Below are 113,779 nucleotides of genomic sequence, written 5' to 3'. Positions count from 1 at the left end.
ACTAAATGCCACAGCCGCCCCGCGTCAGGGCGGCCGTGTTCGCTCTTAGAACGAGAACGGTACCCTTACCGTCAGCGAGACATCCGGCGTGTCGCGCGTCACGCCCGCGCCCACTGCGACATTGAGCGAACGTTTCTCGTTGAAACGGTAGGAATAGCCCAGCAGCAGGGTGCCGAGCTGGGTGCGCACCGAGCCCGGCACCGTGGTGCCGTTCTGTTTCATTCGGCCCACGGTACTGTGGTCATAGCCGAGGCTGAGCGAGGCCTTGTCGTTCAGTGCCAGGCCCATGCCGAAGTTGAAGCCGATGATGCCGCCCGGCGCCAGTTCGCCCAGCGGCTCGCGCTCGCCGTTGCGCACCAGGCGGGTGACGCCGCTGCGCTCGAAGTTGTGCAGATAGCTGATGTTGCCGAAGAATACGGCCGGGTCGGACGGGAACAGCCAGGTCAGGCTGCCCTGCAGCGTGTGGAAGCCCGAGCCGGTCGGCAGTGTCAGGGGAAGGCCGGTGCCGGTCACATTGTCGCCGACGCAGCGCGTCTGGCAGTCGGTCACGACCTCGAAGGGGCTGCGGCCGGTGGTCGACTTGTAGCGCAGGCCGCCGATGTAGTAGGGCTTGTCCGGGCCGCCGTTGTTGAGCTGGTAGCGGCCCGCGACCTCGACGTCGCCGATGGCCTTGCCGCTGGTCTCGAACACGCGCTCGACCGCCGTGCCGGTGAAGATCTCGCGGCTCACGGTGGCATCCGAACGGTAGACATAGGGCAGCTTGACCTCGACTTCCATCCGATTGTTCAGGCCGGTGCGGGCGGTGAGGGCGCCGGTGAAGGTATTGCGCTTGACCTCGCGCACGTCCACCAGGCCGATCAGCAGCGCCGGGATCACGGTATAGCCGACCAGCGCCACCCGGTTGCTCGACGAATAGCCGAACTGCACCGATGGTTCCAGGATGTACTTGCCGCGTGGCGTGAGCACGCCCGGTGCTTCGAACAGCGGCGCCACTTCGGGCGGGCGGCCGTCGCGCGGCGAGCGGGTCGGGTTGTTCTGCGCCTGCGCCTGGTTCGGTGCACGCGCTGCCGGCTGGGAAGGGGCCTGGCCGCCGATCGGGCCCGGCGTGGAGGGCGGCGGGTTGGTCGGCATGTTCTGCGGCAGCGTCGCCGGCACCACGCCGTTCTGCCCGCCGGTGCCGCGCTGCTCGGACAGCAGGACATCGTCGGCGCGCGGCGGCAGCGCCTGGGTAGCGGCCATTGTCCGCTCGGGAGTGCTGCGCTGCTCTTCGATGCGCTCGATCTTGGCCTGCTGGGCCTGCAGTTCCCGCATCAGCTTGTTGACCAGTTCGCGCTGCGCCGCCAGTTCGGCCTTGAGCGTCGCCATTTCCTTGCTTTGCTCAGTGCCGGCGGGGGGAGTCTGCTGGGCGTGCGCCACCGGGGCCAGCAGCATGGCGGCGAGTCCGGCGGCGCCCAGGCGCGCGGCGTGAATGTGCATCCGTTTCTCCATCGGCTATGTTAACGATATTACAATATTACAGGCTTCCAGCCGAGCGCACGACTGCATCACGAATGGTCGAGTGAAAATTCAGGTCCTTGATCAGCGCCATGCTGTTGACGGTCGAAGTGATTGTCGTATGGGCGCGGATGGTCTGGTCGTTCAGGCTGTTCTGGATCAGGGTGGCGCCGTTGGGCAGGCCGAGGTCGCTGGCCGCGAAATTGTTACCGCCGAGCTGGATCAGCTGGGAGCTGCCCAGCGCTGTGCTGGCCTGCAGCAGCTGGCCGGCATTCATGGTCGCCATGTCGGCGATCGCCACATTGGTGCGTGACAGCACTTCGCCATTGACCGAGACCACGCGCTCGATCCCGAGCGACAGATTGAGGCCGCCCGGAAGGTCGAAGCCGCCGCGTTGCTGGTCGAGGGTGTCGGCGTCAACCGCCGTCCAGCCATCGACCGGGGCGCCCGCCTGGGCCTGGGCCGCGCCGCATGCTCCTGCCAGCAGCATGGCCCGGCATGCATGTGTGAGCCATTGCATGGGTAAATCCTTTTTTAAAAGTCGCCAGGGCCGAATTTCGGCAAACTCTGGCTGTACTGTTCCTGGTTGATGCCATTGCCCAGCGGCGCGCGTGGGGCGGCGCGCCAGTCGTCGGCGCCATTGAAGGCGACCTTGCTAGGGAATTTGTGCACCACGAACAGCAGCTTGTTTGCCCACAGCTCGTGGAAACGCTCGCGCGTGACCGAACGGGTGCCGCTGGAGGGGTCGCCGAGCAGGATGCGGCCGTCTTCGGCCCCCTTGATCACGACAAAGTGGTTGTAGCCGCGGTCGGTGATGAGCACGATCGCCGGCAGTTTGGCTTCGAGCAGCTTGTCGAGTGGCTGCTGGAAGCCGTCGCCGACGAAGCCGCGCGTGGCCAGGAAGCGCTTCATGTCGAGCATGGAAAAGCCCTGCTGGCGGATCTTGGCCTGGTCGCCGCTGGCAAACATTTGTTCGAAGACGAGTTTTTCCGTGACCGGGGTGCCGTAGTGGTAGGTCAGCAGGGTGGCCAGTGCGGCCGAGCCGCATGAAAAATCGAATTGCTGGCGGGTGGTGTTGCGGAACTTGATTTCCTTGAGGCTGGTGACCGGCACCGTGACCCGGCTTCCGACGGCCAGCTCGAGGGCCGAGGCCTGGCAGCCGGGCGCCAGCAACAGGCCGCACAGGGCGGCGCTGAGGGCGAGATGCTTCTTCATGGCTTCATGTTTATTGCAGACGCAGGTTGATGGTGGTGGCGCTCTGGATCAGCACGTTCGAGCCGCTGTTCTGGATCACGACCGGCAATCCCTGCGAATTCGCGAACGAACCACTGTCGATGACATTGTTGCCGCTGACGGTGTTGATGGCCGTGTTGTTGCCGACCGTACCGCCAAGCACGGATTCGGTGTGGACGGTGTCGTCCTTGCCGGTGGTGCCGGCCAGGCGCTCGGTTGCTGCTGCATCGCCCCAGGCGTCGACGCTGCTGCGTGCTGCAGGAGCGACGTTAACCTCGGACAGGAAACTGACCTTGACCGGCAGCTTCTCCGGATCGGCGGCCTGGACCGCCAGCGGGAGCGCGACCAGCGCAGCCAGCAGATATCGGTTCACAGGTTTCATGAATTCTCCTTTGAAAACCACCGCGCGGCAGGTGCCGCGCGGTGGTAGCTACTGCATTACTGCACGTACCGCGCGGAGCCGCTTACTGGCCCGAGGAGCCCACTGCCAGGTTCGACTGGACGTTGACGCTCTGCTGGATCAGCGACGAGAAGCCGTTGTTCTGGCTGATCACCGAGACGCCTGCCGCCGACTGGGCAATGTTCGACATCGAGTTCGACATGTCGAAGGCGCCGGTGCTCACGGTCTGGGTGCCGCCGTTGCCGCCGGTGCCCGAGCCGCCTGCGCCGCCCATGCCTTCACCGCCGGTGTTGGCGCCGCCTGCACCGCCTGCGCCAGCCACGGTCGATCCGCCCGCGCCGCCTGCGCCGCCCATGCCGCCGGTTGCCGAGCCCGAGGTGTTGGCGCCGTTCGATGCGTCGCCATTGGTGGCCGTGCCGCCTGCGCCGCCGGCGCCGGCCATGTTCGAGGCCGCGCCGCTGGCTGCGCCCGCGCCGCCCGCGCCGCCTGCCGCGCCTGCGCCGCCGGTCGACGTGCCCGAAGCGCCTGCGCCGCCAGTCGAGGTGCCGGCTGCGCCCGCACCGCCTGCGCCGCCTTCACCGCCGGTGCCCGAGGCGCCGGCGCCGCCGGTTGCAGTCAGGGCCGCACCTGCGCCGGCGGTGCCGCCGGTCGATGCGCCGCCTGCGCTACCTGCGCCGCCGGTGTTCGAAGCGGTTGCACCTGCGCCGCCCGCTGCGCCTGCGCCGCCCATCGAATCACCCGCGGTGTTCGAGTTGGCGCCGCTGGTGGCGGTGCCTGCGGTGCTGGTGCCGCCGGTCGCGGTGGCTGCGCCGCTGGCGCCACCGGTGGTGCCTTCCGAGCCAGGCATGCCGCCCGCGCCCGAGGTGGCGCCGGTGTCGCCGTTCGATGGGCCGCCCGCGTTGGCGCCGTTCGATGCGCTCAAGGTGGAGCCCGACGACATGCCGCCTGAACCGCCCATGCCGCCGCTGCCGCCGGTGGCCATGCCGGTACGGCCGCCTGCGCCGCCTTCGCCCCCATTCACGTTACCGTTGCTGCCGCCGTTGCCGCCGGCCAGCGTACCGGTGCCGCCGCCCATGCCGCCGTTGGCTGCGCCGCCTGCGCCGCCTGCGGCGCCTCGGCCCCCGGTGGCATCCGAGCGGCCGCCCGCACCGCCGGTCGCCACTGCGCGGCCGCCGTCGCCGCCACGCGCACCCATGCCGCCGTCGCCGCCTGCGCCGGTGGTGGCGCCACGCGCCACGCCGCCGTCGCCGCCGGACGCGCCCGAGGCGTTGCCGACCGATGCCGAGCCGTTGGCCGCGTAGCCGCTGGTGGCGCCGGCGCCGTCGCCGCCGCGGGCGCCGTTGGCGCCGGCAGCCTCACCACCCGATGCACCGGCAGCGCCGCGGGCGTTGCCGCCCATGCCGTCGCCGCCGCGTGCGCCGGAGCCGGACGCGCCGTTGGCGTTGCCGGTGTTATAGGAGGAGTTGCCGATGTCGGAGATGCTGTTGCCGCTGACGTTGCCATCCAGGCGGCTGCTCGAGCTGGCGGTCGAGGTGTTGAAGGAGTTTGCAACAGATGAAGTTGCCGTGGCGCCGTTATTGGCCGCAGCTGCGCCGACTTCGGAGGCGCGGGCATTGCCGGAGCTGCGGTTCTGGCCAGAGGAGTCGCGCGTGCTGTTGTCGGAGCTGTCGTTGGTGCTGCTATCCGTGTTGTTGGTGGTCTGGGTAGTGGTATTGGTCGAGGTCTGGGTATTGCCGCCACGAACGTTGTTCACGGAGTTGCCAGTGTCTTGTGCGTGTGCAAAACCGAATGCCAGTGCGATCGCGGTTGCCAGAATAGTGCGCTTCATCTGTTGCTCCCCTGAGGTGTTCAAAGTTGAGATGCCCGGTGTCAATATGACAACCGGTCCACCCGTCTGTTAGCAGTTAGCGTGCCAGCTTGCATTTGTCGCCCAAGTGTTTGATTAAATTGACGGTTTTTATAGACGGAAAACCTGTAGGAGCATGTTGATGAGGTAATTCAATAAGTCAAAAAATAAGTGTCACAGGCTTGAGACAGTTGTAGCGGTATTGTCACGAGACTGTATCAATCCGTAAGCAGTTTCCGGGCAGGTTGATACAGCCCGCCTGATGGCGGGCAACACAGGAAGTAGGACGGGATCAGGCGCGCAGGGCGCTGCGGAAGGCGTGAACGGGGGAGAAGCGGGAACTAGCGGGAAGAAACGGGGCAAGCCCGGCGGCAGCGCGCAGGGTTCAGGGTGCGATCGAGTGCTTGGCCATTAAACGGTAGAGTGTCATGCGTGAGACACCGAGGTCGCGCGCCGCCTGGCTGATGTTGTTGCCGCAGCGTGCCAGGCTGTTCCAGATGGCGTTGCGCTCGGCGCTGCCGCGCGTCGTGTCGAGCACGTCACGCAGGATGATGGCATCGTCGCCGGCCGTCAGTTCGAGGTCTTCCGGCATGATCAGGCGGTGCTCGGACAGCACCATGGCGCGCCGCATGCGGTTGATCAGCTCGCGGACATTGCCGGGCCAGTCGTGCTGGGTCATGGCGCGCATGGCCTGCTTGCTCACGCCCTTGAGTTGCGGGCTCTTCTCGTCGGCAAATTTGTCAAAGATGAGCTCGGTCAGCAGGGGCAGGTCTTCCTTGCGCTCGCGCAGCGGCGGCACCCGGATCGGGAACACGCTCAGGCGGTAGTACAGGTCTTCGCGGAAGCGTCCGGCGGCCACGGCTGTGGGCAGGTCGACGTGGGAGGCGGTGATCACGCGTGCATCGACCGCGATGCTGCGGGTGCCGCCGACCCGGTAGATCGTGCGTTCCTGCAAGAAGCGCAGCAGGCTGGCCTGCAGGTCGAGGGGCAGGTCGCCGATTTCGTCGAGGAAAATGCTGCCGCCCGAGGCGGCCTCGATCAGGCCCTGCTTTTCTTTCGCCGCGCCGGTGAAGGCGCCACGCTCGTAGCCGAACAACTCGGAGTGGATGAGCGAGGGCGGGATGGCCGCGCAGTTGATTGCAATAAAAGGCCCGCCGGCGCGCGGCGACTGCGCATGGATTTCCTGCGCCGCCAGTTCCTTGCCGCTGCCGCTTTCGCCCGAGATGAGCACCGGCGCGTCGACCGCGGCGATCTTGTCGATGTGGGCCCGCAGGCGGCGGATGGCCACCGACTGGCCGTCGATATGGCGCGCGGCGGCCTGGCGCCTGTGCGGCGGCGTGCCCTTGGTGAGCATGGCCATGCCGTGGGCGTGGCCGAGCGAATGGTGCAGGCGCACCATGTCGACCGGCCGGGTATGGAAGTCGCACAAATGGGTCGCGATGGCCTGGCGCAGCTGCGGACGGTGCAGGACGTCGGAGCCGAACACGCCGATCCAGCGGATGTGGTGATGCTGTTGCAGGAAACGTTCGGTATCGTCGTGTTCGAGACTGCCGTTACCGTCGAGCAGCAGCCCGACCGCGTAATGTTGCTGTGCCAGGACCTTGCGCGCGGCCTGGAAGCTGTCGACCGTGCACAGGTCCCAGCCCCGCAAATCGCCGCAGGCCGCGTGCACGCCGGCCTTGCCTTCATCCGCAATGCATAACAGTCGTTTTACCGACACCATGTACCTCGTTGTTCTTGGTTTTTATTGGTAATACGGACGGCGCTGTCGGCCGAAGGGCGGGGGAGTCTCTGACGGAATTGCCCGCAATGGTGTCGGATCGCATCCGGCAACACATGACGGCTATTTAACCAGAATCGGCAACTTTCCGGCGCACGACAATTGCCGAGTTGGTAATCTGCATCGCAAAAATTCCCTTAGGAATCAATACCTTACGGAATGTCTGTATGCACGGCGGCGCTTGCCAGCAGCGCCACCAGTTTCTCGATCGGATAGGGTACGGATACGCATGGAGTGGCAAGGTGTCCGGCATTTGGCTAATTTGACGATTATACCGGAGGCAACTTTCTTTCCTTTGACGAAGCATCGCCCGTGCACACAGCCGCCGGGGCAACGCGCGTAGCCCGAACGGGCCAGCTTGTATAATGTTGGCAACCCACCACCGCCCTCATATATGACGAATACCACCCACTTCGGCTACAAGACTGTCGCCGAGGACCAGAAGGTCCAGGAAGTCGCCAAGGTTTTCCATTCGGTCGCCGCCAAATACGACGTCATGAACGACCTGATGTCGGCCGGCCTGCACCGTGCCTGGAAGCTGTTCACGATCGCCCAGGCGGGCGTGCGCCCCGGCTTCAAGGTGCTCGACATCGCCGGCGGCACCGGCGACCTGGCCAAGGCATTTGCGAAACAGGCAGGCCGCACCGGCGAAGTCTGGCTCACCGACATCAACGAGTCGATGCTGCGCGTCGGCCGCGACCGCCTGTTGAATAAGGGCCTGGTGACCCCAACTCTGTTGTGCGACGCCGAGAAGCTGCCGTTCCCGGACAATTATTTCGACCGGGTCAGCGTGGCCTTCGGCCTGCGCAACATGACGCACAAGGACCAGGCGCTGGCCGAGATGCGCCGCGTGCTCAAGCCCGGCGGCAAGCTGCTGGTGCTGGAGTTCTCGAAAGTCATCGCGCCGCTGCAGAAGCCGTATGACGTGTATTCGTTCTCGGTGCTGCCTTGGCTGGGACAAAAGATCGCGGGCGACGCAGAGAGCTACCGCTACCTCGCCGAATCGATCCGCATGCACCCGGACCAGGACACGCTCAAGACGATGATGATCGATGCGGGGCTGGAGCGGGTCCAGTATCACAACCTGACGGCGGGTGTGGCAGCGCTGCACACCGGCATCAAACTGTAATTATTCTAGGAACACGATCATGAAAAAATTCCTGGCCACGATGCTGTTGGCGGTCACCGCCGTGTCGATGATTGCGGAAGCCACCGCGCGCCCGATGGGCGGCAAGCGCTCGTTCGGGCGCCAGTCGCAATCGGTGCAGCGGATGCCGGCCCCGGCGCCGGCACCCGCCCCGGGCTTCCAGCAGCGCCAGCCCTCGGCCGTGCCGGCCACCGCCGGTGCTGCCGGGGCTGCCGCGGCCGCGCGCACGGCGCGCCCGAGCATGTGGAAGGGCCTGCTCGGCGGCGCCCTGCTGGGCCTGGGCCTGGGCGCGCTGCTGTCGCACTTCGGCATCGGGGGCGCCTTCGCCAGCGCGATCTCGGCCATCCTGATGATCGGCCTCCTGGCGCTGGCCGTGATGTTCATCGTGCGCATGTTCCGCCGCAAGGACACCCCGGCCAATCCGGCCTTCGGCGGCTACGCCAATCCGCAGCCTGCCGGCGCCGCCGCAGGTTCGGTGGCCACTCCGGAAATCGGCTCGGGCCTGCGCCAGCCGGTCGGCTTCCAGGGCCAGCAACACGGGGGCGGCGTGTCCCTGGGCAAGCCAGGCGCGGCGGGCGGCGCTGCGCACAATCAGTGGGGCGTGCCGGGCGACTTCGACCAGGCTGCCTTCCTGCGCCACGCGCAAGCCTCGTTCATCCGCATGCAGGCGGCCTGGGACCGCGGCGACACCAACGACCTGCGTGAATTCACCACGCCGGAAGTCTTCGCCGAGCTCAAGATGCAGATCCAGGAACGCGGCGGCGTGGCCGACTTCACCGACGTGGTAAGCATCGACGGCCAGCTGCTGGGCATCGAGACCACCGCCACCGACTACCTGGCCAGCGTGCAGTTCAACGGCATGATCCGCACCGCCCCGAACGCGCCGGCCGAGCCTTTCGTGGAGGTCTGGAACATGTCCAAGCCACTGTCCGGCCAGGGCGGCTGGGTGCTGGCGGGTATTCAGCAAGTGCAATAAGAATTATTTTTTAGTAAAGTTCTCGTGCTGCCGGGTTTGTGCCCGGCAAACTGGTAAGATCGAAACCGCCCGCGTACCTACCGGGCGGTTTTTTTTCAACAACGTGTGCCGCCATGTTCCCGAGCTCTACCATGCTGTCGACCCCAGCGGTCGCCACGATCAACCACTTGCTGGCCCAGGAAGCCTGGGCGCGTGATGCGCTCGTCCGTCACGCCGGCAAGGAAGCCTGCATCGACACGGGCCAGTTCCAGCTGCGCCTGCGCGTGGCGCGCGACGGCATGCTCGAGTCCAGCCAGGGCGATGTCCCGGCCAACGTGACCATCCGCGTCAAGCTGACCGACCTGCCGCTGATCGCGCAGAACCGCGACCGCGCCTTTTCCTACGTGAAGATCGAGGGCGACGCGGAATTTGCCAACACCATCTCGGCCCTCTCGAAGGGCTTGCGCTGGGATGCCGAGTACGACCTGGAAGGCGTCATCGGCCCGGTCGGCGCGCGCCGCCTGGTGCAGGGCTCGCGTGGCGCGGCCGAGGGTGTGCTGGGCGCGGGCCGCCGGCTGGCCGAAAACGTGGCTGAATTCCTGCTGGAGGAGCGCCCGGTGCTGGTGCGCCCGGCCCAGGTCGGCGAGTTCGCGGCCGACGTGGTGCGCCTGCGCGACGACGTCGAGCGCACCGCCAAGCGCATCGCGAAACTGGAAGCGCGCCTGGCGCAGGCCGCTTCCACCCCCACGCCGCGCGAACACTGACTTCGGATAGCTGATGATATTGAAATTCCTGCGCCTGGTAAAAATCCTCACCATCGCCACCAAGTACGGCCTCGACGAGATCGCGGTGACGAGCCTGCAGGCGCCGCGCACCGCCCGCTTCATGAATACCGTGTTCTTCTGGCGCCGCATCACCTCGCCGCGTGCGATCCGCCTGCGCCTGGCGCTCGAAGAGCTGGGCCCGATCTTCATCAAGTTCGGCCAGGTGCTGTCGACCCGGCGCGACCTGATGCCCCAGGATATTGCCGACGAGCTCTCGCTGCTGCAAGACCAGGTGCCGCCTTTCGATTCCGACCTGGCCATTGCCCAGATCACGGCCTCGCTCGGCGCCCACCCGAACGAGCTGTTCGCCAGCTTCGAACGGACCCCGGTGGCCTCGGCCTCTATCGCCCAGGTGCACTTTGCCACGCTCAAGAACGGGCTGGAAGTCGCAGTGAAAGTGCTGCGTCCCGGCATGAAAAAGACCATCGACGAAGACCTGGCCCTGATGGACCTGGCTGCGCGCCTGATCGAGCGTGTCTGGTCCGAAAGCCGGCGCCTGAAGCCGCGCGAAGTGGTGGCCGAGTTCGACAAATACCTGCACGACGAGCTCGACCTGATGCGCGAGGCGGCCAATGCCAGCCAGCTGCGCCGCAACTTCGCGAATTCGAATTTGCTGATGGTGCCGGAGATGCACTGGGACTATTGCTCCAGCAGCGTGATCGTCATGGAACGCATGCGCGGTATCCCGGTGTCGCAGATCGACCGCCTGGCGGCCGAAGGCGTGGACCTGAAAAAACTGTCGAGCGACGGCGTGGAAATCTTCTTCACCCAGGTCTTCCGCGACGGCTTCTTCCACGCCGACATGCACCCGGGGAATATCCTGGTTTCGGTCGAGAAGGAAACCTTCGGCCGCTACATCGCGCTCGACTTCGGCATCGTCGGCACCCTGACCGATTTCGACAAGGATTACCTGTCGCAGAATTTCCTGGCCTTCTTCCGGCGCGACTACAAGCGCGTGGCCGAGGCCCACATCGAATCGGGCTGGGCGCCGCGCAATACCCGCGTGGACGAGCTGGAGTCTGCCGTGCGCGCCTGCTGCGAGCCGATCTTCGACCGCCCGCTGAAGGATATTTCCTTCGGCCAGATTTTGCTGCGCCTGTTCCAGACTTCGCGCCGCTTCAATGTCGAGGTTCAGCCGCAACTCGTACTGCTGCAAAAGACCCTGCTCAACATCGAAGGCCTGGGCCGCCAGCTCGACCCGGAACTCGATTTGTGGAAGACCGCCAAGCCTTACCTGGAGCGCTGGATGGGCGAGCAGGTCGGCTGGGGCGGCATGGTCGAGCGCCTGCGCGCCGAAGCGCCGCGCTACGCCCATATCTTCCCGCAACTGCCGCGCCTGCTGCACCAGGCGCTCGAGCACCACGCCCATACCAGCATCGGCAACACCGGCGGCCATCCGATGTCGAATGCCGACATCATGGCCATGGTGCTGGCCGAGCAGCGCCGCACCAACCGCCTGCTGGGCCTGATGACCTTCCTTGGCCTGGTCGCAGGCAGCCTGGGCATGGCGGCGATCGGCTGGTTCTTCATTTATGGCGGCGGCTGACCCACCCAGCTTCGAGAACCGCGACCCGCTCGACCCGCAATTCTGGGACGAGCGCTTCGCCAGGCAATTCACGCCCTGGGACCGCGGCGGCGTGCCGCAGTCCCTGCGCGATTTCGCCACCCGCAATCCTCCTCTGACCACCCTGATTCCCGGCTGCGGCAGCGCCTGGGAGCTCGCTTACCTGTGCGAGGCCGGCTGGGACGCGACCGCGATCGACTTCGCGCCCGTGGCCGTCGCGCGCGGCAAGGCGCTGGCGGGGCAGTGGAGCGAGCGCGTGGTGCAGGCCGACTTCTTTGCCTGGCACCCGGCGCACCCGCTCGACTTCATCTACGAATGCGCCTTCCTGTGCGCGCTGCCGCGGGCCATGCGGCCGCAGGTCGTGGCGCGCTGGGCCGAGCTGTTGGCGCCGGGCGGCAGGGTAGGGGGCTTCTTCTTTTTCGACGAGGCGCTCAAGGGTCCGCCGTTCGGGATCGGGCGCGACGAGCTGGATGCCTTGATGGCGCCGACTTTCGAATGCGTTGAGGATGCGGCGGTGACGGATTCGATTCCCGTGTTTGCTGGCAAAGAGCGGTGGATGCTGTGGCAGCGCCGTTGATGATTTTGTAGGGTGGGCGGGTCCCCCGCCCGCGCGTTCAGCCGGTCTATAAAAAGCCTGTGCGTCAATTCATACGTGATTTGAACGCGCGGGCGGGAGGACCCGCCCACCCTACAAATTCGACAGCCAAAAGAAAAGCCCGCATGCGCGGGCTCTTGGAAGTACAGCGTTCTTTTACGGACCAGCGGCGGTGTAGCACCGCGCAATCTTCTGTTTCTTCTTCAACTTTGGATAGCAGAGCTTGCTCTACTCCCACATGTCGTTAGGAAAGATGCTATTTAATCACCCAGAGCTGCTATTGAGCAAACGAAACAGTTGTTGGCGATGAAGAAAAACAACACCCGCGCCGCATGGCATGGGACCAGCGCGGCTCTGCCTTGGCGGCCCCTGCAGCCCAAACGGGCAAAACTTCACGCAAAAGCTTTATAATTCAGGGTTTTGTAGATTTTTGCGGAGTAACGAGATGCCGATTTACGCCTACCGCTGCGATGAATGCGGATTTACCAAAGATGCCCTGCAAAAAATTTCCGATCCGGTGCTGACGGTCTGCCCGTCGTGCGGCAAGGACGCCTTCAAGAAACAGGTGACGGCGGCCGGCTTCCAGCTCAAGGGCTCGGGCTGGTATGTCACCGATTTCCGGGGCGGCAATGCGCCCGCTACGGGCACGGCCGCAGGACCAGCATCGACCACCGCGCCGGCCGCGTCAAGCGAGGGCAGCAGCGCTCCGGCCGCCAGCAGCACCCCGGCCCCGGCCGTGGCGAGCGGCGGCGACAAGAGCGGCGCCTGAGTCAAGCAACGCTGCAGCCTGCGAAGGCGGCACACCCATAAGAACAAGTGAATTCGATGCGCAAATATTTCCTGACCGGCTTGCTGGTGCTGGTGCCCCTGGCGATCACCGCATGGGTGCTGAGCCTGATCATCAGCACGCTGGACCAGTCGCTGCTGTTCGTGCCGGAAGCCTGGCAGCCACATACCATGTTCGGCCGCGACGTGCCCGGCGTGGGCGCCGTGCTGACGCTGGCCATCGTGTTCGTCACCGGCCTGCTGACCAATAACCTGGTCGGCCGCTGGGTGGTGAAGGTGGGCGACCGCGTGATGAAGCGCATCCCGGTGGTCAGCTCGCTCTACGGCAGCGTCAAGCAGGTGTCGGACACGCTGTTCTCGTCCTCGGGCAATGCGTTTCGCACGCCGGTATTGATTCCGTACCCGCACGCGGATTCCTATACGATAGCCTTCCTCACCGGCGTGCCGGGCGGGGACGTCAAGAACCACCTGGTGGGCGACTACGTGAGCGTGTACGTGCCGACCACCCCGAACCCGACCTCGGGCTTCTTCCTGATGATGGAACGCAGCAAGGTCGTGGAACTGAACATGTCGGTCGACGCGGCGCTCAAGCACATCGTCTCGATGGGCGTCGTCGCTCCCGAATAAGCAATACCGAACAAAAGAATACGGGCCCTGGCCCTGCCGAACCAACTAACCTGGAACGAAAACTATGTCCTCCATGCGTACTCACTACTGCGGCCTCGTCACCGAGGAACTGCTGGGCCAAACCGTCAGCCTGTGCGGCTGGGTGCATCGTCGCCGCGACCACGGTGGCGTGATCTTCATCGACCTGCGCGACCGTGAAGGCCTGGTGCAGGTGGTCTGCCATCCGGACAACGCCGCCGTGTTCAAGGCCGCCGAGCATGTGCGCAACGAATACTGCCTGCGCATCACCGGCACCGTGACCAACCGCCTGGAAGGCACTGTCAACGCCAACCTCAAGTCGGGCAAGATCGAGATCAACGCCAGCGCCGTGGAAGTGCTGAACGCGTCGGTGCCGGTGCCGTTCCAGCTGGACGACGACAACCTGTCGGAAACCACCCGCCTGACCCACCGCGTGCTCGACCTGCGCCGCAACCAGATGCAGCACAACCTGCGCCTGCGCTACAAGGTGTCGATGGAAGTGCGCAAGTACCTGGACAACCTGGGCTTCATCGACATCGAGACCCCGATGCTGACCAAGTCGACCCCGGAAGGCGCGCGCGACTACCTGGTGCCGTCGCGCGTCAACGCCGGCAACTTCTTCGCGCTGCCGCAATCGCCGCAGCTGTTCAAGCAGCTGCTGATGGTCGCGAACTTCGACCGCTACTACCAGATCACCAAGTGCTTCCGCGACGAAGACCTGCGCGCCGACCGCCAGCCGGAATTCACCCAGATCGACTGCGAAACCTCGTTCCTGACCGAGCAGGAAATCCGTGACCTGTTCGAAGACATGATGCGCGTCGTCTTCAAGAACGCCGCCGGCATCGACCTGCCGAACCCGTTCCCGGTGATGGACTTCGCCACCGCGATGGGCATGTACGGTTCCGATAAACCCGACATGCGCGTCAAGCTCGAATTCACCGAACTGACCGAGCTGATGAAGTCGGTCGAGTTCAAGGTCTTCAACTCGGCCGCCAACATGACCGGCGGCCGCGTGGTCGGCATGCGCGTGCCGCAGGGCGGTTCGATGCCGCGTTCGGAAATCGACGCCTACACCCAGTTCGTCGCGATCTACGGCGCCAAGGGCCTGGCCTACATCAAGGTCAACGAGAAGGCCAAGGGCCGTGACGGCCTGCAGTCGCCGATCGTCAAGAACATCTCCGACGAAGTGCTGGAGCAGATCCTGGAACTGACGGGCGCACAAGACGGCGACCTGATCTTCTTCGGCGCCGACAAGGCCAAGGTGGTCAACGACGCCATCGGCGCGCTGCGCGTGAAGATCGGCCACTCGGAATTCGGCAAGAAGGCCGGACTGTTCGACGAAGTCTGGTCGCCGCTGTGGGTCATCGACTTCCCGATGTTCGAGCACGACGAAGAAAACAACCGCTGGACCGCAACCCACCACCCGTTCACCGCACCAAAAGACGGCCACGAAGACATGTTGGAGACCAACCCTGGCGCCTGTATCGCCAAGGCCTACGACATGGTCCTGAACGGCTGGGAACTGGGCGGCGGCTCGATCCGTATCCACCGCGAAGAAGTCCAGAGCAAGGTATTCCGCGCCCTGAAGATCGACGCCGAAGAAGCGCAGCTGAAGTTCGGCTTCCTGCTCGACGCCCTGCAATACGGCGCGCCGCCGCACGGTGGCCTGGCCTTCGGCCTGGACCGCCTCATCACCCTGATGACCGGTTCGGAATCGATCCGTGACGTGATCGCCTTCCCGAAGACCCAGCGCGCCCAGTGCCTCTTGACCAACGCGCCGTCGGAAGTGGACGAGAAGCAGCTCAAGGAACTGCACATCCGCCTGCGTGCTGCCGAACCGAAGATTGCTTAAACGATAGGCTGGTCGGCTCTGCCGACCGCGCGTTCAACCAACGCGGGCACGACCGGTCACCGGTCCTGCCCGCGTTTGTCATATTGGCCCCCATGCCACACAAAATCCCCGAATCGGTCCTGGTCGTCATCCACACCTCCGCCATGGAGGTCTTGCTGATCGAACGCGCCGACCGCCCGGGATTCTGGCAATCGGTCACCGGTTCGCTCGATGCCCCCGACGAACCGCTGGAACATACCGCCGCCCGCGAACTGTTCGAGGAAACCGGCATCCACGCCGACGGCGACACCATCCGCCTGCATGACTGGCGCCTGTCCAACGTCTATGAAATCTACCCGGTCTGGCGCCACCGCTACGCCCCCGGCGTCACGCACAATACGGAACACGTGTTCTCGGTCTGCGTGCCACGGGACATTCCCATCCTGCTCAGCCCGCGCGAGCACCTGAACCATGCGTGGCTGCCGCTGCTGGAAGCGGCCGACCGGTGCTTCTCGTCCTCGAATGCCGAGGCGATCCTGCAATTGCCCCGTCACATGTCCCTCTAAGCTTTTTCCTTACAAGCGCACGATTGGGGCCGGTTGGCGCTTGGGCGGGGCACGATGTTGTTAGAATGTTCCCATGAAGATTCGCGTGGCTACCTATAACATTCACAAAGGCGTCTCCTCGCTGCGCAGTACGCCGCGGGTGATCGCATTGAAGAAGGCAATCGCCGAATTCCATGCCGATGTCGTCTTCCTGCAGGAAGTACAGGGGCGGCACGACCGCCACCTCGAGCGCTACGGCAAGCAGGATCTCGCCCATCACCACTGGCCCGAAGAGGCACAGCACGAGTATTTCGCCGCTGACGAGCACCATACCGCCTATGGCATGAACGCCGTGTACGACCACGGCCACCACGGCAATGCCTTGCTGAGCGCCTTCCCGATCGAGAATTCGCACAACCACGACATCTCCGACCACGCCTACGAGCAGCGCGGCATCCTGCACTGTGTGCTGGAGACGACCGCCGGCCGGGTGCACTGCTACGTGGTGCACCTGGGCCTGTTCGAAAGCGGCCGCGGGCGCCAGGCGCAAGCCCTGATCGACCACGTCAACACCTCCTCGCATGGCGAGCCGGTGATCATCGCCGGCGACTTCAACGACTGGCGCAACACCCTGAGCGACCGCCTGCGCAATGCGCTCGGCGTGGTCGAGGTGTTCGACGAGCTGGGCCCGAAGTCGCCGATGGGCGACATGGTGCGCAGCTGGGCCGGCCGTGCGCCGCGCCTGGCGCCGGCACGCACCTTCCCGGCCATGCTGCCCTGGTTCCGCCTCGACCGCATCTACGTGCGCGGCTTCAAGGTCGACAACGCGCAAGTGATGCACGGCCCGCTGTGGGCGAAGCTGTCCGACCACGCACCGATCGTGGCGGAACTCCAGCTTAGTTAGTGGCCTTCCAGCGTCCATGCGCCAAGTCGCCTTTGTAGACAACAACGACGTCACCCTGCTCGAGAGCGGCACCGCCTATTTCCCGGCGCTGATCGCGGCGCTCGACGCGGCCCGGTACGAGGTCCTGTTCGAAACCTATATCTTCGCCGAGGACGAGACCGGGCACGCCGTGCGCGACGCCCTGATCCGCGCCGACCGCCGCGGCGTGAAAGTGCGCGTGCTGGTCGACTGGATCGGCACCGAGCACCGTCCCGCGACACGGCTGGGATTGGCCTTCGCGGACGCCGGCGTGCAGTACCGCGTCTTCAACCCCTGGTGCAGGCGCGGCATCGCACGCTCGCACCGCAAGATCGCCGTCATCGACCGCGAGGTCGCCTTCGTCGGCGGCATCAACATCAACGACGACATGCGCTGCGACCACGCCGAGCACCAGCGCCTGGCCGCGCCGCGCTGGGATTTCGCCGTGCGGGTAGCAGGGCCGCTGGTGAGGCAGATCCACGACGAAGCGCAGGGGCAATGGCTGCGCGCCGGCCACATGCGGCTCAAGCAGCGCATCGAGTTGTTCAAGGAGTCGCGCAAGCTGCCGCCGACATCCTGCGAGCATCCGGCGCGCGCCGCCTTCGTGGTGCGCGACAACCTGCGCAACCGCTCCACGATCCAGCGCGCCTACCTGCAGGCCCTGGGCCGCGCCAGGCACAGCGTGCTGCTGGCCACTCCGTATTTCGCCCCGGGCCGCAAGTTCCGCAAGGCGCTGGCCCATGCAGCGCAGCGCGGCGTCGAGGTGACGCTCCTGATCGGGGTGGGGGAGTTCCGCATCCAGGACGCGGTGGCGCATTCCTTCTACCCCAAGCTGCTGGCCGACGGCATCAAGGTGGTCGAGTACCGCAAGACCCAGTTGCATGCCAAGGTCGCGGTAGTCGACGACGACTGGGCCACGGTCGGGTCGAGCAATTGCGACGGGCTGTCGCTGTTCCTGAACCAGGAAGCCAATGTCGTGGTGCTCGACCAGAAGTTCGCCGCCACCATGCGCGCGCACATCGAGCGCGGCATCGCGGACGGCGTGCCGGTCTGCGCCGAGGAGTTCGGGCACATCGGCTGGTGCAAGCGTGCGAGCTACGGCGCGGCCTACCTGTTGTATAAACTGGCGATGCGGATCTTCGCGATCGGCTACGCATAGGACGAATCATGGAAGACAACAACGTACGACTCGATAAATGGCTGTGGGCGGCGCGCTTCTTCAAGACGCGCTCGATGGCGACCGATGCGATCGACCGCGGCCGCGTGCGCGTCGACGGCGAACCGGTCAAGCCGGCCCGCAACGTGAAACTCAACGACAAGCTGGTCATCGACAACGGCTCCGACCGTTGGGAAGTGATCGTCGCCGCCATCTCCGACAAGCGCGGCCCGGCGCCGGTCGCGCGCGAACTGTATTTCGAGACCGACGAGAGCATCGCCAAGCGCGAGAACGACAAGACCGCGCGCCGGCTGTTCCCGGAGCCCAGCCTCGACATCAAGGGGCGGCCGACCAAGCGCGACCGCCGGGCGATCGAAAAAGCCGGTTCCTGAAGATCATTGCAATACCGTAGGGTGGGCGGGTCTCCCGCCCGCGCGTTCAAAACGCTGTAATGCTGCCTGCGCCTTTATTCATGCCCTTGTTGAACGCGCGGGCGGCGAAGCCGCCCACCCTAAGAAAATCAACGCACGACCGTCCAAAAATGCGTTACCTTTACATCTGCGACAACGTTCTCCTCGCCAAGGTGGTTCCTCCACCTGCCGTTGTCTTGCATCAATAGAACTTCGCCTCTAAGTTCCCGTTTGACATTTCAAGCCTGGTAGATAATAGTACGAGCGTTCGGATTTTTTCGATTCAGGGGCCGTTATCACTACTTCAGCAAAATTCATGCGCAAGGGCGAACTCACTCGAGCGGCAATTCTCGACGTGGCGCTCGAGCTGTCCAGCCGCGACGGACTGGAAGGCCTGACCATAGGCCTGCTGGCCGACCGGATGAACATGAGCAAATCCGGCGTGTTCGCGCATTTCGGTTCGCGTGAAGACCTGCAGCTCGAAGTCGTCAAGCTCTACCACCACCGCTTCGAGCAGGAAGTGTTCTTCCCGAGCGTGCGCGAGCCGCGCGGGCTGTCGCGCCTGGAGTCGATGTTCGACCGTTGGCTCAAGCGTGTGTCGGTCGAGATCGCGTCCGGCTGCATCTACATCAGCGGCGCCGTCGAGTACGACGACCGTCCGGGCCCGATCCGCGAAGAGCTGGTGTCGATGGTGCAGGCCTGGCAGGGCGCACTGCAGCGCAGCGCGCGCCAGGCCATCGAAATCGGCCACCTGCGTCCTGACACCGATGCCGAACAGCTGGTGTATGAAATGTATGGGCTGATCCTGGCCCTGCACCACGATGCACGCTTCCTGCGCATGCCCGGCTCGGTCGAGCGCGCGCGCCGCGGCTTCGAGCGGCTGATCGAGAATTATCGCAATCCCACGCCTGCGGGCACCCCGGCGCAGTAGTTACTGCGCCGACAGTCAAAACAACACAATCACCTTCGTTCAGGAGAAAACCATGGGTCAGTACGTCGCGCCAATCCGGGATATGCAGTTCGTTCTGCACGAATTCCTCAACGTCAGCGAAGAGTTCAAGAACCTGCCTGCGTACCAGGAAATCGACGCCGACATCATCAACCAGGTGCTGGAAGAAGGTGCGAAGTTCACGCAGGAAGTCCTGTTCCCGCTGAACCATTCGGGCGACCGCGAAGGCTGCCATTTCGATGCGGCCACCAAGACCGTCACCACGCCGAAGGGTTTCAAGGAAGCGTATAAACAGTATGTCGAAGGCGGCTGGGCTGCGCTGGCATGCGATCCTGAATACGGCGGCCAGGGCCTGCCGGTCTCGCTGAACAATTCGTTCTACGAGATGCTGAACTCGTCGAATCAGGCATGGACCATGTACCCGGGCCTGTCGCACGGCGCCTACGAGTGCCTGAAAGAGCACGGCACCGACGAGCAGAAGAAGCTGTTCCTGCCCAAGCTCGTTTCGGGCGAGTGGACCGGCACCATGTGCCTGACCGAAGCGCATTGCGGCACCGACCTGGGCCTGCTGCGCTCGAAGGCCGAGCCGCAAGCCGACGGCAGCTACAAGATTTCGGGCTCGAAGATCTTCATCTCGGCCGGCGAGCATGACATGTCCGAGAACATCGTTCACCTGGTGCTGGCGCGCCTGCCGGATGCCCCTGAAGGCTCGAAGGGCATCTCGCTGTTCCTGGTGCCGAAGTTCATGGTCAACGCCGACGGTTCGGTGGGCGAGCGCAACGGCATCGCCTGCGGCGCGATCGAAGAGAAGATGGGCATCCACGGCAATTCGACCTGCCAGATGAACCTGGACGGCGCAGTCGGCACCCTGATCGGCCAGCCGCACAAGGGCCTGCAGGCGATGTTCGTGTTCATGAACGCCGCCCGCCTGGGCGTGGGCATGCAGTCGCTCGGCCTGACCGAAGTGGCTTACCAGAACGCGCTGGTGTACGCGAAAGACCGCATCCAGATGCGTTCGCTGTCGGGCCCGAAGGCGACCGACAAACCGGCCGACCCGATCATCGTGCACCCGGACGTGCGCCGCATGCTGCTGACCGCGAAAGCTTTTGCGGAAGGCGCGCGCGCACTGACCTCGTACATCGCGCTGCAGATCGACCGTGAGCTGAACCACCCGGACGAAGCGGTGCGCAAGGAAGCCGCCGGCGAAGTCGCGCTGCTCACGCCTATCGTCAAGGCCTTCATCACCGACAACGGCTGGATCGCGACCTCGGAAGCGATGCAGGTCTACGGCGGCCACGGCTACATCGCCGAATGGGGCATGGAGCAGTATGTGCGCGACGCCCGCATCAACATGATCTACGAAGGCACCAACACCATCCAGTCGCTCGACCTGCTGGGCCGGAAGATCCTGATGGACAACGGCACCAAGCTGCGCGCCTTCGGCGAGAAGATCAAGGCCTTCGTGGAAGAGAACGGCCTGGACGAGTCGATGTCGGAATTCGTGACCCCGCTGGGCGAGCTCGGTGAGAAGGTCACCAAGCTGACCATGGAAATCGGCATGAAGGCCTTCCAGAACCCGGACGAAGTCGGCGCCGCCGCCGTGCCTTACCTGCGCGTGGTCGGCCACCTGGTGTTCAGCTACTTCTTCGCGCAGATGGCGAAGATCGCGCTGGCCAAGCAGGACTCGGATGACAAATTCTACGTCGCCAAGCTGGCTACCACCCGCTTCTACTTCGCCCGCCTGTATCCTGAAACCGCGATGCTGATCCGCCAGGCCCGTTCGGGTTCGGCGAATTTGCTGGCGCTGGACGCGGACCTGTTTTAATAACCCATCACGCTAACTCTTAGGAAGAGAATTACATGTCCAATTTCATCGTCAAGAAAGTCGCCGTGCTGGGCGCCGGCGTGATGGGCGCGCAGATTGCTGCGCACTGCGTGAACGCCAAGGTGCCGGTCGTGCTGTTCGACCTGCCAGCCAAGGAAGGTCCGAAGAACGGCATCGTCCTGCGCGCCATCGAGAACCTCAAAAAACTGTCGCCGGCCCCGCTGGGCAACAAGGACGACGCGTCCCTGATCGAAGTGGCCAACTACGAGGACAACCTCGAGCTGCTGGCCGGCTGCGACCTGATCATCGAAGCCATCGCCGAGCGCATGGACTGGAAGCACGACCTGTACAAGAAGGTCGCACCGCACATCGCCCCGAACGCGATCTTCGCCTCCAACACCTCGGGCCTGTCGATCAACAAGCTGGCCGAAGGTTTCGACGACGAACTGAAGGCGCGCTTCTGCGGCGTCCACTTCTTCAACCCGCCGCGCTACATGCACCTGGTGGAACTGATCCCGACCACGTCGACCCGTCCGGAAATCCTCGACCAGCTCGAGACCTTCCTGACCTCGACCCTGGGCAAGGGCGTCGTGCGCGCCAAGGACACCCCGAACTTCATCGCCAACCGCGTCGGCATCTTCGGCATGCTGGCCACCATCCACGAAGCCGAGAAGTTCGGCCTGTCGGTGGACGTGGTCGACGACCTGACCGGCGCCAAGCTGGGCCGCGCCAAGTCGGGCACCTTCCGCACCGCCGACGTAGTGGGCCTGGACACCATGGGCCACGTGATCAAGACCATGCAGGACACCCTGCAGGACGACCCGTTCTTCAGCCTGTACAAGACCCCTGAAGTGCTGGCCAAGCTGATCGAGAAGGGCGCCCTGGGCCAGAAAACCGGCGGCGGCTTCTACAAGAAGGTCGGCAAGGAGATCCAGCGCCTCGACTTCGCCACCGGCGAATACGTCGCAGGCGGCGCCAAGGCGGCCGACATCGTCGCCCGCATCCTGAAAGAGAAGGACCCGGTCAAGAAGTTCAAGGCCATGCGCGAATCGACCAACCCGCAGGCGCAGTTCCTGTGGGCGATCTTCCGCGACGCCTTCCACTACATCGCCGTCCACCTCGACACCATCGCCGACAATGCGCGCGACGTCGACTTCGCGATGCGCTGGGGCTTCGGCTGGAGCGTCGGCCCGTTCGAAACCTGGCAGGCCGCCGGCTGGACCCAGATCGCCCAGTGGGTGAAGGAAGACATCGACAGCGGCAAGGCATTGACCAACGCACCGCTCCCAAGCTGGGTGTTCGAAGGCCCGGTCGCAGAGAAGGGCGTGCACACCGCGGAAGGCTCGTTCTCGGCTTCCAAGAATGCTTACGTGCCTGCGTCCGACCTGCCTGTGTACCAGCGCCAGCAGTTCCGCGCACCGGTGCTGGGCTCGACCACGACTGACCCGAAAACCTTCGGCACCACCGTGTTCGAAGACGAATCCGTGCGCCTGTGGCATGCGGATGACGAAGTGCTGGTCATCTCGCTCAAGACCAAGATGCACGTCATCGGCGAAGGCGTCGTGAAAGGCCTGCAGCGCGGCATGGCGGAAGCCGAAAAGGGCTACAAGGGCCTGGTGATCTGGAATACCGATGCGGCCGAAGGCGGCGCGTTCTCGGCCGGCGCCGACCTGCAGTCGGCCATGCCGGCCTTCATGATGGGCGGCGCCAAGGCGATGGACCCGATGGTCCGCGACCTGCAGAACGTGTTCATGCAGATGAAGTACTCGAACATCCCGGTCGTCGCCGCAGTGGCGGGCCTGGCGCTGGGCGGCGGCTGCGAGATGATGCTGCACGCGTCCAAGCGCGTGGCCTCGATCGAGTCGTACATCGGCCTGGTGGAAGTGGGCGTCGGCCTGGTGCCGGCCGGCGGCGGCCTGAAGGAAGCGGCAGTACGCGCCTTCACGGAAGCCAAGGGCAACGACATCCTGCAATTCCTGAAGACCGGCTTCACCAACGCGGCCACCGCGCAGGTGTCGAAATCGGCCCTGGAAGCGAAGGCCATGGGCTACCTGAAGGAAGACGACGTGATCGTCTTCAACCCGTACGAACTGCTGCACGTGGCGAAAACCACCGCGCGCGCCATGTTCGACGCCGGCTACCGCGCCCCGGCGCGCCGTCCGGTCACCGTCACCGGCCGTTACGGCTGGGCGACGATCCGCGGCCAGCTGGTCAACATGCGCGACGGCGGCTTCATCTCGGCCCACGACTACAAGTTGGGCGACATGATCGCCGAGATCGTGACCGGCGGTGACGTCGATCAGGGCAGCGTGGTATCGGAACAGTGGCTGCTCGACATGGAGCGCAAAGCCTTCATCGAGCTGCTGGCCAATCCGAAGACGCAAGAGCGGATCATGGGCATGATGCAGACCGGTAAGCCAGTCCGTAACTAAGCCGCGAACAGAACAGGAAGACTGACATGAGCAAACAACTTCAAGACGCATACATCGTCGCGGCCACCCGCACCCCGATCGGCAAGGCGCCGCGCGGCTTCTTCAACAAGACCCGCCCGGACGACCTCCTGGTGCACGCGATCCGCGGCGCCATGGCCGCCGTGCCGAACCTCGACCCGGCCCTGATCATCGACGCCATCGTCGGCTGCTCGTTCCCGGAAGCCGAGCAGGGCTTCAACGTGGCGCGTAACGCCGTCGTGCTGGCCGGCCTGCCGAACACCGTGGGCGGCGTCACCGTCAACCGCTACTGCGCCTCGGGCATCACCGCCCTGGCCATGGCGGCCGACCGCATCCGCGTCGGCGAAGCCGACGTGATGATCGCCGGCGGCGTCGAATCGATGTCGATGGTGCCGATGATGGGCCACCACCCGTCGATCAACATGGACACGTTCAAAGACGAGAACGTGGGCCTGGCCTACGGCATGGGCCTGACCGCGGAAAACGTGGCCAACCAGTGGAAGATCTCGCGCGAAGACCAGGACGCCTTCGGCCTGGAATCGCACCGCCGCGCCATCGCCGCCCAGCAGGCCGGCCACTTCAAGGACGAGATCACCCCGGTCGAAATCATCACCCGCACGCCGAACCTGGCCACCGGCGAGATCACCGTCAAGCGCCGCACCGTCGACCTGGACGAAGGCCCGCGCGCCGATGCGTCGATGGAAGGCATGGCAAAACTCAAGCCGGTGTTCGCCGCCAAGGGCTCGGTCACCGCCGCCACCTCGTCGCAGATGTCGGACGGCGCCGGTGCGCTGATCGTCGTCAGCGAGAAGATCCTGCGCGAGCACAACCTGACCCCGCTGGCCAAGTTCTCGTCCTTCGCCGTGCGCGGCGTCCCACCTGAGATCATGGGCATCGGCCCGAAGGTCGCGATCCCTGCGGCGCTGGCTGCCGCCGGCATCACCCAGGACCAGCTGGACTGGATCGAGCTGAACGAAGCCTTCGCCGCACAGGCGCTGGCCGTGATCCGCGACCTGGGTCTGGACACGAGCAAGGTCAACCCGATGGGCGGCGCGATTGCCCTGGGCCACCCGCTGGGCGCGACCGGCGCCATCCGCGCCGCGACCGTGGTGCACGCACTGCGCCGCAACAACCTGAAGTACGGCATGGTGACGATGTGCGTCGGCGCCGGCATGGGCGCGGCGGGGATTATCGAGCGCGTTTAAGTTTAAGCAAGTAGGCATGCGCGTGGGCGGGACACCCGTTCGCCCTTGTAGGGTGGGCGGGTCTCCCGCCCGCGCGTTCATCTGAACTCAAAATACAACGAGAGACTTCCTGATATGGACATGCTGATCACCAAGGCCGCCGGCCTGCTGACCATCGAATTCAACCGCCTCGAGCGCAAGAACGCCATCACCGCCGTGATGTACCAGGCCATGGCCGACGCCCTGGTCGATGCGGAGCAGGATAGCGCCGTGCGCGCCATCCTCATCGCCGGCAAGCCGGAGATCTTCACCGCCGGTAATGACCTCGACGATTTCATGAAGAATTCGGCCCCGGTGCCGGGCGTACCCGCCGAAGCCCGTCCGGTCTTCCAGTTCATGCGGGCCCTGCACGGCACGACCAAGCCGGTCGTCGCGGCAGTCGCCGGCGCGGCGATCGGCATCGGCACCACGATGCTGATGCACTGCGACCTGGTCTATTGCTCCGACAACGCCAAGTTCTCGATGCCCTTCACCCAGCTCGGCCTGTGCCCGGAATTCGGTTCCTCGCTGCTGGTGACGCAATCGGCGGGCTACGCACGCGCCGCCGAGAAGCTGTTGCTGGGCGAAGCCTTCGGCGCCCAGGAAGCCCTGGAATTGGGCATGGTCACGCGCGTGCTGCCAGCCGCCGAACTGCGCGCCTTTGCGGAGCAGCAGGCCGCCAAGCTCGTGGCCCTGCCGGCCGCCTCGATCCGCACCACCAAGGCGCTGATGAAACGTCCGCGCATCGAGGCCATCGAAGCGGCGATCGCCGCCGAGAACGAGCGCTTCGCGGCCATGCTGCTGGCGCCGGAAGCGAAGGAAGCGTTCACCGCCTTCTTCCAGAAACGCAAGCCGGACTTCAGCCAGTTCGACTGATCCGACGACGGCGTCATTCTTGCAACGAATTTTGCATGAGCCGGCAAGTCGTCAGTCGGGATGATCAATCGCTTTTATTCTTTACCTAGGGAGGGCTTGATTGTCGCCAGGTCCCAACACTCCGTGCTTGCAGGCGAGATACAAGGACGCCAGGCAGGCCTGTGCGACTGCCTGCGACAGTAGGCGGTCCGTAGTAGACTGGCATGCTTGTTGTTCTGCCCCATGCCATGCCCTTGCCATCCACTGCACCTGACGCCCCCGCCACGCCGCCCGCCGCAGTGATGCAAATCCTGTTCTCGGTCGCCTTCGTCCACCTTCTGAACGACTGCGTGCAGGCCGTGCTGCCGGCCATCTACCCGCTGCTCAAACACCAATTCGCGCTGAGCTTCACCCAGATCGGCCTGATCACGCTGACCTTCCAGTGCACCGCCTCGCTGCTGCAACCCTGGATCGGCCTGTACACCGACAGGCGCCCGCTGCCTTTCCTGCTGCCCTTCGGGATGTGCGTCACCCTGGGCGGCGTCGCGCTGCTGGCCATGGCCCCGAGTTACCCGATGCTGCTGCTGGCGGCCGGCATGATCGGCATCGGCTCATCGACCTTCCACCCGGAAGCCTCGCGCGTCGCGCGCCTGGCCTCGGGCGGGCGCTTCGGCTTTGCGCAGTCGCTGTTCCAGGTCGGCGGCAACCTCGGTTCGGCCTTCGGGCCGCTGCTGGCGGCAGCCATCATCATCGGCAGCGGGCAGGGCCGGATCGCCTGGCTGATGCTGCTGGTGGTGCTGGCGGTGGCGGTGCTGGTGTTCGTCAGCCGCTGGTATGCGGGCCACCTGCGCAATGCGACGAAGAAGATCGCGGTGCATGCGGGACCGGGCATGTCGCGCGGCCGGGTGCTGTGGGCGCTCACCGTGCTGGCCCTGCTGGTGTTCTCGAAGTACATCTACATGTCCAGCCTGTCGAGCTACTACACCTTCTTCCTGATCGAGAAATTCCAGGTGTCGGTGGAGTCGGCGCAGATGTATCTGTTCCTGTTCCTGGCGGCGGTGGCGGCGGGCACTTTCGCGGGTGGGCCGATCGGCGACCGCATCGGGCGCAAGCGCGTGATCTGGTTCTCGATCCTGGGCGCGGCGCCGTTTGCGCTGATGCTGCCTTACGCGAGCCTGTTCTGGACCACGGTGCTGTCGGTGGTGATCGGGCTGGTGATGTCGTCCGCGTTCTCCGCCATCGTGGTGTTCGCGCAGGAGCTGGTGCCGAACAAGGTCGGCATGATCGCCGGCCTGTTCTTCGGGCTGATGTTCGGCATCAGCGGCATCGGCGCGGCCGCCATGGGGGCGATGGCCGATACCACCGGCATCGAGTACGTGTACCGGATCGCCTCCTTTTTACCGCTGCTGGGTATTCTGGCGATCCTGCTGCCGCGGATGGATTCACCGCGGCGCTAGCTGCCTATAATGGCTGTGACCATCGCAGCCATTCAACCAGCCGAGCCGACATGTCCAGCGCAACCATCCGTCCCGCCACGCTTGAAGACGCAGCCGCCATCTGCGCGATCTACAATCATTACGTCGCCACCACCACCATCAGCTTCGAAGAGGAGCCGGTGGCCGGTACGGACATGGCGCAGCGGATCGCCGACGTGCAGGCAGCCCGGCTTGCCCTACCTGGTCGCCGAGGCAGGCGGGCGCCTGTTGGGCTATGCGTATGCGACCAAATGGCGCGCGCGGCCGGCCTACCGCACTTCGGTGGAGAGCTCGATCTACATGGATGCGGAGCTGGCCGGACGCGGCACCGGCACGACACTGTACCGCGCGCTGCTCGATGCCCTGCGCGGCCGCGAGATCCACATGGTGATTGGCGGGATCGCCCAGCCGAACGAACGCAGCGTGGCGCTGCACGAGAAGCTGGGCTTTCGCAAGGTGGCCCACTTCAGCGAAGTGGGGCGCAAGTTCGGGCGCTGGGTCGATGTCGGCTACTGGGAGCTGCGCCTGGCGTGACGCGCTTCAGGCGGCCTTGCGGTCGCCGGGTGGTGTGTGCGCCGCCGGCGTGCCGGCGTTGCGGATGGCGGAACGGTACAACAGCAAGGAGCACAGCGCGCAGCCAAACAGCACCAGCGGTAGCAGTACCGGGCCGGATGCGTTGGACAGGACGAGGGCGCCGATGATGGGACCCGTGGCCTTCGACACCAGCGCCGGCGCCGCCATCGCCCCGGTGATCGCGCCGTAATGGCGCGCGCCGAACAGGACCCGCGGCAGTGTGCCGCGAACGATCGTCAGCACCCCGTTGCTCATCCCGTACAGCGCGCAAAACAGCGCGACCGCCCAGGCCTGGGTGCCGAGCAGCGCCAGCGACAGCAGGCCGAAGGGCAGGGTGGCGAATACGAAGCGCCCCACGGTCTGTGGCGCCGCATCGCGCGCGAGCGTGCGCTCGCCGATGCGCCCTGCAACCTGCATCGGGCCTACCAGCGAAGCGAGCAACACCGCCGTGCCCGCGGAGTGACCGAGCGTCTTCAAGAGCGGGATCAGGTGTACCGCCAATGCGGAGAAAATAAAGAAATTCACCGCGAATGCCAGCGCCAGCTTCCAGAAGATCGGATGCCGTATCGCTTCTCCCAGCGTGTGGCTGTCGCGCGGGGTGTCGGCGGCCGGCGGCTGGTGCGGCGCGTCGCGCCCCAGCCAGAGGTGGAGCGGCAGGCATGCGAGTAGCTGCAACAGGGCATAGACGAGGAAGGTGTCGCGCCAGCCGATGCGCGCGTCGAGCGCGAAGGTCAGCGGCCAGAAGATGGTGCTGGCGAAGCCGGCGAACAGCGTCAGCGTCGAAATCGCCCGTCCCGCGCCGACCACGATCTTGCGGTTGATGGTCGCGAACGCGGCTTCGTACAGCGACAGCGAACTGGCCAGGCCGATGACCGTCCAGGCGGCGAAGAAGGTGGCGGTCGTGGTGCAGCGCGCCAGCCATGCCAGGCCGATCGCGCTGACGACCGAACCGGCCGCCATCACATAGCGGCCGCCATGTTTGTCTACCAGCGCACCGACCGGCGTCGAGGTGAGGCCGGCCACCAGCAGGCTCCAGGAAAATGCGGCGAATGCCGTTTCGGTGCTGATGTGCAGCTCGCGCTGGATGTCGGGCGCCAGCACGGCAAACGCGTAATACATGGCTCCCCACCCCGCGATCTGCGTGATGGACAGGATGGTGATGGTCCTGCGAACTGCTGACAATGTGATCTCCCGGCGTGTTGCTGCGGTGCCGCGCTTGTGTAGTCCGTCACTCTACCGCAGGTGGCCTATGCGTGCCGGCTTGTCATCAAGCTGTCAAATTACTTCGATAATCTTCGAAGGGTTAAGCCCCTGCGTTATAATTCGATAAACATGGAAATGATTGGAGACGCACTGATGGACACGAAAACCGCGATCGCGGCACTGGCCGCACTGGCCCAGGAATCGCGCCTCGCCGTGTTCCGGCTGCTGGTGGAAACCGGGCCGGCGGGCCTGGCCGCCAGCAAGATCGCCACGGCGCTCGGCATTCCTTCGTCTTCGCTCTCCTTTCACCTGAAGGAGCTCAGCCACGCGGGCCTGATCGCGGCGCGCCAGGACGGGCGTTTCATCATTTACGCGGCGCAGTTCGACACGATGAACGGCCTGCTCGCCTTCCTTACCGATAACTGCTGCGGCGGCAATCCCTGCACGCCCGTGTGCGCACCCGCCTGCGGCACCACTTCCGAATGATTTCAATGAACGTACTTTTTCTCTGCACCGGCAATTCCTGCCGCTCGCTCATCAGCGAAGCGGTGTTCAATCACCTGGCCCCGAGCGGCTGGCACGCGCTGAGCGCCGGCAGCCAGCCGATGGGCCGCCTGAATGCGCGCGCCCTGCAGCTGCTGGCCGACAAAGGCATTCCGACCGAGGGCTATTACAGCAAGTCGTGGGACGACCTGCCGGTGGTGCCCGACATCGTGGTCACCGTCTGCGCCAGCGCCGCCGGCGAGACCTGCCCGGCCTATCTCGGCCCGGTGCTGCGCACGCACTGGGGCGTGGAAGACCCGAGCCATGTCGACGGCACGCAGGAAGAAATCAGCGCCGCTTTCGAGAAGGCCTACGCCATCCTGCGCGCCCGCATCGAAGCCTTCCTGGCGCTGCCGCTCGCCCAACTGGCGAAGGACCGCACCCGCCTGAAGGCGGAGCTGGACCGCATCGGCACGCTGGAGGCTTGAGTCCCGTGCTGCCTGCTTTCCTGATTTTTGCCGCCACCCTCATCCTCGTCATCTGGCAGCCGCGCGGCCTCGGCATCGGCTGGAGCGCTTCGCTGGGCGCCCTGGTGGCGCTGCTGGCCGGCGTCATCACCGTGGGCGACATTCCGGTCGTCTGGAACATCGTGTGGAACGCCACCGGCGCCTTTGTCGCCATCATCATCATCAGCCTGCTGCTCGACAAAGCGGGCTTCTTCGAATGGGCCGCGCTGCACGTCGCGCGCTGGGGCGGCGGCAATGGCCGGCGCCTGTTCGTGCTGCTGGTGCTGTTGGGGGCCGCCGTGGCGGCGCTGTTCGCCAACGACGGCGCGGCGCTGATCCTCACGCCCATCGTCATCGCCATGCTGGCCGCGCTGCGCTTTACGCCCAAGGCGACGCTGGCCTTCGTGATGGCGGCCGGCTTCATCGCCGACACCGCCAGCCTGCCGCTGGTGGTGTCGAACCTGGTGAACATCGTGACGGCCGATTATTTCGATATTGGTTTTGCGCGCTATGCCTCCGTGATGCTGCCGGTGAACCTGGTGTCGGTGGCCGCGACCCTGGCGGCGCTGCTGTGGTTCTTCGGCCGCGACATCCCGCCCAACTACGACCTGGCGCAGCTGCGCCGCCCGGAAGAAGCGATCCACGACCGCGCTACCTTCATTGCCGGCTGGTGGGTGCTGGCGCTGCTGCTGGCCGGCTTCTTCTGGCTCGATGAACTGGGTGTGCCGATCAGCGCGGTGGCCGCCTTCGGCGCACTGCTGCTGTTCGTGGTGGCCGCGCGCGGGCACCGGATCGCCACGCGCGCGGTGCTGCGCGGCGCGCCCTGGCAGGTGGTGGTGTTCTCGCTCGGGATGTACCTGGTGGTCTACGGCCTGCGCAACGCGGGCCTGACCGGCTACCTCACGGCGCTGCTGGAGCGCTGCGCTGAACACGGCGTCTGGGGCGCGGCGCTCGGCACCGGCGTGATCACCGCCGCGCTGTCGTCGGTGATGAACAACATGCCCACCGTCCTGGTCGGCGCGCTGTCGATCGACGCCACCACCAGTACCGGCGCGGTGCGCGAAGCGATGATCTATGCGAACGTGATCGGCAGCGACCTGGGCCCGAAGATCACGCCGATCGGCAGCCTGGCCACGCTGCTGTGGCTGCACGTCCTGGAAAACAAGGGTATCCGCATCTCGTGGGGCTATTATTTCCGCGTCGGCCTGGTGCTGACGCTCCCGGTGCTGCTGCTGACGCTGGCGGCGCTCGCGCTGCGCTTGAGCTGACAAGGACATGACATGACGAAGATCGAGAACCTCCCCAACATCAATCCCGAACAACTCGACATGCCCAGCATGGAGAAACTGGCGCAGCAAGGCGACTTGAACCATCCGCCGCGCATCCTGCTGCTGTATGGCTCGCTCCGCGAGCGCTCGTTCAGCCGCTTCCTGACCTTCGAGGCGGCGCGCATCCTCGAGCACTTCGGCGCCGAGGTCAGGATCTTCGATCCGATGGATTTGCCGATGGCCGGCAGCGTGCTTGAAACCCATCCGAAGGTGGTCGAGCTGCGCGAGCTGTCGCTGTGGTCGGAAGGCCAGGTCTGGTGCAGCCCCGAGCGCCACGGCGCGATCACGGCGGTGATGAAGAACCAGATCGACTGGATCCCGCTGGAGCAGGGCGCGCTGCGTCCGAGCCAGGGCCGCACGCTGGCCGTGATGCAGGTATGCGGCGGTTCGCAATCGTTCAACGTCGTGAACACCATGCGGCTGCTCGGGCGCTGGATGCGCATGTTTACGATCCCGAACCAGTCCTCTGTGCCGATGGCCTACAAGGAGTTCGACGAGGAGGGCAGGATGCGTCCGTCCGCCTATTACGACCGGGTGGTGGATGTGATGGAGGAGCTGTTCAAGTTCACGCTGCTCATGCGCGGGCGCAGCGATTACCTGACCGACCGCTATAGCGAACGCAGCGAACGCGCGCTGCGCAGGATCGACGCGCAGATCAGCAAGCTATAGGAGGCGGCGCTTACTTGACCGCGACCACGCTGCCGATGCCCGACACCGACTTGCTGACGATGCGCGGGTTGCCGTAATAAGTCAGGTTGCCCATGCCCTGCACCTTGGCATGGAGCTTGTCCTTCGCATGCACGCTGACGGCGCCGATGCCCTCGAAGCTGACGTCGGCTTCCTGCGTGACCAGGTCCTTGGTATCGACTTCGCCCACGCCCTGTGCGCGCAGGCGCAGCGTGCGCACTTCGCCGTCGATGGCCAGGCGGCCCGCGCCGCGGTAACTGACGTCGAGCCGCTCGCCGCGCAGCTTGGTCAGGCGCATGGCGCCCGCGCCTTCACCGCGGAAGGTCTGCAGTTCCGGCATGGTCACCACCACGCGGTCGTTCGAGTCGATGTCGATGGAGTTGCGCGTGCTTTCCTTCATGCTCAGGCGCAGCTCGCCGCCGACCACTTCGCTGGTCACGCGTTCGATGAAGCGCGCGTCGCCATGGACCTTGACCGAGAAGGCCTTGCCGGCTTCCACGGTGAGGCTGACCGGGCCACGGACGTTGATGCCCGTGAATGGCGTGACGCTGCGCGCCTGCTCATCGGCGTGGACGTTGAGCGAAGCGACGGACAGGACGGCGGCGAGGATCAGGCGTTGCATGGTGGTCTCCGGTAAAGGTCTGGTATGAGGCCATTCTAGGGAGACGCGCGGCGGCGGGGTGGCGTTTGCGACGAACTGCACAATTACAGGGGTGGAAGGTAGCGGGAGCGGATGATGCGTTTCCGGCAAATAGAATATTGAACGCGACAAATGATTGCGCACGATTGCGCAGATGGCAATATTGTCTAAGGGTTAAGGCTATAATTTCCCCGTCACTTTATAGGCAATACCATGCACATCTCAACCGTTACCCTACCTGAAATGAAGCTCGCCGGGCTGCCGCTTGCAGGTCCGTTTTCGGTTCTGGAAGCGGACCTGCCGGACACCTGGGATACCTTCCTGGAGCGCGAAGGCGAGCTGGGCGAACCCAAAGGCATGCGCTACAGCCTGCGCCTGCAAGAAAAAGACGGTGTCTACCTCGAATGCGTCGCCACCGAGGTCGCCGATTTGAATTCGCTGCCGCCGGGCATGATCGCGATCCGCATTCCGGAGCGCCGCTACGCCTTGCTGACCCACCGCGGGCCGATGGCGCGCGTGCCGGCCACCTACGTGACCGGCAACGCCGCGATCGAGCAACTGGGGATGGTCCCGGACGAAGAGGCCTGGCGCATCGAGCGCTACGACCGCCGTTATACGCCGACCCTGGACGATGGCAATCGTCCAGATAACGCCTACGACATCCTCATCCCCTTGCTCTAATTTGGTGCCGGTATATTTCCCGACCGCCGGCGCCGGTAGGGCGGCTCGCGCCGCCAGCGTCCCTTCCCAAGGACAGGCACAGTCTGCCTGCCGATTGTGACGGGCGTTTGACGAAGGCTGCCCTTTTTCAGGGCGTATCGTCGACCGGCCGGTCGTCCGGTTCCTCGTGGGTGGCTGCGAAGACCTCGTTCTCGGCGTATTGCGTGAGATCGTCGCCGCCATCGAGCATGACCTCGGGCGGGTGCAGCATATCGTGCAGCATGTCGCGCAGCGCAGGGGTATCCCAGGGGACGCCGGCCCGCTCGCAGCGCTGGATGTAGTTCAGCACTTCCTGGTTCTGCGCAGGACTCAGCGGGAGCCCATGCCAGGCTCCGGTGGGAGACAAATCTGTTTTCATCATGACCTCCTCCACGGCCGTCAGCCGCGTCCCTTCACTATACGCCGCGCGGTGCTGCAGGGCGCACGGGACGGCAGCGCATTTTCACCAGCCGCAGGGCTGTTTTCCGACCTCCTGAACTCGAATATTGCAATACGGCTAACGTGCGCTGTTCCGTTACCCGCAGGTCTACACTCGACTCGCTCGACATCAGCCGATGTCAAAAAACAGGAGCGCCGCCCGGCAGTTTCCAGAGCGGCACCCCACGCCAATTAAAAGATCAGGAGAACACCATGCAGAAGAATCAGGTCGTCAAAAAATTGCTCGCAGTGACCGCAGTTGCCGCCATGTTCAGCGCCTTCGGCGTGCAGGCGCAGACCAGCGGCCAGACCGCCCAGTCGATGACGAACCAGACCGCAACCGGCAAACAGAACATGACCGGCAAGACCGCTGCCGACAGCGCCAAGCCGCACACCGGCGCCACCGACACCGCACAAACCACCTCGGGCGCCTCGGGCGCCGCCGGCGCCACCGGCTCGGGCGCGGTCAAGCTCAGCGGCGCGGACAAGAAGGGCATCATGGACATGGCCATGGCCAACATGGCCGAAGTCGAAACCGGCAAGCTGGCCCTGAGCAAGAGCCAGAACGCCGAGGTCAAGACCTTCGCCCAGCAGATGGTCGACGACCACGGCAAGGCCCTGGCCGACGTGCAGGCCCTGGCGCAGTCGAAGGGCGTGACCCTGCCGACCGAACTCGATGCCAAGCACAAGGCCATGTCGGCCAAGCTGGAAAAGCTCAGCGGCGACGCCTTCGACAAGGCCTACATGAAGCAGGCGGGCCTGGCCGACCACAAGGCGACCCATGCCAGGCTGAAGTCGATCGCCAGGAGCGCCAAGGATCCCGACGTGAAGGCCGCCGCCGAAAAAACCATGCCGACCGTCGAGCAGCACCTGAAGGCCGCGCAGCAGATGTCGACGGCGAAGTCGGGTACGACCTCGGGCAAGTAAGCAGTTCAATCAGCCGGCCGGCGAGCCGGTTCGTGCGCCAAGGAGAATCGCCATGCAGAAAACCCAGCGCATCAGCACCGTGCTCGCCGCCGCGCTCGCCGCGGCCATGTTCGGCATCGCGCCGGCCCAGGCCGCGCAGGCTGCGCCGGCCGGCCAGGCGGCAACCGCGCCTGCCGCCGCACCTGCAGCCAAGCTGTCCGACGCCGACCGCGACGCGCTCACCGACCTGGCCATGGCCAACATGTCCGAGATCGCCAACGCGAAGATTGCGCTCGCCAAGAGCGTCAATCCCGAGGTCAAGGGCTACGCCCAGCGCATGCTCGACGACCATACCAGGGCCCAGGCCGAAGTGCAGGCCGTGGCGCAGGCCAAGGGCGTCGAATTGCCTGCCGAGCTGAACGTCAAGTACAAGGCCAAGCTGGCGATGCTCAAGGCCCTGAAAGGCGAGATCTTCAACCGCACCTATATCAAGCAGTCGGGCCGCACCGACCATCTCGATACGCACAAGAAGCTCAAGGACAATCTCGACGACCTGAAGGATCCCGAAGTCAAGGCGCTGGTCACGAAGATCCGGCCGATGGTCGAGCAGCACCTGATCATGGCCGAGGAAATGATCGCCAAGTCGGGCCGCTCCACCATGGGTACCGCCGGCGCGCCGACCAAGTAAGCGCCGCCGATTCTCGCTAACTCTGCGGGCTGCCCTTCCATTTCCCCTCGATGCGCTCGATCACGATCTCGATGCCGACGATCGCCTTGAGCATGCCGTCGATATAGGCCGGCGGCGCATCCGCGATCGACCAGGGCTGCGCCTGGGGCGCCTCGTGGTGGGCGGTCTGTCCGTGCAGGAGCTTGAGTAACCAGGCCGGGTCCTCGACCGCCCGCAGGCGTCCGTGCACATGTACTACCTGGTAATCCCAGGTCGGCACCACGCGGCCACCGGTGGCGGCCTTTTCCTGCTGGTCGGGCGGCACATACGAAGCCGGGCCGCGGAACACTACCAGCACCGCTTGCCCTTCGCGGCGCCAGACCGGGTTGGCGCGGGCGACGTGCGCGCGCAGTACCCCGTGCGGTGCGGCCTCGAATAGCTCGAACGGCAAGTGGTCGGCATCTGGCAGGGCGCCGTCGTGCGTGACCAGCATGCCCAGCGCGTGTTCGGCGACGAGCGCGTGCATCGCTTGCGCGTCCGGCTGGCGGTGGCGGGGCGGCAGGTACATCAGCTGCCCCCCATGACCACGATCGCGGTCTTGAGCGAATTGGCGCACTGCCGGCGCACCTGTGCTTCGAACTGTTTCATTGGTCCCCCATTGTGGTCGAACGGGCATCATAAGTAGCGGCTTGGCTTGCTCAAAGGTCCAATCCGGGCGAAGATGGGCGTACCAATCCCATGCACATCCACGACTTCTTTGCCGCCGTTCCCCTTGACCGCGCCGCGGCCACGCCACTGTTCCGCCAGCTCTACGACTGGCTGAAGGACGCCATCCTGCACGGCAGGCTGGCTCCCGGCGCGCGACTGCCCGCCACGCGCGACCTGGCAGTCATCCTGAAGGTGTCGCGCCAGACCGTGCTGGCCGCCTACGAGCAGCTCACCGCCGAGGGCTACCTGCGCGGCGGGGTCGGGCAGGGCACCTTTGTGGATGCGGCGCTGCCGGTGGCACAGCATGCACCGCTTTCTTCCGCCGGCCTGCTGCGCGCCTTGCCGGAACGCGGCGCCGCGATGGCCGCGGCCATGTCGCGGGTGCGCTACCACGACGGTCCGGTGCGTGCCTTCCGGCCCAGCATGCCGGGGCTGGACCTGTTCCCCTTCGACACCTGGCGCAAGCTGGAGCTGCGCGCGCTGCGCCGTCCCGGTCCGCACCTGGGCTACAGCGAGCCCGCCGGCCACCAGCCCCTGCGTGAGCTGCTGTGCGCCTACCTGCGCGCCTCGCGCGGCGTGGTGTGCACGCCCGAGCAGATCGTCATCACTTCCGGCTCGCAGCAGGCCCTGTACCTGCTGGCCCACCTGCTGCTGGCGCCGGGCGACGGGGTATGGGTCGAGTCGCCCGGCTACCAGGGCGCCTGCGCCCCGATGGCGGTGGCCGGCGCGCGCATCTGCACGGTGCCGGTGGATGCCGAGGGCATGGACGTGGCCTACGGCGCCACTCACTACCCGGATGCCCGCATGGTGTTCGCGACCCCCTCGCACCAGCTGCCGCTGGGCGTCACCATGAGCCTGGGCCGGCGCCTGGCGCTGCTGCGCTGGGCGGTCGCCAACCGCGCCTGGGTCATCGAGGACGATTACGACAGCGAATACCGCTACACCGGCCCGCCGCTGGCCTCGCTGCAAAGCCTGGACAGCGCCGGCTGCGTGATCTACGTCGGCACGCTCTCCAAAGTGCTGTTCCCCGGCCTGCGCCTGGGCTATGTGGTGGCGCCGCCCGCGTTGGCCGAACCGCTGGCGCGCGCCAGGGCCGTGGTCGACCGCCACAGCGCCGTCGTGCCGCAGATGGTGCTGGCGGACTTCATCGGCGAGGGCCATTTTGCGCGCCACATCCGGCGCACGCGCGAAGCCTATGCCGCACGGCGCGAAGCCCTGCTCGGCGCGATCGATGCGCGCCTGGGCGACCGGCTGCGCTGCGGGCCGTCGGACGCGGGACTCGACTTGTGCGTGCATTTCCGTCCCGATGCGGGAGGCAGCTTTCCTGACGAGGCAGGCGTGGCGCAAGCGGCGCTCGGTGCCGGCATTGAACTGCGTCCGCTGGCTTATTACGCCAATCCGCAGGCCGTACCCGCATGCGCGGTCGATCCGGGATTGCTGCTGGGGTTTTCGGCGGTGGGTCCGGCCGACATCCGGCGCGGTGTCGAGGGGCTGGCTGCCGTGCTGGCAACTGCGCGCTGATTTATACTCTCGCGATGACTCCCACCCGCTGCTCCTGGGCCAACATGGCCAACCCGCGCTACCTGGCTTACCACGACCACGAGTGGGGCGTGCCCTGCCACGACGAGAACACCCTGTTCGAAATGCTCAACCTCGAAGGGGCGCAGGCCGGCCTGTCGTGGGAGACCATCCTGAACAAGCGCGACACCTACCGCGCGGCTTTCGACGGCTGGGATGCCGAAAAAATCGCGCGCTACGGCGATGCCAGGACCGCCGAGCTGCTGGCCAATCCCGGCATCGTGCGCAACCGCCTCAAGGTGGCCGCGGCGATCACCAACGCCAAGGCCTACCTCGCCATGCGCGAGCAGGGCTTGACGCTGGACGCCTACCTGTGGGGCTGGGTCGACGGCAAGCCGATCGTCAACGACTGGCCGGACGGTTCGCGTCCAGCCAAGACCGAGCTGTCGGACCGCATCTCGAAAGACCTGGCCAAGCGCGGCTTCAAGTTCGTCGGTTCGACCATCATCTATGCCTACATGCAGGGTATCGGGATGGTGGACGACCATGACCGCGCCTGCTTCCGGCACCACGCGCGCTGACATGGACCTGCGCGCGCACTGGCGTGGCCGCGAACGCTACACGGTGTTCGCCACAAGCTACGACGATGGCGCAGCCGTGCGCGCGCTGCAGGCCGACTGGCGCGCCGACCCGCAGCGGCCTGCGCGGCTGCACATCGTGGCGCTCGCGGCCGATCTGCAGCCGGGCTTCCACCGCATCCCGCAAGACGATCCGCGCTTGAGCTTGACCCTGCTCGCCATGCCGTTCGACGCGGCGCTGGGGCAGCTGGGCGCGCAGCCCGATGCCGTGTTCCTCGATGCCGTCGCAGGCACCGGCTTCGTGCGTCCGCTCGCGCGCATCGTCGCAAGCGACGCGCGCTTGTCCGCTCCCGCGCTGGACGAGGAACAGCGTGCCGCGCTAACGGCGCAGGGCTTTGTGTTCGGCAGCGATACCGAGGCCGTCTTCGCCAGCCGCAAGCCACGCCTGCCGGTGCCACCCCTCCCGGAGCGGCACGCGCTCGTCATCGGGGCAGGGCTGGCCGGCGCCGCGGCGTGCGCCTCCCTGTGCGCGCGCGGCTGGGAAGTCACCCTCATCGAGCGCCATCCCGCGCCCGCCATGGAAGCATCGGGCAACCTGGCCGGCATCTTCATGCCCCTGCTCTCGCGCGACGACAACATCCCGACCCGCCTGACCCGCGCCGCCTACCTGTATGCGCTTCGGGCCTGGCGCCGGTTCGGCGGCATCGGCGGCGCGATCGAAGGCCAGGCCTGCGGCGTGCTGCAACTGGCGCGCGATGCCGATCATGCCGAGGTCTCGCGCGCCATCGCCCGTGAAGGGAATTACCCGCCGGAGTTTGCACGCTGGCTCGAACGCGAAGAGGCCGAAGCGCTGCTCGGCCTTCCCGCCCCCGATGGCGCCTGGCTGTTCGGGCAAGGCGGCTGGGCGCGCCCCGGCAGCGTGTGCGAAGCGATGCTGGCCTCCTGCGGCGCGCGGCTGACGCGGCGCTTTGGTGTGGGCAGCATCGCGCTCGAACATGAAGGCGGCGAATGGCTGGCACGCACCGAAGACGGCACCATCGTCGCGCGTGCGCCGACCGTGGTGCTGGCCAGCGGCGCCGGCGCGCGCCGGCTGGCGCAATCGGCCGGCCTGCCGCTGGCCGCGCTGCGCGGGCAGGTCACCCACTTGCCAAACGGCGCCGCGCCCCGCTTACCGCTGGTGCTGTGCCGCGAAGCCTACCTGACCCCGGCGGCGGGCGGCATCACTTGCGCGGGCGCCACCTACGACCTCGACGACGACCCACACCTGCGCGCATCGAGCCAGCAGGAGAACATCGAGCGCCTGCGCGGCCTGGTGTCCGACCCGCTTGCTGCCGAAGGCGTGCCGCTGGCCGGCCGCGTGGGGTTCCGGTGCGTGGCGCCGGACCGCCTGCCGCTGGTGGGCCGCCTGCCCGATTTCGCCGCCGCCGGCGCCACCGAGCGCCTGCGCGACGTCCCGCGCCATCCCGGCCTGTACTGCCTGCTCGGCTATGCCTCGCGCGGCCTGATCTGGGCGCCGCTGGCGGCCGAACTGCTGGCTGCGCAGATGGAGGGCGAGCCGCTGCCGCTGGAAACGGCGCTGGCCGACGCGCTTGATCCGGCGCGCTTCGTGCTGCGTGCGCGGCGCGCAGGCAAGGCACCGCAGGCTGCCGCGGACTGACTGCAGCCGACAAGGTGTGCGGCTTGAACAGGCGGGCCACGCCGGGATCCTTGTGATTATTGTTGAGTTTTTTTTCAGTCGGCGCATAATCGGCGGCGTACTCAACAGTTATCCACGAGGTCGATCTTGGCTACTGAACGTTCTGCGCTAAGGCCGCATTGCGGCGGCCCGGTATCCAACTTGGCCGGCGTCCTGTTCGCGGCCACCGTGGCTGCATGCGGCGGCGGTGGTGGTTCTCCGGCGCCCGCGCCGCCGGTGGTGGTGACGCCGCCACCGCCGCCGCCAGTTGCGGCGCTGCCGGGCAGCTACGCCGATCCGGTCATTTATTCGGGCGGAGCCTCGGCCGCGCTGGCCGGCGCGACGGAGAACGCCGCCACGGTCCAGACGCGCATCACCCTCGATGGCCGTCCGCTCGACTACACCGCCACCACCGGCCACCTGACGGCCACCGACCTGCAGACCGGACAGCCGGCGGCGTCCTTCTTCTACGTCGCCTATACCGCCGGCGCGCTGCCAGCGGCGCAGCGGCCGCTCACCTTCTTCTACAACGGCGGGCCGGGTTCGGCCTCGATCTGGCTGCACCTGGGCTCGTTCGGACCGCGCCGCATGGCCACCACGTTCCCCTCCACCGCGCCGCCCGCGACGGCGCCGGCGCTGGTCGACAACCAGGAAACGCTGCTGGACCATTCCGACCTGGTATTCGTCGACGCCATCGGCACCGGCTATTCGCAGGCGATCGCGCCGCGCACCAATGCCCAGTTCTGGGGCGTCGACCAGGACGCGGCGGTCTTCCGCGACTTCGTGCGCCGCTATCTCGCCGCCAACAACCGGCAGGCCTCGCCGGTCTACCTGTTCGGCGAATCCTACGGCGGGCCGCGCACGGCCGTGCTGGCCAACCTGTTGGAAAGCGCCGGGGTGCGCGTGGCCGGTGTCATGCTGCAATCGCCCGCCATGAACTACAACTCCAACTGCGGCGTGTTCAATCCCGGCCAGCTCAGCTGCGAAGGCTATCTCCCGAGCTATGCGGCCGTATCGAGCTACTACCAGAACGGCGGCAGCCTGCCGACCGATTTTTCGTCGGTCCTGCAGCGCGTGCGCGAGTTTGCCGCCGGCCCCTACCGCAGCGAGGTCGGTCCCTTCCTCGCCAGCGGCGTGCCGCCCACCGACGCCACCGTGACCCAGCTGGCCGGCTATACCGGATTGCCGGCGCTGACCTGGCGCCAGGATTTTTCGATGGTGCCGGGCGCCTACCGCGCACGTTTGCAGCCGGGACAGGTGATCGGACGCTACGATGCCCGGGTGCGCGCGCCCGTCGGCAGTGCGCTGGCTGCCGGCGGCGACCCATCGCTTACATTGGTCGGCAACGTCTTCAATGCCGGCATCCGCAGCTATCTAGAAACCGAACTGCGCTATACCGCGATCACGCCCTACCTGGGCTCGAACAACGTGCTCGAGCAATGGAACTTCAGCCATGACGGCAAGGCGCTGCCGGACACGATTCCCGACCTGGCCGCCGCCCTGACGCTCAATCCGGCCATGAAGGTGCTCGCCATGGGCGGTTACCATGACCTGGCGACGCCGTTCTATCAAACCGAGCTCGACCTGGCGCGGCTGGGCGCCGGCGCAGGCATCCAGATCCGCAACTACGACAGCGGGCACATGAGTTATCTCGACGACCGCGTGCGCCGCCTCCAGAAAATCGACCTGCGCGCCTTCTACAACAGCCAATCGGTGGCACAATGAAAGCCATGTTCCTGTTCTTAGTCCTTGCGAGCGCGATGGCTCCGGCTGCGGCGCAGCCACAGGCCGGCGTCGACGGCATGGTGCCGCCGGCGCTGCGCAACCGTCAGGCCGACGCGCCGCCGGCAACCGGCGCGGCGCTGCGCGCGCAGGCGCTTGCCAAGCTGCAGAAGCAGTTCCAGGCCGCCGACGTCGACAGCAACGGCAGCCTGACGGTGGCGGAGGCGAAAAACTTCGGTTTCGTCGCCAGGCATTTCGATGAGATTGATACCACCCGCCGCGGTGCTGTCAGCTTCGATGACTTGCGGACCTACCTGGTGCGGATGAATGCGGACCGGCGCTAGATCCTTGGCCGACATGGGGTGCGGTTGCTGCTTGTCTCCTGTCAGGTGGCCAACTGGCCGTGATCGTGCCTGCAAGCGAAAAGCTTGATGCGAAGCGTTGAGGAAGTTGGAACTCGCGTCCTTCGAAGGCGTCGCAGACTGCGCCTGATCCTATAGATGCATTATTGCAATAATGGCATAATCCAATCGGTCCACGTGGCCTTTCGCCAGGGTTTGTACGAACCGTATGTTGTTGAACAGACCCCTCCGTTGTGGTATTACGCGCATTTCCCTTCGATGCAAGGTGCTATCCTCAGGATCGTTTGTGTGGGACTGAACCCAACTGAACGCGTGCAGGAATCGCCGTCGTGATCCGCGCGAAATGCCTTGAAAAGCGGAGTTCTACCAGATTATCTGACTGGCGCATCCATTGAAACTGATTCTCCATCTGTCACAACCTATGAAACTTCCAAAAAAAATCAAGAATTTGAGCGCCGTCGTGCTGCTGGTCCAATTGTTGGGGTGCGCAACTGCCCCTGAAATCGATAACCTGACGACGCCATCGAAATCGAAGAGCTTCGTCTTGTCGGGTGTAACTGCTGTTACCTCAGGCACTCCAGAAGTGCGGGGCGGACTCCGAGGTTCCAAGCGTATTGGCTTGATGCCAGGCGAATACGTCGCAACGCGTGAGAATGCACACGGAACTTTTTTTGAAGGGCCGAATCCTGCAATGTGGGAGGAAATCGATAGCTGGGCCCTGGTTGACAAGCTCTTTGTCCGACGCGGCGGTATCTGGATTCCTCATGCCGCTGGATCATCGCCACGCATTTACAGCTACCCCGGATTGTTTCAGCCTGTACGACCGGGATCCCGTTATCTAGACCAAGTGCCAGCTACAACGGATGGCCTGAATGAGCTGGTAATCCGGCAAGTGGTACAAGCACCAAAGGGCAATCCCGCAGCTGGTGATTTCAAACACGGCGTAGCAAGCGGAATCGGCGCAGGAATCGCCGTCGGGATCGTTGGTGCGATTGCGGCGTCGGCCAACGATACTCCGATGTATATCTCGGAAGGTGTAACAGACCCAGAGTTCTCGGCGAAAATCAAAGCTGCCATGGCGCAGAGCTTAGAAACAGGGCAGGTTTCGGTCAAATGACTCAGGCCTCACATTAGCATCGGAACTGGAACTGGCGGATCATCTGATTGTGTCGTCCACAGCGGGTGGCACATTCAACCGGCCAATAGGAACCTGCCCGACGCGGAAATACGATCTGCAAAAAATATTACAGCCGCTTTGGTCTCACTACCCCGTGCAACCAGCGTGTGGCGAACGAGCCTCATCGGCCAAACGAGAGCGAATTGTCAAATCCATCGCGTTATAATTGATTTACAGTAACTTTTTCGGTCCGCCCCCGCGATGGAAGACACACCACAATCGAACGAGCTGTTCCTGTTCCTGGCGTCCACCGCGCACGACATGAAGAACTCGATCAGCGTCCTGTCCGGCACGCTCGAGCGCCTGCTCGACGACGCCTCGCCCGAGACCGAGAAAGCCTATCCGCAGATGGCGCAGATGCTGTACCAGACGCGTCGCCTGAACGACAACCTGATGCAGCTGCTGGCGCTGTACAAGCATGTCGGCACGCCGGAATATCCGTTCGACGTGCAGCCGATCGAGGCCGGCCAGCTGGTCGAGCAGGTGGTGGCGCTCGAGCGCGTGCTGCTGGAGTCGCGCGGCGTCACGCTCGAACTCGACGTCGAGCCTGACCTGGTCTGGCACCTCGACGAAGACCTGATCGTCGGCGTGGTTTCGCATGCAATCAACAATGCCGTGCACTACACGCGCGACCGCATCCGCCTGTCCGCGCGCGAAGGCGAGGGCTGGCTGGAGATCCGCGTCGAGGACAACGGCGCCGGCTATCCGGCCTCGCTGCTGGAAGCCGGCGGCGCAGCACTGAGCGGCACCGCCAGCGGCGTGAACTTCCTGACCAACAGCGCGGGCCTCGGCCTGCACTTCTCGCGCGAAGTGGCGAAGATGCACCGCCACCGCGAACGCGTGGGCACGGTGCGGCTGGAAAACGGCGGTTCGCTTGGCGGCGGCTGTTTCATCCTGGCGCTGCCATGAATGCGGCCTTGAACACCTTCAGCGCACCGGCGGTCGCCGACCAGGTCGACTGGGCCGGCAAGAACTATCTTGTCGTGGACGATTTCATCGGCGTGCGCCAGCTGCTGCGCGAGGCGCTGCGCAGCCTGGGTGCGCGCAACATCGACCAGGCCTCGAGCGGCGGCGAGGCCATGGGCCTGCTGAACAAGACCCGCTACGACGTGGTGCTGTGCGACTTCAACCTCGGCGAAGGCAAGAACGGCCAGCAGGTGCTGGAAGAGGCGCGCATGCGCAACCTGCTGCTGCCCTCGAGCGTGTTCCTGATGGTCTCGGCGGAGAAAAGCGTCGAGTCGGTGATGGGCGCGGCCGAGCACCAGCCGGACGCCTACCTGGTCAAGCCGATCACCGAGGGCGTGCTGCTCTCGCGCCTGAACCGCGTGTGGCGCAAGAAGCAGGTGTTCAGCCTGATCGACCAGGCCTATGCCGAGAAGGATTACCTGCGCGCTGCGCGACTGTGCGACGAGCAGGTGGCGGGGAACAAGGTGCACGAGATCGACCTGCTGCGCATGAAGGCGCGCCTCATGGAAAAGAGCGGCGAGCCGGGCAAGGCACGCGAGACCTATGAACGCGTGCTGGCCCAGCGCGAATACCAGTGGGCGCGTTCGGGCCTGGCCAAGATCCGCCTGGCCGACGGCGACTACGAGCAGGCGCGCCAGATGTTCCAGACCGTGATCGCCGAGAACCGCTATTACATCGACGCCTACGACCAGCTGGCCCTGAGCTACCAGAACATGGGCCAGCACGAGGAAGCCCTCGGCATCCTGGAGCGCGCCGCCAAACTCTCGCCCAATTCGGTGCCGCGCCAGCGCAACCTGGGCCAGGCTTGCCTCAAGCTGGGCAATGTGGGCCTGGCGGAGAAGGCCTTCCGCAAATGCATCGCGATCGGCGAATACTCGATCCGCAAGACGCCGGACGCCTACCTCGGCCTGGCGCGCGTGTGCGGCCTGAAGAACGACCCGAAGGAAGCGCTGCAGCTCCTGATTGCGGTGCAGCGCGACTTCGGCGCCGAGCATCCGGACATCGAGCTGCGCGCCAAGATCACCGAAGGCCTGGTCTACCACGAGAGCGGCGACTACAGGCGTGCGCGCAAAGCCGGCGACGAACTGGAGGCGCTGCTGCAGGCCAAGCCGGAACGTCCCGACGTCGCCACCTGCCTGGAGATGGCGACGCTGCTGTTCGCGGTCGGCGTCAAGGAAGCACCGGTGGAGCTGCTGTGCTACGTCATCCGCAACAACCACGACAACCAGTTGCTGCAGGACGAGGTGCAGAAGATCTTCGAGAAAGCGCGCATGGGCGAGGAGGGCGAAGCCCTGATCCGCGGCGCGCGCAAGGAAGCGATCGACCTGATGAACCAGGGCGTGCTGCTCTGGAAGACCAACAAGCTGGCCGAGGCCGTGGAATGGATGCGCAATGCGCGCACGGCGCTGCCGCACAATGTGCGCATCCTGTTCAATTCGGCGCAGATCCTCGTGTCGTACATGCAGCAGCGCGGCTACAGCGCCGAACGCCTGGAAGAGGCGCACGGCGTGCTGGGGCACGTCGACCGGCTGCAGCCGGGGCAGCAGCGGTTTGCGCAGTTGATGGAGCAGTTGATGTTGCTGGTGCCGAAGGTGGAGGAGGTTGTGGAGGGTGAGGTGGCGGGGGAGGCGGCTGCGGCTTGAGGTGGTGGCTGCGCATCAGCGGCACGCATCCCCATGCCGCCGCGCCAGCTCCGCGCAAAGCACGCCCACATCGATCCCACCGTCCTCCTTGCGCGCCGCATCCACCGCGCCCGCCAGCGCGCATTCGCCGATGTACAGCCCCAGCGCCCGGTAGCTTTCGAACTGGGTCTCGTCGAACCACTGGTCCGCCGTGCTCTCGTGCGGGTAGGACGAATGCACCTTGCGGTAGTTGAGCAGGTCGGCGTTCTCGCGTCCGACGATGGCCGGCTTCAGGTAGACCAGGGTGCCGTCGACGCCGCCCTGGTCGACCTGGCTGTAACGTACCGTGCCAACCGCGCAGCTGGCGCCGCACAGGCCTTCGCCGCCGCGCTGGGCGAGCTTCGATACATTGAGGTCGATGCGCACGTGCAGGTCGGTCGCGCATTTGCGGATCGCGTTGCTCAGGTCTTCAAAGGACAGCGCGCCGTCGCTGGCCACGTCCACCGCGATGATCAGGCGGCAGCGCCGCCGCACCAGTTCGTAGATGCCGAGGTTGTCGAAATGTCCGCCGTCGGACAGGTAGACATAGCTGGCGTCGGCATTGGTCAGGCCGAACAGCTCGGCCAGGAGGCTGAACAGGCCGACCGGCGGCGAGGACTGCTGCCAGGCGGCCTTGCGCGGATTGGGGCACCAGCGGCCGAGCCGCACGTTAAACATCGTCATCAGGAAGTTCAGCGGCGGCGAGGAGTGCGCGCCCATGTTCGGGCTGGCCGCGGCGCCCGACACCGCCACCGCCATGCCGAGCCGCACGCCGGCGTCGTCGTCGGCCCCGGGGCCCGAGCGCGAGCCATACTGGTCGGTCGGGCGGTAGCAGCCGTGGGTTGCATCGCTGCTGGCTGCCTGCTCGGGCAGCTCGAAGCCGCAGTAGCGCGACGTGAAGGTGAACGAGGCGGCCTTGCGGGTGCGCCATGCGAGTTCCTCGCCGCCGACGAGGTTGAGCGAGGTGTTGATGATGTGGCAGGGGCGCTGGTTCTTCAGGTCTTGCAGCAGCGGGTCGTCGCCGGGATCGAAGCCGGTGAAGGGGTGCGGGTTGCGCGCGCGGCTGCTGGCGCCGAAATAGGCGCGCACCAGCCGGTTCCGGTAAAGCATGTAGAGCGAAAACTTGTTGATGTCCACGCGCCAGCCCAGCAGCAGCGCGAAGAACATGAAGCCGCCGAAGGCCCATGCAAGCCGCGTGCCGCTGGTGGCGAGCGTGGCGCCGGCGTGGGCGCCGTACACGCAGACGAGCGTGATGTCGCCCTGGCAGTCGATGTGCGGCGGGGCCACCACCAGCTGCACCAGGGTGCCCAGCAGCGCGAACACGCCGGCCGTGAACACATAGGGCGCCAGGCGCGCGGCCAGGTCGAGGCGCCAGTCGGCCGTGCGCATGCCGGTCGCGCTGCCGCTGCCGGCCTTCAGGCCGAACCAGGTCACGATCAGCCAGCCGAGCAGGGTGGTGATGTGGCCCCACGGATCATAGGTCAGCCAGGCCCAGTGCAGCAGGGGGGCCAGGAAGAAGGCGATGCCGAACATGGTGACCCAGGCCAGCGCGAAGATCCAGGCCCAGGCGCCCTGGCGGCTCCACCATTCGCGGCTGGCGTCGCTGTACATGCGGCCGATCAGGCCGATCATCAGGGTCATGGTGCTGGCGAACAGCGCCATCATCAGCGGCATGCCGAAGGTGGTGAGCGCGATGGCATTGTTCAGCACCGGGTGCTTGGCCGGCTGCGGCAGCAGTCCCAGTCCGAGCAGCAGCAGGATCGTGCCGATGGTGAGCGCGCCGATGGCGCACACCAGGTGGGCGCCGCCTTCGATCAGTTCGTGGCGCGTGACGTCGGCGGAGGGACGGTTGGGCTGGAACCAGGCCGCCAGGCCCAGTGCCACGGCCAGCAGGAACAGGATGGCGGCCAGAACCAGCAATCCGCTCACCAGGTAGCTGCTGGTATCCGGCGCCATGAATTGCAACAGGAATCTCGGGGCGAAGGTGCAGGCCGCCGCCGAAAGGATCGCCATCACGGTGACCGCGCTGGCGGCGCAGGCGGTGTAGCCGGCGCGCCGGTAGGCGCTGGTGCGGTCGTGCGCGAGATACCAGCCGCAGGCCCACACGAAGAAGTACACGATGCCGGGCGCCAGCAGCCAGTGGGGCCGTTCCTGGAACTGGGCCGGAAGCGCGCCCATTTCCCACACCGGCGCGCCGCCATAGCGCCACAGCCCCACGCTGCCGAGGAAGCCCGCCAGCAGCAGCGGCAGGTTGATCCACCAGAGCACCGCGCCCTGCGACAGCGGGAAGCGGCGCAGGCCGCGCGAGCTCGAGGGCTTGCTGGAGATGCTCAGGGCGATGCCGAATACCGCGCCGAGGAAGAGCAGGGCCCCCACGATCCAGGTGACATCGGCATAGATGGCCCAGGGACCGCCCGGGCTGACGATGCGGTGCACGGCCCACACGGCCGCGCGCGGCAGCAGCAGCAGGGCGCACAGCCAGGCCACCAGCATGGTGAGGTTCAGGCCCGTATTGCGCACATAGGTGCCGATCAGGGTCCAGGTGTCGGCGCTGAACATGCCGCCGCGCGGCGACAGGTAATTGCTGTACTGGCGCAGGAAGCGCAGCGCCGGGGCCTCGGGCGTGCCGGCGGAGGGCGCCAGCATGGCTTCGACGGCGCCCACATTGCCGCCCTGTTCGTGGATGCACTTGGACAGCCAGCCGCCGATGAAGCCGCCGCCGGAGACGGTCGACAGGTAGTCGAGCCGGCGCAGCAGCCCCTTGCGGGCCAGCGCCTGCAGCACGCCCAGCCCGAAAGTGGCGCTGCGCACGCCGCCGCCGGACAGGGCCAGCCCGACCAGGCCGGCCGCATGGGCGCGTACCGGGAGTTCGCCGCCCGGGTTGGCGTCCGCCGCGGGGCCAAACTCGGGGCGCAGCAGGTCGAGTTCATCCTGGAACACGTCGTCGAAGGTCGCGCCGCTGACGTCGTTCAGGCGTTGGAGGGTGAAGTCGTCGAGCAGGCCGAGGCCGGCGATGCCGTGGCGCCGGCGGAACTCGACGATGGGCGCGGCCAGGTCGCCGAGCGTGTAGGCGTGCGCGGGCGGCTGGCAGCCCGCGGCGTCCAGCTTGCGACGCAGGTCGGCAAGCTGGGACGGCGACAGACTGGCAGGATCGATGGCGAGCACGCGCACACTCCGGCTGGACACGGTAGGCGGGACCCATGGCGATGGTCCCGTTTGGTCCAGTTCAGCACGCCGGCAGGGCGCGCGCTACCGTTTGCGTCAAGTGTGTGCGGGTTTGCTGCTCGTCAAGCTTTGTCGGCTTTGCCGCGGGGATTGCGTCCGACCCGGCCGGCGGCCGGATTGCTGCTTGCCGGATCGGGGGCGCCACCGGAGACATCCGGCGGCGAACCGCCTTTGCCGGTCGGCGCGGAAGGCGATCTGGCGGCCGCGCCATCTTGCGTGGCAGGGCCTCCTTCGGGCGGCGCGCCGGATGGCGGGATGGCGCTGGTGACCGCTTGGCGGAACTGGTCTTGCAACAAGTTCCACCAGGCGACGGCTGCCGGCATCGGACTATCGGCGGGGGCGCCGTCGGCGGCCGCGTCTAGCTGGGCGCCGGGCGCCGCGGCAGGGGCGGCCGCCGGCGCCGGCGGGGCCGGGGGCATGGCGGACTGGGCGAAGAACTGGGCAAAGGGCGCGGCCATGGCGGACTTGTCGCCGGCGCCGCCCATGGCCTGGGCCATGCTGTCGCTCATGGCCTTGAGCGTGGCCAGCGTGCCACGCTGCACTTCGAGTGCCTGGATGGTCCCGCGCAGCATGCCGATGTTCAGGTTCAGCCAGGATTCGACGGCTTTCAGGTCGGCGATTTTCTTGTCGAGGTCGTCGGTGGACAGGCTGGACGCGGCGCCCGGCATCGCGACGCCGGGGATATTCATGCTGCCCCAGAGGTTCTTGACGAATTCGAGCGTATCGGTCATTCCGGCAGCGTTCGGCATGGGGGGCTTGGGCATCGGTGTTCTCCGTTGGGTTGACACCCTAGCGTAGCAGATAAATAACACTGTCACAAAGTCGGACCGCAACCGTCGGCTCGGCAGCGGTGCGGCGCTCAGGCTACACTAGCGCCATGAGTTTTGCTTTCCTCCGACAGCGGCGCCGCCCCCTGGTGCTGGGCACCCTGATCGTGCTGCTGCATTGGCTGGTACTGGGCTGGATCGCCGCCGGCACCCAGGGCCTGTCGCTGCCCGGGCGCGATGGCGGCAGCCTGGTGAGCGTGACCCGGCTGCTGCCGCCAAAGGCCGCGCCGCCGCCCGAACCGGTGCCGCCGCCCGCCCCGAAGATGGCCCAGCCGCCCTTGCCCGATTTCGACCCGCTGCCATCGAACATGGTGGTCGCCGATGCGGTGGGCGAGCGCTTGCCCGCCGGCCCGCCGGTGGACGCGCCGCCCGCACCCGGCCCGGCCGTCAACCCGGTGGCGGCAGCCGACCACGCGCCGGCGCCTGCGGCCGGGCCCGCGCCCGAGCCAGAGGCGCCGCCCGCGCAAGACCTGGTGCGCCGCTACAAGGTCGACGTGCCGCCGCCGGCCGACATCACGCTCGACGTGGCGCGCCAGGATGCCGACGGCACCCTGTGGCGCGGCGAGGCCATCCTGTCGTGGAAGCGCGACCAGGCCGGCGCCTACCGGGTGCGCATCGAGGCCGGCATCCGGGTCGTGTTCGCGCGCGTGAACCTGGTGGTGCTGACCAGCGAAGGGCAGGTCGGCAACACCGGACTGGCGCCAAGGACCATGACGGAAAAGCGCCGCGGCCGCGCGCTGACCGCGACCCATTTCGACTGGCCGGCCAACCAGGTGACGTTTTCAGGCTCGCAAGCGCATTACAATCTGCAGCCGGGGGCGCAGGACAAGGCCACGGTGCCGCTGCAGCTGGCGGCGATCGCGCGCGGCGATCCGGCCCAGCTCAGCGGCAATATCGACATGTTTGTCGGCGAAGACCGCGACGGCAGCGTTTATACCTTCAGGGTCGTCGGCCAGGAAGAGATCGACACCCCCCTCGGGCGACTGCAGACCGTGCGCCTGACCCGTCCACCGAAGCCGGGCTCGTACAAGTCGCGCCTGGATATCTGGCTGGCCCCGGCCCATGGCTGGATGCCGGTGCAGATCCGCAGCAGCGAAGCCAATGGCGCAGTGACCACGCAAACGGTGAACAAGATCGCCATGACCCAACCAGGATTTTGATATGTACAGTTCGACACTTCGACCTACCTTCTGCGGCCTGCTGCTGGCGCTGAGCCTGGGCAGCGCTGCCGCGCAGGATGCGCCGGCCGCCATCAAGCGTCCGTTCACGCTGCCGCCGTCGGCCGACCTGAATTACGAGCTGCAGGCGCGCCACCGCGGCTTCAGCCTGAAGGGCGAGGCCGTGGTCACCTGGCGCGCGGGCGACGGCAAGTACGCCGTCAGCGCCGAGTCACGCGTGCCGGTGCTGGGCACCATCACCGAAGACCGCAGCAGCGGCGCGGTGGATGCCTTCGGCCTGGCGCCAGGCGAATTCCACGAAAAACGCCTGCGCAAGGACCCGACCACGACCACCTTCGACCGCGAGGCGAGTCTGCTTCGTTTCAGCGAAAGCAAGAAGGTCTACGCACTCAAGGGCGGGGAGCAGGACCGCGTCTCGATCACCTGGCAGCTGGCCGCCGTGGCGCGCGCCGCGGGCGAGCGTTTCAAGCCCGGCTCGGAATGGCCTTTCTTCGTGGCCGGCCGGCGCGATGCGGAGACCTGGGTGTTCAAGGTCGTGCGCCGCGAAACGCTGCGCACCGGCCTGGGCCAGATCGAGACGGTGCTGGTGGCGCGCCAGCCGCTGGCCGACAAGAAGGACCAGGTGCTGGAAGTCTGGCTGGCGCCGAAGCGCGAGTGGTATCCGGTCAAGCTGCGCTACCAGGATGGGGAGAAGGAGCAGATCGAGCAGACGCTGCAGACGGTGACGAAGCGTTGAGTGGGCCCCGTGAGCCGCCCACCCAACGGTTCTCGATCACGCTGCCTTTGCGTACCGCAAATCAAACCGATCCAGCTCCATCACCTTGGTCCAGGCCTTCACGAAGTCCTGCACGAAATGCGCCTCGCCGTCCGCGGCGGCATAGACCTCGCTCAGTGCCCGCAGCTGCGCATTGCTGCCGAAGATCAGGTCCGCCAGCGTGGCGGTCCAGCGGCGCTCGCCGGTCTTGCGGTCCAGGCCTTCGAACAGGTGCTGGCTGCCGTCCACGCGCTTCCAGGAAGTACGCATGTCGAGCAGGTTCTTGAAGAAGTCCGGCGTGAGCGTGCCGGGGCGGGTGGTGAACACGCCGTGCGGGGTGTTGCCGCTGGTGGCGCCGAGGGCGCGCATGCCACCGAGCAGGACCGTCATCTGGGGCGCGGTCAGCATCAGCAAATTGGCCTTGTCGAGCATGGCGTTGGCCACGTTGCCCGCGGCGCCCGCGTGGATGTAGTTGCGGAAGCCATCGACCGCGGGCTCGAGCACCTCGAAGGAATTGACGTCGGTCTGCTCCAGCGTGGCGTCCATGCGGCCGGGACGGAAGGGTGCCTTGACGTCGTGGCCGGCCTGCTTCGCCGCAGCCTCCACCGCGGCGCTGCCGCCCAGCACGATCAGGTCGGCCAGCGACACGCGCTTGCCTCCAGGCGCCGCGCCATTGAATTCCTGCTGGATGGCTTCCAGCTGTTGCAGTACCTGCGCCAGCTCGGCCGGGTCGTTCGCTTCCCAGTCCTTTTGCGGCGACAGGCGGATCCGGGCGCCGTTGGCGCCGCCGCGCATGTCGCTGCCGCGGAAGGTGGAGGCCGAGGCCCATGCCGCCTTCACCAGTTGCGGGATGCTCAGGCCTGACGCCAGCACCCTGGCCTTGAGCGCCGCGATGTCGGCCTCGTCCACCAGTGGATGGTCTGCGGCGGAAATCGGGTCTTGCCAGATCAGGTCTTCCTGCGGCACCAGCGGGCCGAGGTAGCGCAGCTTCGGCCCCATGTCGCGGTGGGTCAGCTTGAACCAGGCGCGCGCAAAGGCGTCCGCGAATTCTTGCGGATTGGCCAGGAAGTGGCGCGCGATCTTTTCGTAGGCCGGGTCGAAGCGCAGGGCCAGGTCGGCCGTGGTCATCATCGGCTGGTGCAGCTTGCCGGGGATATGGGCATCGGGCACATTGCGGCCCGCATCGCCGACCGGCTTCCATTGGTGCGCGCCGGCCGGGCTCCTGGTCAGCTCCCACTCGAAACCGAACAGCGTCTCCAGGTAGCTCATGTCCCATGTGGTCGGCGTCGCGGTCCAGGCGCCTTCCAGGCCGCTGGTGATGGTGTGGGCGCCGATGCCGCTCTCGTAGGCATTTTTCCAGCCCAGGCCCAGCTCTTCGATATTGGCGCCTTCCGGGTCGGCGCTCAGGTGGTGGGCGGGACCGGCGCCATGGCATTTGCCGAAGGTGTGGCCGCCGGCCACCAGCGCCACGGTCTCGACGTCGTCCATGGCCATGCGCCCGAAGGTGTCGCGGATGTCGCGCGCCGAACCCACCGGGTCGGGCGTGCCGTTCGGGCCTTCGGGGTTCACGTAGATCAGGCCCATCTGCACTGCGGCGAGCGGCTTGGCCAGCTCGCGCTCGCCGCTGTAGCGTTCATCGCCCAGCCAGGTGGATTCCGGACCCCAGTCGATCGGCAGCGGTTCCCAGATGTCTTCGCGTCCGCCGCCAAAGCCGAAGGTCTTGAAGCCCATGGACTCGAGCGACACATTGCCTGCCAGAATCATGAGGTCGGCCCAGGACAATTGCTTGCCGTACTTCTGCTTGATGGGCCAGAGCAGCCTGCGTGCCTTGTCGAGGTTGCCGTTGTCGGGCCAGCTGTTGAGCGGAGCGAAGCGCTGCTCGCCCGAGCGCGCGCCGCCGCGGCCGTCGAAGATGCGGTAGGTGCCGGCCGAGTGCCAGGCCATGCGGATGAAGAAGGGGCCGTAGTGGCCGTAGTCGGCCGGCCACCAGTCTTGCGAGTCGGTCATCAAGGCATGCAGGTCGGCAATGACGGCGTCCAGGTCGAGTTTCTGGAATTCTTTGCGGTAGTTGAAATCCTCCAGCATCGGGTCGCCCAGGTTGGCGTGCTGGTGCAACACACCCAGGTTCAGCTGGTCGGGCCACCAGTGCGCGTTGGTCCGGGTCTGCCGGGACGTCTTGCCGTGCCCCATGGGGCAGGTCATTTCCTGCTCGGCGGTTTTCATGTCCATCTTGTCGTTCATGCTGCGCTCCTTGGTTAAGCGGGGCGCCCAGGCCTTGCCTGAGCTGTTCACATCAGCATAAGTCGATAGCTTCAATATATCCAATTGAGTTTCTTGATAGGAATCATAGGGAAAACCGCAACTTTCCCATTATTGCATCTTTACCAAGTAAATCAGCACCGATGAGTGTGTCTTTCCCGCAATTCCTGACCTCCGGAGAGGCCGCTGGAATGCTGATTGCCCATCCTAAACTGTTATACTGGCGCCCCCGCGGACCGGCTGGGCCTGGCAAGACAGGCGCCGCCGCCCCCGCATGAAGAACGGTATTTCACGATGATCGACACACTGGCCGCAGCAGCAATCGCCGCAGATTCCCTGGCGCCGCACGAAGACGACCCGCTGCAGGCGCACTTCCAGCACGGCGTCGCGCCCGACGAGATCGAGCAGGTCTACCACCTGAAACGCGCCCAGCCCATGCTGTCGGCGTTCACGGCGCTGTTCCACGGCACCCAGGACGGCGTGCTGGTGCGCCTGCTGGTGCTGCGCGAGCTGGCCAGCGACACCGCCACGTCGAGCTTCTCGCGCGCCGACATCAACACCAAGCTGGCCTACCTGACCGCGGAAAGCCTGGAAACGGTGCTGAACCGCCTGCGCGGCCACGGCCTGCTGGCCTGGGATGCCCCGGCTGCGGTCTACCGCATCACGCCGCTGGCGCGCAACGTGCTGTCCGCGCTGGACACCCTGTTCAACCTGGCCAAGCCCGACGAAGACGACGCCGAGATGGGCTTCCTGCTGTCGCAGGTGGCCGGCGCCCAAGCGGTGGGCGGCATCACGGTCGAACAACTGAAGCACCTGCTGGGCCGCCTGGTCGAGCTGACCGAGGAATTCCGCGATGCGATCGCGTCCGGCTCCGAATTCAAGCTGCGCACCTCGCAGGCGAAATGGCACATGGCCTGCGACTGGGTCGAGAAGGGATCAAGCATCCTGCGCGCGATCACCGCGGACCCGAACGCCGATTCGGCCACCCACAAGGCGGCGCAAGCCATCGGCCGCGCCCAGAGCGCGCTGCTGAACATGCAGGGCATGTTCTCGCGCGCCCTGAACCAGATCGAACGCCAGCGCGTGCACCTGGGCCAGTCCGGCCTGTCGACCACCGACGTGAAACGCTGGCTGCTGGCCCACGAGGACCTGGCCAGCCTGGCCGAAGGCGCGATCGACCGCCCGGTGGTGCCGCTGTTCGGCACCCCGGCCGAGATGATCGACGTGGCCGAGACCGAACTGCTGCTTGAGCGCGTGACCTCGACCGGCCCCAAGGGCCTGCCTTCCGGCCAGGATGCGCCGCTAACGGTCAACGACAACCCTGCGATGCAGGGGGAATTAAACGACTGGATCAACAAGCTGGCCGACTTCGCCAACCTCGGCAACTTCCCCGAGTTCTCGGAGAGCGGCCCGAAGAAGGTGGCGCTGCACGAGTCGCTGCTGCCGGCCAGCTTCGCCGTGGCGTCCTACCGCGCCTCGCTGCTGCCGCTGCTGGGCGACGCGGCCGAGGCCAGCCTGCAGGGCGCGACCGCCGAGCTGGCACGCCTGCCGGTACGCTTCGAGCCGACGGACGACATGATCGAACTGGACGACCCGGAAGTGGCGGCGATGTCGATCGCCTCCCTCTCATTGAATACTGACAGTACTGAAAGCGGCAAGAGCAATGAATGACGATGCACAAATCCTGATCGCGCGCCTGCTGACGCACCAGACCCTGCGCCGCGACGACAAGATGGTCAAGCGCGTGCTGTCGGACGAGCAGTTCCGCATCGAAGTCGACAAGCGCCTGCTCGAGAGCGGCCTCAAATTGCTCGACAACGTGTATGCCGACCATGTGACGATCGCCCTGCACCGCAACGTGGAGCCGAAGATCTTCGGCGCCAAGGACATCTGGCAGAACAATAACTTCGGCCTGACCCGCGACGGCGTGGCCCTGCTGGTGGTGCTGTGGGCGCAGATCATTCTCCCGAAGCGCGAGCGCCAGGAAACCCACGTCACGGTGGCGGACGACCAGACCGACATGTTCGAGAAGGACGCGCCGATCCCGCGCGCGGAAGACACCTCGATCGGCATCTCCTACACCGCGCTGCTGTCGGACTTCGGCGACAAGCTGGGCAAGAAGACCCGCATGGACATGAACCTGGGCGTGCTCTCCAAGCTCGGCTTCATCGAACGGCGCGGCGACGTGATCCTGGAAGGCCCGCTGCTGGACCTGATGATGGACACCGACGTGCTCAAGGAACGCATCATCAACGGCGCCCTGGCCGACGTGTTCAAGCGCGCCCCGCTGGCCGCCGTCCCGCGCCGTGCGCCGCTCGAGAGCGAAGCCGCCAACGATGCCGTGGTCGAAGCCGCGGCCGACACTGTGGCCGATGACGCCGCCGACACCCCACACTGAGATAGCCCATGTTCCACATCAAATCACTCGAACTGGTCCACTGGGATTACTGGCAGCGGATCAAGAACATCCCGCTCGACGCCAAGATCATCACGATCGCCGGCCAGAACGGCTCCGGCAAGACCACGCTGCTCGACGCGCTGCGCACCCTGTTCGGCCTGGATTGCTCGATGGGCCGCACGTATAAACACTACGCGCGCCACTCGGGCCAGCAAAGCGCCTGGATCCGCGCCGTGGTCGACAACAAGGCGGTCGGCAAGCAGTTGTCGAACCGTCCGTTCCGCCATTCCGGCTTCTTCGCCGACGACGAAGTGACGCTGTTCTGCCAGATCCAGAAGAACGGCGGCGACTGGAAGCGCCAGTACCTGATGCGCCCGGGGAACGTCGACATCGAAGAAGTCACCGAAGCCACCGACTGGCTCGGCGTCGAGAATTACCGCAAGCGCCTCGCGTCCGCGGGCCTGTCGCCGGCGATGTCGAAGGTGCTGGCGCTGGAGCAGGGCGAGACCGACAAGTTGTGCGAATACGCACCGCGCCAGCTGCTCGACCTGGTGTTCCAGGTCTTCGGCGACAAGGAAGTGCTGGACGCCTACGACGAAGCCAAGCGCCATCAGCGCGACACCGAGATGGAACTGAAGCGCTTCGAGTCCGAGCTCGAGACTTCGCGCATCAACCTGGAAGGCCTGCGCCTGCGCGTGGCGAACTACCACCAGTGGTCGGACCTGCACAAGGAAAAACGCGAGCTGCAGGAAGAAGTGCTGCCGGCGCTCGAATACCACGAAGCGCGCGAAAAAACCGCAACCATCAGCCGCAACCTGCGCGAGGCACGCAAGCCCCTGCTGCAGGCCGACTCGATCCTGGCCGAGAAGCGCCAGCAATTGGCGGCGCAGCAGCGCGCCCTGACCGAGGCGCAGAAACAGGAAACGCAGCTCGAGCAGGAAGGCAATGAGCTGGCGGGCCGCCTGACCGAAGTCAATCGCCGCCTGAAGCCCCTGGAAAGCCTGATCGAGCAGAAGGAACGCCTGCACAAACTCGCCGCGGACGCCGGCGCCGACATCGCCGAAGTGGCCAAGCAGCTGGACGAAAAAGAAGCCGAGCTGGCCAAGCAGAAGGGCAAGCGCGACGCCATCGGGGCGAAGATCGCCGCCGAGATGGCGACGGTGTCGGCGCTGCAGGGCAAGAGCGCGATGCCGGAACCGGAAGCGCAGCGCCTGATGCGCCGCGCCCTGCGCGACGAGGGCATCGCCCACGCCATGCTGTCGGACATCGTCGAAGTGACGGACCCGAAATGGCAGGGCGCAGTCGAAGGTGTGCTGGGCGGTTACGCTTCGGTCGTGCTGCTGGAAAAAGCCAAGGATGCCCCGGCGGCCTACCGCCTGGCCGAGAAGGAGCGCTACCGCCACTTCATCGTGCCCGATTGCGTCGAGGCGCCCGTCGTGAAAGATGACAGCCTGCTGTCGGTGGTGCGCTTCTCCGGCAAGGCCCCTGGCTGGCTGATCGACCAGCTGGAACGCATCGAGCGCGTGGATTCGGTCGACGAGGGCTTCAAGACCCGCGCCGACGAATGGATCACGCCGGATGCCTACCACCGCGAACGCCGCGGCGGCCGCTCGCTGTTCGTGGAACCATCGCGCTACCGCTTCGGCGCCGCCGGCAAGACCCAGCGCCTGGAAGCGATCCAGAAGCTGCTGCCGACCCTGGAAGCCCAGGAAGACGCGCTCACGCTCACCATCAGCAAGCTCGCAGCCGAAGTCGGCGCCCTCAAGGGCCGCATCGCCGGCGTCGACGCCGCCAAGGAACTGGCGGCGCGCCAGGCAGAGTTCGAGGAAGCGCTGCGTGCGATCGTCCCGCTCAAGGCCGAGCGCCTGGAAGTGGGCGCGCGTCTGGGCGAGCTGCAGATGCTGACCAAGAACGCGACGGTGGCGCGCACCCGCGCCGACACCGTGTGGCAGAACGCGCGCATGGCGCTGTCCGAAGCCGAAGCCGGCACGCGCCTGAACAACCGCCGCACGATCGAGCAGCGCGCCGAGCACGCCAAGGCGCTGCTGGCGCTGCGCCGCGGCTGGCGCCATGTGCCAAGCAACTGGAAGAACGGCGCCTGGCGCGGCGCGCTGGTCGCCAAGCACCAGAACGCCCACCAGGTCAACCTGCGCCTGTCGACGCTCGAGCATTCCCTGGCGCGCGAAGACTGGGAACAGGACGGCACCGTGATCGACCAGTACGGCCGCCTGAACGACCAGCTCAGCGGCCGCCAGTCCGAGACCGAAGAGCGCCGCTACCAGAACAACCGCGCGATCGAAGCCACCGCCAACGCGCGCGGGGCGTATATCGAGCGCCTGCGCTACACCATCAAGACCTATTCCAAGAACATCAAGGACCTGGGCGAACTGGCGGGCATCGACGTCCAGGCCGACCCGGTGCGCTTGGAGAACGACGACGTGCAACTGGCGCAAGCCGGCCTGCACGTGCGCTTCAAGTTCGACGGCAAGGACCAGATCGGGATGAACGACGGCGAGGCTTCCGGGGGGCAGCAGGTGATGAAATCGCTGGTGCTGCTCATCGGCTTGCTGAAGTCGGAAGAAGGCTCGGGCGGCTTCGTGTTCATCGACGAACCGTTTGCGCACCTGGATATCCGTAACATCCAGCTGGTCGGCGAGTTCCTGAAGAACACCGACGCGCAGTACCTGATGACGACGCCGCTGACGCATAACACGGACGTGTACGACCCGTCGGAGCTGACCCTCATCACCAGCAAGAAGAAGAAGGATGTGCAGTGGGCGCAGCCGATCTTCGTGCTGCAGCGCAGGAAAGAAGAGGCGAAAGCCGCCTGAAGCGAAAGGGAGCCACTGGCCCCCTTTCTTTTTGCCGCGTGTTTGCGGCTTACTTGTCGCCACCCTTGCGCGTCACGATCAGGCTGGCAATGCAGCTGCCGGCGATCAGCACGGCCACCACGGTCAGCGAAGCCTGCACCGGCACGTGGTACCACGGCATGATCAGCATCTTGGCGCCGATGAAGGTCAGCACCATCGCCAGGCCATACTTGAGCAGGTGGAAGCGGTCGGCCACGTCCACCAGCAGGAAGTACAGCGCACGCAAGCCCAGGATCGCGAACATGTTCGAGGTGAACACGATGAACGGATCGGTCGTGATCGCGAAGATCGCCGGGATCGAATCCACCGCGAAGATCAGGTCGGTGACCTCGATCAGGATCAGCACCAGGAACAGCGGCGTTACATAACGCACCCCGGCCTTGGTGACGAAGAATTTCTCGCCATGGTCGTCTTCACTGACCCTCAGGTGCTTGCGTGCGAAGCGCAACACCGGATTGTTAGCCACGTCCGGTTCCTGATCGACCGCCACGAGCATGCGCATGCCGGTGTAGAGCAGGAAGGCGCCAAATACGTACAGCACCCAGCTGAATTCGCTGACCACCCATGCGCCGGCGCTGATCATGACCGCCCGCATCACGATGGCGCCCAGCACGCCGTAGATCAGGACCCGGCGCTGGTATTGCTGGGGCACCTGGAAGGCGGTGAAGATCAGCAGGAACACGAAGACGTTATCGACCGACAGCGCCTTCTCGATCAGGTAACCCGAGAAAAACTCCAGCGCTTTCTGGTCGGCGATCGCTTCACCGACCGTCCCGTTCAGGTACCACCACAGGCCGCCGTTGAAGGCCAGTGCCAGGCTGACCCAGACCAGCGACCAGATGCCGGCTTCCTTGACGCTGACCTTGTGCGCCTTGTTGCCGCCGAAGACAAACAAGTCGAGGGCCAGCATGACCACGACGAAGCCGACGAAGGCGGCCCACATCGGGCCGCTGGCAATGCTTTCCAATCCAGTCATTCGATACTCTCCTTATTCATCGGTGAGCCGGGATTCCGGCCCGATTCCACGTCGCCTGGTTCCTGTTCTGGAGCGTCGATCCGCTCGTGCGCGAATTGCCGGGTGCGCTCGACCTGCCTTACCACCGCACGGTCCGCGCGCTCCGCGGCGCGATCGATGGCCGCATACAGGTCGGCCTCGCATTCCTCGATGATGACTTCGCGGCCGTTGCCGAGCTGGACCTGGATCTTGCAGCGCTTGTCGATGCCGCCGCGCGGCCCGTTGATGTCGGACAGGGACACCGCCAGCTTGCGCATGTGAAGGCGGGCCCAGCCGAGCGCAGTGGCCAGGCGCTGTTCGGTGTACTGGCGCAGGGCGGTGGTCATGTCAAAGCCGCTGGCATGGATTGCGATACGCATCGTGGTTCTCCTGTTGAAATGAGACCTCACTATAGGGTGGCGCAAAACATCGTACAATTCGAATATCATTTAATACAACATCGAATTTTTCGATGTATGGGGCGGCGATGGCATCACTCAACTACAAGCACTTGCGCTACTTCTGGATGGTGGCGAAAACCGGCAGCATCGCCAAGGCGGCGGCACAACTGCACCTGACGCCGCAATCGATCTCGGGACAACTGACCGAGTTCGCCGACACACTGGGCGTGGAGCTGTTCCGGCGCGCGGGGCGCAATCTCGAACTGACCGATACCGGCCGCAGGGTTGCGCGCTACGCCGAGGATATCTTCAGCACCGGCGACGAATTGCTGGAACTGGTGCGCGACAAGGCCTTCACGACGACGATGTCGTTCCGCGTGGGCTGCGCCGACTCGGTCTCGAAGCTGATTGCCTGCCAGCTGGTGGAGCCGGCCCTGAAACTGAGCGAACCGGTGCGGCTGGTCTGCCGCGAAGGCAGGCTCGATAGCCTGGTGGCCGATCTGGCGGTGCACCGGCTCGACCTGGTCATTGCCGACCGCCCGATTCCGCCGCATTTCAGCGTGCGTGCCTACAGCCACCTGCTGGGAGAAAGCACGATGAGCGCATTTGCCACGGCTGCCCTGGCCGAGAGCCTGGGCAAGCCGTTCCCGGCCTGCCTGGACGAGGCGCCCTTGCTGCTGCCGGGCGAGGATTTCGCGATCCACCAGCGTCTGCTGCGGTGGCTGGAGGACAGCAAGGTCCATCCGCGCGTGGTCGGCGAATTAGACGACAGCGCCATGATGAAAGCCTTCGGCCAGTCGGGAGCAGGAGTGTTTTTCGCTCCGACGGTGATCGCGGAGCAGGTCTGCCGCCAGTACGGCGTGCAGGTGCTGGGCCAGGTCGACAAGGTCGTCGAGCAGGTCTACGCCCTCACCACCGAGCGCCGCATGAGCCATCCGGCGACGGTGGCCGTGAGCACGCTGGCGCGCGACAAACTGTTTGTCTGAGTCTGGGGGGGCGGCGCACGCTCCTCCGAAACCAGGGCGTCGCAGGTCTTGCGCGATGTCGTCATGAGGCGTCGAACGATCCGGTCGTCAATCCTCAGGCGGGCGCATGCCTTGAAAGCGCGCGAACATCAACCATCCCCACTTCTTCTCCTTCTGGGTATTTAATATTGCTATTCAGTAGCAATTGTTATGCTATTCTAAAATCACTTCTCTGCCTCATTGATGAAGTATTCGTTTCGCATAACCACTGGCAATATCGAAACCCTGCGCACCACAATCTGAGGAAAAAAATGAAAAAGAAATGGATTGTCATATCGTCTTTGCTGGTGCTGGCCATGACCAGCGCAGTTGCCGCACAACCGACGCAGCAGCTTCCTGGTGAACAAAACCGGTCCGGATCAACATTGGTGGTCGATCGTGCGACGCAGCTGGAGGTGATCGACACGCTGGTAAAAAAATTGAATGACCACTATATTTTTCCCGACAAGGCCAAGCAAATCGAAACGGCGTTGCGCCAGCGCCAGCGGGAAGGCAAGTACGACGCCATGTCGGACGGCAAACAGTTTGCAATACAGCTCACGGACGACATGCGCGCCGTTGTCCGTGACCTGCATATGTCGGTATTTTTCAGCCCGAGGCCGGTCCCGGCCGACAATGGAGCCGGAGCGCCACCCGCGTCGCAAGCGGAGTGGGAGCAACGCGTCCCCGCCGACAAGCGCCAGGTCATGCGCCAGATGGCAAACCGCAGCGTGGAACGGGTCGAACCCCTGACGCCCAGGATCGGTTACCTGAAGTTGTCCGGCTTCCCGCCGTCTTTCCTCATGGCCGACAGCTACGCCGCCGCGATGAACGAACTCGCCGATACCGACGGCCTCATCGTGGACCTGCGCAACAACGGCGGCGGCGCGCCGGACGGGGTCGCCTTACTGGTCAGCTATTTCGTCGACCAGCGCACGCGCCTCAACGACATCTGGGATCGCGATACCGGCATCTCCAAGCAGCATTGGACGCAAGACAAGCTCGACGGCAAACGCTATGGCGGCAAGAAGCCGGTCATCATCCTGGCCGGCGCCGGCACCAAGTCCGCCGGGGAAGACTTCGCCTACACGATGCAAGCCATGAAACGCGCCACGGTGGTCGGCGAGCGGACCTGGGGCGGCGCCCACCCCGCGCGCCCCCATCGCCTTAGCGAACATTTCCTTGCCTTGATCCCCGGCCAGCGCACGATCAGTCCGATTACCCAGGCCAACTGGGAGGGCGTGGGCGTCGTTCCGGACGTCGCGGCAAAACCGGACGATGCGCTTGCGGTGGCCAAGGACCTGCTGCAGCGCCAGCTGCACGGCAGCACCGCGCCCGCCATCGCGGGACAGTGAGGCTGGGGACGCTGGCCGTTTTCGAATGCCGGCGTCAATCACTGTGGATATGCGTGAGACTTCGCGGGCGGCGCCGCTGCTATCCTGCGGGTTCGAACAGTGAGGAGCGCATGAAACGATTTTTCCTGGCAGGTGTGTGGTCGGTCGCCCTGGCCATCGGCGTGTCCGCCTGCGGCGGCGGGAGCGACGATCCTGTCGCGGCGCCAGGCCCTGGTTTGCAGGCGGTGCAGATTGTCTACAAGGGCAGTTTCGTGACGCTCACATCGAGCCGGACCGACATCACACCGGGGCGGCTGCAATATACGGAAACCGGTCCCGGCACCATGGGACGGCAATTCGATGGCGTCCTGGCGCCGGCGGACTTCCAGCGGCTGGCGGCATTGGTCGATTCGGCGGACCTGATCCGGGGGCTGGCCGTGCGCACGGGGCCGCCGGGGCCGGGCGTATGCCGCTCAGAAGGTTACGATGTTTCCATTACCAGCAATGACGTCCGGCACAACTTTTCCATGCATGGCAGCGAGACCTGCGGCTCTACCGCGAACCCTGCGCTGGCGCAGTTGTTGGCGCTGCATGCCGAGTTGATCTTCAAGTACCTGCCGCCGCGGTGAGCGGCTTGGCGTAGAGGTGCAAGCCGCATAGTGAAATGCGCGTTGGCGGCGCGCCGATGCTCAAGCGGCGTCGAGCTCCTTGCGCACCCGGCGGCGCCAGCGCAGCAGTCCCGCCGAGTAGTAGCCGAAATACCCCGCGCTCAAGCCCACGCACAGCATGGTCAGCGGGCTGTCAGTCAATTTGGGCGCCGGAATGCCCTTGCCCTGGTTCGCATACACCTCCACGCCGATGTACAGCACCCGCGCCACCAGCACCATGGCCATCAGGATGCCCAGCCGCGCGGGCGGGGTGAAGAAGTAGCCTTGCGGCGTATCTTCGAAGCGGGTGCGCTTCAGGCCCCACACGCTCCAGCCGATGCCGAACAGGGCGCCGACAACGAGCGCTCCCAGGTTATAGGGCTGGTCGAGCAGCTGCGCGGCCGGCACGATGACCAGGGCGCCGAACGCCAGCACGCCGGTGTAGTGGCGCGAGACGATCGAGCGCTGGCGCGCCATGCGGGCCTTGATGCGGTTGTAGACGCGCCAGACCAGCAGCGGGGTCAGGACGAGCAGGGCGAGGGTGGTGATCGAGAGGTCCATGTTGCGCCAAAGAGGGTCGAGGACGCCATTGTAATGGAGCGGACGGATGCCGCACGGCAGGCGCTGCCAAGGGCGTTCGGCACTGCATCATGATAAGGTGATCACTCCGCTTTTTCGAGGAGGTCCCCGCCATGAATGCAGTTTCGCACGCGAATTTACCGATGAAGGCGCACCGTGCGCCCGATCCGGCGCCGATCGAGGAACCGGCGCCCGAGCCCTTCGACACGCCCCAGCCGCACCACCCGCCCGGCCACGGCCACACGCCGTTCAGCGAGGATCCGGTGCCCGATCACAAACCCAGTTTCCAGGCCCGAACCGCTCATCCCAGCATCGAGTTGGCGGCCCAGGCGTAGGCCGGAATCCCCACCAGAATATTGAGAGGGAAGGTCAGTCCAAGCGACATGCTGAAATAGATCGCGGGGCTGGCTTCCGGGATCGAATGGCGCAACGCCGCCGGGACCGCAATGTAGGAGGCGCTGGCGGCCAGCACCATCAACAGGGTCGCGTTACCCACCGACAGGCCGAGCAGTGCCGCCAGGCCCAGCGCCAGCGCGGCATGGACCACCGGCGCGCCCGCCGCGTAGGCCAGCAGCCAGCCCGACTGGCCGCGCAGCTTGCCCAGGTTGCGGGCAGTGAGCAAACCCATGTCGAGCAGGAAGAAGGCCAGCATGCCCTTGAACAGGTCGACCGAGAACGGCGCCATGGCCGCCTTGCCGGCCTCGCCCGTCAGCAGGCCCACCAGCATGGCGCCGAGCAGCAACAGCTGCGTGCCGTCGGTGAAGGATTCGTGCAAGATCTTCCCCAGACCCACGCGCGGGCCTGGCCCTCCCAGCGTTGCGGTGCCACTCCCGTTCGACAGCACAGCAGGCGCGCCGGCCTGGCGCAGCGAATTCGCCAGCACGACGGCGATCACGATGGCCGGCGATTCCATCAGGGCCATCGCGGCCGCCATGTGCCCGCCGTAGGCGACTCCCTGAACCTCCAGGTACTGCGTCGCCGTGATGAAGGTGACCGCGCTGACCGAGCCGTAGGTCGCCGCGACCGCGGCCGCATCGAATCTGGATACGAAACGCTTCAGGAGCTGGTAGGCGGCCAGGGGAATGGCCGTCGCCAGCAGGACGGCAGCGCCCAGGCTGGCCGCGATCTCCGTCGTCAGGCCGGATTGCGCCAGGGCGAAACCGCCTTTCAGGCCCAGCGCCATCAAGAGGTAGAGCGACAGGAAGCGCGCGATCGGCTGGGGGATCTCGAGGTTGGACTTGACGCAGCCGGCCAGGATGCCGAAGGCAAAAAACAGGATCGCGGGGTCGAGGAAGGTGTGCATGTTTCGTGGAATCAACAAAAGGTCCTGCATACTACGCGCTACGGGTAATAAAGAAAAATCGATTATTATGATGAGTAAAATAGATAAAACTCTATGAATGCGACCTTCCGCCAGCTGCGCCTGTTTCTTTCCTTCTCTGAACACCTGAGCGTGACGGCGGCCGCGCGCGCCTGCCACGTGACGCAGCCGACCGCGTCGATGCAGCTGCGCGAGCTGGCCGACAGCGTCGGCATGCCGCTGTACGAGCAGGTCGGCAAGCGCATGTACCTGACGGCGGCGGGCGAGGCGCTGGCGCGCACGGCGCGCGCCATGCTGGACGAATGGTCGGCTTTCGAGCAGCAGGTCGACGGAATCCGTGGCATGACCCGGGGCCGCCTGCGGGTATCGGTGGTCAGCACCGCGAAGTACTTCGTTCCCCGGCTGCTGGGCGCCTTTTGCGCGGCGCATCCCGAGATCGACGTCGCCCTCGAAGTACTCAATCGCGACGGCGTCGTGCGGCGCCTGCGCGAGAACCTCGATGACCTGTACATCATGTCGATGCCGCCCGCCGACCTGGAACTGGAGCGCCATGCCTTCCTGACCAATCCGCTCGATGTCATCGCCGCAGCCGCACATCCGCTGGCCGGACGCGAGCATGTCGGACTGGCCGGCCTGGCGCCGCTGCGCTTCATCCTGCGCGAGAAAGGATCCGGCACGCGGCTCGCCTGCGACGAGCACTTCAAGGCGCTGGATTTCAGGCCGGACGTGCGCCTGGAACTGGGCAGCAATGAAGCCATCAAGCAGGCAGTGGCGGGCGGCCTGGGCCTGGGGGTCGTGTCGCGCCACGCGCTGGCGGAAGACCCGCTCGCGGAAGGGCTGGCGGTGCTGCCGGTCGAGGGCTTCCCGGTGCAGTCGAGTTGGTGGACGCTGTACCGGAAGGGCAAGAAGCTATCCCCGGTCGCCAGCGCATTCCTGCAGCACCTGCAGCAGATCGGCAGTTCCGCGCGGGCGCCCGCTTCAGTGCCAGCCCATGAGGGTGGGCGGCACCAGCAGTAGTAGCGCCAGCGCCAGGTACATCAGCTGCAGCGGCACCATCCACTTCGCCCAGACGATCCAGGGAATGCGGGCCAGCGCCAGCACGCCGACCGTGACGCCCGAGGTCGGGATCATCGGCGTGGACAGCTCGCCGAGCTGGAAGGCCAGGATCGCGGTCTGGCGGCTGACCCCGACCAGGTCCGCCAGCGGCGCCATGATCGGCATCGTCAGCGCCGCCTGGCCGCTGCCCGAATGAATGAAGAAATTGATGACCGACTGGATCAGGAACATCTTCTGCGCGGCGAAGGCGGCATGCTCGGACTGCACCAGCGGCGCCAGGGCGTGCAGCATGGTGTCGATGATCTGGCCGTCGCGTGCGATGACGACCGTGGCGCGCGCGATCGCGATGACCAGCGCGGTCGAAATCATGTCGCGCGCGCCCTGGATGAAGCTGGCGACGAACTCGTCCGGCGAAAGCCTTCCGGCGGCCGCGACCAGGATCGCCATCGCGAAAAACAGCGCCGCGATCTCGTCGATGTACCAGCGGTAGCCGACCACGCCCACCACCATCGCGCCCAGGGTCAAGGCGAACAGGCCGAGAATGATTCCGTGGCGGCGCGTGAAGCGCGGCGTTTCGACCTCGGCGGCGCGCTCGGCGCGCTTGAGCTGGTCGAGCTGCCAGGTGGGGCTGGAGCTGGGATTGCGCTTGATGCGCGCCGCGTACCACATCAGGAACAGTACCGTGACGGCGGTGCACGCGAACCACACCGCCAGCCGGTAGCCGACGCCGGAGAACACCGGCACCCCGGCGATGCCTTGCGCGATGCCGACGTTGAAGGGATTCAGGAAGGCGGCCGCAAAGCCGACTTGCGAACCGACGAAGGGAATCGACACCCCCACCACCGAATCGTAGCCCAGCGCCAGCGCCAGCGGGATGAAGATGAGCACGAAGGGAATCGCTTCCTCGCTCATGCCGAAGGTGGCGCCGCCGACCGAGAACAGGGTGACGAACAGGGGGATCAGGGCAGCGCGCACGAAGCGCGAATGTGCATGGGCGCGTGCGACCGCGTGGATCATGCTGTCGATCGCCTCGGTCTTCTGCAGCACCGCGAAGGCCCCGCCGACGATCAGCACGAAGCCGATGATCTGGGCCGCCTCGACGAAGCCGCGGATCGGCGACTTGAGCAGCGCCACCAGGCCTTGCGGGGCGCTCTGGACGTAGTGGAAAGAGCTTGGGTCGACCAGGGTCTTGCCGTCGACCAGGTGGGTCCCGTACTTCCCACCAGGGATGAACCAGGTCGCCAGCGCGATCAGCGCCAGGATCGCGAACAGCAGCACGAAGGTGTTGGGAAGTCTGAAGTTCTTCATCATTGGCTCAGGAGTTCTCCGGTACGGAAGGCGGCGGCGCCGGCAATTTTACAGACATGCATGCCGCGCAAAAGATGGCGGTGGGCGGTCGAGGCGAACAGGACGCCGGCCGCGCCTGCGTGCAGGGCGGTGGTCTTGCCGCTGACCGGGTTGACCAGGTCGGCCACCGGTTCGCCGGCCGCCACCCGGCTGCCCAGCGCGCGGTGGAACACCAGCACGCCCGAATGCGGCGCGTGCAGCGGCTCGACGCCTTCGAGCGGGGTGGAGGCGCACCGCGGCGCGGGCAGGGGCGCGAGCGGGATGTCGAGCACGCCCTCGTACGCGAGGAACTGCAGGATGGCGTGGGCGTCGGCGTCGGCCAGCGCATAGCTGACGTCCATCTCGCCGCGCAGTTCGATGGTGGCGGCCGCGCAGGCCGGCGGCAGTGGCGTGTCTTCGCCGAAGTGCGCGGCCAGTTCCCACCACAGGCGGCTGCAGGCTTCGTCGAACGGGGCGCCGCCCGAGTCGCGCGCCGTCAGCAGCGCCTGTGCGCCCAGCAGCGCCGCCAGCGGCAGCATGCGTCCGGCCAGCGGCGTGCCGGTATACATGTGCATCACCGCCTCGTTATCGCAGTGCAGGTCGAGCACGATGTCGGCGTCGATCGCCAGCGTCAGCAGCACCTTCTTGAGTTCTTCCGTGGCGCTGTGGGTGGCCAGCGCGGCCAGCGCCTGGCGCGCATGGGCGCGCACCAGCGTCACATTCTCATCCGCATCGGGCCCGAGCTTGCCTGCCAGCGCCGGCTTGAGGGCCTCGGCCAGGTGCGCGAAGGCGCGGTTGAAGTTGGCGCCGCTGCCCAGGTCGAAGCGCCCGAAAGGCGTGCCCTGGATCGCCTGCGCCAGGCCGATCGGATTGGCGGCCGGCACCAGTACCACCTCGCCGCGGATGCGCCCTTCGTCCTCGAGCCGGGCGAGCTCGCGCCGCAGCGCGTGCGCCGCCAGCATGGCCGGTACTTCGTCGGCATGCAGCGAAGCCTGGATGTAGACCTTCTTGCCGCTGCCGGCGGCGCCGTAGTGCAGTGACTGCAGCTGGTAGGCGGCCGGGCAGTCGTTGGTCCCGAGCGGGTGGATGTGTGTCTGCATATGCTGCTCTCCTGATGCTTGATTTTTTACACACCCTACATCAATGAAAGAAAATTTTCAAAATATTGTTGAGTTTATTTCTTGATGTGATTACAGTTGAAAAAAATTAGGAAATTTGCATGTCAACGCAGGATGTAAATTCAATGACATTTTGCGAAGGCCGATCTCATGAATCCACACGACACCGCCACCGTAAAACACAACGCCTCGCCCGACATCGGTTTTGCCGAGTCGGCGCTGGGGCAGCGCCTGCTTCAGGTGCTGGCCGATGGGTCGGCGTCGAACCGCAGCATCGCCGACTATCTGCTGCGCAACCAGATGCGCGCCACCGCGCTGGGCATCGAGGAGCTGGCCGAGGCCTGCCAGGTCTCGACCGCGACCATCAGCCGGTTTGCGCGCGACCTCGGATTCAAGAACTATGCGGCCATGCGCGGCGCCGTGGCCGAGACCCTGCAGGCAGTGCTGCAGCCGGTCGACAAGTTACGTAACAACATCGCGCGCCGGGCGCGCAGCGCCTCGCCCGCACTCGAAAGCCTGAACTATGCCGAGGCCGCGGTGGCGGCCAGCCGCCAGTCGCTCGACGCAAACGAGATGGACAAGGTGGTGGCGGCCCTGACCTCGGCGCGCACCGTCTACGTGCTCGGCTTCGGCCTGTCCTCGCACCTGGCCGGCATCCTGGCCATGCACCTGCAGCCCTTCTGCCCGCACGTGGTCGAGGTGGCCGGCAGTGGCGGCACCGAAGTGGCGGCCGGGCACCTGGCCAACATCACCGGCAAGGACGTGCTGGTCGTGATCTCGCTGCCGCGCTACGCGCTCGACGTGGTGCGCCTGGCCCAGTTCGCGCGTGACCGCGGCGCCACCGTGGTCGCGGTCACCGACTCGCCGGCCTCGCCCCTGGCCGGGCTCGGGCACCACGTCCTGTACGCCCACAGCGTCCATCCGGTCCTGCCCAGCAGCTCCAGCGCCACACTGGCCGTCATCGAAGCATTGGTGATGGCCCTGATGGTGTCGAACAAGTCCAACGTGGCCAAGGCGGCGCGCCTGACCGAAGCCATCTCCGCCTACCTGTGCGGACCAGATCCCGTATCCAGCAGCACCACCAGCAAGCGTCGACAAAAATCGTAGTGAACATTAGGGGAGCACACGCATGAATGAGCAAGCAAGCAGGTTGCCGCAGCCGAAGGTGATGGCGCTGGCCGTGATCGCCGCACTGAACCTGGCGCCGCACCAGGCCATGGCGCAGGCGCAGGAGACGCCGCCGAAGGTCCAGCGCGTCGAGATCACCGGCTCGTCGATCAAGCGCATCGACAACGAGACCGCGCTGCCGGTACAGCTCATCAAGCGTGAAGACATCGAGAAGAGCGGCGTGACCACCGCGGCTGAACTGCTGCGCAACATCAGCGCCAACACGGCGCCGCTGTCGGACGGCGCCAGCATCACCGACGGCACCTCGGGCCAGCGCGGCTTCAACGGGGCCAACCTGCGCGGCATCGGCGTGTCCTCGACCCTGGTCCTGCTCAACGGCCGCCGCCTGGCCAACTTCGCCTCGCCCGGCGACAACGCCGGCGTCGACCTGAACAACATCCCGGCCGGCGCGATCCAGCGCGTCGAGGTGCTCAAGGACGGCGCCTCGGCCATCTACGGCACCGATGCGATCGGCGGCGTGATCAACTTCATCACCCGCAAGGACTACACCGGGGTCGACCTGAGCGCCTCGGCGGCGGCCACCCACGAGGGCGGCGCGGAAAAGAAGACCGCCAGCATCAGCGCCGGCTTCGGCGACCTGGAGCGCGACCGCTTCAACGTGTTCGGCGTGCTCGACGCCCAGAAGCTCGGCGCGCTGCGCTCGGGCCAGCGCGACTTCATCGCCGAGCGCCCACTGGCCAGCACCCTGCCGGCGCTCATGTCGAGCAATACCTATCCGGCCAATATCGATATTTCGAGCGCCCAGCGCGCGGCCCTGATCCGCGCCGGCGTGCTGGCGGCGGGCGCCACGAGGAACCGCGTCAACCCGAGCGCGCCGGGCTGCAACCCGCCGGCCAGCGTGTATGCGCCGCGCGGCCCCGGCGGGGAGCTGGGCTGCAGCTACGACTACATGCAGGACACCGAGATCTATCCGGAATCGCGCAAGATCGGCTTCGTCGGCCGCGCCACCTTCCAGCTCGCCGACGACCACCAGCTGTTCGCCGAGCTGGTGCAGTCCGAGGCCGAGAGCAGCTACGTGCTCTCGCCGAACCCGATCCGGATCCGCAACCTGCCGGTGGCGGCGCTGCCGGAGCGCTACCGCGCCGCACTGAGCGGCGCCGGCCTGCCGGCCACCGTCAGCGGCATCCGCTACCGCATGACCGAGGCCGGCAACCGCAGCAACGAAGTGACCAGCAGCGCGCAGCGCATCGTGCTGGGCGCGACCGGCATCGCCGCCGGATGGGACTACGACGTCGGCCTGGCGCGCGCCGAGAACCGCGCGGTCGACAAATACATCGACGGCTATGTCCTTTTCGATAAGTTCGATGCCGCGGTGCGCGCCGGCACCGTCAATCCATTTGGCGCCTCTACGCAGGCGGGGCGCGACCTGATCGACAGCATCAAGGTCAACGACGAGGCGCGCAAGTCGAAGGGCGTGTCCACCTCGCTCGATGCCAAGGCGTCGCGTGCCCTGATGGCGCTGGGCGGCGGCGACCTGGCGGTGGCGGTGGGTGGCGAAATCCGCCACGAGGACCAGCAGTTCCGCCCCTCCGCGCTGCTCCTGTCGAACAACATCGCCGGCGACCGCGACAGCGGCGCGGCGGTGGGCTCGACCACCGACCTGAAGCCCACCGACGACAGCCGCAAGGTGCGCTCGGTGTTCGCCGAACTCAACGCCCCGTTCACGAAGGAACTGGAGATGCAGTTCGCGCTGCGCCACGACCGCTACAGCGAAGTCGGCTCGACCACCAACCCGAAACTGGGCCTGCGCTGGCAGCCGCTCAAGCCTCTGATGGTGCGCGCCTCGGCCGGCACCGGGTTCCGCGCGCCTTCGCTGTCGGACCTGAAGCGCCCGACCACCTACGGCACCGCCTCGAGCTTCCTGACCGACCCGCAGTGCGTCGCGCAGGAAGGCAGCATCGACCTGTGCACCGACCAGTGGGCGGTCGAGCGCCGCTCGAACCCGGACCTCAAGCCCGAGAAGTCGCGCCAGCTCTCGCTTGGCGCGGTGCTGGAAGTGGGCCGCGGCGCCAGCCTGGCGCTCGACTACTGGAACATCAGCAAGAAGGATGTCATCAGCACCCTGGGCGAGCAGATCATCGTCGACAACCCGGCCGCCTACAACGGCAGGTACATCCAGCGCGACAGCGACGGCTTCATCTCCAACATCCTGCTGCAGAAGGAAAACCAGGGGCGCCTGAAAACCTCGGGCATCGACCTGTCGGGCGAGTGGCGCGGCGCCAGCGGCGCCTACGGCCGCCTGGCGGCGAACCTGAGCGGCACCTATATCCTCAAGTACGACCGCCAGTTCGGTCCGCAGGAAGGCTACCGCAGCAACCTCAGCGTGTTCCTGAATGACCAGGTAATCCAGCGCTGGCGCCACCGCGCCAGCGTGGACTGGAGCATGGGCGAGTTCGGCCTGACGCTGGCCAACCAGTTCTCCTCGGGTTACACCGACCAGAACACCACCTACGATCCGGTCAGCGATGCGCTGCTGCCGTCGCGCAAGGTGTCCTCGTATTCGCTGTGGGACCTGACCGGCAGCTGGAACATCACCAAGCAGCTCAAGCTGCGTGCCGGGGTGCTGAACCTGTTCGACAAGGCGCCGCCGTTCTCGAACCAGGCCTATTATTTCCTGGCCGGCTATGACCCGACCTACACCGACCCGCGCGGGCGCAATGGTTTCGTCAGCCTGAACTACGCTTTCCGTTAAGCCGTCTTGCGGCTGTCCGGCATCCCGGGCAGCCGTTTTCTTTCGAGGAGCGGGATATGTTCAAGCGCGCGCGCATGGCGGCGCTGCTGCTGGCGATACAGGTGGGCGCCGCGGCCCAGGACCGCCCGCCGGCGCCGTCCGGCTCGCTGGTGGTGATCGGCGGCGCCCTGCGCGGCGACAATGCCGAGGTATGGGAACGCATCGTGCAGCTGGCCGGCGGCAAGGGCGCGGCAATCGCCGTGCTGCCGACCGCGTCGGGCAACCCGGAACGGGCCGCGCGCAGCACGGCGGCGCAGCTGGAGCGCCATGGCGCGCGGCCCTTCGTGGTGCCGGTGGGCGCGGGACTGGGCGCCGCCCCGCGCCAGGCTGCCGAGGATCCGGCGCTGGCCCGGCGCGTCGCCGCGGCCGGCGGAGCATTCTTTACCGGCGGCGACCAGGGCCGCATCACCGCGGCGCTGGTGCGCCCCGACGGCAGCCGCTCGCAGCTGCTGGAAGCCTTGTGGTCGATGTACCGCCGCGGCGGCGTAATCGCCGGCACCAGCGCCGGCGCGGCCATCATGAGCAGCACCATGTTCTACGACGCCCCGCCCGTGCTGGCCCTGCTCAAGCAGGGCGTGGTGGACGGCAGGGACATCGCGCCCGGCCTCGGCTTCGCGGGGCCGGAGCTGTTCATCGACCAGCACCTGCTGGTGCGCGGGCGCTTTGCCCGCATGCTGCCGGCGATGCTCGCCAAAGGCTACCGGCTCGGCCTGGGTGTGGACGAGAACAGCGCCGTGGTGCTGGGACCGGCGCGCGACGCCCAGGTGATCGGCTACAAGGGGGCCTTGCTGCTCGAGTTGTCCGGGGCCGCCGGCGGTGCGGCCGGCGCGGCTTTCAGCCTGAACAATGCGAAGATCAGCTATCTCGACAGCGGCGACCGGATCGATTTTTCCAGCATGCGCCTGGTGCCGGGGCCGGACAAGGAAAAGCTCGACCCGGCCCGCCCGGCGCACCGGGGAGCGTTGTTTTATCCGGATATCCTGGCCAATACGATGGTGGTCGACCTGCTGGAAAAGCTGGCCGACAGCGATCAGACCAGGGCGACCGGCATCGCCTTCGGCGGGCCTGATGGGGCCGATCCGGGCAAGGGCTTCGAATTCGAATTTCGGCGCCTGCCGGAGACCGAGGTCTGGCTATCGACCGGCGGGCAGGGGATGTCGGTCTACCGGATGCGCCTGGACGTGCATCCGATCCTGCTGCGCCAGCCGCTCTACCAGCGCCAGCCGGCCGGCAAGGCCGGGCCAGGCTAGTCAAACGCCCACGAGTACAGCACGTCCAGCGCGGTATTGGTGCCGGTCTGGAATTGCAGCGAGATCTTCGGGGTCAGCTTGTAGCGCAGGCGCACCAGGCTCGAGGCCGTGGTGGCGCCCTGTTCGAAGCTCAGGTAGGCGCGCGACGAGATGCGCTTGCCCACCGTTACCACGGTGCCCTCCAGGCCGGTGCCTGCACCGTTGGCCTGTTTCAGCCCCACTTCATCCACACCGAGCGAGCTCGCCAGCTTCTGCGTGAAGCCGCCGGTGCCGCCCTTGCCACCCAGCAGGGCGCCGGCAGCGGCCGCCAGCACGTCCTTCTCGTTGCCGCTCGTGCCTTCCATGCCGTGACCCAGGACCAGCCAGGACAGCTTCTCGCTGTCCGGCACGTTCGGCGTCGAGACCAGGCGTGCGTCCGGCGACTGCGCGGTGCCGCGCACCTGCACGCCGGCCTCGACATTGGTCTGCGAGAGCTGTTCGCCTTCCGGCTGCTTGCGCACCGCGAGGATGTCGAGCGCCGGGTTGTCGTAGGCGCCGCTGAAGGTCATCACGGCGCGCTCGATCGCCAGTTTCTGGCCATAGGCCGCGTAATTGCCTTCGACGGCGCGGATGGTGCCGTTCACGCGCGGCGCGGCCGCCCCGATCTTGCGCACGCGGACGTTGCCGGCGAGGGTGGCGTCGATGCCCAGGCCGCGCAGGCGGAACTCGTCGCCCAGGTCGGCGCGCAGGTTGATCGCCAGCGGCATTTCCGGTTCCTTGTTCGACGGTACCGGCTTGGCGCCGCCCTTGCCCAGCACGATCACGTCGTCCGACATGGTCGGCCGGCCCTGCGGCGCGAATTCGATCAGCGCGCGGTCGGCGCGCACACTGCCTTCGAGCGTGAACTGGTTCGCATCGCGTACCAGCGCGGCATTGCCGCTGACGACCACGGTGCGGTCCGGGCGCGACAGCACTTCGAGCTTGTCCGCCGTGACTTTCAGGTTCGCAGCCGACAGCCCGCTCGAGAAGCGCAGGAAGCCGTCCGCGGTGGCGCTGCCCTGGCGGCCCTGGAAATACAGGCGCTGCAGCTGCAGCTCGTCGCCCGCAAGCGTGGCGCGCAGCTCGCCGTTCTGCAGGCGCACGCCCTGTTCGGCCCAGCGCACGGCCAGTTTGTCGCCGGTGACGTTGCCGTTCAGGCGCGGCGTTCCAATGGTGCCGGCGCCAGTGAGGGCCAGGCGCAGCGCGCCGTCCAGTTCCAGGCCCGGCTGGCCGGCAAACGATGACAGCCAGGCGATCGAGGCCATGTTGGCATTGGCCGTCATGCGCATCGGGCTGTCGCGGTGCAGGCGGCCCTGCAGCAGCTGGGCGCTGCCGTCGAGCGTCGCGGTGCCGGTCCGGGCGCCGTCCAGGTTGAGGCGCACGCGCAGGGCGCCGCTCTGGACGTCGGCGCGTGCATCGAGTTGGCGCAGGCCGAGCGGCACCGGGTTGTCGCCGCCGGCAATGACGTCGCCTTTTTCGCGGAACACGTGGACCATGCCGTCCAGCGCCGGGGCGCCGCCGGTGGCGGTGGCCGTGCGCAAATCGAGCGCCCATTGCGCGCCCAGGGTCAGGTCGCCGCGCGCATTCTCGCGGATCGCCGGCGAGAACTGCGCCAGGTAGGTCAGGGGTACGTTGTCGGCATGGCCTTTGCTATTCCAGCGCGGGCCGTTCTTGACTAACGAGTCGACCGTGATGCTGCCCGAGGCCAGCTTGATCACGGCGCCGTTGAAGGCGATGCGCTCCGGCTTGGCCAGGCCCATCATGCCGCTGCCCGGTGCGCCGCTGATGCGCAGCGGGACCGGCGCCTGCAGCGCCATGGCGTAGCGGCCGCGGTTTTGCAGGGTCGCCAGCGTGCCGCCCCAGGTGTCGCCCATCCAGCCGCCACGTACCTCGAGATTGGCGTCGAAGGCTTCGCCGACCGCCGCGGCGCGCAAGGTATGGGCGCCGCGCGTGCCTTCGGTCTTCAGGCTGGCCGAGGCGACGCGGGTGTCGCCGTTCACGTAGTCGGTGACCTGGATGTCGCTTGCCAGCGCGTCGCGCGCGCCGCGACCGGCCCCAAGATTCGCGTTGGCGCGCAGGGCGCGGATGCTGTGGGTGCCGAGCAGTCGCAGGTTCTGGCCTTCCAGGGCGGCGGTGAGCGAGGGCGTGTCCATGGTGCCGGACAAGCTGCCCTGGCCGCGCAGCACGCCGCTGTAGTCGGGGCCGAGTGCCGCCAGTTGCGGCGCGTCGATGCGCCAGGCCAGCTGGTCGTTACCTGCGCCGAAGCTGCCCTTGGCCGCGACCACGTTGGCGCCCACGTGCAGGTCGACGTCGGCATTCGAGATGTGACGGCGGTCGGCGCTGAAGCGGGCGTGGCCCCACAGCGGGGATTTCGACAGTGTCGAATCCTGCACGCGCATATCGAACGCCGCGCGCCAGTCGGCGCCGCCGCGGCCACTGCCGCTGAAGTTGGCATTGATGGAGCCCGCCAGCGGCGAGCCGAAGGCGGCCGGGTTGAAGCGCTGGGCGGTACCGGCCAGTTTCGCTTCCACCGTGCGCGCACCTTCAGGGCCGGCGAGCCAGGCTTCCCCTTTGGCATTCAGGGTGCCGCCGGCGTCCTTGCGCTGCGCCGCGACCCAGCCGAGGCCATTCGCATTGAGCTCGAAGGTCGTGCGCGGGTCCTGCATGGTGCCGGTGGCGACGCCATTGGCCACGACCGCGCCATACAAATCGCTGCGCACTGCGGCCAGCTGGCGGCCGTCGACGCGCCACTGCAGGCGGTCGCTGCTGCCGCCGAAAGCGCCGTTCAGGGCGACGGTGTTCTGGCCCAGGGCCAGGTCGGCATCGATGCCGCTGATGCGTTTGGCATCGGCGTGCAGCTTGCCCTCGCCCGACAGCGGCTGGTCGAACAGGCGGCTGCGGCGCACGGCGAAGTCGGCGTCCACGCGCCAGCTTGGGGCAAGGGCGCCGGCCACGTTGACGCTGGCGTTGATGTCCGCTTGCGGGTAGTCGCCGAAGGCGGCCGGGTTGAAGCGGCTGGCGCTGGCGCTGGCCTTGAAGGCCTTGTCCTTCAATAAATTCATGGTGCCCGTCACATCGACGCTGCTCGCACCGGCGGATAGCCGGCCTTCGCGCAGCGTGACGACGTTGTCTTCCAGGGTCGCCAGCGCCGCCAGGCGCAGGCCCTTGTCGAGCAGATTGGCTTTCAGCGTCTGCGTCTTGCCGGCATTGGTCACCTCGATGTCGCCGCGGATGGCGGTCGGCTTGATGCTGGAGTGGATCTGCTTGAGGTCGAAGCGGTCGGTGTGCAGGGTAAAGCGTGCGACGCCGACGCCTTTACCGTCGGCGCCGCGTTCCACGCCGCCCGTGCCGGTAAAGCGTCCGGCGCCGCCGAAGTCCATCAGCACGTCGGATACCTGCAAGGCATCGAGGTTGCCGCCCAGTTGGCCGCGCATGGTGCGAAGCGGCAGGCGTTGCTGGTCGATGCTGCCTTCCGGTCCCTCGTTGACGATGTTGACATTGCCGCTGATATTGCGCTTGGCGTCCAGCTGGCCGTTGACGGCGAAAGTCAGATCGGCCGTCGGCAGCGAAGGATTGAAGAAGCCTGGATCGACGTTGCGGCCGCTGATGCGCATCGAGCGCAGCGGGATTTTCGCGTAGGGCGACAGCACGATGTGGGCTTCGCCGACGGCGCGTCCGGCCTGGCCGTTGGCGTCGAGCAGGGTGGTCTCGAGGTCGCCGCCGACTTTCATCTTCAGCTGGGCCGCGCGCGCGCCGGCCTTGGCCTGCGACTGGCTCAGGCTGGCGGTGGCGTCGATCTTGAAGGGACGCTGGGCCTGGATACTTCCTGCGGCGGCCACGTCACCCCATGGGGTGACGGCGGCGGCGTCGCGGATCTGCCAGCGGGTCTTGTTGCCTTCCAGGCGCAGGCGGATATTGTCGATATGGGTTTCGGCGCCATTGGCGACAAAGGTCGCCCGGTTCAGGCGCGCGTCGTCGATCGATATCGGGAAGGGCGCGGCCAGCTTGACCGGCATGGTGCTCGGTTCGTCGCTTTCCTTGAGCGTCTCGACCCGCAGGTTGGCCGCGTGCAGGGTGTCGACCAGGATGCCGCGCGAGACGATCTGGCGCGGCGACCATTGCAGGTCGATCTTGTTGGCGACGATGAGCTGCTCCTCGGTGCGCCAGGTCAGGCGCTCGATGTGCATGGCGCCGTACAGCGAGCCGGAAACGCCGCTCAATACAAGCTTGCCTCCGGTGGAGGCAGCGACTTTCTGCGCGATCATCTGCAGCGTGGTTTCGCGTCCAAGGTACCAGAGCGTGCCGCCCACGATGGCGGTGGTGACGACGACGCCGATGGCGACGCGGCGCGGCCAGCGGCGCAGTTTGTGCACGGGCGCCGGAGCGTCCGGTGCCGGGGTGGTGTCGTTCGTGTCCATCAGAAGGTGAATCCCAGGGAGAAGTGCAGGCGCGCCTTTTTCACGGCGTGGCCATAGGCCACGTCGACATTGATCGGACCGACCGGGCTGCGCCAGCGCGCGCCGACGCCGAAGCCCGATTTCGGCTGCAGGTCCCCGACCTTGTCGGCCGCATTGCCGACGTCGTAGAACACCGCCACGCCCCATGGTGGACGGAACCAGTACTGGTATTCGGCGCTGGCGGTGGCCAGGTACTTGCCGCCGACGATGGCGCCGTTTTCGCGCACGCCCAGTTCGCGGTAGCCGTAGCCGCGCACCGACTGGTCGCCGCCGGCGCGGAACAGGAAGGTGCCCGGCACGCCGAGCTTTTCCTTGGCTGCGACGGCGCCGAATTCGCCGCGCACAATGAGCGTGCCGCTCGGTCCCAGCGGCTTGTACATCAGGCCGCGCAGGTAGAGGCGCAGGAATTTTTCGTCGGTCAGGATCGGCAGCAGCGCGCCGCCCAGCTGGCCCTGGAACACATAGCCGTTGGTCGGCTGGATCAGGCTGTCGAGCTTGCGCCGGGTCATGCTGTAGGTGAGCGGCAGGCTGCGCGTGGTGGTGGCTTCATTCGGGGGCACCTCGCGCTTTTCGACCAGGGCCTCGAGCGTCAGGCTGCGCTCGAGCAGGGGCGAGCCCCAGGCGCGGCGCGCCGCGACCGTGGCCAGCGTGGTGATCTCGCCGCGCACGTCGTTGCGCTCGACGCCGGCGCCGACGCTGTCGTTATAGCCCTTGGGCGTGGTCGGCCAGTAGAAATCGACGCGTGCGGTCTGGCGCTTTTGCTCGTAGATCAGGTCGCTCTTCATGCGCTTGCCGAGGACGTTCAGGTCGTCGTAGCTTGCCTGCAGGCGAGCGCCGGTGTCGGTGGAAAAGCCGACGCCGACCTCGACGTTCTTGCGCAGGTTCTCGGTCACGCGCACCAGCACCGGCAGCACCGTGGGGCCGGTGGGCGGCTTCGGCGTGGTGGCGTCGCCATCGGGATCGTCGTCGCCTTCGCGCAGTTCGCGCAGCTCTTCGTTGAGCACGGCGCGCATGTCGGCGCTCACTTCGACGCTGGCGAAATAGCCGGTGTCCTGCAGGCGCGATTGCAGGGCCTGCAGCGCGGCCTCGCTGTACATGTCGCCCGGGTTGATCTTGTTCAGGTTGGTGATGACTTCGCGCGGATAGCGTTTCAGGCCGCGGATGCGCAGCTCGCCGAAGCGCATCTCGGGGCCGCTGTCGATGACGACGTGCAGCAGCGCGCGCTGCGCTTCCGGATCGACCGTGGCGCTGGTCTCGACCAGTTGCGCACGCGGGAAGCGCGTCTGCGCCACCTCGCGCAGCAGGCCTTTCTTGGCGCCTTCCCAGTCGGCCATGCGAAAACGCGCGCCCACCGGCAAGGTCCAGCGGCTGCGCAGGGCGGCCGCGTCGAACGGGGCCGTTCCCTTGTCGAGCGGCGCGAAGCCCTGCAGCACCAGGTCGACTTCGCCCACCAGGGTCGGCGGCCCGACATCGACGATCACGCGCGCCACCGGCCGCCCGCCATCGGTATCGAGGCCGGCCGAGATCCTGGGCGAGTAATAGCCTTCGGTGGCGATGAGAGTCCTGGCCTGTTCGGGCGCTTCCTTGACCAGGCGCTGCAACTGCTCCATGTCGACCTTCGGATTGCCGCGCCAGCGCATCAGGTCGAGGTTTTCTTCCAGCATGTTCTCGATCTGGCGCGGAGCGTCGATGCGTACCTGGTAATCGATGCCCTGGGCGTGAAGTGAGGTCGCTACCAGCAAGGCGCCGAGGCCCATCAACAAACGGGGCAGGGGACGCAGGCGGTGACGGGGGATCGATCTTGCAGAAAACATGGGGCTCCGATGGGTAGGTTCATGGCAATCTTAGCGGATCGGCAAAAATGATGACGGACGCTTAACTCATCCGTGTGAGGCGCGCAGCTTCACGGGAGACCCCGTTTTATGCCAGAATCCGCGCTTCCCCACGTTTGTTGCCCACCTTTTCCCGGACCACCACCATGCACTCCCAAGATACCGCGCTCGTCCTCTTCAGCGGAGGCCAGGACTCCGCCACCTGCCTGGCCTGGGCGCTGCAGCGCTATGCGCGCGTGGAGACCATCGGCTTCGACTACGGCCAGCGCCATGCGATCGAGCTGGAAGTGCGCCCGACCGTGCTGTCGAAGATGCGTGCGCTCGATCCCGGCTGGGATGCGCGCCTGGGCGAAGACCACATGATCGACCTGTCGCTGATCGCGAAGATTTCGGATACGGCGCTGACCAGCAACGTGGCCATCGCGATGCAGGAGAACGGGTTGCCGAATACCTTCGTGCCGGGCCGGAACCTGCTGTTCATGACGGTGGCGGCGACCGTCGCCTACCGCCGCGGCTTGACGGTGCTGGTGGGCGGCATGTGCGAGACCGATTTCTCGGGTTATCCGGACTGCCGCGACGACACCATGAAGGCGCTGCAGGTGGCGCTCAACCTGGGCATGAACACGCGCCTGAAGGTCGAGACGCCGCTGATGTGGATCGACAAGGCGCAGACCTGGGAGCTGGCGCATGAGTGCGGAGGGGATGCGCTGGTGGACCTGATCCGGTTCGACACCCACACCTGCTACCTGGGCGAGCGCGGTGCGGCGCATCCGTGGGGCCATGGGTGCGGGACGTGCCCCGCGTGTGCGCTGCGGGCGCGGGGGTATGAGCAGTATGTGGCCCGGAAAGGCTGACGAGGCCTAGGGTGGGCGGCTGCTCAGGCGGCGAGAAGACGCGTGCGCTTGGGCTCTTGCACAACACGCTGGTTCTGCCCCACATCCGCCTTGTGCACAACAAACGTGCTCACCAGCCGCGCCAGCGCCGTGGCCTGGTCTTCCAGCGACTGCGCCGCCGCTGCCGCTTCTTCGACCAGCGCCGCGTTCTGCTGGGTGACGTCGTCCATCTGGCTGACCGCGGCATTCACGCCCTCGATCCCCATGGTCTGCTCGGCGCTGGCCGAAGCGATCTCGGACACGATGTCGGCGACCCGGGCAATACCCTGCACGATCTCCTGCATTGTTGACCCCGCCTCATCAACCAGGCGTCCACCGGCATCGACTTTTGACACCGAGTCACTAATCAGGGTGCGGATTTCCTTGGCCGCCCCGGCCGAGCGCTGGGCCAGGTTGCGCACTTCGGAGGCCACCACGGCGAAACCGCGGCCCTGCTCGCCGGCTCTGGCCGCTTCCACCGCGGCGTTCAGGGCCAGGATATTGGTCTGGAAGGCGATGCTGTCGATGACGCCGATGATGTCGCCGATCTGCTTTGACGAGGCATTGATCGAGGCCATGGTCGAGACCACCTGCGACACCACTTCGCCGCCGCGCAGCGCGATGCTTGAAGCGGTCTGGGCCAGGGTGCTGGCCTGGCGCGCGCTGTCGGCGTTCTGGCGCACGGTGCTGGTCAGTTCTTCCATCGACGAGGCGGTCTCTTCCAGCGCGCTGGCCTGCTCCTCGGTACGGGACGACAGGTCGAGGTTGCCGGTGGCAATCTGCTGGGTCGCGGTGACGATGGCATCGGTTCCGCTGCGCACTTCGGTCACGGTCGTGCGCAGGCTGTCGTTCATGGTTTTCAGGGCGTCCAGCAGGTCGCCCACTTCGTCGCGCGAGCTGGCATGGATATCCGCCGTGAGGTCGCCCGAGGCGACCTGCCGGGCCAGAGCGACGGCGCGCGCCAGCGGACGCGTGATGCTGCGGGTCAGGAAGAAGCCGAAGGCGGCGCCGCACAGGATGGCGCCGATGCCGATCACGATGAGGGTACGCTGGGCATTGGCAGCGAGCGTATCGATGCGGCTGCTCGCGGCATCGAACAGGCGCGTCTGGTAGGCGACCACGGCCTTGACCGAGCCGACATAGGCCTGCATCGCCGGCAACAGGGTAGTGGCCACATAGGCCTTGAGCTCGCCGTCCGCCGCTCCGGTTGCGGCCTTGCGGCGGAAGGCTTCGTCGCGGATGGCGACGTAGTCCTTGCGCCGCTGCGCAACCTGGGCGAGCAGGCGCTTGCCGTCGTCGCTGGTGACCAGGGATTCGAGTTCTTTCTGGATGGTCGAGAGGCCGGCGCTGACGGTCTTCATTTCAGCGGTGTAATACTTCTCGTCTTCAGGGTCGGCGCTCTTGACCTTGGCCAGCGTGCGCACGGCGTTGGTGGCGATGCCTTCGAGCCAGTCCTTGGCCAGGTTCGCCTTGTGGCTGGCGGCGGCCATCTCATTCTTGCCCTCAGCGATGCTGTCGAGTTGCCACAGGGCGCTGCCCAGCATGATTGCCATGAGAACGAGAAGGGCGGCAAACGCGCAGCCCAGGCGGGAACCAATACGCAAATTATTGAAAGCCATTTTTTACACCATAAGAGTCGTGAAACCATCGGCAGTGCAACATCATCCTCATGCTGGACGAATGCGCCTATCCGGAGTGGGTGAAGCTACTCTACGCCCACATTCGTTTCTCGATTGCAATACCAGTGAAAAAATGTGTTGATCCTTGCTACCCCTTCAACAAAAAAGGGTATGAAAACAACGGATTGGTGCAAGACTGACAAGCAAGTCGACTGGGGTCACTGTGCGGCCGGCTTTTGTTGCGCATCTCGAGCAGGCGCAGGGCCTGCTGGTCAAGCTCAACCAGGGTTGCTGCCCCGATCGAGCAGCGGCAGCACGTCGTCGCGCTCGAGCGGCCGGCTGAATAAAAAGCCCTGGTATTCGTCGCAGGCCATGCCGCGCAGCACGTCGAGCTGGGCCTGCGTTTCCACGCCTTCGGCTACCACCTTCAGCTTCAGCCCGCGCGCGAGGTTGACGATCGACAGGGCAATCGCGGCGCTGTCCTCGTCGCGGTCGATGTCGCGCACGAAGGCGCGATCGACCTTCAGGCGCGAGACCGGGAAGCGCTTCAGGTAGGCCAGGCTCGAGTAGCCGGTGCCGAAGTCGTCGATCGACAGGTCCACGCCAAGGGCGCGGATGTCGTGCATCAGGACATCGACTTCTTTTTCGCGGCTCATCAGCGCGGTTTCGGTGATTTCGAGTTCCAGGCTGCCGTCGGGAATGCGGTATTGGGCCAGGCAGCGCCGGATCGTGTCGAGCAGGGATTTTTGGTAGAACTGGCGTGGCGACAAATTCACCGCCACTTTGACCGGGCGTCCGAGGTGTTCGGACCAGGCGCCGACCTGGCGACAGGCTTCCTCCAGCACCCAGGCCCCGATGGGAATGATCAGGCCGGTGCGTTCGGCGATCGCAATGAACTGGACCGGCGAGACCTCGCCCAGTACCGGACTGGTCCAGCGCAGCAGGGCTTCAAAGCCCACCACCCGCTGTTCCTGGACCGTGACTTTCGGCTGGTAGACCAGGCGCAGTTCGCCGCCGTCGAGGGCGCGCCGCAGGTTCGCTTCGATCGTGAGGCGCTGGCCGAGTTCGGTGTACATGCCGGCCGAGTAGAAGTGGATGGTATCGTCCACCTCGATTCCGCTGCCGCTGCAGGCGTTCTGGGCACTGCGGTACAACTGGTCCGTACTGTGGCCGTCCTGCGGGAACAAGGCGACGCCCAGCATCGGATTGAGGAAGAAATCCTGTCCATCGATATTCAGGGGACGGGACATCAGTCCATGCAGCATCTGCGCGAAGCGTTCCACGGCCGCGCGCCCGCCGCCGGCATCGAGCACGAACGCGAATTCGGCGGCGCGGATCCGCGCCGCCACTGCGATGTCGCCACAGCCATTGCGCAGCAGGTCGGCCGCCTGGCGCAGCGCGCGGTCGCCCGCATCGTGGCCAAGCAGGTCGACGATTTCATGCAGGCGTTCGAGCACCATCGAGACCACTGCCAGTTCGCGGCCGTCGGGCGCCGCAGTGGCGATCCGCGTCTCCAGCAGGCGCCAGAACTGCGACTGGTTCGGCAGCCCGGTGATGGCGTCGAATTCGGCCAGCCAGGCCAGCCTGGCCTCGGCCCGCTCGCGCTCGGTAATATCGGTGAGCACATTCACAAGGTGTACCTTGCCGTCTTCACTGGCCAGCTGCGTGGTCAGCTGGATCACGGTACGGGTTTCGCCGCTGCCGTCGCGCATCGGGCCCACCGCATCGAGGGTGGTGCCCTGCGCCAGCACGGTTTCGTAGCGGCGGTCGCGCTCGCCGTCGTGGTCGTGGAAGACGGTGCGTTCGTCCTCGCCCGGCAGCGTGTCGTTGGGCCTGCCGACCAGCCGCGCGAAGGCCTCGTTGGCCAGTACGATGCGGCGGGCGCCATCGAGCACCCAGATCGGGGCGCCGACCGCATTCATGATCGAGGCCAGGTAATCGAAGCGCTTGGCCAGCCGCGCCTCGCTGGCCGACACCAGTTCGATCAGGCGGAACTGGCGGCGCGAGTCGCGCGCCACGCGCCAGGCCAGGAAAGAAAGCACCGCGGCAAGCAGGACGTAGAAGGCCAGCGCGGTCCACAGCCGCCCGTACCAGGAAGCCAGCGCGGTCGTGCGGTTGGTGCCGGTGATGATGACGAGCGGAAAACCTTCGACCACATCGTAGCCATACAGGCGGATGACCTTGTCGACCGGACTGACGGCCTCGAAGGCGCCACGGCTGGAACCCGGCAACTGTTCGCGAAACAGCGGCGTATTCGCAAACGAGCGGCCGATCGCCTCGGGAAAATTGGGACCGCGGATGAGCATGGTGCCATCGCGGTGCAGCAGGGTCACCGACCCGCCCTCGCCCAGCTCGACCAGGCTGTAGAAGCTTTCGAACCGGATCGAATCGACCTGGGCCACGACCGTGCCGGCATGCCTGCCGCTGGCGTCCTGCACGGCGCGGATGAAATTGAGCACACCCCGGCCGCTGACGGGATTGACGTTGGTGATGGTGACGCGGCGCGCCGCGTCGATGGCTGCAAAGGGAGGAGGCGGGGGCAGCGGTCCGGACTTGCCGTCGGGCCTGACGCTGCCAACCAGGCGGCCGCTGCTGTCGAACAGGACGAGGCGCAGCAGGTAGGGGTGGTCCGGGCCGCCATGCTTGGCCAGGAAGCCCGGCGCCAGCACGCTGTCGCCGTAGGCCAGGTAGAGGCTGGCGGCGCGCTGGGCGGCGCTGTCGATGGCTTGCGCCACGCCCGAACTCTGGGCCGCGAAGACGATCGCCATGTTGCGCAGGGTAATTTTTTGCTCGCGCAGGGTGTCTGCGTAGCTGCTGTACAGGACGGAGGCTGTGATCATGCCGAGGGCCGCGATCAGGCCCGCGGTCACGATGACGAGACGCGCGAGCGGATAGGGTCGGATCGACCGTGGTTCTGCGGGGTTCGATAGAGGCATGTTTAGGGATTGCAACGTTTCCATAATGGCCACGATTGGATTCTACACAGGTGGGGGGAATCGGAGCGCCAGCCGTGTAGATAAGCAAAACGGCCGGGAAGTACCGGCCGTTTTGGAGGAAAGCAAAGGTGCTCAGGCAGTTTGCGGCACGACGCGCGACCTGCGCTTGCGGCTGGCGAGGAACCAGATGATCGCCACCGGCACCAGCAGGGGCAGCAGCAGGGGCGAGATCGCCAGCGCCACTGCGATGGCGGCCACGCACAGGGCGCCCAGCAGGATCACGCCGAGGCCGGCAAACGCCACGGCCAGCACCGCGCCGACGACCAGCATGACGAAGCCGCCGATGATGGCGCCGCCGCCCGCGAACACCAGCGCGAGGAAGGCGCCCAGCGGCCCGTCGATCTCATCGCCGTCGAAGTTGACGGTCATGAAGTCGGCGGTGGCCATGTCCCACAGCAGCAGGGCAAACAGGAAGAGAAGAACGTAGGGAAGGTATTTTTTCATGGCGGTCCTCATCGGGTGGTGTGTTGAAATACGTCAGGAATGCTCGTACTGTAAGCACACGCATCCCTGGCGGCCACCGGATTGCGACAGGCTGCAATTTTTGCGCACCGGGAGGCGTGCAGGAGCGATAAACCTGCACCGGCGCCTCGGCTGGCGCTGCGCGCGCATCGCCGGAGGCGGCTGCGCCGCGTTTCCACTATGATCTCGGCTTAACGTTACAGGAAGCACGAGGAAACACGACATGAACGACCACATCGAGCACGACCCCGAAGACAGCGAACCCGAACTGGTGCAGGAACCGCGCCTGTGGCAGGGCAACGGCTGGACCGCGCGCGTCATCAAGAACGAAGACGACGAAGGCTGGGCCGTGGCCATGATCAAGGACGGCGAGCCGGAACCGGCCCTGGTCGGACCCTGGACCATGGGGCGCGACAAGAAGAACCCGAAACCGCTCGACACCAACGCCTTCAATACGCTGGTGAAAACCGCCTCGGAAGTCATCCGCCGCCACGAGCAGCACCTGCACGCGATCCTGCACAAGAACCTGCACGTCTGGACCGAGAAAAGCGGCAACCTGAAGGTGACCCTGGATATCGTGCCGGACGACGACGATCCCTACGGGATGCTGGCCGCCACCGACGAAATGAGCGAGCAGGTGGCCAAGGTGCGGGTACCGGCCAGCTTCAAGCTGACGCAAGCCTCGGCGATCGCCTGGATCGAGGCAGATTTCAAGGCGCCGCGCGCATGAGTGTTTCACCTGCAGCCTTAAAAGCCACACTCCCGCCGATAGGACTTCGGCCGATCGGCGCTAACTGTTAATATTTCCCCTGTGCATTTATTCTTGGGGAAGCAATGGAACGTCTCGACCGGCTGGAAGCCGTCCAGTCGATGCTGCTCGAAATCGGGCAGCTGTCGACCACCTGCAGCGACATCACCGACTTCATCGGCGCGGTCCACTGCGCTCTCGGCCGCATCATGTATGCGGCCAATTTCTATGTAGCGCTGTGCGACCGCGAAGACGGGACCATCCGCTTCCCTTACTTCGTCGACGAAGCCGACGACGAAGTGCCGGCCCCGGGTCAGCGCGTCACCCTGGCCGCGCCGGAACAGTCGCCCACCTCCTGGGTGGTGGTGAACCGCCAGCGCCTGATGATCACGGCCGACGACTTCAAGGCGCGCGAGCGCGAAGGCATGCAGTGGGGCCATGGCAGCGCAGCCGAGCACTGGATGGGGGCGCCGCTGCTCGACCAGCACCAGCAGGCACTGGGCGCGATGGTCATCCAGAGCTATACCAAGAACATCACTTACAGCGAGGAAGACCAGGCGCTGTTCTCGCAGATCGCCAACCACGTCTCGAACGCGCTGCAGGGCCTGCAGAGCATGGACCGGCTCGAGCGCGCGGTGCAGGAACGCACCGCCGCGCTGGCGCATGAGGTGGCCGAGCGCAGCCGCGCCGAGCAGGTGCAGCACGCGCTGTACCAGATCGCCAGCCTGTCGGCCCAGGCGCTCGATACCGCATCGCTTTCGGCCAGCCTGCACCGCATCATCGGCGAGCTGATGGTGGCGGAGAACTTCCTGATCGGCCTGTACCACCCCGACACCCGGGAAATCAGCATCCCGTATTTCGTCGATCAGAAAGACCGCGACGCGCCGGTCAAACGCTTCCCCTTCGGGAAGGCGATGTGCTCCTACGTGTTGTCGAGCAAGCAGCCGCAGCTGCACGACGCCACCAGCTTCGGCCACCTGGTGGCCAACGGCCTGGTGCAGCAGCCGCTCGGGAACCTCGATATCGCCAGCTGGATGGGCGCGCCGATGCTGGTGCACGAGCAGCCCTATGGCGTGTTGATCGTGCAGAGCTACGACCCGGCGATCATCTACACCAAGGCCGACCTCGACCTGCTGGCCTTCATGGCCAGCCACGTCGCGGTGGCGCTGGCGCGCATGCAGGCCGACCGCCGCATCCGCAAGGCCAAGGAAGCGCTGGAAGCGCAGAATGCGGCGCTGAACGAAGCCTTGCACCGCCTGCAGGAAGCGCAATCGGAACTGGTGCGCCAGGAAAAACTCGCGTCGCTCGGACGGCTGGTCGCCGGTGTCGCGCACGAGATCAACACGCCGCTGGGCATCTGCGTGACCGCGACCAGCCACCTGGTGCAGGAACTCAAGCTCACGCGCGAAGAGCTGGCGGCGGGCGAGCTGACAGAGGACAGCCTGAACTCCTTCCTCGACATCATCGACCAGTCGCTGCGCATCATGACCACCAACACCCAGCGCGCAGCAAGCCTGGTGCGCAGCTTCAAGCAGGTGGCCGTGGACCAGTCATCGGACGACATCCGCAACTTCAACCTGTGCGCTTACCTGAACGAAGTGCTGCTGTCGCTGCAGCCCAAGTTCAAGGGCCGCAAGGTCAAGGTGGAAGTCGACTGCCCCAAGGACCTCGTGCTCGACAGCTTCCCGGGCGCGGTCTCGCAGATCGTCACCAACATGGTCATGAACTCGCTGGTGCACGGCTACGAGCACGAACAGCCCGGCAAGATCACGATCCGCGCAGCGCTGGAAGACGAGCAGGTGGTATTCGAGTACGCCGACGACGGCGCGGGGATGGACAAGGAGACGCTGGACAAGCTGTTCGACCCGTTCTTCACCACCAGGCGCGGACTTGGCGGCAGCGGGCTGGGGGCGCACATCCTGTACAACCTGGTGACCGGCCCGCTCGGCGGAACGGTGCGGGTGGAGAGCGAGCCGGGGCAGGGCTTGCGGTATGACCTGCGGTTTCCGCGCTCGCGCAAGAAGCTGGTCAGCCTGTAAATCGCAGGGTGGGCAGATTCTGCCCACCCGCCGCCTCAGTCCGGCCACTGCGCATTGATCTCCAGCGCCTTGTCCATATTCTTGATCAAGAGATCCACGTAGAACGGATCCAGGTGATGCCCCGCCACTTCGCGCAGGTGCTCGGTCACTTTTGCGGCCGGCCAGGCGTCCTTGTAGCAGCGCTTGTGGCTCAGGGCGTCGAACACGTCGGCCACCGCCACGATGCGCGCATACGGGTGGATCGCTTCGCCGCGCAGGCCTTGCGGATAGCCGCTGCCGTCGAATTTCTCGTGGTGCTGGTGGGCGATCACGGCGGCGGCCTTGAGGATCGGGCGCTGGGAGCCGTCGAGGATCTGCAGGCCGATGGTGGGGTGCTGGCGCATGATTTCCCACTCTTCGTCATTGAGCTTGCCCGGCTTGAGCAGCACCGCGTCCGGGGTGGCGATCTTGCCGACGTCGTGCATCGGCGCGGCGTGCATCAGGGTCGCGGTTTCGTCTTCCGGCATGCCGGCGGCCTGCGCCAGCAGGTAGCAGACCTGCGACATGCGGCGCACGTGGTTGCCCGCCTCGTGCGAGCGCGATTCCACCACGTCGCCCAGGCGCAGGATCAGCTCGGCCTGGGTATCGGTGATTTCCTGGTTCAGCAGGATGTTGTCGAAGGCGATCGCCACGCCCGAGCAGAACACCTCGAGCAACTGGGAATCGATGTCCGAGATTTCTTCCACGCCCTTGAGCACCAGCAGAGAGGCCTTGCCGCTGCTGTTCGGGAAATAGCCGACGTAGGTGTCGCCGTGCAGGCGCGAGATGCGGTTGTGGCGCGCATCGTCCAACTGGGCCACCAGCTCCGGGCCGATTTCCTCGCCTTCCATCTCGCCGATCCGGGCCAGCACTTCGTACTGGCTTTCGCCGGCGATCACGCTGGCGCCGGTCAGGCGCAGCAGCATGCTCTGTTCAAGGCGCAGCAGCGCGACCACCTGCTGCAGCAGGCCGTTGGCGAAATCCTTGAGGTTACGCTGCTGGAAAATGTGGCTTGATGCGGCAATCACGCGCTCCAGGCCTTCGCGGTAGTTCTGCTGCGCGAGGCGCGCTTCCTCGACCTTCATGATGTCGCGGTAGGCGCGCAGGGCGGCGAAGGTGGTCGTGAACAGCTTGGTGCGATCGAGCTCGGTCTTTTCCTTGTAATCGTTGATATCATAGTCGACGATCACGCGTTCTTCCGGCGCCTGGCCCGGCTGGCCGGTGCGCAGCACGATCCGGGTGAACTGGTTGTCCAGGTCCTGGCGCATCCAGCGCGCCACTTCCAGGCCGCTGTCCTCGCGCTCCATCACCACGTCCAGGAACACCAGCGCAATGTCCTTTTCGCGCGCCAGCACTTCCTTGGCCTCGGCGCCACTGTAGGCGTGCACGAAAGACAATGCACGGCCCTCGAGGCGGAAGCGCGACAGGGTCAGCTTGGTGATGTCATGGATGTCCGGTTCGTCATCAATGAGCAGGACTTTCCACGGAGCCAGCTTTGGCGCGGCAGAGGACAAAAAGGACATAGGGTTCCGTTACCTTGGTTGATCGGCGACACAATCCGCGGCAGGAAGTCACAGAAATAATGCCGCAAGTCAATTCGATTGTAGTACGCCCCTTGAGGCTTAACAACAGGCAACATTAAAAGTGTTGGTTAACGATGTCACAGATGGGCTTCTGTGAGTATTTACGCAACACAGGAAGGCGAAAACCTGCTCAGTCGTAGCGTTTCTGGCAGCGTTCGCAGTAGAAGCTGCGGCGGTTGGAGCGGCCGAGATTGGTCTTGAGGTAGGGGATGTCGCAGCGCGGGCAGATCTTCTTCGCGTGCGCCAGCCAGTGCTGCTTGAGCACGTACTGGCGCTTCCATTCCAGGAAGTCGAAGCTGTACTGCCGGGCTTCGTCGACCAGGGCGCGCAGCTTCGGCGCCGGCAGGGCGCCCATGGTGGACAGCGGGTGCACCCGGATGCGGAACAGCACCTCGTTCTTGATGATGTTGCCGACCCCGGAAAAGATGTCCTGGTCGAGCAGGGCGTCGCAGGCCAGCATGTCCGGGTTGGCGCGCAGCTTCTTGCGCGCCTTCTTCGGGTCCCAGGTTTCCGACATCACGTCGGCACTGAAGTCGTAGGCGTCGAAGGCCTCGCGGTCGATCTCGCGGATGGCGCAGGCATAGAAATTGAGTTCGTCGCCCGTCGCCGTTCCGATCGACAGGCGCGGCACCTTGCCTTCGCGCGTCTCGTTGATGCGGTAGGTGCCGAACAGGAGAAAGTGCACGCGCAGGACGATCTCCGGCGTCTCGATCAGGAAGTGCTTGCCCCAGGTGTGGATGGCCGTGATGCGCTGGCCGACCAGGCGCTGCGGGTCGATGGCGCGCACGTTGCCGCCGGCGCGCACGATCTGCTGGCCGGCGAAATCCTTGGCCTGTTCTTTGAGAATGTAGAGTGAGGGTCCTTCGGGCACGGTAGCGGCCTCCTTTGTTTCCATTGTCGGCCTGGTAGCGCAAACCGGCGTGTGCGGGGCCTAACATTTGGATACAAAACTTCGACAATCGGCACCCTCGAAAAGCCGGCAAAAGGCGTATATTGGATTGTGAGAATAGTCCGACTAATGAAAGGAAGTGCGATGAAAACCTCGATCGGCAAACTGGCCCTGGCAAGCCTGCTCGCGCTGGGCGCCGGCGCCGCCTCGGCGGGCGTGACCGTCAATTATGTGGAGTCCGACAAATTCGCGGACCTGCCGTTTGCGCCGTGGGAGCGCCAGGAAGTGCTGCGCGACCTGGCCGACCATTTCACCAAGCTCGGTAAAACCCTTCCGCCGGGCGTCGACCTGACGGTGGACATCACCGAGATCGACCTGGCGGGCCGCGAATACCCGAACGCGCGTTCCGGCCGCGAACTGCGCGTGCTCAAAGGGATGGCGGACTGGCCGACGATCGAGCTGCGCTACACGCTCACCAGCAATGGCCAGGTCGTGGGCAGCGGCAGCGAGCGGCTGCAAGACATGTCTTACCTCAACCGCGTCAGCCGCTTCTCGGACAGCGACAGCCTGCGCTACGAAAAGCGGATGATCGACGAGTGGTTCAACAAGACCATCCTGAAAAAGAAACCGGGCTGATGTTCGCCCGGCAGGAAATGAAAAACGGCGCTGTGTGAAGCGCCGTTTTTTCGTGTGGATTACTGCTTCTTTTCGATGCGGCTTTTCGCCATGGCCACCGGGTCCTTCACCGTATAGTCGGATGGCACCGTGAACAGCGCCGCCGCCGGTTCCTCGCGCTTGAGGCCCTCCAGGCGCAGCACCGCGTCGCCCGCGCGCGGGTCGGTGCGCTTCTGGTAGACCACCGCCTGCAGTTCGGGCGACACCCAGGTTTCGGTGCTGACCACGATCGGGTTGCGGTTGCCGATCTCGCCGGCCGGGATCTCGTAGCTGCGGCTGCTGCCGTTGGCCTTCACGCCATTGAATTCGCGGGTGCCGAGGTCCTTGGTGCCGGCTTTAGCCGCCCATTTGTGCTCGTCCATGGCGCCGGCGATCATCGGGGCGACCCGCGCCGCGATGGCGGGCGAGGCGACCTGGGCGATGCGGATCTGGACGTCGCGGTGCTCGCCGCTGCCGCTGCGCTCGACCTGCTTGACGATCACGCGCTCGTGGGCGCCCTCGGGCAGCTTGCCTTCCTTGCGCAGTTCTTCGATGCGGGCATGGGCGGCGATGCGGGCTTCGGCGCCGGCCACGCGCGCTCTAGCGGCCGCGATACGGGCTTCGCCGGCGGCGGCGCGGGCGTGCTCGCGGGCGGCGATCACGTCGCCGGCCGGCGCCGAGATCTTGATGGCGGTCTTGTCGCTCGGGCGCAGGATATAGCGTGCGCCCGCGACCGGGTCGACGATCGTCACGCTGCGCACCTCGCCTTCGGCATTGCGCACTTCGGTGCGGGTGCGGCCGGCGCTGTCGCGGTAGCTCATGGTGCTGGTCTTGTTGACGATCTGGTTGCCGTCGCCCAGGGTCTGGATCCGCTCGGAGACCATCTCGGCGCTGTAGGGCGCATTCTTCACCAGCCTGGCGCCATGCATGTGGAAGACGGTGGCGCCACCCATGGCGTCGAGGGCGCGCAGCTCGGCCAGGTTGCCCAGCTCGACGCGGACCGCGTCGCCGGGACGGGTGACGATGCGGCGCTCGATGCGCTCGGTGCGCGGGCTGGTGTCGGCCTGCTCGCCGGTCTCGAAACCGGCTTCATTGGCCAGGGCCGGGACGAATACGCAGGCCAGCAGTGCTGCAATCAGAAGCTTCGTTGGTTTCATGGTTTCCTCTTGTGGGTAACTGTGGAGTTAGTGGGTGGAACTGAGCCGCACGGCCAGCGGGTGGCCGTCGGCGGCGACCAGCATTTCGGCGCGTACGGTATCGAGCGCGTTGCCGGGATTGACCGCAACGCCGAGCGAGGCCAGTTCGGTGCGCGGCAGCTCGGCCTCGACCAGCTGGGCATCGGGTTCGGATTCGATGCGTTCGAGCGTATCGAGGGCAACGAAGGCGCCGCCCTTGTCGATGCTGACAAACGGCTGCCCGCCCACGCTCACGGCCTGGTGCGGCGACAGCGCCAGCAGCATGGCCACCACCGTCAGCGAGCACAGTGCGCCTGCCGTGCCCCATTGGGGCAGGCTCAGGGCGTGGTACCAGCGCTTGCGCGGCGCAAACTGGCGGCCGAAGGCCTGCATCAATTCCTTCTCGACGCAGCGGGGCGCGTCGATGCCGGCCAGCTCGCTGCGCAAGGCTGCGAAGCAGGGGGCGAGGGCGGTGTTCGGGTTGTCGTGGGTGTCCATCATTTACTCCATCAATTCACGAGGCAGCTTGGCGCATGCGCGTGGAGGCGCTTGGCCAGGGCCGACCGGCCACGCGACAGGCGCGAGCGGACGGTGCCGATATCGACCTGGCAGACCGTGGCGATCTCCAGGTAGGACAGGTCGTGCAGTTCATACAGGATGACCACGTCGCGGTAATGCGCCGGCAGCAGCGCCAGCGCGCGCCGCACTTCCTCGGCCGCCTCGTTGCCCAGCAGGCGGGCCAGCGGCCCCGCGCTGTCGCAGGCCAGGTCGAAGTCGTAGTCGCCATCTTCGTCGGGTTCGGGCAGCGCGACCTGGCGCTGGCGGGACTCTTCCAGCTTCAGGATCAGGTTGCGCGCCACCCCGAACAGGAAGTGCTGCAGCTGCCCGCGCAGCGGATCGAAACCGAAGCGCTTGGTGAGCAGGCCCATGAAGGCTTCCTGCACCACGTCGGCTGCCGTCTCGCTGGAACCGCAGCGCATCAGCGCGTAGCGGAACAAGGGACCCTGGTGGCGCCGGTACAGCGCCGTAAAGGCCTCGGCGTGGCCGGCGTGTGTCTGGCGCAGCAGCTCGAAATCGGCGGCGGTGTCGGGTGGCGTGGTCATGGTCGTCATCTTTACCTTGTATTCCGATGACGGGGCGGGAAAGTTCCAGGTTTTTTGAAAATCGTGTATTCGCTCTTGGTTGACGTGATTGACTTGCTTCGTTGCTTACTTGCTTAAACGAGTTGACATAGTTGACTTGGTTGACATGGTGCGCGATTGGCGTACACTCGCTTGTAAACAGGAGGTCCTCATGTCGACAAGTGCCATTAGCAAGAAAGCGTTCGCTCCATCGGGGGGGCGGCGGTCCCAGGGCGCATCCAGGGCGCTATCGACGGGTGGAGGTGCGGTCTCGCCGAGCGCATTTTTTCCAGACAATGTTGAGCGAGCAACTGATCTTGGCGGAGGCTTACTCTTAATCAAGGTTCGTCACGTGAAGAAAAGCGGCGAAGAACTCGAGGCGCCGCAGGGAAACGAGGTTCTGCCGCCAGTGTCGCCAAGCGGATTGCGTGCAGCCTGGGTCAAGATGAGCGTTTTGCACAAAGGCACGGAATCGGACGCGCTGCAGCCTGATTCGACCGTTATTCCTGCTGCAAATCAAGCCCTCATGGCGCAGCTGGAACAACAGGAATCAGCAAGCTGGCGTGAGTTGGAGGGGGCGGGGCAACTACTGCGTTCGCCGGAATTTTGCGAGCGGCTACAGTTTTCGCGCCAGGCGCTGAGCAAGGCAGTACAGGAATACCGCATTTTTGCTCTCGATGGGCCCGGCGGCAAGCAGCTCTATCCTGCGTTCTTTACCGATCCGACAGCGCGCCGGCGCGAACTCGAAAACGTATCGAAGACGCTGGGGGGCATACCGGGATCGAGCAAGTGGACCTTCTTTACGCGCCCTAACCTGACCCTCGAGGGCCGCACTCCGCTGGAAGCGATTGCCCACGGCGATATCGACGCAGTGCTGCGGGCGGCGGCAGGCCACCGGGAGCGACTCGTTGGCCGCTAACCCGCTCTTGCCACCATCTCCGTTCTTAAGCACCGAACCCTTCCCAGGCGTCGATCTATCGCCGAAAGCATTGGTTCGTATTTCCTCTTACACGACAAACGAGCCGTTTTTCGGCAAGCATGGCGGCAATCGCTTCGATGCCCCCCATCCGGCGCCTGCCTACGGCACGAGTTACCTTGGAACGACGCTCGCCGTGGCGGTGGCCGAAACCTTGTTGCACGATCAAATGCCCATCAATGGAAGATTCAAGGTCTCGCTTGCAGACCTGAAGAGCGCAAACGTCCTGGCATTCGATGGGGACGACCTGAATCTGCTATATCTGGCCGGACCGCTGCTCAAGCGCGCCGGGGGCACCGCCGACCTGGCTGGCAGCGGGTCGTATGCCGTCACCCATCAGTGGTCGGCGGCCGTACACGCGAACCCGGCCGGCTACGACGGGATCCTGTACATGTCGCGCCATCTGAACGACGGCAAGGCTGTGGTCTTGTTCGACCGTGCTGCGACCAAGATCAGGCTCGCAGGGAGTCAAGCACTGATCTACCATTCCTTGTTTCCAGACGCGGCTCGCGCACTCGGGATTGGATCGTAGGCGTGAAGAAGTCAGCTCGCCGTGCCTTCGACAGCTAAGGCTCAGCCTTCAATCCACCCAGTTCACCCGGTCGAATTTACCCCGGAACTCATCCGGCATCGCCACGACCTGGCTGCTCTTGTAATTGAAAAACACGAACCCCGACTTGGCCATCGCAATGAGCTTGCGGTCGCGCGGACGCGTGACGCGGAAGGTGATGTCGCCGCCGTATTTGTTGAAGTCCATGACGCCGACCTCGAACAGCAGCTGGTCGCGTGCATGGGCTTCGGCGCGGTAGGTGGTGGCCAGGTCGGTGACGATGATGCCGGTGCCGTCGCGCTCGGTCTCGCCGACGCCGAACTCGAACAGGAAGCGCGCCCGCGCCTCGGAGATCATCGAGATCATCGAGTCGTTGCCGAGGTGGTTGGCGGCATTGATGTCGGTAACCCGCACCGACATCGGGGTGGAATAGTAGAACTGGTCTTCTGGGAAGTTAAGTTGTAAGCGTGCCATATTTCAATTTTAACCTCAGGCGGTCGTTCACGGCACGGCGGCACGCCCGATTTTATAGACGCTGCCGCGCGCGGTCGTGAGGTAGAGCTCGCCCACGCCATCCTGGCCGAATGAAATCACGTTGCCGATGCCCGTGATGTTCCAGTCGCGCTGCTCGGTGACGTTGCCGCCCGTGGCCAGGAAACTCTTCAGGAAGCCGCGGCAATAGTCCGAGTAGAAATAGCGCCCGGCCAGCTCGGGCATGGCGCTGCCGCGGTAGACGAAGCCGCCGGTGATCGAGCAGCCGTTGGCGTCGTTGGCGCCGTGCTCGTATTCGAAGACGGGCAGGGTGAGGCCGGTGCGGTCGCAGGTGGCGGCGTTGAAGCAGAGCGTGCCTTCCATCGTGTTCCAGCCGTAGTTCAGGCCGGCAGTGCTCGCCGCGCCGATGTTGACTTCTTCGCGCTGGTCCTGGCCAACGTCGCTCAGGTAGAGCTGGCTGCTATCGAAGCTGAAGCGCCACGGATTGCGCAAGCCCGCCGCCCAGATCTCGCCGCGGCGACCCGCCTGGTTGATGTAGGGATTGCCGGGCGGGATGGTGTAGGGCTGGGCGGCGGTGGCGGCCGCCACGTCGATGCGCAGCAGCTTGCCCAGCAGCGCATTGAGGTTCTGGCCATTGCGTTGCGGATCGCCCGCGCCGCCGCCGTCCCCGGTGCCCAGGTAGAGGAAGCCGTCCGGCCCGAAGGCGACCTGGCCGCCGAAATGGTTGGTGAAGTTCGGGTGCGGAATGCGCAGGATCACCAGGTTCGAGGTGGGGTCGGCCAGGTTGGGATTGCTGCCGGCGGTGAAGCGCTCGATCACGATGTTCTGTTGCAGGTCGGTGTAATAAAGATAGAAGTAACCGTTGCGACTGAAGGCCGGATCGAAGGCGAGCGACAGCAGGCCGCCTTCGCCGCTGGTGAAGACACGGCCGCTGATGTCGAGGAAGGGCAAGGCTAGCAGGTTGCCGTTCTGGACGATGCGCACCCGCCCGGGGCGCTCCAGTACGAACAGGCGCGTGTCGCCAAGGGGCGCGGTGAGCCAGGTGGGGTTGTCGAGGTTACTGACCACTTCGCTCAGGGCGATGTTGACCGCCGCGCCGCCATAGACGACGGTGGCGGTGACGGTGCCGCCGGCGGTGACGACGGCGCTTTGCGCAGCGGGAGCCGGCGTGTAGGTAATGCCGCCGGAGCTCACCGGCGCGGCGGCCACGCTATAGCTGCCGACGGCGAGGTTGGGCAGGGTTTGCGAGCCGATCAGGTCTTGCTGAAAATTGTTGGGGCCGGTAATGCGCACCGAGGCGTTGACACCGGCCGGCAGGCCGCTGGTGGTGATGGCCAGCGTGCCGGTGGTGGCGGCAGGCGGGGGGGTAGGGCCGGTCGTGCCGGGGCTGCCGCCTCCGCTGCCGCAGGCGGCCAGCGAAGCCACCAATGACAGAAGCAGTATCCGCAATACCATCCGCAGGTGTTCGCTCAGCATGTTGCCTCCGTGGGAGCCGCAGCACATCGTCGAGCCCCATTCTGCCAGCGAAGACAGGCGCATGCGCGCACCGCAGATCAGCGTGGCTGATGCGCGACGCTGTTACCGAAACGGCTTAGCGCGTCAGGCGATAAATCAACAATGCCGCGCGGACCGCGGAGCGTTCCAGCGAACCCAGGTCGACCGTTTCGCCCGGCGCATGCGCGCCGCTGCCGCCGGCGCCCAGGCCGTCCAGGCTGTCGATGAGCGGCGCCACGAACTGGATGTCGCCGGCGCCTCTGGCCGAGGGCGGCACCGCGCCCACCGCGCCCAGGCCGGCATCCAGGCTTGCCTGCGAATACTGCGCCAGCAGCGCCAGGTTGCCGGGCGTGACCGCCATCGGCGGATAGGAATCGCGGAAGGTAATGCTGGCGCTGGCGCCCGGCAGGCTTTGCGCGACGATCTCGCGCATGCGGGCCTGGGCGCGGTCGCGCTGGGCGTAGTCGAGGTAGCGCAGGTCGCCGCGCACGGTGACGGTATTGGCGATGACATTGGTCTTGCCCGCCGCCGTGCCCTTCGAGTTGGCTTCGTCGATGACGACGTCGGTGCCGCCGAGGATCACGCCCGGGTTGAAGGTGAGGCCGGGCTCGACCACCGCCTGGCGGAAGCCGTCGAGGATGCGCGCCGCTTCATATACCGCGCCATAGCCGCCGTTGCCGAACACCCCCTGCGAGTGGCCCTGGCGGCCGTTCACATCGAGGTCGAAGGAAGCGGTAGCGCGCCGTCCGACGGTGGCCATCGCCTGGCCGGATGCATCGGTGATCGCCCCTTCGAAACTGAGCGCGACGTCGCTGCGCTTGGCCAGTTCGACCAGGTCGCGCCGCGATACCTCTCTCGGATGGCCGGCGTTTTCCTCGTCGCCGGTGAACACCACGCTGATGTTCGTGTTGTCGAGCGCGCCCGCACGCTGCAGGGCGCGCAGGGCGGCGATCACGATCACGTTGCCGCCTTTCATGTCGCCGACGCCCTGGCCGCGCGCGCGCATGCCTTCGCGCTGCCACAGCGGGCCGGGCGCGTCCAGTTCGAAGACGGTGTCGAGGTGGCCGAGCAGCAGCAGGCGCTTGCCCTGGACCGAGGTGCCGGTCCGGTTGGCGACCAGGTGGCCGGCGCGCCCCATCTCGCGCGGCATGTCGATCCACACGGTCTTGAAGCCGAGCGCGTCGAGTTCCTGGCGGAAGACGTCGCCCACCGCGCGCACGCCGGGCAGGTTCATGGTGCCGCTGTTGATGCGCGCGCTGCGCTCGAGCAGGTCGATCGCCTGGGGCTGCCACGCCTTGATGTCGTCGGCAATGCGCTGCTCAACCGGGGACAGGCCCTGGGCGGCGTCACTCCCGCACAGCAGGGCGGTCAATACGAGGGACGAGGCAAGCTTGCGTGGCATCCGGGCATCCATTGCAATGAAGAATGCCTTACTTTACTACGGAAGGGCGAGGCGGCCGCAACCGCTCAGGGCTGGGCGGGCGCCCGGGTACGGGTCTTGGTGACGACACCCTGGGGATTGATGAGCACGACGTATTCGGCAAAGCGTCCGGCGCCGAGAGGCGCCTGGTAGACCCAGGTCTCGAAGCCGCTGTCGAACACGACGGTCTTGGTCGGGCCGAAGGCCGCCAGCAATTGCGCCCTGGTCGTGGCGCCCGGGACGACGGTTTGCTGCAGCTTTTCGCTCGACACTTGCACGCCGGGCGGCACGGGCGAGCTGGCGCAGCCGGCCAGCACGATGGCGGCAAGGACGAAAGCCGTTACCTTCATGGCGCGTCCTCCATGTAGGTGAACTCGACCAGCGTGTCGTTCGGCCAGGACGTATCCCAGATCGGCGCATAGAAGGTGCGGTCGAGCATTACCTGGCAATCGCAGTATTGCAGGTCGGTTTTGGTCTGCTCGCCGCCCGCATACATCATCTTGAAGGGCAGGGTCTCGACGCGCTCGCCCGCGCGCAGGGTCACCGCGAATACGGGACGGTCGGCGAAGAACAGGTAATTGCCATCGGGGCTGCCGCAGACCTGCTCGGGCGAACTCAAGGCATTGGTGACCCAGGCGAACAGCGGCGAACTGTTGGACACCAGCCCGGCCTCGACGCCGACCCGGCATTCCAGGCGCATGTCGCCCAGGCGCCGGGTGCCCGGGGGAAGGCCGGGGGTGGTGATGAGGGCGCGCCAGGTCATGCTGGTGGTCTTGCGGTTGGCGAGCACGGCGGCGTCTTCGCGCAGCGCGGCATCGACACGCGGCAGCACGAAACTGTTGTCGGCCGCGACCTCGACCGGGACGCTGACGCTGTCGCCGGCCACGCGCAAGGTGATGCCGCTCATGTTCACGGTGAGAGCGCGTGGCAGCAACTGGAAGCGCAGGGGCGCGTTCGGCGCCAGGGCATGCTCGCGCTCGAAGCGCTCCATGCCCTTGATCATTTTTCTATACGATTTATCGACCGGATCACGGGTGGATTGCACCGTGACGGTGGCGGCTTGGCCGGCGGCCTGGGCCGGCAAAGCGACGAGGCCGGCCAGGACAAGGGCCAGCCCCGGGAGGACGCGGGAAGGACGCCGCGTCATGGTCTTACCAGTAGCGGACGCGGCCGGTGTCGACGTGGACGAATTGCGAGTCCGCGTAGTAGCCGACGCCGCCGACCTTGGCCGACATGGCGGCGCGCTGCAGCATGCGCAGGTCCTTGCCCGGAATGCGGATGTCGATGGCTTTTGCTTCCATGTGCAGGCTGTGCTTGGCCACGCCGCCGCTCGCCGCGACCAGCTTGGCGTTCGACTCCGGCGAGCGGTAGCCCGAAATGATGTGCAGTTCCTTGTTGTTGTCCATCTTCTCGTTGACAGCGCTCAGCAGCAGCATCAGTTGCGGATCCATGTCGGCAACCTTGTTGTTGCGGTGGTCGCGCAGCACCTTGTTGATGTCCTTCAGCGCGTCCGGCACGAACTCGCCATCGGCCCAGAACACGCTGGTCAGCTTTTCGCCGGTGTGCGTGTTGTACAGGCGCAGCGTGCGTTCGCCTGGTGCGGCTGATGCAGATTTGGCAAGTGCTGGAATGCTGAGGGTGGGTGCTGCGAGGAGGATGGAGGACTTCAGGAAAGCTCGGCGTTGCATCATCGGATTGGATCCTTATGGTGGTTGCGCTCAAAGGTTAATTCTACGCCGATTGTGTTAAACCTGCTGACAAAATCGTGGAAAATGCAGCTAATACGCTACGATCTTAGTGTTTTCAACAACTTTGGGAGATTTTTCGATGACGAGTTATCAACGAATGCCGGCAAGGGGTCTCATTTCACTCGCTGCCTTGCTCGGTTTGCTATCCGTGCAGGTCATTGCGCAGGCTAATACGCAGCTTGTCGAGCCGGTGGATCAGCCGCCCGCGGCGACGGGCTGGCGTGCTGAAACGGTCGCCGACGGCCTGCCGCAACCCTGGGGCATGGCCTGGCTGGCGGACGGCCGCATGCTCGTCACCGGCAAGAAGGGCACGCTGCACCTGGTCAACGGCAAGCGCGTCGACGAGATCGCGATGGACGGCTTGCCGGCGCTGTTCGCGGGCGGCCAGGGCGGCCTGCTCGACATCGCCGTGCACCCGGCCGACAAGGGCCCGAATCCGCGCGTCTACATGACCATGGCCAGCGGCACCCAGGACGAGAACCGCACGGTGCTGGTGCAGGGCATCTTCGACGGCAAGCGCGTGCATGGCATCAAGACGATCTTCACCGCCTCGCCGTCGAAGAGCGGCGGCCAGCACTTCGGCTCGCGCATCGTTTTCCTCAAGGACGGCAGCCTGTTGATGAGCATCGGCGACGGCGGCAACCCGCCCCAGCGCGTGGGCAACATGCTGGCGCGCGACCAGGCCCAGAATCTGGGCAGCCACAACGGGTCCATCCTGCATCTCACCGCCGAGGGCAAGCCGGCCGCCGGCAATCCGCTGGCCGGCCAGCCGGGCGCGCTGCCGGAGCTGTGGAGCATCGGCCACCGCAACATCCAGGGCATGGCGGTCGACCCGCAAAGCGGGCGTGTCTGGGCCAGCGAGCACGGCCCGCGCGGCGGCGACGAAATCAACCTGGTCGAAGGCGGCAAGAACTACGGCTGGCCGCTGCAAAGCTATGGCCTGGACTACAGCAGCCGCGAGCCGATCGGCGCCAAGGTGGTGCCGGGCATGGTGCAGCCGATCGTGGTCTGGGTGCCGTCGCCGGCGCCCTCGGGCCTGGCGTATTACACCGGCAAGGCTTTCCCGGCCTGGCGCGGCAGCCTGTTCTCCGGCAGCCTGGCCGGGGAAGACATCCGCCGCGTCGCGCTCGATGCGCAGGGCAAGGTCACGCGCCAGGAAAAGCTCGCCATCGGCAAGCGCGTGCGCGACGTGCGCCAGGGACCGGATGGGCAGCTGTATGCGCTGACGGATGAGACCCGCGGCAGCCTGTTGCGGATCGTTCCACGGTAGGGTGGGCGGGTCTCCCGCCCGCGCGTTCAACGGACGTACGCGGACCACGGCGCGTGTTTGCATCGGTGATTTGAACGCGCGGCCGGCGAAGCCGGCCACCCTACGTGGAATTTGACCGATCCATGCGCCTGACATTGTTGCAATGAGAAAAGCTGCCTAGAATGCTCTTTCCATCCGACCCGGATGACCCACAGGAGGAGCAGCATGGCAGTATCCGTTCGCAATCTCAAGCTGGCCGCAGCGCTGGCGCTGGTGACCAGCATCTCCGCGGTGCAGGCCGCACCGAGCAAGCAGGCATCGATGCCTGACATCCCGATCCCCAACGTCCCGTACACCAAGTTCGTCCTCAAGAACGGCCTGACGGTGCTGGTGCACGAAGACCACAAGACCCCGGTGGTCGCGATCAACACCTGGTACCACGTCGGATCGAAGAACGAGAAGGTCGGCAAGACCGGTTTCGCCCACCTGTTCGAACACCTGATGTTCAGCGGCAGCGACAACTTCAAGAAGACCTACCTGAATGCGATGGAAGGCATCGGCGCGACGGACCTGAATGGCACCACCAACCAGGACCGCACCAACTACTTCCAGAACGTGCCGACCTCGATGCTGGACTATGCGCTGTTCGCCGAGAGCGACCGCATGGGCCACCTGCTGGGCACCGTCGACAAGAAGAAGCTCGACCTGCAGCGCGGCGTGGTGCAGAACGAAAAGCGCCAGCGCGAGAACCAGCCCTACGGCGTGGCCTACGAGCTGCTGGTGACGAACACCTATCCGGTCGGCCATCCGTATTCCTGGACCGTGATCGGCAAGATGGAAGACCTGGACGCGGCCTCGATGACGGACGTGCAGGACTGGTTCAAGACCAACTACGGCCCGAACAACACCGTGCTGGTGCTGTCCGGCGACATCACGCCGGAAGTGGCGCGCCAGAAGGTCGAGCAGTATTACGGCCATATTCCTCCGGGCCCGCCGCTGGCCAAGCATGAAGCCTGGATCGCCAAGCGCACCGGCACCCATCGCACCACGGTGCAGGATCGCGTACCGCAATCGCGCATCTATCGCACCTGGAACGTTCCGGGCGCGCACACGCCGGAAGAAGCGCAGCTCGACCTGGCGGCGGTGGTGCTGGGCGGCGGCAAGACCTCGCGCCTGTACAAGCGCCTGGTGTACAAGGACCAGCTGGCCACCAGCGCGACCGCCAGCGACGACGCGGCGGAAATCGGCGGCCAGTTCGACGTGACCATGACCGCGCGTCCCGGCGTGGACGTCGCCAGGATGGAAAGCGCGGCGGACGAAGAACTGCGCGCGCTGATGAAGAACGGCCCGACGGAAGCGGAACTGCGCCTGGCCAAGACCACCATCCTGGCCCAGTACACCCGCATGATCGAACGCGTCGGCGGCTTCGGCGGCAAGAGCGACCTGCTGGCTTCGTGCACCACCTACACCGGCAACCCGGACTGCTACAAGGTCTACCTGGAGCGCATCAAGGCCGCGACCCCGGCCACCGTCAAGAAAGCCATGAACGACTGGCTCAGCGACGGCGACTTCGTGCTGCAGGTCGATCCTTACCCGACCACCCTGGTGGCCGGCGCCGCACCGGACCGCAGCAAGGAACCGGCGCTGGGTAAACCAATGTCGCTCAAGCTGCCGGACATGCAGAAGATGACCCTGTCGAACGGCCTGAAGGTCGTGCTGGCGGAGCGCCACGATGCACCGGTGGTGAACTTCCAGATGCTGGTGGACAGCGGCTACGCGTCCGACGCGGCCGACAAGCCGGGCGTGGCCAGCCTGGCGCTGCGCATGCTGGAGGAAGGCACCAAGACCCGCAAGTCGCTGGAAATCGGCGAAGAGTTCGCGGGCCTGGGCGCGCAGTTCGGCGCCGGCACCAACCTCGACAGCGCGTTCGTCTACATGAACACGCTCAAGGCCACGCTGCCGCAGTCGCTGGCCGTGTACTCGGACCTGGTGCTGAACCCGGCCTTCCCGCAGAACGAGTTCACCCGCCTGCAGAAAGACCGCCTGGCCGCGATCCAGCGCGAGAAGACCGTACCGCAGCTGATGGCGCTGCGCGTGCTGCCGAACCTCTTGTACGGCAAGGAACACGTGTACGCCAAGCCGTTCACCGGTACCGGCACCGAGGAAGCAGTCAAGCGCATGACCCGCGACGACCTGGCCAAGTACCACGCCACCTGGTTCAAGCCGAACAACGCCACCCTGCTGGTGGTGGGCGACACCACGCTGGCCGAGATCAAGCCGCTGCTCGAGAAATCGTTCGCGGGTTGGAAAGCCGGCGAGGTGCCGAAGAAGGTGCTGGCCACCGTGGCGCCGCAGGAGAAAAGCGTGGTCTACCTGGTCGACCGTCCGGGCGCGCTGCAAAGCGTGATCGTCGGCGCCCAGCTGGCTCCGCCGCGCAACAGCCCGGAGTCGCTGCCACTGGAAATCGTCAACGACGTTTTTGGGGGCACCTTCAGCTCGCGCATCAACATGAACCTGCGTGAAGACAAGCACTGGTCGTACGGCGTGTCGAGCCAGCTGTCGCCGGCCATCGGCCAGCGTCCGTTCATGAGCGTCTCGCCGGTGCAGACCGACAAGACCCGCGAAGCGATGCAGGAACTCGTGACGGAGTACCGCAACATCGCCGGCGGCAAGCCGATCACGGCCGAGGAGTTGAAAGGCGCGCTGGACAACAACACGCTGGGCCTGCCGGGCAGCTTCGAGACCGCCGGCCAACTGACCAACGCCTATACCAACATCGTGCAGTACGGCCTGGGGGACGACTACTACAACACCTTCACCGAGAAGGCGCTGTCGCTCACGCCACAGCAAGCCAATGCGCTGGCCGCCCGCAGCTACACGCCGGACCGCCTGGTGTGGGTCGTGGTGGGTGACCTGAGCAAGATCGAGTCGGGCATCCGTTCGCTGAATATCGGCGAAGTGCGCAAGATCGATGTGGATGGGAATCCGGTCCGGTGAAATGTAGGGTGGGCGGGTCCTCCCGCCCGCGCGTTCAACCATCGTATGAAAACCACGTCGCGTGTTTGCGTACGTGATTTGAACGCGCGGCCGGCAAAGCCGGCCACCCTACGATTAATCCAAGGCTTGAAACAAGGCCGTCGCAATCTTCGCCTGCTCCGGCTGCGGCATGTCGGTGTTATTGAGCAGCACCACCGCACGCCCGTCAAGCGGATCGTAGGCCAGCAAGGTCTTGTAGCCGCCAAAGGCGCCCGTTACCCACGCAAGGGAACGGGCGCCTTTTTTCGTCGTGATGGTTTTCATGCGGCCGCCCAGCGCATAGTCTTCGGAAGCCACCTGCACGGTGGACAGCGCGCGCCGCGCCTTATCGGACAGCAGCTTGGTGAAATAGACGCTGTCGGCCAGCGCCACCAGGTCGCGCGCGGTGCTGTACAGGGTGCCGCTGGCGGCCACCATCGGCGGCGCGGTCGGGACCTTGCGCCCGCCGGCGGCGGTATAGGCCACGGCCATGCCGACCGCATCCTCGTAACCGGTGGCGCCGAAGCTGGTGTCGCGCACGCCGGCCGGCGCCAGCACCAGTTCTTCCACGACTTCGGTAAACGGCTTTTTCGTGGCGCGCTCGACGACGGCCCCGACCAGCACCCAGTTCGTCACCGAGTAATCGTAGCTGGACCCCGGCGCGGCGGCTTGGCCGGCCCCGAAACGCAGGGCGGCTTCGACCGGGCCGATCTCGAGGTTCTCGATCGCCTTGTCTTTCTTGAGGGCTTCGGACAGGCCGTTCGGGATGCCGCTCCGGTTCGACATCAGCTGGCGCAGCGTGACGGCGCCGTTCGCGGCCGGCAGCTCCGGCAGGTGGCGCGCGATCGGGGCATCCAGGTCGAGCTTGCCCATGTCGGCCAGGCGCAGCACGGTGACGGCGCTGATCCACTTGGTCATCGAGCCGATCATGAAGCGGGTGTCTTTGGTGTTGGCCTGGGCTTCCTCGCGCAGGGCCAGGCCGCCGGCGCGCGTGACCAGGGTCGAGCGGGCATCCTTGCGCACGGCGGCTACGCCGCTGTAATCCTTCGGCAGGTGGCGTTCGATCAGGGGTTCGGTGGTGACCTTGTCGATCACGGCGCAGCCGGACAATGCCAGCGCGAAGCCGGCAGGGGCGAGCAGGGAAAAACGGATACGCATGGGGTCTCCCGGTAAAGTGGCAGCTGCATTGTAACTGCCGCTTTCCGGGGACGGCGGACGCCCGGGCAGGCGTGTGCGCCGGTCAGCCCTTGCGCTGGATGTCGGCCGTGATCTCGTAGGCACGCAGGCGCGCCGCGTGGTCGAATACCTGCGAAGTGATCATCAGCTCGTCGGGCTTGGCGCGCGCGATGAAGGCGCGCAGCTGGGCTTCCACGGCTTCAGGGTCCCCGATCGCGGTGCACGAGAGCACGCTGTCGAGCATCATGCGCTCGGCCGTGCCGAGGCTCTCGAGGTAACCCGGCACGGGAGGCTGCAGCTTGCTCGGACGGCCGCTGCGCAGGTTGACGAAGGCCTGCTGCATCGAGGTCGCCAGCACCTGGGCTTCGGCGTCGGTATCGGCAGCGAACACGTTAAAACCGAGCATGACGTAAGGTTTTTCGAGCTGGGCGGACGGACGGAAGGTCGAGCGGTAGATCTCGATCGCCTGCATCATCATCTGCGGCGCGAAATGCGAGGCAAACGCATACGGCAGGCCGAGTGCGGCGGCCAGCTGGGCGCCGAACAGGCTCGAGCCGAGGATCCAGACCGGCACGTCCAGGCCCGCGCCCGGCACCGCCCGTACTTGGCGGCGCGGCGAGTCGGCGAAATAATCCATCAGCTCGACGACGTCCTGCGGGAACTCGTCGGCGTCGGACGCCAGATTGCGGCGCAGGGCGCGCGCGGTGACGTGGTCCGAGCCCGGCGCGCGGCCCAGGCCCAGGTCGATGCGTCCCGGGAACAGCGATTCGAGCGTGCCGAATTGTTCGGCAATCACCAGCGGCGAATGGTTGGGCAGCATGATGCCGCCGGCGCCGACCCGGATGGTCGAGGTGCCGGCCGCCACATGCCCGATCAGCACCGCGGTGGCGGCACTGGCGATGCCCGGCATGCCGTGGTGTTCGGCCAGCCAGAAGCGGTTGTAGCCCCAACGCTCGCCATGTTGGGCGAGGTCTAGTGACCGGTGGAAAGATGTTGCCGCATCGCTGCCTTCTGCGATCGGCGAGAGGTCGAGTATCGAGAATGGAATCATTCATCGATGATACGCCGATGCGGTTTTTCGCGTACGCGATGGCCCAGAACGCTTGTCACTGCCTGGTGTTCTGTAAAGATTGACCCGAGGCGGACACGTCCTTATGATCAAGCGCGCTGCCCCTTCATTCATTCCCTGCCCATGTCCAGATTCCTGAATTCGCCATGCCGCCGCACGACCCTGCTTGCCGTCCTCTGCGCCGCCCTGTTGGCCAGCGGTTGCGCGCACCTGCCTGGGACGGACAGCGCCGCGATTGGCGCTGAGGCCGGGTTCGACGCCAGGCCGCTGGCGGAGCTGGAGCGCGCCATCCTGGACCATATCGCCGCCCGCAAGTTGCCGGGCGCCGTGTTTCATCTCGAACGCGCGGGCGCGGTGGTCGAAAAGGGGTTTGGAAGCTACACCTACAACTCCGGCGCCACCAAGGTAGCGCCCGATACGGTGTTCGACGCGGCTTCCTTGAGCAAGGTGCTCTCGACCGCTCCCTCGGTGCTGATCCTGGCCGAAGACGGCAAGCTCGCACTCGATGCGCCGCTGGTGCGCTATTTCCCCGAATGCGCGAACGGCGGCAAGGACGCGATCACTGTGCGCCAGCTGCTGGCGCATGCTTCCGGGCTGCCGGCGGGCTTGCCGGCCACACCCGCCTGGAAAGGCGGGGAAGCGGCGCATGCCCTGGCCTGCGCGCAAGCGGTGACGCATGCGCCGGGCAGCTTCTTCCGCTATTCGGACATCAATTACATCCTGCTCGGCCAGCTGGTGGAACGCGTGGCCGGCATGCCGCTCGACCAGTTCGCCCAGCAGCGCATCTTCAGGCCGCTGGGCATGAGCGACACCGGCTACCTGCCGCTGGCGCGCATGCCGGCGGGGCGGATCGCGCCGACCCAGCGCGCGCCGCTCGAAGGCGACGCCGCCCTGCATGGCGACCTTGGGCCGGGCCAGCTGCTGCAAGGCGCCGTGCACGACCCGACCGTGCGGCGTATGGGCGGCGTGGCCGGTTCCGCCGGCGTGTTTTCCACCGCGCGCGACGTGGCGCGTTTTGCCCGCATGCTGCTGGGCAGGGGGGAGCTGGACGGCGTGCGCGTGCTGTCGACGGAGAGCGTGCGCCTGCTCACCACCGCGCAGTCGCCGCCCGGGCTGGCCATGCGCGGCCTGGGCATGGACATCGACTCGCCTTACGCACAGCGTCCGCGCGGCACGCTGTTCCCGGTCGGCTCCTACGGGCATACCGGCTTCACCGGCTGCATCCTGTGGATCGATCCGCAGTCGCGCAGTTTCTACGTCTTCCTGTCCAATCGTGTCTATCCTGACGATAAAAGCAATGTGCTGGCGCTGTACACCCAGCTCGGCACGCTGTCGGCGCAGGCCGCGCGCGTGGCGGCGCCTGCCATAGCCGCGACCCGGCATTGACCGGCCTTGCTTATTTTTCCAGCAGGCTACCGTGCGCCTGCCGGTGTCGGCCATCTCTACACTCGGACGCCTATGCAATATCTCATTGATATTGTTGAGCTTTTCGCCCGAAGATAATTTTAGGAGATCGACATGAAGATGAATAAGCTACTGAAAGGCCTGTTGGGTGCTTCCGTCGCCGCCGCCATGTTCGGCGCCACCACCGTCCATGCGCAATCGACCAACACGGCCGGCCAGACCGGCGCCACCTCCAGCACCGGCACCACCGCCGGCACCAGCCAGAGCGGCAGCATGCACGATCAAAGCAGCGGCAGCTCCTCGGCCAGCGCCATGGGCAGCTCGCACAAGCAGGGCAAGAAACACGGCAAGAAGGGCAAGCACCATGACGCGGCCCACGGCGCCGGCACCGGCAGCATGAGCGGCTCGAGCATGAGTGGCGCCACCAGCGGCGACACCGGCGCGGCAAGCAGCGCGAGCGGCAGCACCGGTTCGATGGGCGCCACCGGCTCCAGCGGCCAGACCGAGTCGGGCAGCATGGGTGTCGAGGCAGGCCGCACCAGCACCGGCGCCTCTAGCGAGCCGCCAACCCGCTCGAGCACCAGCGGCTCCACCGGTACGTCAGGCACGACCGGCACGGGCACCAACACCGGCGGCACCGGCCGCGGCTACTGATCCGCCAAGGACTCCTGTTCTCCCCCTGCGCGGCCATGTGGCCGCGTCCGACACCAGCCTGCGGGCTGGTGTCCTCGTTTACACGGCCGGACAGGCCTCCAGCGCGCCCTCAGCGGGCATTGCGCCCCCGGATGCCGGCGCGCGGCGAACGCGGAAGCGGGCTGCCGTCCGCCAGTTCGATTTTCTCGAGCGGTTCGGGCGCCGGCCCATGCAGCACGGTGCCCTCGATGTCGAAGCGCGAGGCGTGGCAGGGGCAGTCCCAGGAGCGCTCGGCCGAATTCCAGTGTACGGCGCAGCCCAGGTGGGTGCACTTGGCCGACACCGCGTGCAGAGCGCCCTGGGCGTCGCGGTAGACCGCGATCTTGCGCAGGCCGTCGCGCACCACCGCGCCTTCGCCGGCGGCGATCTCCTGTACCGAATCGACGTCGCCCCCGGTCAGCCATTCGCCGTAGCGCGCCAGGGTATTGGCCTGCTCCGAGGCGAAATCGGCCAGGCCGTGCACCGGTTTGCGCGACGGGTCGTACAGCGCCCGCCAGGGATTGTCGCGGCCGCCGATCAGGTCGGCGATCAGCATGGCGCCGATGGTGCAATGGGTCATGCCATTGCCCGAGTCGCCGGTGATCAGGTAGACGTTGTCGTCGTCCATCGGGTTGCGGCCGAGGTAGGGCAGGCCGTCGGACGGCTCCATCACCTCGCCCGACCAGCGATAGGCGACCGCCTGCGCCTGGGGGAAGTGCTCGCGCGCCCAGCGCTCGATCTCGTCGTAGCGGTGTTCGGGGTGATCGTCCTGCCCGGTCTTGTGGTCGGCCCCGCCGACGATCAGGATGTCGTGCTCCGCGCCGGCGGGCGACTCCAGGCGCACGTAGTAATACGGGTCGCCCGTATCCCACAGCAGGAGGCGCGGCAGCGACCCGCGTGCTACCCGCAGGCCCACCACATAGGTGCGGTAGCCGGCCTGCTTGGTGTGCATCACCACGCGGTCGTTGAAGGGCGTGTGCGTGGCCAGCACCACGGCGCGTGCACGGATGTCGCCGCGGTCGGTGCTCACGGTTTGCTGTTGCTGGTCGCCGCGCACCTGGTGCGCGTGGGTGGCGCCATGCACGCTGCCGCCCAGGCGCTCGATGGCGCGCGCCAGGCCGGCCAGGTAGTTCAGCGGATGGAACTGGGCCTGGCCCTTGTATCGCACGGCGGGGCCGGAATCGAAGGGCAGACCGGGCACGCAGGTCAGCAGTTCGACCGCGACGCCGGCGCGCCTTGCGCAGTTGTATTCCTTCTCGAGGTCGCGCAAGCCGTTGGCGGGCCGGGCGTACAGGTAGCCGTCGAGGCGTTCGAATCCGCAGTCGATGTTTTCTTCGGCGGCGATCGATTCCACCAGGGTGATCGCGCGCGCATGAGCGTCGGCCACCAGCCTCGCATTGCCGGCGCCGAACTTGTCCTCGATGGTGGCATACCACTCGTCGGGCGGGAACAGGTGGGCCGTGGTGCGGCCGGTTTCGCCGGCGCCGATGCCGAGCGCATCGATCACGGCCACCTTGCGTCCCTCCCTGGCCAGCAGGTAGGCGGTAGTCAAGCCGGCGATGCCGGCGCCGACGATGCAGACCTCGGTATCGAGTTCGCCCGGCAGCGGAGGATAGGTGGGCAGGTCGGCGGTGTCCAGCCATACCGAGAGCGAAGCGCCGTTCGTCGTAGCAGGCATGTCGTCATCCTTTCTGTGCAGGGCGATGAGTCCTTGGCACAGTCTACCGGGCGCCAAAAAAGCCCGTAGCACGATGCCGGGCAGGACGAGCAGGCTCAGCAGAGCGTGCCCGGCGAGCCCGTTTGTGGCAGGCTTGCACCAGCATTATCGAAATTGACGACCAGACGGTTTCCCGAGGATGTTGTGGCGTAGAATTAATTCATATTACCCACAGGAACTATCGCGATGAACAAAGCTACCGGTCCGGTACAGGCGTTTCCGCCCAGCGCCATGAAGCTTTCCGAACTCATCGGAGCCCTGAGCTACGCGCTCGACATCACCGAAGGCCAGCCGGACGGCCATTGCGTCCGCTGCTGCTGGATCGGCATGCACATCGGCCAAGCCATCGGCCTGCCCGAAGAAGCACTGTGGGAACTGTATTACACCCTGCTGCTCAAGGACCTGGGCTGCAGCAGCAACGCGGCGCGCATCTGCGAGCTCTATCTCACCGACGACCTGGACTTCAAGCGCGACTTCAAGCTTGTGGGCGACAGCCTGCCGCAGGTGCTCTCTTTCGTGCTGACCCACACCGGCCTGAAGGCCGGCCTGGCCGAGCGCTTCCGCAGCGTGATGACCATCCTGCGCGACGGCCCGGGCATCGCGCAGGGCCTGATCGCCACGCGCTGCCAGCGCGGCGCCGAGATCGCGCGCCTGCTGCGTTTTTCCGAAGGAGTCGCCGCCGGCGTCTATTCGCTCGACGAGCATTTCAACGGCAAGGGCAAGCCCGCGGGCCTGGCGGGCGAGGCCATCCCGATGTACGCGCGCATCGCGCTGCTGGCCCAGGTGATCGACGTGTTCAACACCGCGTCGGGACGCGACAGCGCCATGAAGGAAGTGCGCAACCGCGCCGGCACCTGGTTCGACCCGCGCCTGGTGGCGGCCTTCGAGCAGGTGGCGGCCGCCCCGGCCTTCTGGGACATGCTGGCATCGACGAGCGTCGACCAGGCCGTGTTCGCGCTGGAGCCGGCCGGCCGCGAAGTGCCGCTCGACGACGACTACCTCGACGACATCGCCACCGCCTTCGGCCAGGTAGTGGACGCCAAGAGCCCCTATACCAGCGGCCACAGCGCGCGCGTGGCGCTGTACACCGACCTGATCGCGGAAGAGCTGGGGATGGGCGCGCAGCAGCGCCGCTGGCTCAAGCGCGGCGCGCTGCTGCACGACGTCGGCAAGCTGGGGGTGAGCAACAGCGTGCTCGACAAGGCAGGCTCGCTCGACCGCGAAGAATGGGCCGCGGTCCGGCAGCACGCCGAATACACCGAGACGATCCTCGGCCGTATCCACGCGTTTGCGGGCCTGGCGAAGATCGCGGGCGCGCACCACGAGCGCCTGGATGGCACCGGCTATCCGCGCGGCCTGAGCGGCGACGAGATCGGCATCGAGACCCGCATCATCACCACTGCCGACATCTTCGACGCCATCACCGCCGAGCGTCCCTACCGCGGCGCAATTCCGGTGCCGCAGGCCCTGGAGATGATGGAAAAGACCGTCGGCAGCGCGCTTGATGCGGACTGCTTCGCCGCGTTGAAAAAAGCGATGGCGCGCCTGCCCATGGCGGCTGCGGCCTGACGGCGCTGCGCCGCGGACCGCCGCAGCCGGTCCGCGGTTTGCTATGCTAGCGGCTTTACGGCGGCCGGCAGCGTGCGGGCCGGCATTCGAAGGAGCAAGAATATGGTGTCGCTGGCGGAGCAGTTGCTGAAAGCAGGTCTGGTGGACAAGAAGAAGGTCCAAAAAGTCACTCAAGACAAGACCAAGCAGAAAAAAATTGAGCGCCGTACCGGCACCGAATCGGTCAACGAATCGCGCGAGGCCGCGCTCGAACTGCAGCGCAAGAATGCCGAGCGGGCGCGGGAACTCAATGCGCAGCGCGACGCCGCCGCCCAGCAAAAGGCCGTAGCGGCGCAGATCGCCCAGCTGGTGCACACCAACCGCCAGCCGCGCGGCGCCGGCGACATCGCCTACAACTTCACCCACGGCACCAAGATCGAGCGCATCCACGTCTCGGCGGCCGTGCAGAAACACCTGGTGGCCGGCCGCCTGGCAATCGTGTTCCTGAACGGGACCTATGAGCTGGTGCCGAAGGTGATCGCCGCCAAGATCGCCGAGCGCGATCCGGCCATCGTGATCCAGGTAAAACAGTCTGCCGTCGAAGCCGATGTCGACGATCCGTATGCCGATTACCAGATCCCGGACGACTTCACCTGGTAAGCAAGCCCGCCTTGCCGCCTCCGCGACGCCACCTTCGGGTGGCTTTTTCTTTGCCTGAACAACCGACTTCAGGGTCAGGTCTGACATTCGGACACGAGCCCAGCCATACCACAGATGAGCCTGTGTCCGAATGTCAGACCTGACCCTGACCCTTCCCCTCAAATTCTCACCTCCTGCACCAAGGTAATCAGTTCAATAAGGGCGGTCTCGAACGCGTGTGGAGGTAATCGAGGTCGCGT

At 66.0% G+C, this 113,779-nt stretch carries 97 protein-coding genes; 59 read left to right on the top strand and 38 right to left on the bottom strand.

What is annotated here, in order from left to right:
* Positions 1 to 45: 45 nt before the first annotated feature.
* The 6 genes from AC56LR_RS12950 to AC56LR_RS12925 all read right to left on the bottom strand — a co-directional run bounded on the left by AC56LR_RS12950 (position 46) and on the right by AC56LR_RS12925 (position 6,696).
* Positions 46 to 1,476, bottom strand: coding sequence for a hypothetical protein (locus tag AC56LR_RS12950; RefSeq protein ID WP_497130878.1), 1,431 nt, complete (start codon positions 1,474 to 1,476; stop codon positions 46 to 48).
* A 37-nt stretch (positions 1,477 to 1,513) separates the two neighbouring features.
* The gene (locus AC56LR_RS12945) at positions 1,514 to 2,014 is read right to left on the bottom strand and encodes a hypothetical protein (RefSeq protein ID WP_497130876.1); all 501 of its coding nucleotides are present in this window, start codon (positions 2,012 to 2,014) and stop codon (positions 1,514 to 1,516) included.
* Between the two features lie 14 nt (positions 2,015 to 2,028).
* Positions 2,029 to 2,709 carry a C39 family peptidase gene (locus tag AC56LR_RS12940; RefSeq protein WP_497130875.1) on the bottom strand — a complete coding sequence of 227 codons (681 nt, stop codon included), beginning with the start codon at positions 2,707 to 2,709 and terminating at the stop codon, positions 2,029 to 2,031.
* Between the two features lie 10 nt (positions 2,710 to 2,719).
* Entirely contained in the window at positions 2,720 to 3,109 is a 390-nt protein-coding gene (locus AC56LR_RS12935; protein ID WP_497130874.1) for a hypothetical protein, read from the bottom strand.
* Positions 3,110 to 3,191: 82 nt separating this feature from the next.
* The gene (locus AC56LR_RS12930; RefSeq protein ID WP_497130872.1) at positions 3,192 to 4,880 is read right to left on the bottom strand and encodes a hypothetical protein; all 1,689 of its coding nucleotides are present in this window, start codon (positions 4,878 to 4,880) and stop codon (positions 3,192 to 3,194) included.
* 478 nt (positions 4,881 to 5,358) lie between these two features.
* The gene (locus AC56LR_RS12925; protein ID WP_497130870.1) at positions 5,359 to 6,696 is read right to left on the bottom strand and encodes a sigma-54 dependent transcriptional regulator; all 1,338 of its coding nucleotides are present in this window, start codon (positions 6,694 to 6,696) and stop codon (positions 5,359 to 5,361) included.
* Positions 6,697 to 7,147: 451 nt separating this feature from the next.
* Here AC56LR_RS12925 and ubiE point away from each other — a divergent pair, with 451 nt between their 5' ends.
* The 19 genes from ubiE (at position 7,148) to AC56LR_RS12830 (ending at position 27,444) form a co-directional block, all read left to right on the top strand.
* Positions 7,148 to 7,882 carry a bifunctional demethylmenaquinone methyltransferase/2-methoxy-6-polyprenyl-1,4-benzoquinol methylase UbiE gene (ubiE, locus tag AC56LR_RS12920; RefSeq protein WP_497130869.1) on the top strand — a complete coding sequence of 245 codons (735 nt, stop codon included), beginning with the start codon at positions 7,148 to 7,150 and terminating at the stop codon, positions 7,880 to 7,882.
* A gap of 19 nt (positions 7,883 to 7,901) precedes the next feature.
* Entirely contained in the window at positions 7,902 to 8,876 is a 975-nt protein-coding gene (locus AC56LR_RS12915; RefSeq protein ID WP_497130867.1) for a Tim44 domain-containing protein, read from the top strand.
* 131 nt (positions 8,877 to 9,007) lie between these two features.
* On the top strand, positions 9,008 to 9,619 hold the full coding sequence (locus tag AC56LR_RS12910) for a ubiquinone biosynthesis accessory factor UbiJ (RefSeq protein ID WP_497130865.1): 612 nt from the start codon (positions 9,008 to 9,010) through the stop codon (positions 9,617 to 9,619).
* Positions 9,620 to 9,632: 13 nt separating this feature from the next.
* Entirely contained in the window at positions 9,633 to 11,225 is a 1,593-nt protein-coding gene (gene ubiB, locus AC56LR_RS12905) for a ubiquinone biosynthesis regulatory protein kinase UbiB (protein WP_497130864.1), read from the top strand.
* Positions 11,212 to 11,820, top strand: coding sequence for a methyltransferase (locus tag AC56LR_RS12900; RefSeq protein ID WP_497130863.1), 609 nt, complete (start codon positions 11,212 to 11,214; stop codon positions 11,818 to 11,820). Before ubiB ends, AC56LR_RS12900 begins: the two co-directional genes overlap by 14 nt.
* A 463-nt stretch (positions 11,821 to 12,283) precedes the next feature.
* Positions 12,284 to 12,607: an FmdB family zinc ribbon protein gene (locus tag AC56LR_RS12895; protein WP_497130861.1), complete on the top strand. Its 324-nt coding sequence runs from the start codon at positions 12,284 to 12,286 to the stop codon at positions 12,605 to 12,607.
* Positions 12,608 to 12,663: 56 nt separating this feature from the next.
* The gene (locus tag AC56LR_RS12890; protein WP_171085001.1) at positions 12,664 to 13,251 is read left to right on the top strand and encodes a DUF502 domain-containing protein; all 588 of its coding nucleotides are present in this window, start codon (positions 12,664 to 12,666) and stop codon (positions 13,249 to 13,251) included.
* A 73-nt stretch (positions 13,252 to 13,324) separates the two neighbouring features.
* Positions 13,325 to 15,121 carry an aspartate--tRNA ligase gene (gene aspS / locus AC56LR_RS12885; protein WP_497130904.1) on the top strand — a complete coding sequence of 599 codons (1,797 nt, stop codon included), beginning with the start codon at positions 13,325 to 13,327 and terminating at the stop codon, positions 15,119 to 15,121.
* A gap of 92 nt (positions 15,122 to 15,213) precedes the next feature.
* Positions 15,214 to 15,666, top strand: coding sequence for a dihydroneopterin triphosphate diphosphatase (gene nudB, locus AC56LR_RS12880; protein ID WP_497130859.1), 453 nt, complete (start codon positions 15,214 to 15,216; stop codon positions 15,664 to 15,666).
* Positions 15,667 to 15,739: 73 nt separating this feature from the next.
* Positions 15,740 to 16,549: an endonuclease/exonuclease/phosphatase family protein gene (locus AC56LR_RS12875; protein WP_497130858.1), complete on the top strand. Its 810-nt coding sequence runs from the start codon at positions 15,740 to 15,742 to the stop codon at positions 16,547 to 16,549.
* Positions 16,550 to 16,565: 16 nt separating this feature from the next.
* Positions 16,566 to 17,726, top strand: coding sequence for a cardiolipin synthase ClsB (gene clsB, locus AC56LR_RS12870; protein WP_497130857.1), 1,161 nt, complete (start codon positions 16,566 to 16,568; stop codon positions 17,724 to 17,726).
* Between the two features lie 8 nt (positions 17,727 to 17,734).
* Positions 17,735 to 18,115, top strand: a complete 381-nt coding sequence (locus AC56LR_RS12865; protein WP_497130855.1) for an RNA-binding S4 domain-containing protein — start codon at positions 17,735 to 17,737, stop codon at positions 18,113 to 18,115.
* A 334-nt stretch (positions 18,116 to 18,449) separates the two neighbouring features.
* Positions 18,450 to 19,064, top strand: a complete 615-nt coding sequence (locus AC56LR_RS12860) for a TetR/AcrR family transcriptional regulator (RefSeq protein WP_497130853.1) — start codon at positions 18,450 to 18,452, stop codon at positions 19,062 to 19,064.
* Between the two features lie 52 nt (positions 19,065 to 19,116).
* The gene (locus AC56LR_RS12855; RefSeq protein ID WP_497130851.1) at positions 19,117 to 20,907 is read left to right on the top strand and encodes an acyl-CoA dehydrogenase C-terminal domain-containing protein; all 1,791 of its coding nucleotides are present in this window, start codon (positions 19,117 to 19,119) and stop codon (positions 20,905 to 20,907) included.
* 35 nt (positions 20,908 to 20,942) lie between these two features.
* Positions 20,943 to 23,339, top strand: a complete 2,397-nt coding sequence (locus AC56LR_RS12850) for a 3-hydroxyacyl-CoA dehydrogenase/enoyl-CoA hydratase family protein (RefSeq protein WP_497130849.1) — start codon at positions 20,943 to 20,945, stop codon at positions 23,337 to 23,339.
* 26 nt (positions 23,340 to 23,365) lie between these two features.
* The gene (locus AC56LR_RS12845; RefSeq protein WP_497130848.1) at positions 23,366 to 24,562 is read left to right on the top strand and encodes an acetyl-CoA C-acyltransferase; all 1,197 of its coding nucleotides are present in this window, start codon (positions 23,366 to 23,368) and stop codon (positions 24,560 to 24,562) included.
* A gap of 114 nt (positions 24,563 to 24,676) precedes the next feature.
* On the top strand, positions 24,677 to 25,456 hold the full coding sequence (locus AC56LR_RS12840) for an enoyl-CoA hydratase (RefSeq protein ID WP_497130847.1): 780 nt from the start codon (positions 24,677 to 24,679) through the stop codon (positions 25,454 to 25,456).
* A 281-nt stretch (positions 25,457 to 25,737) separates the two neighbouring features.
* On the top strand, positions 25,738 to 26,892 hold the full coding sequence (locus AC56LR_RS12835) for an MFS transporter (RefSeq protein ID WP_497130902.1): 1,155 nt from the start codon (positions 25,738 to 25,740) through the stop codon (positions 26,890 to 26,892).
* A gap of 9 nt (positions 26,893 to 26,901) precedes the next feature.
* Complete coding sequence (locus tag AC56LR_RS12830) at positions 26,902 to 27,444, top strand: GNAT family N-acetyltransferase (RefSeq protein WP_497130846.1); 543 nt, start codon at positions 26,902 to 26,904, stop codon at positions 27,442 to 27,444.
* Between the two features lie 6 nt (positions 27,445 to 27,450).
* Here the strand turns inward: AC56LR_RS12830 and AC56LR_RS12825 are convergent, their stop codons facing one another.
* Entirely contained in the window at positions 27,451 to 28,665 is a 1,215-nt protein-coding gene (locus AC56LR_RS12825; protein WP_497130844.1) for an MFS transporter, read from the bottom strand.
* Positions 28,666 to 28,839: 174 nt separating this feature from the next.
* On the opposite strand from AC56LR_RS12825, the gene AC56LR_RS12820 reads away from it, so the two are divergent.
* Genes AC56LR_RS12820 through arsH form a run of 4 tightly spaced genes read left to right on the top strand, consistent with a single transcriptional unit; the run spans position 28,840 to position 31,672 of the window.
* Positions 28,840 to 29,172 carry an ArsR/SmtB family transcription factor gene (locus tag AC56LR_RS12820; protein WP_497130842.1) on the top strand — a complete coding sequence of 111 codons (333 nt, stop codon included), beginning with the start codon at positions 28,840 to 28,842 and terminating at the stop codon, positions 29,170 to 29,172.
* Between the two features lie 5 nt (positions 29,173 to 29,177).
* Complete coding sequence (locus AC56LR_RS12815; RefSeq protein ID WP_497130840.1) at positions 29,178 to 29,657, top strand: arsenate reductase ArsC; 480 nt, start codon at positions 29,178 to 29,180, stop codon at positions 29,655 to 29,657.
* A 5-nt stretch (positions 29,658 to 29,662) separates the two neighbouring features.
* A complete protein-coding gene (locus AC56LR_RS12810) occupies positions 29,663 to 30,943 on the top strand; it encodes an arsenic transporter (RefSeq protein WP_497130839.1) in 1,281 nt (426 codons plus the stop codon).
* A gap of 12 nt (positions 30,944 to 30,955) precedes the next feature.
* Positions 30,956 to 31,672 carry an arsenical resistance protein ArsH gene (gene arsH / locus AC56LR_RS12805; RefSeq protein ID WP_497130837.1) on the top strand — a complete coding sequence of 239 codons (717 nt, stop codon included), beginning with the start codon at positions 30,956 to 30,958 and terminating at the stop codon, positions 31,670 to 31,672.
* 10 nt (positions 31,673 to 31,682) lie between these two features.
* Here the strand turns inward: arsH and AC56LR_RS12800 are convergent, their stop codons facing one another.
* Positions 31,683 to 32,312: a GIN domain-containing protein gene (locus AC56LR_RS12800; protein WP_497130835.1), complete on the bottom strand. Its 630-nt coding sequence runs from the start codon at positions 32,310 to 32,312 to the stop codon at positions 31,683 to 31,685.
* Positions 32,313 to 32,543: 231 nt separating this feature from the next.
* On the opposite strand from AC56LR_RS12800, the gene AC56LR_RS12795 reads away from it, so the two are divergent.
* Positions 32,544 to 33,011 (top strand): GyrI-like domain-containing protein, encoded by a 468-nt coding sequence (locus AC56LR_RS12795; protein ID WP_497130834.1) that lies wholly within the window; start codon positions 32,544 to 32,546, stop codon positions 33,009 to 33,011.
* Positions 33,012 to 33,138: 127 nt separating this feature from the next.
* Here the strand turns inward: AC56LR_RS12795 and AC56LR_RS12790 are convergent, their stop codons facing one another.
* Positions 33,139 to 33,411 (bottom strand): hypothetical protein, encoded by a 273-nt coding sequence (locus tag AC56LR_RS12790; RefSeq protein ID WP_497130833.1) that lies wholly within the window; start codon positions 33,409 to 33,411, stop codon positions 33,139 to 33,141.
* A 269-nt stretch (positions 33,412 to 33,680) separates the two neighbouring features.
* Between AC56LR_RS12790 and AC56LR_RS12785 the strand changes: the two genes are divergently transcribed.
* Both AC56LR_RS12785 and AC56LR_RS12780 read left to right on the top strand, forming a co-directional pair.
* Positions 33,681 to 34,394, top strand: a complete 714-nt coding sequence (locus tag AC56LR_RS12785) for a DUF4142 domain-containing protein (RefSeq protein WP_497130831.1) — start codon at positions 33,681 to 33,683, stop codon at positions 34,392 to 34,394.
* A 52-nt stretch (positions 34,395 to 34,446) separates the two neighbouring features.
* Positions 34,447 to 35,061 carry a DUF4142 domain-containing protein gene (locus AC56LR_RS12780; RefSeq protein ID WP_497130830.1) on the top strand — a complete coding sequence of 205 codons (615 nt, stop codon included), beginning with the start codon at positions 34,447 to 34,449 and terminating at the stop codon, positions 35,059 to 35,061.
* A 16-nt stretch (positions 35,062 to 35,077) separates the two neighbouring features.
* Here the strand turns inward: AC56LR_RS12780 and AC56LR_RS12775 are convergent, their stop codons facing one another.
* Positions 35,078 to 35,608, bottom strand: a complete 531-nt coding sequence (locus AC56LR_RS12775; RefSeq protein ID WP_497130829.1) for an FMN-binding negative transcriptional regulator — start codon at positions 35,606 to 35,608, stop codon at positions 35,078 to 35,080.
* A gap of 170 nt (positions 35,609 to 35,778) precedes the next feature.
* Here AC56LR_RS12775 and pdxR point away from each other — a divergent pair, with 170 nt between their 5' ends.
* The 8 genes from pdxR (at position 35,779) to AC56LR_RS12735 (ending at position 45,389) form a co-directional block, all read left to right on the top strand.
* Positions 35,779 to 37,269: a MocR-like pyridoxine biosynthesis transcription factor PdxR gene (gene pdxR, locus AC56LR_RS12770; protein ID WP_497130828.1), complete on the top strand. Its 1,491-nt coding sequence runs from the start codon at positions 35,779 to 35,781 to the stop codon at positions 37,267 to 37,269.
* 14 nt (positions 37,270 to 37,283) lie between these two features.
* Positions 37,284 to 37,847 carry a DNA-3-methyladenine glycosylase I gene (locus tag AC56LR_RS12765; RefSeq protein ID WP_497130826.1) on the top strand — a complete coding sequence of 188 codons (564 nt, stop codon included), beginning with the start codon at positions 37,284 to 37,286 and terminating at the stop codon, positions 37,845 to 37,847.
* Complete coding sequence (mnmC1, locus tag AC56LR_RS12760; protein ID WP_497130824.1) at positions 37,813 to 39,501, top strand: FAD-dependent 5-carboxymethylaminomethyl-2-thiouridine(34) oxidoreductase MnmC1; 1,689 nt, start codon at positions 37,813 to 37,815, stop codon at positions 39,499 to 39,501. Before AC56LR_RS12765 ends, mnmC1 begins: the two co-directional genes overlap by 35 nt.
* A gap of 180 nt (positions 39,502 to 39,681) precedes the next feature.
* Complete coding sequence (locus tag AC56LR_RS12755) at positions 39,682 to 41,244, top strand: S10 family peptidase (RefSeq protein WP_497130822.1); 1,563 nt, start codon at positions 39,682 to 39,684, stop codon at positions 41,242 to 41,244.
* Positions 41,241 to 41,585, top strand: a complete 345-nt coding sequence (locus AC56LR_RS12750) for an EF-hand domain-containing protein (RefSeq protein WP_497130820.1) — start codon at positions 41,241 to 41,243, stop codon at positions 41,583 to 41,585. The genes AC56LR_RS12755 and AC56LR_RS12750 overlap by 4 nt, the downstream gene beginning before the upstream one ends.
* Positions 41,586 to 41,994: 409 nt before the next feature.
* The gene (locus tag AC56LR_RS12745) at positions 41,995 to 42,720 is read left to right on the top strand and encodes a hypothetical protein (RefSeq protein ID WP_497130818.1); all 726 of its coding nucleotides are present in this window, start codon (positions 41,995 to 41,997) and stop codon (positions 42,718 to 42,720) included.
* A 261-nt stretch (positions 42,721 to 42,981) separates the two neighbouring features.
* A complete protein-coding gene (locus AC56LR_RS12740; protein ID WP_497130816.1) occupies positions 42,982 to 43,689 on the top strand; it encodes a sensor histidine kinase in 708 nt (235 codons plus the stop codon).
* The gene (locus AC56LR_RS12735) at positions 43,686 to 45,389 is read left to right on the top strand and encodes a tetratricopeptide repeat protein (RefSeq protein ID WP_497130814.1); all 1,704 of its coding nucleotides are present in this window, start codon (positions 43,686 to 43,688) and stop codon (positions 45,387 to 45,389) included. The genes AC56LR_RS12740 and AC56LR_RS12735 overlap by 4 nt, the downstream gene beginning before the upstream one ends.
* Positions 45,390 to 45,404: 15 nt before the next feature.
* On the opposite strand, the gene AC56LR_RS12730 is transcribed toward AC56LR_RS12735, so the two are convergent.
* Both AC56LR_RS12730 and AC56LR_RS12725 read right to left on the bottom strand, forming a co-directional pair.
* Positions 45,405 to 48,572: a patatin-like phospholipase family protein gene (locus AC56LR_RS12730; protein WP_497130812.1), complete on the bottom strand. Its 3,168-nt coding sequence runs from the start codon at positions 48,570 to 48,572 to the stop codon at positions 45,405 to 45,407.
* A 122-nt stretch (positions 48,573 to 48,694) separates the two neighbouring features.
* Positions 48,695 to 49,396, bottom strand: a complete 702-nt coding sequence (locus AC56LR_RS12725; RefSeq protein ID WP_497130810.1) for a PhaM family polyhydroxyalkanoate granule multifunctional regulatory protein — start codon at positions 49,394 to 49,396, stop codon at positions 48,695 to 48,697.
* A 113-nt stretch (positions 49,397 to 49,509) separates the two neighbouring features.
* Between AC56LR_RS12725 and AC56LR_RS12720 the strand changes: the two genes are divergently transcribed.
* Together AC56LR_RS12720 and AC56LR_RS12715 are read left to right on the top strand one after the other, a co-directional pair.
* Positions 49,510 to 50,619 carry a DUF3108 domain-containing protein gene (locus AC56LR_RS12720; protein ID WP_497130808.1) on the top strand — a complete coding sequence of 370 codons (1,110 nt, stop codon included), beginning with the start codon at positions 49,510 to 49,512 and terminating at the stop codon, positions 50,617 to 50,619.
* Between the two features lies 1 nt (position 50,620).
* Positions 50,621 to 51,373 carry a DUF3108 domain-containing protein gene (locus AC56LR_RS12715; RefSeq protein ID WP_497130806.1) on the top strand — a complete coding sequence of 251 codons (753 nt, stop codon included), beginning with the start codon at positions 50,621 to 50,623 and terminating at the stop codon, positions 51,371 to 51,373.
* Positions 51,374 to 51,409: 36 nt separating this feature from the next.
* On the opposite strand, the gene katG is transcribed toward AC56LR_RS12715, so the two are convergent.
* Entirely contained in the window at positions 51,410 to 53,632 is a 2,223-nt protein-coding gene (gene katG, locus AC56LR_RS12710; protein WP_497130804.1) for a catalase/peroxidase HPI, read from the bottom strand.
* Positions 53,633 to 53,944: 312 nt separating this feature from the next.
* Between katG and AC56LR_RS12705 the strand changes: the two genes are divergently transcribed.
* From AC56LR_RS12705 to AC56LR_RS12695, 3 genes are read left to right on the top strand one after another with little or no spacing between them, the layout of a single operon-like run.
* A complete protein-coding gene (locus AC56LR_RS12705) occupies positions 53,945 to 55,321 on the top strand; it encodes a hypothetical protein (protein ID WP_497130803.1) in 1,377 nt (458 codons plus the stop codon).
* Positions 55,314 to 56,048 carry a hypothetical protein gene (locus AC56LR_RS12700; protein ID WP_497130801.1) on the top strand — a complete coding sequence of 245 codons (735 nt, stop codon included), beginning with the start codon at positions 55,314 to 55,316 and terminating at the stop codon, positions 56,046 to 56,048. The genes AC56LR_RS12705 and AC56LR_RS12700 overlap by 8 nt, the downstream gene beginning before the upstream one ends.
* 8 nt (positions 56,049 to 56,056) lie before the next feature.
* Complete coding sequence (locus AC56LR_RS12695; protein WP_497130799.1) at positions 56,057 to 58,879, top strand: ATP-binding protein; 2,823 nt, start codon at positions 56,057 to 56,059, stop codon at positions 58,877 to 58,879.
* A gap of 49 nt (positions 58,880 to 58,928) precedes the next feature.
* Here AC56LR_RS12695 and AC56LR_RS12690 read toward each other — a convergent pair whose 3' ends face one another.
* The gene (locus AC56LR_RS12690; RefSeq protein ID WP_497130797.1) at positions 58,929 to 59,894 is read right to left on the bottom strand and encodes a TerC family protein; all 966 of its coding nucleotides are present in this window, start codon (positions 59,892 to 59,894) and stop codon (positions 58,929 to 58,931) included.
* On the bottom strand, positions 59,891 to 60,292 hold the full coding sequence (locus AC56LR_RS12685) for an HPF/RaiA family ribosome-associated protein (protein WP_497130795.1): 402 nt from the start codon (positions 60,290 to 60,292) through the stop codon (positions 59,891 to 59,893). Before AC56LR_RS12685 ends, AC56LR_RS12690 begins: the two co-directional genes overlap by 4 nt.
* Positions 60,293 to 60,399: 107 nt before the next feature.
* On the opposite strand from AC56LR_RS12685, the gene nhaR reads away from it, so the two are divergent.
* From nhaR to AC56LR_RS12670, 3 genes are all read left to right on the top strand, one after another.
* A complete protein-coding gene (gene nhaR / locus AC56LR_RS12680) occupies positions 60,400 to 61,299 on the top strand; it encodes a transcriptional activator NhaR (protein ID WP_497130794.1) in 900 nt (299 codons plus the stop codon).
* Positions 61,300 to 61,589: 290 nt separating this feature from the next.
* Positions 61,590 to 62,672: a S41 family peptidase gene (locus AC56LR_RS12675; RefSeq protein ID WP_497130793.1), complete on the top strand. Its 1,083-nt coding sequence runs from the start codon at positions 61,590 to 61,592 to the stop codon at positions 62,670 to 62,672.
* 110 nt (positions 62,673 to 62,782) lie between these two features.
* Positions 62,783 to 63,280, top strand: a complete 498-nt coding sequence (locus AC56LR_RS12670) for a hypothetical protein (RefSeq protein WP_497130792.1) — start codon at positions 62,783 to 62,785, stop codon at positions 63,278 to 63,280.
* Positions 63,281 to 63,340: 60 nt separating this feature from the next.
* On the opposite strand, the gene AC56LR_RS12665 is transcribed toward AC56LR_RS12670, so the two are convergent.
* Positions 63,341 to 63,859 (bottom strand): CcdC protein domain-containing protein, encoded by a 519-nt coding sequence (locus AC56LR_RS12665; protein ID WP_497130790.1) that lies wholly within the window; start codon positions 63,857 to 63,859, stop codon positions 63,341 to 63,343.
* A gap of 131 nt (positions 63,860 to 63,990) precedes the next feature.
* Here AC56LR_RS12665 and AC56LR_RS12660 point away from each other — a divergent pair, with 131 nt between their 5' ends.
* A complete protein-coding gene (locus AC56LR_RS12660; protein ID WP_497130789.1) occupies positions 63,991 to 64,212 on the top strand; it encodes a hypothetical protein in 222 nt (73 codons plus the stop codon).
* Here AC56LR_RS12660 and AC56LR_RS12655 read toward each other — a convergent pair.
* Entirely contained in the window at positions 64,179 to 65,180 is a 1,002-nt protein-coding gene (locus AC56LR_RS12655) for a sodium-dependent bicarbonate transport family permease (protein ID WP_497130787.1), read from the bottom strand. The two genes, AC56LR_RS12660 and AC56LR_RS12655, sit on opposite strands and share 34 nt — an antisense overlap.
* Before the next feature lie 93 nt (positions 65,181 to 65,273).
* Here AC56LR_RS12655 and AC56LR_RS12650 point away from each other — a divergent pair, with 93 nt between their 5' ends.
* Positions 65,274 to 66,215 carry a LysR family transcriptional regulator gene (locus AC56LR_RS12650; RefSeq protein WP_497130785.1) on the top strand — a complete coding sequence of 314 codons (942 nt, stop codon included), beginning with the start codon at positions 65,274 to 65,276 and terminating at the stop codon, positions 66,213 to 66,215.
* Here the strand turns inward: AC56LR_RS12650 and AC56LR_RS12645 are convergent.
* Positions 66,177 to 67,562 (bottom strand): YfcC family protein, encoded by a 1,386-nt coding sequence (locus AC56LR_RS12645; protein WP_497130784.1) that lies wholly within the window; start codon positions 67,560 to 67,562, stop codon positions 66,177 to 66,179. The two genes, AC56LR_RS12650 and AC56LR_RS12645, sit on opposite strands and share 39 nt — an antisense overlap.
* Positions 67,562 to 68,680: a succinylglutamate desuccinylase/aspartoacylase family protein gene (locus tag AC56LR_RS12640; RefSeq protein ID WP_497130782.1), complete on the bottom strand. Its 1,119-nt coding sequence runs from the start codon at positions 68,678 to 68,680 to the stop codon at positions 67,562 to 67,564. Before AC56LR_RS12640 ends, AC56LR_RS12645 begins: the two co-directional genes overlap by 1 nt.
* Positions 68,681 to 68,848: 168 nt before the next feature.
* On the opposite strand from AC56LR_RS12640, the gene AC56LR_RS12635 reads away from it, so the two are divergent.
* Genes AC56LR_RS12635 through AC56LR_RS12625 form a run of 3 tightly spaced genes read left to right on the top strand, consistent with a single transcriptional unit; the run spans position 68,849 to position 73,867 of the window.
* Entirely contained in the window at positions 68,849 to 69,805 is a 957-nt protein-coding gene (locus AC56LR_RS12635; RefSeq protein WP_497130781.1) for a MurR/RpiR family transcriptional regulator, read from the top strand.
* Between the two features lie 22 nt (positions 69,806 to 69,827).
* Complete coding sequence (locus tag AC56LR_RS12630; protein ID WP_497130779.1) at positions 69,828 to 72,578, top strand: TonB-dependent receptor; 2,751 nt, start codon at positions 69,828 to 69,830, stop codon at positions 72,576 to 72,578.
* A 56-nt stretch (positions 72,579 to 72,634) separates the two neighbouring features.
* On the top strand, positions 72,635 to 73,867 hold the full coding sequence (locus AC56LR_RS12625; protein WP_497130777.1) for a cyanophycinase: 1,233 nt from the start codon (positions 72,635 to 72,637) through the stop codon (positions 73,865 to 73,867).
* Here AC56LR_RS12625 and AC56LR_RS12620 read toward each other — a convergent pair.
* Entirely contained in the window at positions 73,864 to 78,303 is a 4,440-nt protein-coding gene (locus AC56LR_RS12620) for a translocation/assembly module TamB domain-containing protein (RefSeq protein ID WP_497130776.1), read from the bottom strand. The two genes, AC56LR_RS12625 and AC56LR_RS12620, sit on opposite strands and share 4 nt — an antisense overlap.
* Positions 78,303 to 80,156: an autotransporter assembly complex protein TamA gene (locus AC56LR_RS12615; protein ID WP_497130775.1), complete on the bottom strand. Its 1,854-nt coding sequence runs from the start codon at positions 80,154 to 80,156 to the stop codon at positions 78,303 to 78,305. Before AC56LR_RS12615 ends, AC56LR_RS12620 begins: the two co-directional genes overlap by 1 nt.
* Positions 80,157 to 80,320: 164 nt before the next feature.
* On the opposite strand from AC56LR_RS12615, the gene queC reads away from it, so the two are divergent.
* Positions 80,321 to 81,028: a 7-cyano-7-deazaguanine synthase QueC gene (queC, locus tag AC56LR_RS12610; protein WP_497130773.1), complete on the top strand. Its 708-nt coding sequence runs from the start codon at positions 80,321 to 80,323 to the stop codon at positions 81,026 to 81,028.
* 23 nt (positions 81,029 to 81,051) lie between these two features.
* Here the strand turns inward: queC and AC56LR_RS12605 are convergent, their stop codons facing one another.
* The 3 genes from AC56LR_RS12605 to AC56LR_RS12595 all read right to left on the bottom strand — a co-directional run bounded on the left by AC56LR_RS12605 (position 81,052) and on the right by AC56LR_RS12595 (position 86,105).
* Complete coding sequence (locus tag AC56LR_RS12605) at positions 81,052 to 82,665, bottom strand: methyl-accepting chemotaxis protein (RefSeq protein WP_497130771.1); 1,614 nt, start codon at positions 82,663 to 82,665, stop codon at positions 81,052 to 81,054.
* 278 nt (positions 82,666 to 82,943) lie between these two features.
* Positions 82,944 to 85,601 (bottom strand): EAL domain-containing protein, encoded by a 2,658-nt coding sequence (locus AC56LR_RS12600; protein WP_497130770.1) that lies wholly within the window; start codon positions 85,599 to 85,601, stop codon positions 82,944 to 82,946.
* Between the two features lie 132 nt (positions 85,602 to 85,733).
* Positions 85,734 to 86,105 (bottom strand): hypothetical protein, encoded by a 372-nt coding sequence (locus AC56LR_RS12595; protein WP_497130769.1) that lies wholly within the window; start codon positions 86,103 to 86,105, stop codon positions 85,734 to 85,736.
* Positions 86,106 to 86,346: 241 nt separating this feature from the next.
* Between AC56LR_RS12595 and AC56LR_RS12590 the strand changes: the two genes are divergently transcribed.
* Both AC56LR_RS12590 and AC56LR_RS12585 read left to right on the top strand, forming a co-directional pair.
* A complete protein-coding gene (locus tag AC56LR_RS12590; RefSeq protein ID WP_497130768.1) occupies positions 86,347 to 86,853 on the top strand; it encodes a hypothetical protein in 507 nt (168 codons plus the stop codon).
* A 104-nt stretch (positions 86,854 to 86,957) separates the two neighbouring features.
* Complete coding sequence (locus AC56LR_RS12585; RefSeq protein ID WP_497130767.1) at positions 86,958 to 88,910, top strand: GAF domain-containing sensor histidine kinase; 1,953 nt, start codon at positions 86,958 to 86,960, stop codon at positions 88,908 to 88,910.
* Between the two features lie 35 nt (positions 88,911 to 88,945).
* Here AC56LR_RS12585 and AC56LR_RS12580 read toward each other — a convergent pair whose 3' ends face one another.
* Both AC56LR_RS12580 and AC56LR_RS12575 read right to left on the bottom strand, forming a co-directional pair.
* Positions 88,946 to 90,451 carry a DUF3369 domain-containing protein gene (locus tag AC56LR_RS12580; RefSeq protein WP_497130766.1) on the bottom strand — a complete coding sequence of 502 codons (1,506 nt, stop codon included), beginning with the start codon at positions 90,449 to 90,451 and terminating at the stop codon, positions 88,946 to 88,948.
* 190 nt (positions 90,452 to 90,641) lie between these two features.
* Positions 90,642 to 91,406 (bottom strand): DNA-formamidopyrimidine glycosylase family protein, encoded by a 765-nt coding sequence (locus AC56LR_RS12575; RefSeq protein ID WP_497130764.1) that lies wholly within the window; start codon positions 91,404 to 91,406, stop codon positions 90,642 to 90,644.
* Between the two features lie 138 nt (positions 91,407 to 91,544).
* Here AC56LR_RS12575 and AC56LR_RS12570 point away from each other — a divergent pair, with 138 nt between their 5' ends.
* Positions 91,545 to 92,036, top strand: coding sequence for a DUF3016 domain-containing protein (locus tag AC56LR_RS12570; protein WP_497130762.1), 492 nt, complete (start codon positions 91,545 to 91,547; stop codon positions 92,034 to 92,036).
* A gap of 59 nt (positions 92,037 to 92,095) precedes the next feature.
* Here the strand turns inward: AC56LR_RS12570 and AC56LR_RS12565 are convergent, their stop codons facing one another.
* From AC56LR_RS12565 to AC56LR_RS12555, 3 genes are read right to left on the bottom strand one after another with little or no spacing between them, the layout of a single operon-like run.
* The gene (locus AC56LR_RS12565; RefSeq protein ID WP_497130761.1) at positions 92,096 to 93,211 is read right to left on the bottom strand and encodes a hypothetical protein; all 1,116 of its coding nucleotides are present in this window, start codon (positions 93,209 to 93,211) and stop codon (positions 92,096 to 92,098) included.
* Positions 93,212 to 93,238: 27 nt separating this feature from the next.
* On the bottom strand, positions 93,239 to 93,730 hold the full coding sequence (locus tag AC56LR_RS12560) for a hypothetical protein (RefSeq protein WP_497130759.1): 492 nt from the start codon (positions 93,728 to 93,730) through the stop codon (positions 93,239 to 93,241).
* An 8-nt stretch (positions 93,731 to 93,738) separates the two neighbouring features.
* Entirely contained in the window at positions 93,739 to 94,341 is a 603-nt protein-coding gene (locus tag AC56LR_RS12555; protein ID WP_497130757.1) for an RNA polymerase sigma factor, read from the bottom strand.
* A gap of 361 nt (positions 94,342 to 94,702) precedes the next feature.
* Here AC56LR_RS12555 and AC56LR_RS12550 point away from each other — a divergent pair, with 361 nt between their 5' ends.
* Entirely contained in the window at positions 94,703 to 95,269 is a 567-nt protein-coding gene (locus AC56LR_RS12550; protein WP_497130756.1) for a hypothetical protein, read from the top strand.
* Complete coding sequence (locus AC56LR_RS12545; RefSeq protein ID WP_497130754.1) at positions 95,259 to 95,858, top strand: RES family NAD+ phosphorylase; 600 nt, start codon at positions 95,259 to 95,261, stop codon at positions 95,856 to 95,858. The genes AC56LR_RS12550 and AC56LR_RS12545 overlap by 11 nt, the downstream gene beginning before the upstream one ends.
* A gap of 48 nt (positions 95,859 to 95,906) precedes the next feature.
* On the opposite strand, the gene AC56LR_RS12540 is transcribed toward AC56LR_RS12545, so the two are convergent.
* The 6 genes from AC56LR_RS12540 to mepK form a co-directional block, all read right to left on the bottom strand.
* Entirely contained in the window at positions 95,907 to 96,350 is a 444-nt protein-coding gene (locus AC56LR_RS12540; protein WP_497130752.1) for a thioesterase family protein, read from the bottom strand.
* A 27-nt stretch (positions 96,351 to 96,377) separates the two neighbouring features.
* Positions 96,378 to 97,844 (bottom strand): PQQ-dependent sugar dehydrogenase, encoded by a 1,467-nt coding sequence (locus tag AC56LR_RS12535; protein WP_497130750.1) that lies wholly within the window; start codon positions 97,842 to 97,844, stop codon positions 96,378 to 96,380.
* A gap of 115 nt (positions 97,845 to 97,959) precedes the next feature.
* Complete coding sequence (locus AC56LR_RS12530; RefSeq protein WP_497130749.1) at positions 97,960 to 99,264, bottom strand: M20/M25/M40 family metallo-hydrolase; 1,305 nt, start codon at positions 99,262 to 99,264, stop codon at positions 97,960 to 97,962.
* 65 nt (positions 99,265 to 99,329) lie between these two features.
* Positions 99,330 to 99,632, bottom strand: coding sequence for a hypothetical protein (locus AC56LR_RS12525; protein WP_497130747.1), 303 nt, complete (start codon positions 99,630 to 99,632; stop codon positions 99,330 to 99,332).
* On the bottom strand, positions 99,629 to 100,429 hold the full coding sequence (locus tag AC56LR_RS12520) for a hypothetical protein (protein WP_497130746.1): 801 nt from the start codon (positions 100,427 to 100,429) through the stop codon (positions 99,629 to 99,631). The genes AC56LR_RS12525 and AC56LR_RS12520 overlap by 4 nt, the downstream gene beginning before the upstream one ends.
* A gap of 4 nt (positions 100,430 to 100,433) precedes the next feature.
* Entirely contained in the window at positions 100,434 to 100,973 is a 540-nt protein-coding gene (gene mepK, locus AC56LR_RS12515) for a peptidoglycan L,D-endopeptidase MepK (protein WP_497130744.1), read from the bottom strand.
* Positions 100,974 to 101,220: 247 nt separating this feature from the next.
* Here mepK and AC56LR_RS12510 point away from each other — a divergent pair, with 247 nt between their 5' ends.
* On the top strand, positions 101,221 to 102,300 hold the full coding sequence (locus AC56LR_RS12510) for a PQQ-dependent sugar dehydrogenase (protein ID WP_497130742.1): 1,080 nt from the start codon (positions 101,221 to 101,223) through the stop codon (positions 102,298 to 102,300).
* Positions 102,301 to 102,504: 204 nt separating this feature from the next.
* Entirely contained in the window at positions 102,505 to 105,276 is a 2,772-nt protein-coding gene (locus tag AC56LR_RS12505) for a M16 family metallopeptidase (protein WP_497130741.1), read from the top strand.
* A gap of 114 nt (positions 105,277 to 105,390) precedes the next feature.
* Here AC56LR_RS12505 and AC56LR_RS12500 read toward each other — a convergent pair whose 3' ends face one another.
* Both AC56LR_RS12500 and AC56LR_RS12495 read right to left on the bottom strand, forming a co-directional pair.
* Positions 105,391 to 106,452, bottom strand: coding sequence for a serine hydrolase domain-containing protein (locus tag AC56LR_RS12500; RefSeq protein WP_497130739.1), 1,062 nt, complete (start codon positions 106,450 to 106,452; stop codon positions 105,391 to 105,393).
* An 82-nt stretch (positions 106,453 to 106,534) separates the two neighbouring features.
* The gene (locus tag AC56LR_RS12495) at positions 106,535 to 107,521 is read right to left on the bottom strand and encodes an LLM class flavin-dependent oxidoreductase (RefSeq protein WP_497130737.1); all 987 of its coding nucleotides are present in this window, start codon (positions 107,519 to 107,521) and stop codon (positions 106,535 to 106,537) included.
* Positions 107,522 to 107,662: 141 nt separating this feature from the next.
* Between AC56LR_RS12495 and AC56LR_RS12490 the strand changes: the two genes are divergently transcribed.
* Positions 107,663 to 108,925 carry a serine hydrolase domain-containing protein gene (locus tag AC56LR_RS12490; RefSeq protein WP_497130735.1) on the top strand — a complete coding sequence of 421 codons (1,263 nt, stop codon included), beginning with the start codon at positions 107,663 to 107,665 and terminating at the stop codon, positions 108,923 to 108,925.
* 132 nt (positions 108,926 to 109,057) lie between these two features.
* Positions 109,058 to 109,597: a hypothetical protein gene (locus AC56LR_RS12485; protein ID WP_497130733.1), complete on the top strand. Its 540-nt coding sequence runs from the start codon at positions 109,058 to 109,060 to the stop codon at positions 109,595 to 109,597.
* 109 nt (positions 109,598 to 109,706) lie between these two features.
* Here the strand turns inward: AC56LR_RS12485 and AC56LR_RS12480 are convergent, their stop codons facing one another.
* The gene (locus AC56LR_RS12480; RefSeq protein WP_497130731.1) at positions 109,707 to 111,293 is read right to left on the bottom strand and encodes an FAD-dependent oxidoreductase; all 1,587 of its coding nucleotides are present in this window, start codon (positions 111,291 to 111,293) and stop codon (positions 109,707 to 109,709) included.
* Positions 111,294 to 111,518: 225 nt separating this feature from the next.
* On the opposite strand from AC56LR_RS12480, the gene AC56LR_RS12475 reads away from it, so the two are divergent.
* Positions 111,519 to 112,901 carry an HD-GYP domain-containing protein gene (locus AC56LR_RS12475; protein ID WP_497130729.1) on the top strand — a complete coding sequence of 461 codons (1,383 nt, stop codon included), beginning with the start codon at positions 111,519 to 111,521 and terminating at the stop codon, positions 112,899 to 112,901.
* A 102-nt stretch (positions 112,902 to 113,003) separates the two neighbouring features.
* Positions 113,004 to 113,540: a DUF2058 domain-containing protein gene (locus AC56LR_RS12470; RefSeq protein WP_497130727.1), complete on the top strand. Its 537-nt coding sequence runs from the start codon at positions 113,004 to 113,006 to the stop codon at positions 113,538 to 113,540.
* Positions 113,541 to 113,779 lie beyond the last annotated feature (239 nt).

Source organism: Telluria sp. ZT3P39 (genome assembly GCF_059685935.1).
The sequence above is the reverse complement of the archived record's forward strand: the minus strand, read 5'-3'. Positions and strand labels throughout refer to the sequence as shown.

Coding starts and splice junctions, on each gene's coding strand:
- AC56LR_RS12950 (WP_497130878.1), bottom strand. CDS start 1,476: ATGCACATTCACGCCGCGCGCCTGGGCGCCGCCGGACTCGCCGCCATG.
- AC56LR_RS12945 (WP_497130876.1), bottom strand. CDS start 2,014: ATGCAATGGCTCACACATGCATGCCGGGCCATGCTGCTGGCAGGAGCA.
- AC56LR_RS12940 (WP_497130875.1), bottom strand. CDS start 2,709: ATGAAGAAGCATCTCGCCCTCAGCGCCGCCCTGTGCGGCCTGTTGCTG.
- AC56LR_RS12935 (WP_497130874.1), bottom strand. CDS start 3,109: ATGAAACCTGTGAACCGATATCTGCTGGCTGCGCTGGTCGCGCTCCCG.
- AC56LR_RS12925 (WP_497130870.1), bottom strand. CDS start 6,696: ATGGTGTCGGTAAAACGACTGTTATGCATTGCGGATGAAGGCAAGGCC.
- ubiE (WP_497130869.1), top strand. CDS start 7,148: ATGACGAATACCACCCACTTCGGCTACAAGACTGTCGCCGAGGACCAG.
- AC56LR_RS12915 (WP_497130867.1), top strand. CDS start 7,902: ATGAAAAAATTCCTGGCCACGATGCTGTTGGCGGTCACCGCCGTGTCG.
- AC56LR_RS12910 (WP_497130865.1), top strand. CDS start 9,008: ATGCTGTCGACCCCAGCGGTCGCCACGATCAACCACTTGCTGGCCCAG.
- ubiB (WP_497130864.1), top strand. CDS start 9,633: ATGATATTGAAATTCCTGCGCCTGGTAAAAATCCTCACCATCGCCACC.
- AC56LR_RS12900 (WP_497130863.1), top strand. CDS start 11,212: ATGGCGGCGGCTGACCCACCCAGCTTCGAGAACCGCGACCCGCTCGAC.
- AC56LR_RS12895 (WP_497130861.1), top strand. CDS start 12,284: ATGCCGATTTACGCCTACCGCTGCGATGAATGCGGATTTACCAAAGAT.
- AC56LR_RS12890 (WP_171085001.1), top strand. CDS start 12,664: ATGCGCAAATATTTCCTGACCGGCTTGCTGGTGCTGGTGCCCCTGGCG.
- aspS (WP_497130904.1), top strand. CDS start 13,325: ATGCGTACTCACTACTGCGGCCTCGTCACCGAGGAACTGCTGGGCCAA.
- nudB (WP_497130859.1), top strand. CDS start 15,214: ATGCCACACAAAATCCCCGAATCGGTCCTGGTCGTCATCCACACCTCC.
- AC56LR_RS12875 (WP_497130858.1), top strand. CDS start 15,740: ATGAAGATTCGCGTGGCTACCTATAACATTCACAAAGGCGTCTCCTCG.
- clsB (WP_497130857.1), top strand. CDS start 16,566: ATGCGCCAAGTCGCCTTTGTAGACAACAACGACGTCACCCTGCTCGAG.
- AC56LR_RS12865 (WP_497130855.1), top strand. CDS start 17,735: ATGGAAGACAACAACGTACGACTCGATAAATGGCTGTGGGCGGCGCGC.
- AC56LR_RS12860 (WP_497130853.1), top strand. CDS start 18,450: ATGCGCAAGGGCGAACTCACTCGAGCGGCAATTCTCGACGTGGCGCTC.
- AC56LR_RS12855 (WP_497130851.1), top strand. CDS start 19,117: ATGGGTCAGTACGTCGCGCCAATCCGGGATATGCAGTTCGTTCTGCAC.
- AC56LR_RS12850 (WP_497130849.1), top strand. CDS start 20,943: ATGTCCAATTTCATCGTCAAGAAAGTCGCCGTGCTGGGCGCCGGCGTG.
- AC56LR_RS12845 (WP_497130848.1), top strand. CDS start 23,366: ATGAGCAAACAACTTCAAGACGCATACATCGTCGCGGCCACCCGCACC.
- AC56LR_RS12840 (WP_497130847.1), top strand. CDS start 24,677: ATGGACATGCTGATCACCAAGGCCGCCGGCCTGCTGACCATCGAATTC.
- AC56LR_RS12835 (WP_497130902.1), top strand. CDS start 25,738: ATGCAAATCCTGTTCTCGGTCGCCTTCGTCCACCTTCTGAACGACTGC.
- AC56LR_RS12830 (WP_497130846.1), top strand. CDS start 26,902: ATGGCTGTGACCATCGCAGCCATTCAACCAGCCGAGCCGACATGTCCA.
- AC56LR_RS12820 (WP_497130842.1), top strand. CDS start 28,840: ATGGACACGAAAACCGCGATCGCGGCACTGGCCGCACTGGCCCAGGAA.
- AC56LR_RS12815 (WP_497130840.1), top strand. CDS start 29,178: ATGAACGTACTTTTTCTCTGCACCGGCAATTCCTGCCGCTCGCTCATC.
- arsH (WP_497130837.1), top strand. CDS start 30,956: ATGACGAAGATCGAGAACCTCCCCAACATCAATCCCGAACAACTCGAC.
- AC56LR_RS12800 (WP_497130835.1), bottom strand. CDS start 32,312: ATGCAACGCCTGATCCTCGCCGCCGTCCTGTCCGTCGCTTCGCTCAAC.
- AC56LR_RS12795 (WP_497130834.1), top strand. CDS start 32,544: ATGCACATCTCAACCGTTACCCTACCTGAAATGAAGCTCGCCGGGCTG.
- AC56LR_RS12790 (WP_497130833.1), bottom strand. CDS start 33,411: ATGATGAAAACAGATTTGTCTCCCACCGGAGCCTGGCATGGGCTCCCG.
- AC56LR_RS12785 (WP_497130831.1), top strand. CDS start 33,681: ATGCAGAAGAATCAGGTCGTCAAAAAATTGCTCGCAGTGACCGCAGTT.
- AC56LR_RS12780 (WP_497130830.1), top strand. CDS start 34,447: ATGCAGAAAACCCAGCGCATCAGCACCGTGCTCGCCGCCGCGCTCGCC.
- AC56LR_RS12775 (WP_497130829.1), bottom strand. CDS start 35,608: ATGTACCTGCCGCCCCGCCACCGCCAGCCGGACGCGCAAGCGATGCAC.
- pdxR (WP_497130828.1), top strand. CDS start 35,779: ATGCACATCCACGACTTCTTTGCCGCCGTTCCCCTTGACCGCGCCGCG.
- AC56LR_RS12765 (WP_497130826.1), top strand. CDS start 37,284: ATGACTCCCACCCGCTGCTCCTGGGCCAACATGGCCAACCCGCGCTAC.
- mnmC1 (WP_497130824.1), top strand. CDS start 37,813: ATGACCGCGCCTGCTTCCGGCACCACGCGCGCTGACATGGACCTGCGC.
- AC56LR_RS12750 (WP_497130820.1), top strand. CDS start 41,241: ATGAAAGCCATGTTCCTGTTCTTAGTCCTTGCGAGCGCGATGGCTCCG.
- AC56LR_RS12740 (WP_497130816.1), top strand. CDS start 42,982: ATGGAAGACACACCACAATCGAACGAGCTGTTCCTGTTCCTGGCGTCC.
- AC56LR_RS12735 (WP_497130814.1), top strand. CDS start 43,686: ATGAATGCGGCCTTGAACACCTTCAGCGCACCGGCGGTCGCCGACCAG.
- AC56LR_RS12725 (WP_497130810.1), bottom strand. CDS start 49,396: ATGCCCAAGCCCCCCATGCCGAACGCTGCCGGAATGACCGATACGCTC.
- AC56LR_RS12720 (WP_497130808.1), top strand. CDS start 49,510: ATGAGTTTTGCTTTCCTCCGACAGCGGCGCCGCCCCCTGGTGCTGGGC.
- AC56LR_RS12715 (WP_497130806.1), top strand. CDS start 50,621: ATGTACAGTTCGACACTTCGACCTACCTTCTGCGGCCTGCTGCTGGCG.
- katG (WP_497130804.1), bottom strand. CDS start 53,632: ATGAACGACAAGATGGACATGAAAACCGCCGAGCAGGAAATGACCTGC.
- AC56LR_RS12705 (WP_497130803.1), top strand. CDS start 53,945: ATGATCGACACACTGGCCGCAGCAGCAATCGCCGCAGATTCCCTGGCG.
- AC56LR_RS12700 (WP_497130801.1), top strand. CDS start 55,314: ATGAATGACGATGCACAAATCCTGATCGCGCGCCTGCTGACGCACCAG.
- AC56LR_RS12695 (WP_497130799.1), top strand. CDS start 56,057: ATGTTCCACATCAAATCACTCGAACTGGTCCACTGGGATTACTGGCAG.
- AC56LR_RS12690 (WP_497130797.1), bottom strand. CDS start 59,894: ATGACTGGATTGGAAAGCATTGCCAGCGGCCCGATGTGGGCCGCCTTC.
- AC56LR_RS12685 (WP_497130795.1), bottom strand. CDS start 60,292: ATGCGTATCGCAATCCATGCCAGCGGCTTTGACATGACCACCGCCCTG.
- nhaR (WP_497130794.1), top strand. CDS start 60,400: ATGGCATCACTCAACTACAAGCACTTGCGCTACTTCTGGATGGTGGCG.
- AC56LR_RS12675 (WP_497130793.1), top strand. CDS start 61,590: ATGAAAAAGAAATGGATTGTCATATCGTCTTTGCTGGTGCTGGCCATG.
- AC56LR_RS12670 (WP_497130792.1), top strand. CDS start 62,783: ATGAAACGATTTTTCCTGGCAGGTGTGTGGTCGGTCGCCCTGGCCATC.
- AC56LR_RS12665 (WP_497130790.1), bottom strand. CDS start 63,859: ATGGACCTCTCGATCACCACCCTCGCCCTGCTCGTCCTGACCCCGCTG.
- AC56LR_RS12660 (WP_497130789.1), top strand. CDS start 63,991: ATGAATGCAGTTTCGCACGCGAATTTACCGATGAAGGCGCACCGTGCG.
- AC56LR_RS12655 (WP_497130787.1), bottom strand. CDS start 65,180: ATGCACACCTTCCTCGACCCCGCGATCCTGTTTTTTGCCTTCGGCATC.
- AC56LR_RS12650 (WP_497130785.1), top strand. CDS start 65,274: ATGAATGCGACCTTCCGCCAGCTGCGCCTGTTTCTTTCCTTCTCTGAA.
- AC56LR_RS12645 (WP_497130784.1), bottom strand. CDS start 67,562: ATGAAGAACTTCAGACTTCCCAACACCTTCGTGCTGCTGTTCGCGATC.
- AC56LR_RS12640 (WP_497130782.1), bottom strand. CDS start 68,680: ATGCAGACACACATCCACCCGCTCGGGACCAACGACTGCCCGGCCGCC.
- AC56LR_RS12635 (WP_497130781.1), top strand. CDS start 68,849: ATGAATCCACACGACACCGCCACCGTAAAACACAACGCCTCGCCCGAC.
- AC56LR_RS12630 (WP_497130779.1), top strand. CDS start 69,828: ATGAATGAGCAAGCAAGCAGGTTGCCGCAGCCGAAGGTGATGGCGCTG.
- AC56LR_RS12625 (WP_497130777.1), top strand. CDS start 72,635: ATGTTCAAGCGCGCGCGCATGGCGGCGCTGCTGCTGGCGATACAGGTG.
- AC56LR_RS12620 (WP_497130776.1), bottom strand. CDS start 78,303: ATGGACACGAACGACACCACCCCGGCACCGGACGCTCCGGCGCCCGTG.
- AC56LR_RS12615 (WP_497130775.1), bottom strand. CDS start 80,156: ATGTTTTCTGCAAGATCGATCCCCCGTCACCGCCTGCGTCCCCTGCCC.
- queC (WP_497130773.1), top strand. CDS start 80,321: ATGCACTCCCAAGATACCGCGCTCGTCCTCTTCAGCGGAGGCCAGGAC.
- AC56LR_RS12605 (WP_497130771.1), bottom strand. CDS start 82,665: ATGGCTTTCAATAATTTGCGTATTGGTTCCCGCCTGGGCTGCGCGTTT.
- AC56LR_RS12600 (WP_497130770.1), bottom strand. CDS start 85,601: ATGCCTCTATCGAACCCCGCAGAACCACGGTCGATCCGACCCTATCCG.
- AC56LR_RS12595 (WP_497130769.1), bottom strand. CDS start 86,105: ATGAAAAAATACCTTCCCTACGTTCTTCTCTTCCTGTTTGCCCTGCTG.
- AC56LR_RS12590 (WP_497130768.1), top strand. CDS start 86,347: ATGAACGACCACATCGAGCACGACCCCGAAGACAGCGAACCCGAACTG.
- AC56LR_RS12585 (WP_497130767.1), top strand. CDS start 86,958: ATGGAACGTCTCGACCGGCTGGAAGCCGTCCAGTCGATGCTGCTCGAA.
- AC56LR_RS12580 (WP_497130766.1), bottom strand. CDS start 90,451: ATGTCCTTTTTGTCCTCTGCCGCGCCAAAGCTGGCTCCGTGGAAAGTC.
- AC56LR_RS12575 (WP_497130764.1), bottom strand. CDS start 91,406: ATGGAAACAAAGGAGGCCGCTACCGTGCCCGAAGGACCCTCACTCTAC.
- AC56LR_RS12570 (WP_497130762.1), top strand. CDS start 91,545: ATGAAAACCTCGATCGGCAAACTGGCCCTGGCAAGCCTGCTCGCGCTG.
- AC56LR_RS12565 (WP_497130761.1), bottom strand. CDS start 93,211: ATGAAACCAACGAAGCTTCTGATTGCAGCACTGCTGGCCTGCGTATTC.
- AC56LR_RS12560 (WP_497130759.1), bottom strand. CDS start 93,730: ATGATGGACACCCACGACAACCCGAACACCGCCCTCGCCCCCTGCTTC.
- AC56LR_RS12555 (WP_497130757.1), bottom strand. CDS start 94,341: ATGACGACCATGACCACGCCACCCGACACCGCCGCCGATTTCGAGCTG.
- AC56LR_RS12540 (WP_497130752.1), bottom strand. CDS start 96,350: ATGGCACGCTTACAACTTAACTTCCCAGAAGACCAGTTCTACTATTCC.
- AC56LR_RS12535 (WP_497130750.1), bottom strand. CDS start 97,844: ATGCTGAGCGAACACCTGCGGATGGTATTGCGGATACTGCTTCTGTCA.
- AC56LR_RS12530 (WP_497130749.1), bottom strand. CDS start 99,264: ATGCCACGCAAGCTTGCCTCGTCCCTCGTATTGACCGCCCTGCTGTGC.
- AC56LR_RS12525 (WP_497130747.1), bottom strand. CDS start 99,632: ATGAAGGTAACGGCTTTCGTCCTTGCCGCCATCGTGCTGGCCGGCTGC.
- AC56LR_RS12520 (WP_497130746.1), bottom strand. CDS start 100,429: ATGACGCGGCGTCCTTCCCGCGTCCTCCCGGGGCTGGCCCTTGTCCTG.
- mepK (WP_497130744.1), bottom strand. CDS start 100,973: ATGATGCAACGCCGAGCTTTCCTGAAGTCCTCCATCCTCCTCGCAGCA.
- AC56LR_RS12505 (WP_497130741.1), top strand. CDS start 102,505: ATGGCAGTATCCGTTCGCAATCTCAAGCTGGCCGCAGCGCTGGCGCTG.
- AC56LR_RS12500 (WP_497130739.1), bottom strand. CDS start 106,452: ATGCGTATCCGTTTTTCCCTGCTCGCCCCTGCCGGCTTCGCGCTGGCA.
- AC56LR_RS12495 (WP_497130737.1), bottom strand. CDS start 107,521: ATGATTCCATTCTCGATACTCGACCTCTCGCCGATCGCAGAAGGCAGC.
- AC56LR_RS12490 (WP_497130735.1), top strand. CDS start 107,663: ATGTCCAGATTCCTGAATTCGCCATGCCGCCGCACGACCCTGCTTGCC.
- AC56LR_RS12485 (WP_497130733.1), top strand. CDS start 109,058: ATGAAGATGAATAAGCTACTGAAAGGCCTGTTGGGTGCTTCCGTCGCC.
- AC56LR_RS12480 (WP_497130731.1), bottom strand. CDS start 111,293: ATGCCTGCTACGACGAACGGCGCTTCGCTCTCGGTATGGCTGGACACC.
- AC56LR_RS12475 (WP_497130729.1), top strand. CDS start 111,519: ATGAACAAAGCTACCGGTCCGGTACAGGCGTTTCCGCCCAGCGCCATG.
- AC56LR_RS12470 (WP_497130727.1), top strand. CDS start 113,004: ATGGTGTCGCTGGCGGAGCAGTTGCTGAAAGCAGGTCTGGTGGACAAG.